The organism is Phocaeicola plebeius DSM 17135, assembly GCF_000187895.1.
Taxonomy (GTDB): Bacteria; Bacteroidota; Bacteroidia; order Bacteroidales; family Bacteroidaceae; genus Phocaeicola; species Phocaeicola plebeius.
In genome coordinates this window covers 634,386-749,728 of record NZ_DS990130.1, presented here as the reverse complement: position 1 = coordinate 749,728, position 115,343 = coordinate 634,386, and the positions used below count along the sequence as shown (strand labels likewise).

The 115,343-nt window shown below is 45.8% G+C and carries 93 protein-coding genes and 1 tRNA gene (2 of these 94 cut by a window edge); 44 read left to right on the top strand and 50 right to left on the bottom strand.

Annotated elements, in window-relative coordinates; genetic code table 11:
- The 3 genes from BACPLE_RS11225 to BACPLE_RS11215 all read left to right on the top strand — a co-directional run.
- Positions 1-298, top strand: partial view of a helix-turn-helix transcriptional regulator gene (locus tag BACPLE_RS11225; RefSeq protein ID WP_007561953.1) — the 3' end only. 626 nt of this gene lie to the left of the window's left edge; only the last 298 of its 924 coding nucleotides appear in the window; its start codon lies off the left edge, out of view; its stop codon occupies positions 296-298.
- A 170-nt stretch (positions 299-468) separates the two neighbouring features.
- Positions 469-945 carry a hypothetical protein gene (locus BACPLE_RS11220; RefSeq protein WP_007561950.1) on the top strand — a complete coding sequence of 159 codons (477 nt, stop codon included), beginning with the start codon at positions 469-471 and terminating at the stop codon, positions 943-945.
- Between the two features lie 93 nt (positions 946-1,038).
- Complete coding sequence (locus tag BACPLE_RS11215; protein WP_007561948.1) at positions 1,039-1,452, top strand: secondary thiamine-phosphate synthase enzyme YjbQ; 414 nt, start codon at positions 1,039-1,041, stop codon at positions 1,450-1,452.
- Between the two features lies 1 nt (position 1,453).
- On the opposite strand, the gene BACPLE_RS11210 is transcribed toward BACPLE_RS11215, so the two are convergent.
- Positions 1,454-3,379, bottom strand: coding sequence for a biosynthetic peptidoglycan transglycosylase (locus tag BACPLE_RS11210; RefSeq protein ID WP_007561946.1), 1,926 nt, complete (start codon positions 3,377-3,379; stop codon positions 1,454-1,456).
- Between the two features lie 379 nt (positions 3,380-3,758).
- Here BACPLE_RS11210 and BACPLE_RS11205 point away from each other — a divergent pair, with 379 nt between their 5' ends.
- Together BACPLE_RS11205 and BACPLE_RS11200 are read left to right on the top strand one after the other, a co-directional pair.
- Positions 3,759-4,031: a hypothetical protein gene (locus BACPLE_RS11205; protein ID WP_022053139.1), complete on the top strand. Its 273-nt coding sequence runs from the start codon at positions 3,759-3,761 to the stop codon at positions 4,029-4,031.
- Between the two features lie 6 nt (positions 4,032-4,037).
- Complete coding sequence (locus tag BACPLE_RS11200; protein WP_007561940.1) at positions 4,038-4,595, top strand: 1-acyl-sn-glycerol-3-phosphate acyltransferase; 558 nt, start codon at positions 4,038-4,040, stop codon at positions 4,593-4,595.
- A gap of 165 nt (positions 4,596-4,760) precedes the next feature.
- On the opposite strand, the gene BACPLE_RS11195 is transcribed toward BACPLE_RS11200, so the two are convergent.
- The gene (locus BACPLE_RS11195) at positions 4,761-5,843 is read right to left on the bottom strand and encodes a phosphotransferase enzyme family protein (protein ID WP_007561938.1); all 1,083 of its coding nucleotides are present in this window, start codon (positions 5,841-5,843) and stop codon (positions 4,761-4,763) included.
- 208 nt (positions 5,844-6,051) lie between these two features.
- On the opposite strand from BACPLE_RS11195, the gene BACPLE_RS11190 reads away from it, so the two are divergent.
- Both BACPLE_RS11190 and BACPLE_RS11185 read left to right on the top strand, forming a co-directional pair.
- Complete coding sequence (locus BACPLE_RS11190; protein WP_007561936.1) at positions 6,052-6,672, top strand: tetratricopeptide repeat protein; 621 nt, start codon at positions 6,052-6,054, stop codon at positions 6,670-6,672.
- Between the two features lie 134 nt (positions 6,673-6,806).
- A complete protein-coding gene (locus tag BACPLE_RS11185) occupies positions 6,807-8,351 on the top strand; it encodes a peptide MFS transporter (RefSeq protein ID WP_007561934.1) in 1,545 nt (514 codons plus the stop codon).
- Positions 8,352-8,444: 93 nt separating this feature from the next.
- Here BACPLE_RS11185 and BACPLE_RS11180 read toward each other — a convergent pair whose 3' ends face one another.
- The 6 genes from BACPLE_RS11180 to tilS form a co-directional block, all read right to left on the bottom strand.
- Positions 8,445-9,545, bottom strand: coding sequence for a TlpA disulfide reductase family protein (locus tag BACPLE_RS11180; RefSeq protein WP_007561932.1), 1,101 nt, complete (start codon positions 9,543-9,545; stop codon positions 8,445-8,447).
- A 75-nt stretch (positions 9,546-9,620) separates the two neighbouring features.
- Positions 9,621-10,304 (bottom strand): AbgT family transporter, encoded by a 684-nt coding sequence (locus BACPLE_RS11175; protein WP_007561930.1) that lies wholly within the window; start codon positions 10,302-10,304, stop codon positions 9,621-9,623.
- The gene (locus tag BACPLE_RS11170) at positions 10,294-11,016 is read right to left on the bottom strand and encodes a DUF5932 domain-containing protein (protein ID WP_007561928.1); all 723 of its coding nucleotides are present in this window, start codon (positions 11,014-11,016) and stop codon (positions 10,294-10,296) included. Before BACPLE_RS11170 ends, BACPLE_RS11175 begins: the two co-directional genes overlap by 11 nt.
- 31 nt (positions 11,017-11,047) lie before the next feature.
- Positions 11,048-15,475, bottom strand: a complete 4,428-nt coding sequence (locus tag BACPLE_RS11165; RefSeq protein WP_007561925.1) for a DUF5113 domain-containing protein — start codon at positions 15,473-15,475, stop codon at positions 11,048-11,050.
- 155 nt (positions 15,476-15,630) lie between these two features.
- Positions 15,631-15,807 (bottom strand): histone H1, encoded by a 177-nt coding sequence (locus BACPLE_RS11160; RefSeq protein ID WP_007561922.1) that lies wholly within the window; start codon positions 15,805-15,807, stop codon positions 15,631-15,633.
- 116 nt (positions 15,808-15,923) lie between these two features.
- Positions 15,924-17,204: a tRNA lysidine(34) synthetase TilS gene (gene tilS / locus BACPLE_RS11155; RefSeq protein ID WP_007561920.1), complete on the bottom strand. Its 1,281-nt coding sequence runs from the start codon at positions 17,202-17,204 to the stop codon at positions 15,924-15,926.
- Positions 17,205-17,331: 127 nt separating this feature from the next.
- Between tilS and feoB the strand changes: the two genes are divergently transcribed.
- The 3 genes from feoB to BACPLE_RS11145 are packed head-to-tail and all read left to right on the top strand — an operon-like array spanning position 17,332 to position 20,855.
- On the top strand, positions 17,332-19,809 hold the full coding sequence (feoB, locus tag BACPLE_RS11150) for a ferrous iron transport protein B (RefSeq protein WP_007561918.1): 2,478 nt from the start codon (positions 17,332-17,334) through the stop codon (positions 19,807-19,809).
- On the top strand, positions 19,716-19,982 hold the full coding sequence (locus BACPLE_RS19855) for a FeoB-associated Cys-rich membrane protein (RefSeq protein WP_316928363.1): 267 nt from the start codon (positions 19,716-19,718) through the stop codon (positions 19,980-19,982). The genes feoB and BACPLE_RS19855 overlap by 94 nt, the downstream gene beginning before the upstream one ends.
- Positions 19,983-20,012: 30 nt before the next feature.
- A complete protein-coding gene (locus BACPLE_RS11145) occupies positions 20,013-20,855 on the top strand; it encodes an OmpA family protein (protein WP_007561911.1) in 843 nt (280 codons plus the stop codon).
- 92 nt (positions 20,856-20,947) lie between these two features.
- Here BACPLE_RS11145 and BACPLE_RS11140 read toward each other — a convergent pair whose 3' ends face one another.
- The 9 genes from BACPLE_RS11140 to BACPLE_RS11100 all read right to left on the bottom strand — a co-directional run bounded on the left by BACPLE_RS11140 (position 20,948) and on the right by BACPLE_RS11100 (position 40,472).
- Entirely contained in the window at positions 20,948-22,549 is a 1,602-nt protein-coding gene (locus BACPLE_RS11140; protein WP_007561909.1) for a hypothetical protein, read from the bottom strand.
- Between the two features lie 213 nt (positions 22,550-22,762).
- The gene (locus BACPLE_RS11135; protein ID WP_007561908.1) at positions 22,763-25,888 is read right to left on the bottom strand and encodes a glycoside hydrolase family 2 TIM barrel-domain containing protein; all 3,126 of its coding nucleotides are present in this window, start codon (positions 25,886-25,888) and stop codon (positions 22,763-22,765) included.
- A 79-nt stretch (positions 25,889-25,967) separates the two neighbouring features.
- Positions 25,968-27,182 carry an alginate lyase family protein gene (locus BACPLE_RS11130; RefSeq protein ID WP_007561907.1) on the bottom strand — a complete coding sequence of 405 codons (1,215 nt, stop codon included), beginning with the start codon at positions 27,180-27,182 and terminating at the stop codon, positions 25,968-25,970.
- 129 nt (positions 27,183-27,311) lie between these two features.
- Complete coding sequence (locus tag BACPLE_RS11125) at positions 27,312-28,763, bottom strand: Ig-like domain-containing protein (protein WP_007561906.1); 1,452 nt, start codon at positions 28,761-28,763, stop codon at positions 27,312-27,314.
- Positions 28,764-28,805: 42 nt separating this feature from the next.
- Positions 28,806-30,524: a RagB/SusD family nutrient uptake outer membrane protein gene (locus BACPLE_RS11120; protein ID WP_040313014.1), complete on the bottom strand. Its 1,719-nt coding sequence runs from the start codon at positions 30,522-30,524 to the stop codon at positions 28,806-28,808.
- A 13-nt stretch (positions 30,525-30,537) separates the two neighbouring features.
- Complete coding sequence (locus BACPLE_RS11115) at positions 30,538-33,750, bottom strand: SusC/RagA family TonB-linked outer membrane protein (protein WP_040312880.1); 3,213 nt, start codon at positions 33,748-33,750, stop codon at positions 30,538-30,540.
- 43 nt (positions 33,751-33,793) lie between these two features.
- Positions 33,794-34,312, bottom strand: coding sequence for a sigma-70 family RNA polymerase sigma factor (locus tag BACPLE_RS11110; protein ID WP_007561903.1), 519 nt, complete (start codon positions 34,310-34,312; stop codon positions 33,794-33,796).
- 221 nt (positions 34,313-34,533) lie between these two features.
- Positions 34,534-37,437 (bottom strand): two-component regulator propeller domain-containing protein, encoded by a 2,904-nt coding sequence (locus BACPLE_RS11105; RefSeq protein ID WP_040313012.1) that lies wholly within the window; start codon positions 37,435-37,437, stop codon positions 34,534-34,536.
- A gap of 299 nt (positions 37,438-37,736) precedes the next feature.
- The gene (locus BACPLE_RS11100; RefSeq protein ID WP_007561895.1) at positions 37,737-40,472 is read right to left on the bottom strand and encodes a heparinase II/III family protein; all 2,736 of its coding nucleotides are present in this window, start codon (positions 40,470-40,472) and stop codon (positions 37,737-37,739) included.
- Positions 40,473-40,765: 293 nt separating this feature from the next.
- On the opposite strand from BACPLE_RS11100, the gene BACPLE_RS11095 reads away from it, so the two are divergent.
- The 9 genes from BACPLE_RS11095 (at position 40,766) to BACPLE_RS11055 (ending at position 52,395) form a co-directional block, all read left to right on the top strand.
- Complete coding sequence (locus tag BACPLE_RS11095) at positions 40,766-42,511, top strand: sodium:solute symporter (RefSeq protein ID WP_007561893.1); 1,746 nt, start codon at positions 40,766-40,768, stop codon at positions 42,509-42,511.
- A gap of 179 nt (positions 42,512-42,690) precedes the next feature.
- Positions 42,691-43,848 carry an aldose epimerase family protein gene (locus tag BACPLE_RS11090; RefSeq protein WP_007561890.1) on the top strand — a complete coding sequence of 386 codons (1,158 nt, stop codon included), beginning with the start codon at positions 42,691-42,693 and terminating at the stop codon, positions 43,846-43,848.
- Positions 43,849-43,897: 49 nt separating this feature from the next.
- On the top strand, positions 43,898-44,575 hold the full coding sequence (locus tag BACPLE_RS11085) for an NUDIX hydrolase (RefSeq protein ID WP_007561888.1): 678 nt from the start codon (positions 43,898-43,900) through the stop codon (positions 44,573-44,575).
- 4 nt (positions 44,576-44,579) lie between these two features.
- Entirely contained in the window at positions 44,580-45,269 is a 690-nt protein-coding gene (locus BACPLE_RS11080; RefSeq protein WP_007561886.1) for an L-ribulose-5-phosphate 4-epimerase, read from the top strand.
- Positions 45,270-45,309: 40 nt separating this feature from the next.
- Positions 45,310-46,836: an L-arabinose isomerase gene (gene araA, locus BACPLE_RS11075; RefSeq protein ID WP_007561883.1), complete on the top strand. Its 1,527-nt coding sequence runs from the start codon at positions 45,310-45,312 to the stop codon at positions 46,834-46,836.
- Positions 46,837-46,944: 108 nt separating this feature from the next.
- Positions 46,945-48,540: a xylulokinase gene (locus BACPLE_RS11070; protein ID WP_007561882.1), complete on the top strand. Its 1,596-nt coding sequence runs from the start codon at positions 46,945-46,947 to the stop codon at positions 48,538-48,540.
- 134 nt (positions 48,541-48,674) lie between these two features.
- Complete coding sequence (locus tag BACPLE_RS11065; protein ID WP_007561880.1) at positions 48,675-50,690, top strand: transketolase family protein; 2,016 nt, start codon at positions 48,675-48,677, stop codon at positions 50,688-50,690.
- Positions 50,690-51,124: a ribose 5-phosphate isomerase B gene (gene rpiB / locus BACPLE_RS11060; protein WP_007561878.1), complete on the top strand. Its 435-nt coding sequence runs from the start codon at positions 50,690-50,692 to the stop codon at positions 51,122-51,124. Before BACPLE_RS11065 ends, rpiB begins: the two co-directional genes overlap by 1 nt.
- A 227-nt stretch (positions 51,125-51,351) precedes the next feature.
- Positions 51,352-52,395 carry a DUF4468 domain-containing protein gene (locus BACPLE_RS11055; protein WP_007561875.1) on the top strand — a complete coding sequence of 348 codons (1,044 nt, stop codon included), beginning with the start codon at positions 51,352-51,354 and terminating at the stop codon, positions 52,393-52,395.
- Positions 52,396-52,559: 164 nt separating this feature from the next.
- On the opposite strand, the gene BACPLE_RS11050 is transcribed toward BACPLE_RS11055, so the two are convergent.
- Entirely contained in the window at positions 52,560-54,854 is a 2,295-nt protein-coding gene (locus BACPLE_RS11050; protein WP_007561873.1) for a bifunctional dihydroorotate dehydrogenase B NAD binding subunit/NADPH-dependent glutamate synthase, read from the bottom strand.
- A gap of 353 nt (positions 54,855-55,207) precedes the next feature.
- Here BACPLE_RS11050 and BACPLE_RS11045 point away from each other — a divergent pair, with 353 nt between their 5' ends.
- The 6 genes from BACPLE_RS11045 to BACPLE_RS11025 are packed head-to-tail and all read left to right on the top strand — an operon-like array spanning position 55,208 to position 58,368.
- On the top strand, positions 55,208-55,486 hold the full coding sequence (locus tag BACPLE_RS11045; protein ID WP_007561871.1) for a tetratricopeptide repeat protein: 279 nt from the start codon (positions 55,208-55,210) through the stop codon (positions 55,484-55,486).
- Between the two features lie 12 nt (positions 55,487-55,498).
- Complete coding sequence (locus BACPLE_RS11040; protein ID WP_007561869.1) at positions 55,499-55,729, top strand: 4Fe-4S binding protein; 231 nt, start codon at positions 55,499-55,501, stop codon at positions 55,727-55,729.
- A gap of 29 nt (positions 55,730-55,758) precedes the next feature.
- Positions 55,759-56,841 (top strand): 3-methyl-2-oxobutanoate dehydrogenase subunit VorB, encoded by a 1,083-nt coding sequence (locus BACPLE_RS11035; protein WP_040313010.1) that lies wholly within the window; start codon positions 55,759-55,761, stop codon positions 56,839-56,841.
- Between the two features lie 45 nt (positions 56,842-56,886).
- Positions 56,887-57,018, top strand: a complete 132-nt coding sequence (locus tag BACPLE_RS19820) for a hypothetical protein (RefSeq protein WP_258361454.1) — start codon at positions 56,887-56,889, stop codon at positions 57,016-57,018.
- 18 nt (positions 57,019-57,036) lie between these two features.
- Complete coding sequence (locus BACPLE_RS11030) at positions 57,037-57,810, top strand: thiamine pyrophosphate-dependent enzyme (protein ID WP_007561863.1); 774 nt, start codon at positions 57,037-57,039, stop codon at positions 57,808-57,810.
- Positions 57,811-57,825: 15 nt separating this feature from the next.
- Positions 57,826-58,368 carry a 2-oxoacid:acceptor oxidoreductase family protein gene (locus tag BACPLE_RS11025; RefSeq protein ID WP_007561861.1) on the top strand — a complete coding sequence of 181 codons (543 nt, stop codon included), beginning with the start codon at positions 57,826-57,828 and terminating at the stop codon, positions 58,366-58,368.
- A 26-nt stretch (positions 58,369-58,394) separates the two neighbouring features.
- Here the strand turns inward: BACPLE_RS11025 and BACPLE_RS19455 are convergent, their stop codons facing one another.
- Complete coding sequence (locus BACPLE_RS19455) at positions 58,395-58,538, bottom strand: hypothetical protein (protein ID WP_167535719.1); 144 nt, start codon at positions 58,536-58,538, stop codon at positions 58,395-58,397.
- Position 58,539: 1 nt separating this feature from the next.
- Here BACPLE_RS19455 and BACPLE_RS11020 point away from each other — a divergent pair, with 1 nt between their 5' ends.
- The 4 genes from BACPLE_RS11020 (at position 58,540) to BACPLE_RS11005 (ending at position 63,634) form a co-directional block, all read left to right on the top strand.
- Positions 58,540-60,627 carry a putative porin gene (locus BACPLE_RS11020; protein ID WP_040312876.1) on the top strand — a complete coding sequence of 696 codons (2,088 nt, stop codon included), beginning with the start codon at positions 58,540-58,542 and terminating at the stop codon, positions 60,625-60,627.
- 10 nt (positions 60,628-60,637) lie between these two features.
- On the top strand, positions 60,638-61,456 hold the full coding sequence (locus BACPLE_RS11015) for a transporter substrate-binding domain-containing protein (RefSeq protein WP_007561856.1): 819 nt from the start codon (positions 60,638-60,640) through the stop codon (positions 61,454-61,456).
- Positions 61,457-61,468: 12 nt separating this feature from the next.
- On the top strand, positions 61,469-62,458 hold the full coding sequence (locus BACPLE_RS11010; protein WP_007561855.1) for a Gfo/Idh/MocA family protein: 990 nt from the start codon (positions 61,469-61,471) through the stop codon (positions 62,456-62,458).
- Positions 62,459-62,533: 75 nt separating this feature from the next.
- Positions 62,534-63,634, top strand: a complete 1,101-nt coding sequence (locus BACPLE_RS11005) for a DUF4421 domain-containing protein (RefSeq protein WP_007561854.1) — start codon at positions 62,534-62,536, stop codon at positions 63,632-63,634.
- Positions 63,635-63,700: 66 nt separating this feature from the next.
- Here the strand turns inward: BACPLE_RS11005 and BACPLE_RS11000 are convergent, their stop codons facing one another.
- The 13 genes from BACPLE_RS11000 to BACPLE_RS10940 form a co-directional block, all read right to left on the bottom strand.
- The gene (locus BACPLE_RS11000) at positions 63,701-65,314 is read right to left on the bottom strand and encodes a hypothetical protein (RefSeq protein WP_007561853.1); all 1,614 of its coding nucleotides are present in this window, start codon (positions 65,312-65,314) and stop codon (positions 63,701-63,703) included.
- Positions 65,315-65,341: 27 nt separating this feature from the next.
- The gene (locus BACPLE_RS10995) at positions 65,342-66,577 is read right to left on the bottom strand and encodes a hypothetical protein (RefSeq protein ID WP_040313006.1); all 1,236 of its coding nucleotides are present in this window, start codon (positions 66,575-66,577) and stop codon (positions 65,342-65,344) included.
- A gap of 131 nt (positions 66,578-66,708) precedes the next feature.
- Positions 66,709-67,356, bottom strand: a complete 648-nt coding sequence (gene bioD / locus BACPLE_RS10990; RefSeq protein WP_007561850.1) for a dethiobiotin synthase — start codon at positions 67,354-67,356, stop codon at positions 66,709-66,711.
- Positions 67,357-67,369: 13 nt separating this feature from the next.
- On the bottom strand, positions 67,370-68,119 hold the full coding sequence (gene bioC / locus BACPLE_RS10985; protein ID WP_007561848.1) for a malonyl-ACP O-methyltransferase BioC: 750 nt from the start codon (positions 68,117-68,119) through the stop codon (positions 67,370-67,372).
- Positions 68,104-68,772, bottom strand: a complete 669-nt coding sequence (locus tag BACPLE_RS10980) for a DUF452 family protein (RefSeq protein ID WP_007561846.1) — start codon at positions 68,770-68,772, stop codon at positions 68,104-68,106. Before BACPLE_RS10980 ends, bioC begins: the two co-directional genes overlap by 16 nt.
- A 20-nt stretch (positions 68,773-68,792) precedes the next feature.
- Positions 68,793-69,968: an aminotransferase class I/II-fold pyridoxal phosphate-dependent enzyme gene (locus BACPLE_RS10975; RefSeq protein ID WP_007561844.1), complete on the bottom strand. Its 1,176-nt coding sequence runs from the start codon at positions 69,966-69,968 to the stop codon at positions 68,793-68,795.
- Positions 69,969-69,986: 18 nt separating this feature from the next.
- A complete protein-coding gene (gene bioA / locus BACPLE_RS10970; protein WP_007561842.1) occupies positions 69,987-71,276 on the bottom strand; it encodes an adenosylmethionine--8-amino-7-oxononanoate transaminase in 1,290 nt (429 codons plus the stop codon).
- On the bottom strand, positions 71,266-72,228 hold the full coding sequence (gene bioB, locus BACPLE_RS10965; RefSeq protein WP_007561840.1) for a biotin synthase BioB: 963 nt from the start codon (positions 72,226-72,228) through the stop codon (positions 71,266-71,268). The genes bioA and bioB overlap by 11 nt, the downstream gene beginning before the upstream one ends.
- A gap of 49 nt (positions 72,229-72,277) precedes the next feature.
- Complete coding sequence (locus tag BACPLE_RS18610) at positions 72,278-72,667, bottom strand: hypothetical protein (RefSeq protein ID WP_050792083.1); 390 nt, start codon at positions 72,665-72,667, stop codon at positions 72,278-72,280.
- An 89-nt stretch (positions 72,668-72,756) separates the two neighbouring features.
- Positions 72,757-73,965 (bottom strand): TlpA family protein disulfide reductase, encoded by a 1,209-nt coding sequence (locus tag BACPLE_RS10955; protein WP_007561836.1) that lies wholly within the window; start codon positions 73,963-73,965, stop codon positions 72,757-72,759.
- A gap of 117 nt (positions 73,966-74,082) precedes the next feature.
- A complete protein-coding gene (locus tag BACPLE_RS10950; protein ID WP_007561835.1) occupies positions 74,083-75,351 on the bottom strand; it encodes a M56 family metallopeptidase in 1,269 nt (422 codons plus the stop codon).
- Between the two features lie 12 nt (positions 75,352-75,363).
- A complete protein-coding gene (locus tag BACPLE_RS10945; protein WP_007561827.1) occupies positions 75,364-75,729 on the bottom strand; it encodes a BlaI/MecI/CopY family transcriptional regulator in 366 nt (121 codons plus the stop codon).
- A gap of 290 nt (positions 75,730-76,019) precedes the next feature.
- The gene (locus BACPLE_RS10940) at positions 76,020-77,282 is read right to left on the bottom strand and encodes a hypothetical protein (RefSeq protein ID WP_007561823.1); all 1,263 of its coding nucleotides are present in this window, start codon (positions 77,280-77,282) and stop codon (positions 76,020-76,022) included.
- A gap of 90 nt (positions 77,283-77,372) precedes the next feature.
- On the opposite strand from BACPLE_RS10940, the gene BACPLE_RS10935 reads away from it, so the two are divergent.
- On the top strand, positions 77,373-81,563 hold the full coding sequence (locus BACPLE_RS10935; RefSeq protein WP_157131892.1) for an NACHT domain-containing protein: 4,191 nt from the start codon (positions 77,373-77,375) through the stop codon (positions 81,561-81,563).
- A gap of 75 nt (positions 81,564-81,638) precedes the next feature.
- Positions 81,639-82,424, top strand: a complete 786-nt coding sequence (locus tag BACPLE_RS10930; protein ID WP_157131891.1) for a glycerophosphodiester phosphodiesterase — start codon at positions 81,639-81,641, stop codon at positions 82,422-82,424.
- Positions 82,425-82,668: 244 nt separating this feature from the next.
- Here the strand turns inward: BACPLE_RS10930 and BACPLE_RS10925 are convergent.
- A tRNA-Asp gene (locus BACPLE_RS10925) sits at positions 82,669-82,742 on the bottom strand.
- A gap of 257 nt (positions 82,743-82,999) precedes the next feature.
- Between BACPLE_RS10925 and hisH the strand changes: the two genes are divergently transcribed.
- The 7 genes from hisH to lysA all read left to right on the top strand — a co-directional run bounded on the left by hisH (position 83,000) and on the right by lysA (position 89,158).
- Positions 83,000-83,590: an imidazole glycerol phosphate synthase subunit HisH gene (hisH, locus tag BACPLE_RS10920; protein ID WP_007561811.1), complete on the top strand. Its 591-nt coding sequence runs from the start codon at positions 83,000-83,002 to the stop codon at positions 83,588-83,590.
- A gap of 21 nt (positions 83,591-83,611) precedes the next feature.
- On the top strand, positions 83,612-84,334 hold the full coding sequence (gene hisA / locus BACPLE_RS10915) for a 1-(5-phosphoribosyl)-5-[(5-phosphoribosylamino)methylideneamino]imidazole-4-carboxamide isomerase (RefSeq protein ID WP_007561809.1): 723 nt from the start codon (positions 83,612-83,614) through the stop codon (positions 84,332-84,334).
- Between the two features lie 22 nt (positions 84,335-84,356).
- The gene (gene hisF, locus BACPLE_RS10910) at positions 84,357-85,112 is read left to right on the top strand and encodes an imidazole glycerol phosphate synthase subunit HisF (RefSeq protein WP_007561807.1); all 756 of its coding nucleotides are present in this window, start codon (positions 84,357-84,359) and stop codon (positions 85,110-85,112) included.
- A gap of 35 nt (positions 85,113-85,147) precedes the next feature.
- Positions 85,148-85,759 carry a bifunctional phosphoribosyl-AMP cyclohydrolase/phosphoribosyl-ATP diphosphatase HisIE gene (hisIE, locus tag BACPLE_RS10905; protein ID WP_007561805.1) on the top strand — a complete coding sequence of 204 codons (612 nt, stop codon included), beginning with the start codon at positions 85,148-85,150 and terminating at the stop codon, positions 85,757-85,759.
- 9 nt (positions 85,760-85,768) lie between these two features.
- The gene (locus BACPLE_RS10900) at positions 85,769-86,449 is read left to right on the top strand and encodes a cell division ATP-binding protein FtsE (protein WP_007561803.1); all 681 of its coding nucleotides are present in this window, start codon (positions 85,769-85,771) and stop codon (positions 86,447-86,449) included.
- Between the two features lie 115 nt (positions 86,450-86,564).
- Positions 86,565-87,890: an aspartate kinase gene (locus BACPLE_RS10895; RefSeq protein ID WP_007561801.1), complete on the top strand. Its 1,326-nt coding sequence runs from the start codon at positions 86,565-86,567 to the stop codon at positions 87,888-87,890.
- 107 nt (positions 87,891-87,997) lie between these two features.
- Complete coding sequence (lysA, locus tag BACPLE_RS10890; protein WP_007561799.1) at positions 87,998-89,158, top strand: diaminopimelate decarboxylase; 1,161 nt, start codon at positions 87,998-88,000, stop codon at positions 89,156-89,158.
- Positions 89,159-89,167: 9 nt separating this feature from the next.
- Here the strand turns inward: lysA and BACPLE_RS10885 are convergent, their stop codons facing one another.
- Positions 89,168-91,363 (bottom strand): DUF5686 family protein, encoded by a 2,196-nt coding sequence (locus BACPLE_RS10885; protein WP_007561798.1) that lies wholly within the window; start codon positions 91,361-91,363, stop codon positions 89,168-89,170.
- 112 nt (positions 91,364-91,475) lie between these two features.
- Between BACPLE_RS10885 and BACPLE_RS10880 the strand changes: the two genes are divergently transcribed.
- Together BACPLE_RS10880 and BACPLE_RS10875 are read left to right on the top strand one after the other, a co-directional pair.
- A complete protein-coding gene (locus BACPLE_RS10880) occupies positions 91,476-92,177 on the top strand; it encodes a Crp/Fnr family transcriptional regulator (protein WP_040312998.1) in 702 nt (233 codons plus the stop codon).
- Between the two features lie 197 nt (positions 92,178-92,374).
- Entirely contained in the window at positions 92,375-93,712 is a 1,338-nt protein-coding gene (locus BACPLE_RS10875; RefSeq protein WP_007561796.1) for a DUF3667 domain-containing protein, read from the top strand.
- 90 nt (positions 93,713-93,802) lie between these two features.
- Here BACPLE_RS10875 and BACPLE_RS10870 read toward each other — a convergent pair whose 3' ends face one another.
- From BACPLE_RS10870 to dnaB, 5 genes are all read right to left on the bottom strand, one after another.
- Entirely contained in the window at positions 93,803-94,042 is a 240-nt protein-coding gene (locus BACPLE_RS10870; protein ID WP_040312996.1) for a TIGR03905 family TSCPD domain-containing protein, read from the bottom strand.
- 105 nt (positions 94,043-94,147) lie between these two features.
- On the bottom strand, positions 94,148-94,885 hold the full coding sequence (locus BACPLE_RS10865) for a YebC/PmpR family DNA-binding transcriptional regulator (protein ID WP_007561794.1): 738 nt from the start codon (positions 94,883-94,885) through the stop codon (positions 94,148-94,150).
- Between the two features lie 23 nt (positions 94,886-94,908).
- Positions 94,909-95,151 carry a hypothetical protein gene (locus BACPLE_RS10860; RefSeq protein ID WP_007561793.1) on the bottom strand — a complete coding sequence of 81 codons (243 nt, stop codon included), beginning with the start codon at positions 95,149-95,151 and terminating at the stop codon, positions 94,909-94,911.
- A 9-nt stretch (positions 95,152-95,160) separates the two neighbouring features.
- Positions 95,161-97,623, bottom strand: coding sequence for a phenylalanine--tRNA ligase subunit beta (pheT, locus tag BACPLE_RS10855; RefSeq protein WP_007561792.1), 2,463 nt, complete (start codon positions 97,621-97,623; stop codon positions 95,161-95,163).
- 101 nt (positions 97,624-97,724) lie between these two features.
- Positions 97,725-99,287, bottom strand: a complete 1,563-nt coding sequence (dnaB, locus tag BACPLE_RS10850) for a replicative DNA helicase (RefSeq protein ID WP_007561791.1) — start codon at positions 99,285-99,287, stop codon at positions 97,725-97,727.
- Positions 99,288-99,388: 101 nt separating this feature from the next.
- Here dnaB and ispE point away from each other — a divergent pair, with 101 nt between their 5' ends.
- A complete protein-coding gene (ispE, locus tag BACPLE_RS10845; protein ID WP_007561789.1) occupies positions 99,389-100,213 on the top strand; it encodes a 4-(cytidine 5'-diphospho)-2-C-methyl-D-erythritol kinase in 825 nt (274 codons plus the stop codon).
- A gap of 104 nt (positions 100,214-100,317) precedes the next feature.
- Here the strand turns inward: ispE and BACPLE_RS10840 are convergent, their stop codons facing one another.
- Together BACPLE_RS10840 and BACPLE_RS10835 are read right to left on the bottom strand one after the other, a co-directional pair.
- Complete coding sequence (locus tag BACPLE_RS10840) at positions 100,318-102,402, bottom strand: DUF5695 domain-containing protein (protein WP_007561787.1); 2,085 nt, start codon at positions 102,400-102,402, stop codon at positions 100,318-100,320.
- A gap of 192 nt (positions 102,403-102,594) precedes the next feature.
- A complete protein-coding gene (locus BACPLE_RS10835; RefSeq protein WP_007561785.1) occupies positions 102,595-103,755 on the bottom strand; it encodes a serine hydrolase domain-containing protein in 1,161 nt (386 codons plus the stop codon).
- A gap of 229 nt (positions 103,756-103,984) precedes the next feature.
- On the opposite strand from BACPLE_RS10835, the gene BACPLE_RS10830 reads away from it, so the two are divergent.
- Both BACPLE_RS10830 and BACPLE_RS10825 read left to right on the top strand, forming a co-directional pair.
- Entirely contained in the window at positions 103,985-105,604 is a 1,620-nt protein-coding gene (locus BACPLE_RS10830; protein WP_007561780.1) for an RluA family pseudouridine synthase, read from the top strand.
- A 210-nt stretch (positions 105,605-105,814) separates the two neighbouring features.
- Complete coding sequence (locus BACPLE_RS10825) at positions 105,815-106,378, top strand: hypothetical protein (RefSeq protein ID WP_148374590.1); 564 nt, start codon at positions 105,815-105,817, stop codon at positions 106,376-106,378.
- A gap of 109 nt (positions 106,379-106,487) precedes the next feature.
- On the opposite strand, the gene BACPLE_RS10820 is transcribed toward BACPLE_RS10825, so the two are convergent.
- From BACPLE_RS10820 to rlmN, 9 genes are all read right to left on the bottom strand, one after another.
- Positions 106,488-107,693, bottom strand: a complete 1,206-nt coding sequence (locus BACPLE_RS10820) for a sugar MFS transporter (protein WP_040312993.1) — start codon at positions 107,691-107,693, stop codon at positions 106,488-106,490.
- A 13-nt stretch (positions 107,694-107,706) separates the two neighbouring features.
- Complete coding sequence (locus BACPLE_RS10815; protein ID WP_007561777.1) at positions 107,707-108,429, bottom strand: HAD family hydrolase; 723 nt, start codon at positions 108,427-108,429, stop codon at positions 107,707-107,709.
- Positions 108,422-109,429, bottom strand: a complete 1,008-nt coding sequence (locus BACPLE_RS10810; protein ID WP_007561775.1) for a lysylphosphatidylglycerol synthase transmembrane domain-containing protein — start codon at positions 109,427-109,429, stop codon at positions 108,422-108,424. The genes BACPLE_RS10815 and BACPLE_RS10810 overlap by 8 nt, the downstream gene beginning before the upstream one ends.
- A complete protein-coding gene (locus BACPLE_RS10805; protein WP_007561773.1) occupies positions 109,429-110,376 on the bottom strand; it encodes a CDP-alcohol phosphatidyltransferase family protein in 948 nt (315 codons plus the stop codon). Before BACPLE_RS10805 ends, BACPLE_RS10810 begins: the two co-directional genes overlap by 1 nt.
- A complete protein-coding gene (locus BACPLE_RS10800) occupies positions 110,376-111,242 on the bottom strand; it encodes an ATP-grasp domain-containing protein (RefSeq protein ID WP_007561771.1) in 867 nt (288 codons plus the stop codon). The genes BACPLE_RS10805 and BACPLE_RS10800 overlap by 1 nt, the downstream gene beginning before the upstream one ends.
- 62 nt (positions 111,243-111,304) lie before the next feature.
- A complete protein-coding gene (locus BACPLE_RS10795; protein ID WP_007561769.1) occupies positions 111,305-112,012 on the bottom strand; it encodes a nucleotidyltransferase family protein in 708 nt (235 codons plus the stop codon).
- Between the two features lies 1 nt (position 112,013).
- Positions 112,014-113,108, bottom strand: a complete 1,095-nt coding sequence (pdxA, locus tag BACPLE_RS10790; protein ID WP_007561768.1) for a 4-hydroxythreonine-4-phosphate dehydrogenase PdxA — start codon at positions 113,106-113,108, stop codon at positions 112,014-112,016.
- Between the two features lie 2 nt (positions 113,109-113,110).
- Positions 113,111-114,175 carry a DUF4837 family protein gene (locus tag BACPLE_RS10785; protein ID WP_007561766.1) on the bottom strand — a complete coding sequence of 355 codons (1,065 nt, stop codon included), beginning with the start codon at positions 114,173-114,175 and terminating at the stop codon, positions 113,111-113,113.
- A 13-nt stretch (positions 114,176-114,188) separates the two neighbouring features.
- The gene (gene rlmN, locus BACPLE_RS10780; RefSeq protein ID WP_007561764.1) at positions 114,189-115,244 is read right to left on the bottom strand and encodes a 23S rRNA (adenine(2503)-C(2))-methyltransferase RlmN; all 1,056 of its coding nucleotides are present in this window, start codon (positions 115,242-115,244) and stop codon (positions 114,189-114,191) included.
- 89 nt (positions 115,245-115,333) lie between these two features.
- Here rlmN and BACPLE_RS10775 point away from each other — a divergent pair, with 89 nt between their 5' ends.
- A protein-coding gene (locus BACPLE_RS10775; RefSeq protein WP_007561762.1) for a DUF4922 domain-containing protein crosses the window boundary here: on the top strand, positions 115,334-115,343 show its 5' end (the start). 2,423 nt of this gene lie beyond the right edge of the window; only the first 10 of its 2,433 coding nucleotides appear in the window; its start codon is at positions 115,334-115,336; its stop codon lies beyond the right edge, outside the window.

Below are 115,343 nucleotides of genomic sequence, written 5' to 3'. Positions count from 1 at the left end.
CAAACCACGCTTTCTGCAACCCGAGGATTTTGTCCGGATTGCCACCTTGGTCAACAAAATCTATCCGCATTTCACCGAACGGCTTACGGAAGCTTTCCCCAACCTGACTGAGCTGGACCAGCAACTTTGCTGCCTAATCAAATTAGGCTTCAGTGTGTCGCAAATAGCTGTATTCATGGCGGTATCCCCCACCTCCGTATCGCAGCAAAAATCAAGGATGAAGAAACGCATCCTGCAACAAAAAACGGACAGCTTTACCGAAGGAGAAACGCTGGATTTATGGCTTCACAGATTCTAAAAAAGGCCCTCTGTATATATACATACAAAAAGAAAACAACATAAAACACACTTTTTCAGCAATTTACAAAACAAAGGCTGTATATATGGATTTATTTTAAAGTAAATAAGAATGCGCTAACTTTGCCAAAAGTATAATTATAGCGTGAAAAAATAAACTCCAGAGAAAAGATGAATCGTTTGAAAAAGACATACGAAAAACGAAATGCGATCCAGCCAAAAATGAATCACAAAAGCCATATCCAGCACATTCAGACGCTGACCAATGAAATGGAACAATTGAGGGAAAGAGAACACAGACTGGCCGAACGACTCATCTCTGAACAGCCGCTCATCAACGAATTGCGCCACAGCCCGCGCTTCATTAAAGAAGCAGACAAAAGTTGTCTGGCTGCTTTGGTAGACGACGTGTACAATAACTTCACTTCACGTCTCACCACCCGTTTCCCGAATCTGACGGAAATGGATATTCAATATTGTATCCTTATCAAACTTCATTTTACGGTATCGCAGATTGCCGTACTTTCGGCCATCTCTCCTACTTCAGTCTACCAGCAGAAATCACGGATGAAGAAACGCATCCAAACACTGGAGCCTGAGCTCTTCACGGATGGAAAAACACTGGACGAATGGCTGAATGAATGGTAAAAGGAGGTTTTTCACGCTATACCCCCTCCTTCTGAAAGATTTGTGTTATCTTTGAACGGATAAAATCTGTAATCTTTCATACCGTTTATTATTATGATACAACAAACTACTTTCACACTCCGGGCACGCGCGCGCGGCTTTCACCTCGTGACCGACGAAGTGCTCAGTCACCTGCCTGCCTTACCCAAGACCGGACTGCTCAATCTTTTTATCCAGCATACCAGCGCCGGACTGTCAGTCAACGAAAACTGTGACCCTGACGTACGCAGCGATATGGAAAAGATATTCAACAACCTGGTGCGCGAACGCGAATCCTGGTACGACCATACTTTGGAAGGCTGGGACGACATGCCCGCCCATGCCAAATCCTCACTGGTGGGCGCCAGCCTGTCTATCCCCATCACCGACGGACGACTGAACTTAGGCACATGGCAGGGAATCTACCTCTGTGAATTCCGCAACCACGGAGGAGGACGGCGCATCGTGGCTACCATCCTCGGAGAATAACTCAGGAAGCAGGCTGTGGCATGGAGAGGCTGAGACTATCAGCGAAACATTTTCCGGCTTCTCCGGTCAACACCACGCGCGACAAGTCGATTCCTTCTGCAGCCGTTTCCGAAATCACTCCCTTGGCCGCCATCCTGCGGGCTACCAGCCGGAAGTGTCCTTCCTGATTTTCTTTCAACCGTCCATTAGCTTCGAACGAACTGCGATAATGTTTCGGCTTTGGGATAATAGAAGCCAAGTAAATGCATTCTTCCAGCGTCAGTTGCGACGGACGCTTGCCAAAATAAAACTCTGATGCCTCTAACAGCCCATACACTCCCGGTCCCCATTCGGCGATATTGAGATACACCTCAAACATACGTTCCTTCGAGGTAAGCCGGTTCTGTTCTATCAGCCAGACAATCAATGCTTCTTCCAGTTTCCGTGCGATATTTTTCCGACGATTCAGAAACACGTTCTTGACCAGCTGCATGGAAATTGTACTTCCTCCGCGCGCAAAGCGACGTGTTTTCAAGTCGTAAACCATCGCTTCACGAATAGCATCGGGAAGAAATCCCTGATGGTAAAAGAACCCTCCATCCTCACTCTGCAATACGGCCATGCGCATCAGCTGCGGCACACTATCGAGAGGAAGGAAATGATTCCACGACGGCCCCACCGGAAAAGTGCGTACGGGCGTCTCATCCTCATAGGCCGTATACTCAAACTCTTCCGACATCTTGCTGAGATCGGTTGTTCCGTAACCCAGTATCCGGAAATGTTGCGGACGCAGGTCGGAATAAAACTTCAGGCTGTCAGGACAGGCCAAATCGGCATCCAGTTCGAAATCGTACGCCAGCTCTCCTTCCACCCGAATTCCTTCCAAGTTCTCAAAAAGTCCATGCGGAAGGGAGTTGAAAAGCTCCTTAGCCGGAAACAGGGGTTGATGTATGGAAGCCATGAGGTGGCTGGGCGATTCTACCCGCAGGTAAGGATGAAACTGTAAGTCATTGAAACGTATCGTACTGCAACTGTCCAGTTCCAGGGCATGCGACTCCACATTCAATTGAAAATCGAGTTTACCACGATCCAAATTAATACGTTCCGGCGACAAGCGACGATGGAATACTTTCAATCCGTCTACTTCTGTCTGACCAAGTAAGATTACTTTTTCGTCTTCTTTCTGCTGCGTGAAACTTAACCACAACCTGTCGAAGGCCACTTCTGCTCCCAAACGGCGACGAATGTAAGGCACAGTCAGTTCAGGTGCCTGAATGCTGACCGACACACGGCGCTCACTGGCATTGATTTCTCCTTCCGTTTCCCAATGCTGCGTGTGTCCTTCTTCTACAAAAGTAAGTTGGCTGCGAAACTGGTGATTCTCAATACAGAACTCCGGTACATACAAACTGACGGAATCGCTGTCCTTCCGTTCGCGTACATGCAGGCGAGTGAGACGTCCTTCAGAAGGCAATAAACGGAACATTCCACTCAACAAAGTCTGCACACGCTTGTCATACCCCACCTTTTCGGAGGCCCGTTCCGTTTCTTTTTCTCCCTCCGATCTGCTTCGGAACAAGAAATCATAATTGGCCTGATGGTTCTCTTTGACAAAATCCACGGTCAATCCGTCCAACGCCACGTCCATCACCTCCACATTTCCTTTCAGCAATTGCCAGAATCCCAAGTTAAACGTGGCAGACCGAAGCGTCAGTAATGTATCCCTTTTCTCGGGAACAACTGACAGCCCGTTCAAGAAAAGACGTCCGGTCCCTTCAAAGCGTAAATCATCATAATTCACTTCCAATCCGTAGCGCTGCTCCAGTTTGGCTATCCGCCTTTCTGCCATCCGGTTTAAAATATGATTACGAAAAATCCATAACCCACCAGCCAGTAACAGTAATAACAGCAGCAAGCCTGCACCTGTATAAATTAGTATTCGTCTCATAACGTTTTTACTCCACTATTACAAAGGTAGCAATTTTTCAACTAAAAATATCATATTTTTTCGCCCGCATAATCCCCATTTTAGTATGAATAGTTTTATCTAACAACTACTTAAGCACAGCAATCCACATTCGGATTTGGATAAAAATGGATAGACGTTTACTTTTGAAAAAATAAATACAGAATCACATTCATACAATCTCTCTTTTACTAATTTCATTTCGTACATTCCGGTAACTGTTTCTTCACTCAACACAGGTCGCCGGAATAGTACGGAATGTTTTTTATCCACAAGAATCGGGTACTGTTTCATGGATATTCCAAAAGAAATCGTATCTTTACACCATAATCATTTTTTATTAACTAAAAACTTTAGAATTATGGCTAGTAGAAGATCATTGAAAAAAACAGTCAATTATATTACAGAACTGGCAGCAGGACTCTGCCTGGTAGAATCGGCAAACGCAAATGCAGAAAAACGGGAAGCTTACAGCGAGGTATTCCTGCAGATTATTAACCTGCGTAATGATATCATCAGCCGCATCAGCCACACAGAACCGGGCAGCGTGAAATTGTTCTACAAGAAACTGAGAGCTGACTTCAATGCTGAAGTAGACAACGTATTCAAGAAACTGGAAGAACTGTCGAAATAACAGCACATGAAACAAGCTATCTGCCGGTTTATCTACCACAAACTGCTGGGCTGGAAAGCAGAAGTAAATGTACCCGATTTTAAGAAGTGCATCATCTGTGCAGCTCCGCATACCACCAACTGGGACTTGTTCATCGGAAAATTGTTTATCACGGCCATAGGGCGTGAATCGGGTTTTCTGATGAAAAAGGAATGGTTCTTCTTCCCATTGGGAATCATATTCCGGAAAATGGGAGGTATCCCCGTACATCGTGACAAGCGTACTTCTATGGTAGACCAACTGGTGCAACGCATTGAAAAAAGTGACACATTCCATCTGGCCATTACACCGGAAGGAACACGTTCGGCTAATCCCGACTGGAAAAAGGGATTCTATTACATTGCCTTGGGGGCTAAAATTCCGATTGTACTGATTGGAATAGATTATGAAAAGAAGTGCATTACAGCAGGAAAATACCTCTTGCCCACGGGTGACATTGAAAAAGACATGAAGGAAATCAAGTTATATTTCAAGGATTTCAAAGGGAAACACCCTGAGAAATTTACCATAGGAAATATTGACTGAAATGAATCAAAAAAAACGTCCTTGCGTTTCGTTACGAACGCAAGGACGTTTTCTTTTAAACGCAAGTACATTTTACTTCAAACGCAAAGGCGTTTGAAAAGAAACGCCTTGACATTCTGAGAAAGAGAATATCAAGGCGCTTTTATAGAATTTCAAATCACTGATTTACAGCAGCGAAGAAATATACTCCTTCATTTCAGGAACTGCACGACGTGCTTCCTGATACAGCTTATACTGTGCCAGCGTACGCACATAGTTGTGTTCAGCGTATTTTATCTGATAATATGTATCCCCGTTAATATAGTCGGCCAGGAAGCGCACGGCCTGCATGTATGGGAATAACATCACAGCGTATGGCAACATCTCTATTTCCAGCGGAGTAAGGAAGCTCTTAGCCGATTCAATGTATCCTTTGGCAAAGGCACGGAAAATATCCATGTTGAAATGAATCTTGTTCAAATCAGGTTCATCTTCAGGAGCCGTATTTCCGGCGGAACGAAGGAAATCACCAAAATCAGAGAATACGAAACTTGGCATGGTTGTATCCAAATCGATTACACACAGCACCTTTCCGTCTTTATCAAACAACATGTTAGATACCTTCGTATCACAATGGCAGATACGTTTCGGCAGTTTCCCTTCCCGATACAAACGTTCAGCCGCACACATTTCTTCCGCATCTTTTTCAATTTCATCTACAAGCGACTGCACTTTCTCCATGCGTCCTGCCGCATTCTGTGCCACAGCTTCACGCAACTGCTGCATGCGGAATTCCATGTTATGAAAATCAGGGATGGTTTCACCCAGTTTCTCGGGAAGGTCGGCCAGCATAGCTTCAAACTCACCAAACTTCACACCCACCAGATAAGAAGATTCAGGAGTTACTGCTTCCAGTGTCTGCGACTCAGGAATGAACACGCACACACGCCAGTAACGTTCTCCATCAAAATAATATGTCTTTCCTTCGGCAGTCGGTACAAAACGAAGTACCTTGCGATCTATATCCGTTTCATGAGCCTTTTCCAGTTTCTCACGAATATGACGGGTCACACACTCAATATTATGCTGAAGAAGTGCTACATCCTTAAATACCTGATGATTGACACACTGCAATATATAGTCGCAAGCCTGCGGATCTGCAGTCTGAACTTTATAAGTCTGATTAATCAAACCGGCTGTCAAAGGAATTATTTCTTTCACCTCTCCAACCTCCGGGAATTGTGCAATAATTTCATTAAGTGATTTCATGGTTACCAAATAAATTAGGTTTACTATATTATTTAATTAGAATCTATACTTATTCGAAATACCTTTTAAAATATTCTGATTTTTCTTCACTGCAAATATAGGGAAGTTTTTACGGATTACCTTCATCTAATTGTAATATTTTCTGCAAAATCTTTGCAGTATAATAAAAAGTTTATAGATTTGCGCCCGTTAATAAAAACTAGACTCTATGAAAGCCACCATGAAAACACTCTCAGCAATTCTGATTTGCTGTTTTATTTCTACCATACAAATGTATGGAGAAAATATTCAACGCCCTGAAAGTGAAAACTACGTAAAGGGAGTGGAAGCCCTCAATGAAGGAAATCCCGAAGCTGCCTATACCTATTTAAATGCAGAAATCAATGAACATCCTGACAACGGATATGCACATTGCTACATGGCACTAATCTGCAATTTCTGCAATAATACCAAGCTGGCATTGCAGGCATTGAACTCCAGTCTGGAACTTATTCCGGAAGCCGATACAGAATACCGTTCGTTTGCACACTATTCCAGAGGAGTGCTGCTTACTAACCTGAAAATGTGGAAACGTGCCGAAGCAGACTTGAATGAAGCGATTCGTCTGAATCCGGAGGATGTAGAAAACTATAAATCACGCGCACAACTCTACTTTGAAACAGAACGTTATGAAGAGTCTCTTAATGATCTGACACGCGCACTCAAGCTCGACAGCAAAGCTGATGTAAACGATTTGGTGCTGCAACTTATGGCGGTAGCTCCTACTTCAGAATTCATGGAACGTATCACTGCTACTTACCAGCAACTGGACCAAGTGACTATCCATTAACAAATTCATAAACTTACATTATACTTGAAAGCCATCTCACTCTTTGGGATGGCTTTTTCATTTGCAGGGATAAGAATGATTTTCTATTTTTGCAAAAACAATCAATTTACTAACATTTTATCAATAAAAACAGAATGAATCAAACAAAAGGGCATCCAAAAGGACTTTATTTACTCTTCGTAACTGAGATGTGGGAACGGTTCAGTTACTACGGCATGCGCGCACTGTTCATGCTTTACATGGTACAGGCGTTGCTTTTCGACAAGGAAATGGCTTCACAAGTGTATGGCAGTTACACGGGGCTGGTGTATCTTACTCCGCTCATCGGCGGATACATTGCTGACCGCTACTGGGGCAACCGACGGTCCATCGTGGTTGGCGCACTGACCATGGCACTCGGTCAGTTCCTGCTGTTCCTCAGTGCCTGCTATTTTCAGGAAGTGGCATTGGCCAAATACCTGATGTTTTGCGGACTGGGACTGCTGATTTTAGGAAACGGTTTTTTCAAACCCAATATCTCGACCATGGTAGGACGGCTCTATACACCCGATGACAACCGGAAAGACTCGGCCTTCACCATCTTCTATATGGGTGTAAACGTAGGCTCTACCCTCGCCCCGCTGGTATGTGGACTCGTAGGGAACACCGGACATCCGGAGGACTTCAAATGGGGATTCTTGGCTGCCTGCATCGGCATGATATTAGGAGCAACTGTTTTTCAGATTTTCAAGAACAAATACATCTGCGACCCTGACGGCAATCCGGTAGGTGTTGCCCCACAAAGAAGCGCATCAACCGCACAGCAATCAGAAACTTCTTCACAGAAATCCACTTCGCGCACCCTTCTGATGATCGGAAGCACCCTTCTGCTTACCTTGCTTTTCTCCATCAATTGGAATGCAGACAGCACGCACCTGTTTGCCGACGCCGACTGGATTGGTTCACTGATTTACGCCACTACCATCGTCATGCCGGTGATTATCATTACCGACCACTCACTGAGCCGACACGAGAAACTGCGTATCGGAGTGATTTACATCATTGCATTTTTCGTTATCTTCTTCTGGGCTGCCTACGAACAGGCCGGTGCTTCACTCACCTTCTTTGCCGACGAACAGACAGACCGCCACATCGGGGGATGGGAAATGCCTGCTGCCTACTTCCAATCGTTCAATCCTATTATGATTGTGACACTGGCCCCTATCTTTGCAGCAGTATGGTCATTCTTGGGTAAAAGAGGCATTGAACCAAGTTCTCCCCGCAAGCAAGCCATCGGACTGGGACTGTTAGCGTTAGGTTATCTGTTTATTGCCTTCGGAGTGAAAGACATTGAGCCGGGTGTGAAAGTCAGCATGGTATGGCTCACCGGTCTTTACCTGATTCACACCATGGGCGAACTCTGTCTGGCACCTATCGGACTTTCATTGGTGTACAAACTGTCGCCTGCTCGTTTTTCTTCATTGCTGATGGGCGTATGGTACCTGAGTACCTCGGCTGCCAACAAGTTTGCCGGTCTGCTGAGCGGTTACTATCCGGAACATGGGGTAAGCAAAAGTTTCATGGGCTATCCCATTGAGAATCTGTTCGACTTCTTCATGCTTTTCGTGTTCATGAGCGGAGCAGCTGCCGTTATCCTTTTCCTGCTCTCAGGAAAATTAAAGAAAATGATGGAAGTATAAAGAACTGACTTCACATACCCATAAAAAACGCGGGCCTCTCTGTCGAAAGGTCCGCGTTTCTTTTATAATAAGTCCTTACTTTGAAGAAACTGATTATTTCATCAGTTCTGCAAGTTTTGCTTCCAAGTCCTCACCACGCAAGTCGCGAGCTACGATTGTACCGTCTTTTGAAACCAACAAAGTAGCCGGGATGGCACGCACACCATACAAAGCTGCACCTTCACACTGCCAGCCTTTCAAATCAGACATTTGCGGCCAAGTGATATTCAAATCTTTGATTGCCTTTTTCCAGCTTTCCGCATCGTTATCCAAAGATACACCTACAATGCCGAAACCTTTTGCCTTATACTTCGCATAAGCAGCTACCACATTCGGCATTTCCATACGGCAAGGTCCGCACCAGCTGGCCCAGAAATCAATCAGTGTATAGTTGTTGGCAGCGATGAAGTCAGACAATTTCACCGGTTTGCCTTCCGGCGTATTCAATGTAAAATCGATAAATTTCTTTCCTACTGCTGTCTTAGCCACTGTCTCTACATGTTCCTTCAAAGCCTTTACATCTTCATTATTAGCAAAAGCAGCCGGAACTTTCTCCAGCAAAGGCTGTACTTTTTCTACTTCGAAAGAAGAACCGAACATGGTCAGCAAGTGTACCCCTGCGGCACTAGCAATATTCTCAGACACGAGCTGATAAATACGGTCCATACCTTCTGTTTCCTTCTTGTCAAGAACTTCCATCAGTGAATCACGCTGTACTTCAGTCAACAAAGTATCACCCTTAATCTTCTGGTACATGTCGTTCATCTCTTTACCAATCTTCTGGTATTCATCCATGAACTTCTGATAAGTATCATTGTTCGGTGTTCCTGAAATGCGGCTTTCCATCGGGCTCAGATTCACCTGAATATTTCCTTTTTCTACAAACACCATGGCAGCCATACGGGCATCTCCCTTCATGTAAGTTACAAAACGAGATACAGCCACAGAATCGGGAGTTCCCTTAAATTCAAAAGTTCCGTTTTTTACGACTACAGAATCAAGTGCTTCAAAACCTTCTTCTGTCTGTTTCTGCAAGAATACGGTATCGCCATCAGCCACACCTTCGGCTGTACCCTTAATGATATAGCCTGCTTTTTCCTGACAAGCAGCCAAAGACATCAGTCCGGCTGCTGCAAATAATACAATTTTTTTCATCTTATACGTTTATTCCGATTTTTGTTGAAAATAACGGGGCAAAGATAATCGTTTCAAGGGAAACAGCCCTATTTTTTATAAAAGAAAAAGTACACAGCAAAGCAGATAAGCTCCGCGACACACTTCATCCGACAGTCCGGCATAATCTGTCAGTCCACTAAACTCCAGCGAAGAAAAGAAAAGCGTGATGAAAAGAAGTACGACAAAGTACGTAGCCCGGTTCTTGTAAAGATAAGCCATTCCTTCTACTACATCCGAATCGTCCAGATAGGAATCGGAAGCAAAACCATACACGATAGAAGGCAGAGCTACCCCTAACGAACACACTCCCCAGAATCCATCGGCCAACGGAGAATCTGACAATGTACCGATGGCACTGCGCACCGTATTCCAAGGACCAAAAGCCAGCAAGACACACAATCCGACGTACACTAAAAAAGTGACAGCTGCCAATCCGATTCCCCGTTTCTCCTTTCGGGAGAATTTCCGGGTACCCGACACCATCCTGTGACAGGCATCACCCAATCCGGAATGGAGAAATAGGCCTCCCCCAAAGAAAAGACACACCACAGCTTGAAATACGGGAGAAAGAATATAGTCATCTAAAAGCGTACGCAAGAGCCACCGCAGTCCTTCGTCACTCAAAAGACTGCGTACACCTTCCCACTCATAAATACTGCCGGTCCATGACAACAAGGCAGCCAGCAAAAACAGCAGCAGGAAGCAGGTGGCCGGGTGCAGGCTGAATTTATTCTTCATCGGGTTCCAGATTGTCGATATCAAGTATGCGCAACTCAAACGCACGGGTTACCAGGCGACAAGCATTGACTCCAGTCCGTTCATCAGAGCGGAACAACCGGTTTACAAGTTCATTCTGCCTTTTCTCAATCGATTTTACACCGAAAGGCATACCTTTAAGGTTGGTTATCATTTCCTTGGTATAGCCCAGAGCCAGGTGACGAAGCAGACGTTCGTCGTACTCGTCAATGTCATAATCAATAATTGCCTCCTGACGACGCTGTTCCACTTCCACCGTCTGCATGAAACGGGCGACAATTTTTTCCAGTATCGGCTCGTTGAACACCATCTTCTTTCCATCCATGACGGCCTGCACATCAGTTGCGGTCAACAGTTCACCAGTTTTCAAAATGATGCCTACTGCTCCAGCCCGAAGCGCATCCACCCAGAGTTTCTCGTTTAGAATCTCTCCGGTGAAGATAAGCACCTTCAGCTCCGGACGTTCCCGGTGAAGACGGGCACAAATCTCCACTCCGATAGTGGTAGAACCTCCCAACCCTAAGTCAAGCAATACCATATCGGGCGTACATGTCTCCATCAGCTTCCAGAACTCTTCCTCGGTCATGGCCGTACCTATGACCTCCGCATTCGGTATTTCGTGACGGAAAATTTCTTCCGTTCCCTTTAATTCCAGTTTGACATCTTCTACTATGACAACCTTAAACTTCTCCATTTTGTCTTGATTTTATGTTCATTCTATTTCGTTATTTCTTCTGCCTGAGCGGCAAGGTAAACCACACACTGAATCCCTTTCCTCCTCCGTCTCCCTGCCAAGGACTGGCATTGATGCGGCAGCCTCTTCGTCCGCCATACTCGTCATGGTCACGGATAACCTGCTTGCACACCAAGTACTCTGTACCTGTCAACCGCTGTCCGTCACCTGAAGGACACATCCGCTCTCTGTCGGGATAAAACAAAGCGTTCAGTTCTTCCTGCGAATAAGTCCGTCGCATATCAATGAAATCCATGCGTACAAAGCCGTCTTCTGCTTTTGCTTCCAAGCGTAAGGTTCCGGAAGTCTCATAACGCACCGCCTCATCAATCAGATTTTCGAGGAGAAAGAGCAACAAAACCCGGTCACCCGTTACCCATAGCGAAGGTACATCCATCTGCCATTCCAGCGTAAAGTTACGCTTGCGCATCACCTTACGCAAATATTTCTCCGCGCCCTCTGCCAGCTCGGCTACCCCCACTTCCGTACGACGGAAAGTAACCTCCTCCAGCTGCCGTGAAGCACACGAGCTGAGAAGCGTAAATATATCCTTGTAATACCCCACCAGTTCCGACATATTCTCCAACAACTCCGTCCGCTGCGCGGCCGTAACCTCACCGTTTAATTTATCGGCCACTTGCTTGATTCGGCTCGGATAATAGATTGTTTCATGCTTGATGGTAGAAAGGCAATTGTCGAGCACCATATTCTGCACATGCAATTGATTCTCCTCAAAGAGTGAACGACGGGCCTCATCCTGTGCCAGTTCAATGTCATGAAACTTCCGGTTCACCTGTACAATGGCATTATACAAAATAACCGCCAGATAGTTACATACCATTTCAACCAGCAAACGGTCTTCTTCCCGGCTATAGGCACGTGCCAGCTTTAAAGCCAATACTCCCACGCAATGTTTGTCGCCTCCTGTTTCTACCCACAAAGGCAAGAAACTCCATTTCATGACACCGCTCCACTGCATCTGTCCCGAATCGTAACACCGCTGGAGACGTTCATGCAATTCTTCTTCATTCTCTTCCGCGGTAAAACATGCCGTTTTCAGATGAGTGGTTTCCTCGTCATACACAGCCAATGCCAGATTCTCCAGCAACAGCATCTCGTTCAACTCGTTGAACATACTCCGTACAATCCGGTCCAGCACCTCATCACCGAGTCCTTCCGTACAAGAAGCAGCTGAAAAGATGGTACGGTTTACCACAAACACCTGCTCCATGTTGTAACGATAATGCAAACGATGGCGAAGATAAAGCGCATAATAGGCTACCAGGCATCCGCAAACCAGCAACACGAACAAAGACAAGGCAATACGCTTGTTGCTGGCCGAGCGCTGCATCTGCAAGCAATACTCCTCCAAAGAATTATCCTTACTCAAACGTTTGTAAAGAGCCGCGTAAGCCGCATTGTTATAGCGGTATTTCCGAAAATCCTTTACAGCCAACGAAGCCACAGCCGCTTCATTACGCACATCCAGCAAAATAAAATAATCCGTATCGAACGACTGGGCCAGCCAAGTCAACTCAGCCCCCTCTCCTTCACTCTCCAGTCGAAGCAACGGACCGCTTTTTCCCGAATAACGAAGATAATGAGCGTTCATATAATACAATACACTGTCGGCTAACATCAATGCTGTGGAATATTCTCCGTTCACATTGCACTCATACACCCAATTGGCATAGTCATTGGCAATGGCCAGTAAACTGTCATACGGAGCCACCTTTTCATTGCTGACTGTATGCGAGACAGGCTCCGGTTGGGAAGAACAAGCTACCCCTAACAGCAGACACAAGCCTATCCATAAAAATCCGACCATTCGCCGTGCTCCTTTGGGCAAACGGAAAGAGAAACGACTGCCTTTTCCTGGCGTACTTTGTATGTCGAACCGGCAAACCGCAAACAAGTTGTTCGTTTTCCGATACTTCTCAATAATTCCTTTGCAGTTCATCAGCCCGAAACCATGACCTTTCTGACGTTGCAACTCTGCCGCATCCGTGGCAGTATCCATACCAATGGCCCCCGAATCGTACACTTTCTCTCCCAAGATACGCATACGGTCCTTTTCCGAAAGACCCGGTCCGTTATCTTCCACTGCAATCTCCACATAGTCGGGAGTTTCTTCTGCGGAAAGACTCACTTTTCCACCTTCCTGCGTATATTTACGGGCATTTTCCACCAATGTATTCATCATAAAGAGCGTCAATGCCTTATCGGCTTTTACACAAGCCGTCGTTTCTCCTACGGTCAGTGTCTGTTTTTTCAATTCAAAAGAACGACGTCCCTTGGCAATCATCGCAAACAACTCCTGCAACTCAAAGTTTTCAATGTTCAGACTTAGCGTACCCTGCCGCATCTTAATCCATAAAGCCAGGATGTCATTGTATTCATTTATTTTTGTCACCAGCTCATCGATATAGCCTAACTTTCCCTGCTGTATAGCTTCTGTATTTGCAACCGGAAGTGTACGGAGCTTTCGTACCTCGTTTACCATACGGTCAATATAGGGTACGATTCCCGTCACAATCGACAAACACGCCTTTTTCACTTCATTCTGACGTTTGTTCTCCATCAGGTGAAGTTCATGGACGTACTGTTCTTTTTCCAGCCTTTGCTGTTCCTCACCTAGTGAAACCAGGTTCATGCCATGCTCCAAAGTCCAGGCCAAGTAAGGTAATAACAATCGGATAAGTGTCTGCTCCTCCTTCCGCACAGGAACTGCAAACCACATCCACAGTTTTCCCACAATCACCTCCCTGTCGGGTAGTTGAAGGTCATACACTAACGGAGTACCCTCATGTAATTCCACATTTTCTTCCTCCCCCTCTTCCTCATCGCAGAATGTAATGCACACATCACGCACACCAAACAATTCTGCCAGTTCTGGTTTCATCACTTTTACTACCGCATCGGCCACCTCTTCCCTGCTGGTTGCCGAAACAGGTACCGCTCCCGTAATCTGCTGACAAAGCCCTAAAATGCGCTTGAGTTCCGTGAGATACATCGTATTCTTCACCCTCCAGGAACGGTTCAGCCAGATAAATAATACGACTAACACCAAGAAACCCGCCGCCACAAGCCACAGCAGCACATTCAACTGTCCCGTTTCCTTTTCCAATGCCAGAAAACGACTTTCCAATTCCTTATCCTGGCGGGTGTAGTCCAAAATATCCAGATACACATTGCGGTTATAATCCGATTCTGCCTTGCATCCCATGGCAGAATACGTACGACTCAGCTGTTCCCGTAACCGGGCTATCCATTCGGGCACCGTATTGATACCCTCGTCATTAATCCATTTCAATTCGATGGAAGTGCCGTCTCCTGGTAGATATGCCTGCAAACGGTCGAGTGAATCCTTGCAATGGTAATATTTCTCGTGATGCAGATTGACATAATTCAAGGCCTTCTTCAGATTAACCAATGCCTTTTCAGGCTGTCCCGTATAATTATAGAACGTCGCAATGGTACGATAAGTACCCGAAATCTGATACCAGTCACCATAGCGTTTAAATAAACTCAACGCATCCCTGGCAAAGACCAGCGGCAGACTGTCCACCGGCAAGTTGTCGGGATTGACCAGACGAAGCATTCCCGCCCTTTTCTCACTCAGCAACAAACGATTACTACGGAACACTAGCAGCTCGGCCATCGCTTGAAGCGCATTAGCCTCGAAATAGGTATATCCCCTGAACTGAGCTACTTGCAGACACTGCACCAGATACCCAAACTCTCCGATAGTCACTTCTTCACGTGTAGGCGCCTCGTACATACCACCCGATCCACGCATATAAGCATAATACAGCCATTGCGCCGTATCATTTTTCAAAGCCTCTTCCGGCACAGCATTGATAGCCTGCATAGACTCTTTGTCCTGCTGCAAATAATAATAATAAATTCCTGATACGATATAAAACTCCGAAAGTGCATAATTCAACCGCCCTTCCAGCCCACTCTTTTCAAGCGAAAACCGATCCTCATTGAGACGCCGGATACGTTGTAATGCACTGTTATGATAATCATAGAACTCCTTGTTCATGGAAGTGCGTTGACAGATTTTCATCATCCCGACATCGGCCACCAGACGCTCAATCTCGTTATTACTGGTTTCTGTAGCCTTTTGAAATAAACGTGCTGCATGCTCAAAGTCCATTCGCATGAATGCACAGAAACCCATATTGTTCAATGCCTCTGCCCTGCCCGATGCATATCCTTCGGACAATCTCCAAGCTTCTGTAGCAGCTTTAGAAGATAAAGAAAGATCCTTATAACGTGCCTCATACGCCACACGGTTCAATGAATCGACCTGTGCGTACACCCTCTGATGTACCGGACGTTTGCACGAAAGCCACAGCATGCCGCACACAGCACACACCATACATACTAGTCCAATCTTCCGAAATCCCTTCATAAACACGTTCGTACAAGTCCACACAAATGTACGAAGTTCCCCTTTAATAAGCACCTCGCCGTGTGATAAAAAAACAAAAGAGAGATTATAGCGTGCATCTTAACTGCACCGGCTATAACCTCTCTCCCTCAGACATGAGTCCGTCTTGAAACTATTTATTTTTTTGACTCTTCCAGAGATACTTTTCTAAATTCTTTCAAAACTTTTTCTAACTCCAAGGATGCCTTACGGGCACGAGTTCCTGCAGCTTTGTTACCTTTTTCTGCCTGCAATTCAGCATCTGCAACCAAAGCGGCATTCAATTCTTTGATTTTTGCAATTAATTCGTTCATAATTCTGACTACAATTTAAATTAAACGTATTCAAAGTAAATACAATTCCCTCAATGTGATAACTTTACCCTCTCTTTTTTTGCATCTTTTAATACAAAAAACTGCAGATAATGCAATTAGACAAGCTTTAGCTTCAGATTTATAACAAACCGTGTCTCTGACGTTACTCGGAAGCGATTATCCAACCGTTCATTCACAAGCCACACGATACGGTCGCCATCACACACCACCCACTGGCGTTCTTTTTCAAAACGAGAGAACTTTTTGTCACGCAAATAATTACGAACAGATTTAAAACCTTTCATCCCAAACGGAATAAACTTATCTCCTGACTGCCATTTGCGTAAAGTCAGCTCACCTTGTACTTTCTCTGCATCCACATAAGCTTCTTTATTATTATGAGGAACAGAAAAAGGAGGATTTACTTCCATCCGTTCCAGACATAACTCAGGCTGAGGTTCCACCTCTCCCGACGGACGACGTATCAACCGGTTACGGTCAATTAATAAAACCCATTCACGACTATAAAACATCCTTCCCGATTCTCCATGCAATGCACGGAACACATCATTCACTTGTGCTGCATTGAACCCCAACGGATATAGCAGTTCAAAAAGCAGATTCTGTGCGCCCGGCTCCCTGCACAAAGCAGGAATATCAATAGTTTCCCCATCAGGCATCACCCGTTGCTTAGCCGCCTGTATAGCCTCCTGATACACCTGTGCTACATCCGACAACCTGCGTGCAGTGTCCGCAATTGTATCACTCACTGACGGATTGATGGTTTCCAGCATCGGAATTACATTCAGACGAAGCTTGTTGCGCACAAACTCATCCTGCAGGTTGGTGCTGTCTGTCACATAATCCTGTCCCAACGAAGAAAGATAGTCCAAAATCTCCGCACGACTCACACACAGCAACGGGCGCACCACATCTCCATTCACCGGACGGATACCCTGCAAACCGTTGATACCTGTTCCCCGCACCAGGTTGAGCAGAAACGTTTCCACACTGTCATCACGGTGATGCGCCACCGCCACCACCTTTGCTCCGCATTCCTGGCGCAATTTTGTGAACCAGTCATAACGTAACTCACGGGCTGCCATCTCGACCGACACATTATGAGAAGCAGCATAAGCGTTTGTATCAAAATGAATCACGTGCAAAGGCACTCCTAACCTTTCAGCTAATGCCCGCACAAAACGCTCATCACGCACCGACTCTTCTCCCCGGAGATGAAAGTTACAATGAGCCGCCTCGCATGCATAGCCCAAACGCAAAAGCACCCGCAACAGAGCCACCGAGTCGGCCCCACCGCTCAATGCCACCAGCACTTTGTCGCTGAAGCCAAACAAGTGCTTTTCTTCTATAAACTGACTGACTTTCTTTATAAACATAGTACAAACTTAGAGATAAAAATGAAAAAGCTCCATACAGATGCTGTAATTTAAAAACATTCTAAATAGTTTGCAGAAAAAGATGCAATGCCCTATCTTTGCATCGAATTAAAACAGTGAATAAAACATGAAACTCTCTGAATTGAAAACTGGCGAAAAAGGCGTCATCATCAAAGTCCTCGGACACGGAGGATTCCGCCGTCGCATCATTGAAATGGGGTTCATTAAGGGAAAAACAGTGGAAGTGGTACTCAATGCACCGCTCAAAGACCCCATCAAATACAAAATAATGGGTTACGAAGTATCCCTCCGCCGACAGGAAGCTGATATGATTGAAATCGTCAGCGAAGAAGAAGCACGACGTACAGCCGCCACAGATACTTACCATGAACCTATTTCGCAGGGTATCCCCGTAAGCGATGAGGTTATGAAAAACATTGCACAAGGAAAACGACGCACCATCAATGTGGCACTGGTGGGAAATCCAAACTGCGGAAAAACCTCACTTTTCAACGTCGCTTCAGGTGGACACGAACACGTGGGCAACTACAGCGGTGTGACCGTAGATGCCAAAGAGGGTTTCTTTGATTTTCAAGGTTATCACTTCCGTCTGGTGGACTTGCCGGGTACTTACTCCCTTTCGGCCTACAGCCCGGAAGAACTCTATGTGCGTAAACACATCATCGAGGAAACACCCGACGTTATCATCAACGTGGTGGATGCAGGCAACTTGGAACGTAATCTCTACCTCACGACCCAGCTTATTGATATGAACGTGCGCATGGTAGTGGCACTGAACATGTACGATGCCCTGCAGCACAGCGGCAACAAACTGAACTACCACAAGTTGAGCGAACTGTTGGGAGTACCTATGGTACCAACAGTAAGTCGTACGGGCGAAGGCATTGACAACCTGTTCCACGTTATTATCGGTCTGTATGAGGGAGCCGACTTCATGGGGCAGAAGGAAGAAATCAAGAACGAAATTCTCCGCGACTTCCGCGAATGGCACGATGCCTATGTGCCCGGACATAAGTATGAAGGGGCAGGCGAAGAAGACAACTTCACCGCCAAAGGTTTTATCCGCCACATCCACATCAACCACGGACCGGAAATTGAACGAAGCATCGACAACGTAAAGAGGGAAATCAGTAAAAACGAAAATATCCGTCACAAATACTCTACCCGTTTTCTGGCCATCAAGTTGCTGGAGAATGACAAGGATATAGAGACACGCGTCATCGCTCCCCTCCCCAACGGAGCAGAAATCCTGGCTATCAGAGACAACGAAGCGGCACGTCTGCGTGAGCTGGGCAATGACGACAGCGAACAATGCATTGCCGACGCCAAATATGGCTTTATCTCAGGAGCCTTGAAGGAAACCTTTACCCAAAATAATCATGACACGGAAGCGTTTACACGAGTGGTAGACAGCATCGTGACCAACCGTTTCTGGGGATTCCCCATTTTCTTCATCTTCCTGTATATCATGTTCGAAGGTACCTTTGTGTTGGGAGAATACCCGCAACAAGCCATCGAATGGTTCGTGGGACTTATTGCACAGGGAGCAGAAACCTTCCTGAGTCCGGGCCCGCTGAAAGACCTGATTATTGACGGAATCATTGGTGGTGTAGGAGGCGTGATTGTCTTCCTGCCCAATATCCTGCTGCTCTACTTTTTTATTTCCTTTATGGAAGATTCCGGCTACATGGCACGTGCAGCCTTTATCATGGATAAAATCATGCATAAAATGGGACTTCACGGAAAATCGTTCATCCCGCTCATCATGGGATTCGGATGTAATGTACCTGCCATCATGTCATCGCGTATCATCGAGAGCCGCAAGGCACGACTGGTCACCATGTTAGTGAACCCGCTCATGTCGTGCAGTGCCCGCCTTCCCATCTACCTGGTCATGATCGGCGCATTCTTCCCCGGCAAAGCCAGTCTGATTCTGTTGTCCATCTATGCCATCGGCATCCTGCTGGCCGTACTCATGGCCCGCATCTTCACCAAGTTCCTGGTGAAAGGCGATGACAGCCCCTTCGTGATGGAACTTCCTCCCTACCGCATGCCAACCGCCAAAGTCGTGCTGCGCCACACATGGGAGAAAGGAAAGCAGTACCTTAAAAAGATGGGTGGAATCATCATGGTAGCTTCCATTATCATCTGGTTTCTGGGATACTATCCTAACCACGAAGCATACGAAACCACTGCCGAGCAACAGGAGAACTCCTATATCGGCCAGTTAGGAAAAGCCATTGAACCAGCCATCGAGCCGTTGGGATTCGACTGGAAAATGGGTATCGGCATTCTGTCGGGAATCGGAGCCAAAGAACTTGTGGTAAGCACTTTGGGAGTGCTCTACACTAACGAAGACGATGTGGACTCCGTCGATCTTTCAGAACGCATCCCTATCACACCACTCGTAGCCTACGGATACATGTTGTTCGTACTGATTTACTTCCCGTGCATTGCAACCTTAGCTGCCATCAAGCAGGAATCCGGTGGATGGAAATGGGCTATCTTTGCTGCAACCTACACCACCGTATTGGCATGGATTGTATCACTCGGAGTCTATCAGATAGGAAGTTTATTCATCTAATAATTTTTACCATTATGGATATTCAAGACATTCTCGTATATATCATTGTAGCCTGCTGCCTTCTCTGGGCTGGCAGGCACCTTTTCCGTACCCTTATCCACCGAAAAGGAAATTCAAACGGATGTGGATGCGGATGTAGCGGATGCAACGGGTGTCCTTCACACAAAAAATAGAACCACATTTTTTTGTAAAAATATAAGACTATGAAAAGATTAAATGTAATAGTGCTGACCGGAGTACTGATGATAAGCAGCACCTCGTGTGTCACCAAGAAAAAATTCCTTCTTGCAGAGAACGGAAGAATAGAAGCTCTTTCCAGAGGCGATAAACTGCAAGGACAATTAAATGAATGCCACAACGAAATGGACAAGATGCGTGGACAGATTGCCCAATTGCAGCAAGATACAAGCCGAAAAGGGACCTCAATCCGACATTACCAGCAACTGCTGTCGAGCAACATGAATGAACAGGAAAAACTGAATGCGTTGCTCGGTGAAAAGCTAAAAGAACTGGATGAACGCGAAAAAACCATTCAAGAACTGCAAAGCATGATAGACCAGCAAAATGCCCAGGTGCAAAATCTGCTCAACAGTGTAAAGGATGCCTTGCTTGGCTTCAGTAGTGACGAACTGACCGTACGCGAACAGAATGGCAAGGTCTATGTGGCCATGTCTGATAAACTGTTGTTTCAATCCGGAAGTGCCAAACTGGACAAGCGTGGCGAAGAAGCCTTGGGTAAACTGGCCGAGGTGCTGAACAAACAGACTGAAATTGACGTATGCATTGAAGGACACACCGACAACAAACCGATTCATACCGCACAATTCAAGGACAACTGGGACCTGAGCGTAATCCGAGCTACTTCTGTAGTACGTATCCTGATTGAAAAATACAAGGTCAATCCATTGCAGATACAACCTAGCGGACGTGGAGAATTCATGCCGGTGGCCGACAATGAAACAGCAGAAGGACGCGCCAAGAACCGCCGCACGGAGATTATCATGTCGCCAAAACTGGACAAACTGTTCCAGATGCTGAAAAAATAAGAAGAGCTGAAAATCTTTATACAATAGCCCTGACATGCTTCACCACACGGGAAGTCTGTCAGGGCTATCTATTATCAGTTCACAAGAAAGTATCATTTATAAATATAAAAGCTGCGCTCCACCGGTTCGGCAGTCTGTACCTTTCCCTTCAATCCATACTGCCAGGCCACGACCGTCACTTTAACCGGGAAACGGCTCCGTGGCGGAATCGGAGTAAACTCTAGCGTGTTGTTCTCCGTGATGCGAGCCGGACCTTCCTTCACGTAGTAATATACAGGCAAGCCACAGTCAGAAACCGCTTTCAAGGGCAACGATGCACTTCCAGTCTTCACGTCTTCCAATCCCGGGAAAAGAATGTGCTGACGTTTTCCTTCCGTCAGCCGGTAAGGGATGCGCAAATTTGCTTGCTGCACGGCTCCCTTATAGTTCTTATCGCCCGGATGACTGGCCAGCAACCAGATGTCCGACGTACGGCGCGGATTGTACATCCCCATCCGATAAAAACGGACCGTAAACGTAGTATCATCCACCTGCTCCACCGGACCACAAATACGTTCCAGACGAATCTTTCCCGCCGCATGTTCGCCCGTCATTTCCTGACGAAGCGAATCCGTAAAGCAGGCATTCAGATGAAACGTCACTCCATCTTCTTCGGGCAAGAACGTCAGCAACACCCCAGCATGCAGTTTCGGGTTATAATTCACCTGCTTGCCCTGCTGGCAAAAGCCTAAATACTGCATCTTTTTCAGTTTATGTTCCTTGTAACGCTGCTCGGTAAGCTCTGCCATTTCCCGGTCGAAATACCAGAAGGCATCGTGTGCATCCCCCTTGTAACATGCCACCGGTGCAGGGGTAGCACGCCTTACACGTTCATTGGACGACCAGCGCTGTACCAGCCAACCCTCAGCCGGATTCACTTTCTTCAGTGTCTTTCCGCCATCGGCTGGCAAGCGTTGCTCCAATGCTTTCCGGATAAAACGGGAAATGTAACGGGCTGTCTGTTCCGATACATCGAAATGTCCCCTACCTGTATCACAAAGAAACGAAATGCAACTCTCCGGATACATCATCCGAAAAGCCAATGCCGGATTTACCCGGGCTTCCCACCATTCATATTCCCCTTCAATCATCAGTCCGGGAATGCCGTTAATGTTCCGCGTCCGTCCCCACTCCAGGTTCTCACGCCCGTAACCGCACAAATTGGTGCGCGGCGCATCCCCATGGAAAGACACCACCGCCAGTGTCCGATCCGAATTCCACGCCGCAAAGTTCCACGGGAAGGTAGCCATAGCCGAATGCCCGAAAGGAATAAGAGGCAACTCACGCAGTTCCGTGTATCCGCTCACTTCCGCCAGATCGTTCATCATCTGGTCAAATACTTTCTGTATACCTTTGCGCACATCCCACTGCTGGTCTATTCCGGGAGCAATCCAAATCAGTCCCACTCCCATCTCGGCCAGTGAGTCACGGAAAGAAGGCATATCAAACAACATCTCTTCCGTCATGTTCTGCTGGCTCCACATCACGGCCGACAGGCGCTCGCAATGTGCCGGAACCCACAAGAAGGCCTCCGGTTCCTTTTTCGTTTCGTCCGATACAAAACCTTTCAATGTGACCGCCCACTGCCACTCTCCGGCACAAACTGTCTGCAGCCAGGCCATTACCATCCATAATATACACACTCCTCTTTTCATCTTTCTTTTATTTATTATTCGTTCCTACAATTTCGGATACCGTACGCGACACCAAATTCACGCTTTTGTAAATAGTTACGTATGGAGAAAATGATTTACCTAAAAAAGAATGCATTTTTAGGTAAGAAACAAAAAAGGCCGAAAAACAGCATCCTATTACAGATGCTATTTCCGGCCTTTTCCTTACTATATATTTCAGTATTTGTATTGTCTTTATTCTCCGTCTACCAACTGAAGTTTATAGCTATAGCTGTACTTCTTGTCCAGCAGGCGGTATTCATTGTGCGGATACATGCCCCAGCTGTTGTCGCCTCCCAATCCGCGTTGTTTCAGGTCAACATGTAGGCACACGTTCTTCTGCGGAATCACGTCCACCGTATGCTGTAATTTGCGACTCAGCCCCGGATCAAGGTCCTCCGGCGTAAAGTGCAGAGCGGTGAAAGCCAGTGGCTGCAACCCCGTCACTTTCAGTCCGAATCCCTGGGCATCAAGCAGTGAAACCCAACGTACATCGGTCTTGTTACCCGTTTCCTGCGGACGGATGTACGGATAGAACTGATTGCTGACCGTATCTTCATAACGTCCTACGAAAGTAGAGCTGCAACGGTCGGTATAATTTTCTTCCGGTCCACGACCGTAGTACACCAAACGTTCATAGTCCTTCTTCAGTTCCATGCGCATACCAAAACGAGGAAGTTCCAGAAGCTTCCGTCCCGTCAGGTCGATGCTTCCTGTTACTACCACCGAACCATCGGGACAGATCTGGTATTCCATCGTATAAGGCACCTGCACATCTTCCAGCATCCAGTCTACTGTTACCCGAATTCCATCGGCATCCTGCTCGCCCACTGACACCTTGCGCACCGAACGGTTTACATGAGCCGTACGCCACACACCGCAAAGCAACGGCATTTTGTTGCCGAAGTCATTGTCGGTCGGCACACGCCAGAACGCCGGCTCCGGATACTGCGACAGTGGAGACTTGCCATCCAGCGCATACTGAAAAAGCATTCCTTTCTTCAGGTCAATCTTGCCTGATACCCGGCCCGACTGGAACGACAGCACGTTACCCTTCACTTCGGCAGTCAGCTGTCCCTCTGCTTCCGGCTGTACGGCAAAGAAATCCCCCGTTCCAATCTTCAATTGCTCACGAGCCACTTCGAAGCCTGCCGGAACCAAGTCTGTAGCCTCACGCGTATAGGCATACAAGTTCAGATAATATTCATTTCCATCCGCAGGAATCTCCGGAAGCGACAGCTTCACTTCTTTGGAAGCATGCGGTTTCAGGCGCACTTCAAAACGTCCGGAGTCAGTCGGCAACCCATTCTTCACCAACTGCCAACGGAAATCATACGCAGAAAGGTCGGTAAAGTCATACAGGTTGCGCACTGAAATCTTTCCATCCGACAAATCGTCTGCCTTGAAATGGATGTACTGATACACCTTCTTCACCTCGTAAGCCTGCGGTTTAGGCACCCCGTTGGCTGAAATCAACCCGTCTGTACCCGTGTTCAATTCCGTTTTCTTATCCTCCAGCCAGCGATGACTGCCCATCTTTCCGTTGTAGGTCCAGTATGTGCGGCCATCTTCTGTCCGTGTCTTGAATCCCTGGTCCATGAAGTCCCAGATAAATCCCCCCTGCATATTCGGGCTGTCGTAAATCACCTCCCACAGGTCTTTGATGTTTCCGTTACTGTTGCCCTGCGCATGCGCATACTCACACATGATATAGGGACGCGTCTTACCCGAGTTGCGGTATTCCTTCATCCGGCCAAAGCTGGGATACATAGGGCATACCACGTCCGTATTCCAGTCTTCCCACGCTTGTTCAAACTGCACGAAACGGTCGGGATCGTACGCTTTCAGTCGCTTGTACTCATCGTGGAACACCATTCCGTTGCCACACTCATTACCCAATGACCAGCCGATGACGCACGCATGGTTCTTGTCTCTCTCTACCAGGCGCGTAATGCGATCCACATGTGCCGCATACCATTCCGGACGGTAAGCCGGATGCGGAATCGTATCCTTGAAGTAAGGCACGGAACCCATTCCGTGAGTCTCGATGTTTGCCTCATCCACCACATAAAATCCATACTTATCGCACAACTTGTAAAACAGCGGATGGTTAGGATAGTGGCACGTACGCACCGCATTCATGTTCAGCTGCTTCATCAGTTTCAAGTCGGTCATCATGATGTCCAGGCTCTGTACATGCCCCAGGCTGTCGTTGTGCTCGTGACGGTTCACGCCTTTGATATACACCGGTACCCCGTTCACTAACAGCTTTGAGTTCTTGATTTCAATTCGACGAAAACCCACCTTGCAGGCCGTGACCGACTGTGGCTTTCCCGACATATCGGCCAGTGTCAGCACGCAGTCATACAGATAAGGGTGCTCGGCATTCCATTGTTTTACCCGACTGACCGTTCCGGAGAATGAAAGCGTTTCCGCCTGTTTCTCCCGGTCAAAGCGTCTGCTCTGTGCCCACACCTTCTTGCCATTCTTGTCCAGCAGTTCCAGCTTCACCATACCCTGTTTCATCTGGTTTCCGCTGAACTCACGCAGGTCAACCGTTCCACGGAACACCCCGTGCTTATAATTATCATCCAGTCCCGCTCTAAGGAAAAAGTCCCAGATAGTCAGCTTCGGATACGCCTGAAGGTACACATCACGCTCAATACCCGACAAGCGCCAAAAGTCCTGGTCTTCCATGTAACTTCCGTCGTGCCAGCGGTACACTTGCACAGCCAGCAGGTTCTTTCCTTCTTTCAGAAAAGAAGTCACATTGAACTCCGCAGGTGACTTGGAAGCCTTGGTCATGCCCACCTGCTTTCCGTTGACAAACACACGGGCATAGCCGCTGATGGAACCAAAGTGCAGCATCACCTCACGTTCATCCCAACCCGCGGGCACCGTGAACCATGTGCGGTAGGTACCCACCGGATTCTCTACATCAATAAAAGGAGGATTCGGTGAGAATACATACTGGATATTGCGGATAATCGGTTCGCCAAAACCCTTCAGTTCCCAGTTGGACGGTACGGCAATCTCCTGCCAGCCTTCCTCCGAAAGGTCGGTACGATAAAAATCTTTCACACTCTCTTCTATCGAAGAAGCATAACGGAACTTCCAGGTACCGTTCAGTGAATGAATCCACGGCGAGCGGCTGTGATCCTCCGTACGCGCGTCCTCCGCATTCTCATACAACGCAAAGTCTACGTGCGGCTTCTCTTTGTTCCACTCGTATCGCGCAGGGTTCTCCCACTCGTTCTGCTGTGCCCATGTCAGACTTGCCAGACAGAGCAGGAGACCTAATATTGTTGTTTTCTTTTTCATGAACTATGGTTTGATTTCAAAAACAGCCGACACAAATGGCCGGCTGCTTTCACCAATTATAAATATAAATATTGAGACATTATTTCAAATCATTAAACAGCAACGGACCGTAGCTTGGATGTCCCCCGTCATACTTATCTTCCGTATACGTTTCCAGTAATGATTCTGTGTAGGGCATACTTAATTTCTTACGTTGTACATAATGATTGTATACCATATAAAATACAGGCTGCCAACAATTACCCCGCTCTGTATCCACTCCTCCATTTTTATCTTTGGTCTCTTTGGAAATAACGTCCCATTTACAATATTTGCCTGTGACATCCGTCCAAGTTTCAAAAGGCACATCATACCCTAAATTATATTTTACCGTATATTCATAACCAAATAAGGCACGGTTCTCATATGCAGAATAAAGGTCATTTCCTTGTTTCCAAGCTAATTCACAGATAGCAGATACGGCCCCAAGTCCTAGTACAGTATGCTGTTGATCACGTCCAGACTCTTGGCACTGTCCAGTATCCCCATCAATATAATGTGAAATAGTACCATTATCATTCCCATACAAATAAAAATTCACACATTTTTTATACATATCTACATCATCCCACAAGATAGCAGCAGCCATATAAGATTTTGTCACATGCAAGCCCCAGTTTCCATTCGTGTAAGGATCGGTATTATAAAACTCCTCCCACACCGGAAGAAAGACATTACGAAGCATATCGTTTACTTTCTGAATATCAGTCTCACTGATTTTATCATACGTATGGCTTAACATTTCTAATGCATAGACAATTTTGATTCCTTCAAGACCAGCCATTAATGCGGTATCATTTCCATCAATGTCTTTCAAAACCTCTGCATATGCCAACATCAGTTCCAATGATTTCTTCGCATAATTTTCATCCTGTGTAATCATCCACATTACTGAATTTAAATATACAGCATCAAAATCCTGTTCAGCATTTCGCTTGGTATATCCATAATTTCCATCACGTGCAATAACTTCATAAGGCCCTTTTATCGTATAAGAAGATTGTGCCAAAGGCTCTTTTTCCAATGCTTGAAAAACACTATAAGCAGGTTCCTGTTTTTCCTTTACCATCTGGCGAATATGATCAATGTCTTTCTGTGTATGAAGTATACCTGGATGTTCCAGAGACGGTTCATAATTTGCACCAGACAAAGGCCAGCTATCTATATCATTTACTCCATGCTCAAACTCAGCTGAACAGCTCATTGCCATTAAACCTACGGCAACTAATGGAAAGAATATTCTATTTAACTTCATATTTTTCTGTTTTATTGTTAGGTATTAGGTATAAGGAAAGAATGAAAGAGACGAACCTATAAAAACATTATTCGCCCAATATAGACTACAGATTTCGTCTCTTTCAATTTCCATTGTATTTATCGTCCCTTATTTCTTTTCTTCATTTATTAAACTCTTTAAAGCTTCTTCCGACTCGAATGTTTTAATCCAGTCCACATCTATTGTGCCCGTTTCATCAGCTTCATACCAAATTTTCCAAATTTCAAATACGACATTATCTACCTTCTGCAATTTTGTCGGCATCATTTCCGTATTCACTTTCTTTTTAGTAAAATCAGCATAGAAAACTTTGTAATCACCACAATCCAATACTTCCATGGCTCTGTTTCCCTTATTCGTATCGGCACCATATTTACCTCCAGATGATAAACCACCCCACATATCAAGATACCACTCCATCTTTGTAGATACTTCAAATACATCTTTGGGGAATCTCACTTTAAATGCCAAAATCGGATAATTAGCCACATTAAATTCAAACCCTCCAGTTCGTTTGATTCGGATAGCTTTATAATTTTTGTCAGCACCAGGGAAAAGACTTAAAATACCCTGATCTTCTAACCAGTTGAATTCCAGACATTGTCCGTTAAAGTTCTCCCATGAGTTCATAAACTCGAATGAATCATTCATTTTACCCTCAGCTACTATTACATTCATAGAAGCAGAAATAGGATTACCATCACCATAGTCTGCCGTAGCAGTAACCACAGCGGTTCCATATTTCTTAGCAATAAAGTGTCCGTTTTCATCAACCTCAACTACTTCCGGTTTACTGCTTTCCCATTTCAAAGCTGAAAGTGTCGCATTGCCCGGTTTTACATTGAGTTGAGGTACATAAACTTCACCTAATGCCAACTTATCTGATTCTTTAACAAAAGAAAGAGTTTCTATAAAGATGATGGGCTTCACAGTAATTGTAAACTCTTTAGTAAAATGCTTTCCATCTGTAGCTGTTGCCTTAACACGTGCAGTCCCAGCTTTCACGCCTTTCACAACCCCATCCTCGGTCACAGTTGCAATCTCGGGAGTCAAACTTTCCCATTTCAACGTAGGATAAGTAGGATCTGAAGGAATTGTTTGCCATCGCAACTGCAATGAAGCAGTTTCATAAACTTCCAGTTCATTTTCCGTCATATCAAGATTGATATCTTCTATAAAGATAATCTCATCTACCACCTTGATTTCAACAGTAGAAGTAACCGCAAAACCTACAGCAGGCATTACTGAGATAATTGCTGTTCCTGCATGTACAGCCTTTATCCGTCCCTCTTCATCTACACTAGCGATTTCAGGACTTCCTGATTTCCAAATTACTCCCTTATCTGAAGCATTTTCTGGCAATACGCTGTAATTCAATATAGTATCACTTCCTACCAACAACGGTAATACAGGTGTTACATCTAAATTAATATCAGAAATAAGTACCTTTTCATTCATTTCGGGTGACACCATTTCATCGTTGCACGAAACCATAGATGCCATTGTCCCTATTAAACAAACAGCCGCACAACCTTTATATAATATATTTTTGTATGTCATGATTGATATAATATTATTAGATTGCTAATACAAATAAAACTATTACTCCCAACCTGGATTTTGTTTCAAATTCGGATTTAATTTCAGCTGGTCTATAGGCAGAGGATACAAATAATGTTTCTCCTCCCAAACACGACCCTGTTCGTAAATAATACAACCTTCTGCGTCCATGGTTTTAGAAGAAGCGTCCGACCATTTTGTTTCATAATCAGTACCTCTCCATTTAACTCCTGTAAGATTCATCGGCATTTCCTCTTCTGCTGTTTTCCATCGTTTTAAATCATCAATACGGAAATTCTCATCATAAAATTCAACAGTACGTTCACGACGTATCTCAGTACGCATATCCAAATTATTGGCAGAAACAAAAGCATTGGTCAAATCAGGCATATTAGGATTAACACGCTTACGAGTCAAATTCAAACTGATAGCCAAATCTTCATCAGAAATTTTATCATCACGTTCAAATACTGCCTCAGCATAATTTAACAAAACCTCAGCATAACGGATAATTGGATAATCATATGCTTCCATTCCTGTAGGTACCCCATCACGTTCACAACACCATTTATGAGGGAAATACCCTGTACCAGTAGAAGGCATAAAGTTCTTATGAGAAGCATTCGCAATTTCTTCTGCACTTCCAGTCCAGTCTATACGTCCTCCTCCTGTTCCCCAATATGTATGTCCAGGAATCATAAGCGTATTGCTCATTCTGTTATCTCGGTCCTTGAACTCGGAATCCACTTTACTATAATCCCATGTCTGAGGGTTAATGGGTAAGCCATTACTTTGCAAATACATATTTGCCATTTTACGTGTCACGTATACAGCATTACCCAATCGTCCTTGTGTGATATTAAAACCAATAGAAGCCAATGTAGGATCATGACGTCTAGTAAAAATGTATTCCTTATTCCCACTTTTAGTAATACCAGCAGGATTCGATTTATCATTTTCAAGGATAAAAAGATATTTGTAAGCTTCAGTACCTAATTCCTCTGGAGCAAACAGTTCAAAGAAACCACTTTCTATTACATCATGAGCAGACGTTGCAGCTATATCCAATAATGCGCTTGAACGATCATTGTTCTGTCCACCATTACGAAACTTTTGCCAAGTACCTTCATAAAGAGCGACACGAGAAAGAAAAGCACTCGCAGCCTGACTAGACAAACGACCTTCATCTTTACTGCTAATCTCATTTGCTTCAGGAAGAAGTCTGATTGCTTCTTCCAAATCTTCCAGAATAAAATCAACCACCTCATCGCGAGAGTTACGGGCCATTTGCATTTCAGGTGAATCAATATCCAATGGAGTACGAGTAATAATGACATCTCCATATACCTGCAACAAATCAAAATAACAATAGGCTCTGAAGAAATGGGCCTCACCCACTGATGTTTCGATATCTGCCGGAGCAGCATAACCTTCAGCCTGCTGCAATAATGTGTTCACCTGACGGATACGATTGTAATTATTGGTGTAAGTTTTATCCGACGACGGAATACTATTCGTTCCATTACTGTAGACATCCAATGTGATTCCTGTCCGCAAATCAGAACGAACATCACTATGAGGACTATCATCCAATTGTTTAAAATCGACAGTCCAACCATAGAACTGAGTAGCAAACAATTTAAAATGGTCTGGAGTCTGCCAGTAATTTGTATCTGCCAACTGAGTTTTCGGCTCCATGTCAAGACATGACTGAAACGTTAGCATAGAAAATAATCCCAAAATATATGTTATCTTTTTCATCATTTCTTTATTTTTAGAAAGTAGCATTGATACCAAAAGTAATTGTACGGTTAAATGGATAGCGCTGTTTATTTTCCACTTTGCGTGTAGCCTCAGGGTCCCAGCCATCGTTTATATATGATTTTTCCCACAAATCTGCTCCCGCAACATATACACGTAGATTGCTCAAGAAACCAGTTTTACTTATCAAATTCTTAGGGAAGGTATATCCTAATACAATATCCTTCAAACGAAGATAAGCACCATTTTCTACAGACCATGTAGAAGCCATGTAATTGTAGTTGTTAATATCATTATTGTTTGAGTAGCTCGGATAATAGTTATTGGGAGTTTCAGGGCTCCAAACATTGCCTACACTTTGATTAGATGTATTCAACCAAATAGCTTTAAAAGGTACTTTCCATGCATCAATTTCGCGATAGATGGTACGATCTCCAACTCCTTGAAATACTGCATTAAAATCAAATCCCCTCCATTCGAAACCGAAGTTAAAAGAGAAAGACAGTTTGGGATCATCAGTACCTAAAAAGACTAAGTCATCCTGAGTCAGTTTACCATCCTTATTGACATCTTCATACATATGATCTCCTAAACGAAGGTTAGCAGGCATATTTACGGAATTGTTTCCTGTATATTTCTGTGTATACTTCATCAGCTGCTCATCTGTCTGAATTTTCCCCATATAACGATAACCAAATATAGAGTTTAACGGATAGCCATTCAATGCTGCATTGTATCCAGCCTCTACCACCACTTCTCCTCCATCAATCAATTCATTCGTCATATAAGTTAATGTTCCACCTAAATGGTAATTTACCTCACCTATCTTATCACGCCAGGTCAAACTTCCATCATATCCTTTGGCCATAAACTTTCCGGTATTGGTACTTGGTGCTGTACCACCTAACACACCAGGATATAAACGGGAAATCAACATGTTGTTATTTTTTTTCATAAATAATTCAAAGGTTCCGGTAAGTCGATTTCCTATGAAACCAAAGTCTAAACCTAAATTGTAATTATAAATACGTTCCCAAGTACGTACTTTACTTACCAACCCCGCTGATTCCACGTAAGTTCCTTTTGATGTTCCCAGTAAAGCACCACTATTTGACTTATAATTATACAACTGGATACCATCATAGCGTCCGATACCACTTTGATTACCTACCTCTCCGTATGAAGCGCGTAATTTCAATTCGCTCACGTAGTCATGAATACCTTCCATAAAGCTTTCCTCACTGATTCGCCATCCAGCAGATGCTCCCCAGAAGAAATTCCAACGGTTTTCTGGCAAGAATTTAGAGGAACCGTCATAACGGGCATTCAACTCTGCCATATACTTCGACTTATAATTATAGTTGAAACGTCCAAAATAAGACAATATAGCCTCTTCCCACTTATCAACTTTATCAATATAAACCTGTCCTTTACCATTTAATGATTCAATGGCAGACTCTACATCCATGACTTTAGTAGCGCTGTAATCATATGCTGCATAATCATACTGTACACCTCCCATCACAGCCAAATCATGAACCTCGTTCAACAACTTCTTATAAGTAAGGAAAGCAGAAGCCGTACAATTATCTGTGCGGGATGCGCTCTTCATGTAAGAAGATTTTTCCTGTGCAGGATAAGGAGAATTTTCATTTCTGATCAACGTGCCATCATACTGATACCAGTCAATAGACAGATATTGCTCATCACGCATTGCCGTATTTGTGCTATATCCTACAGTTCCCTGAAAATCAAGCCCTTCCAATATATTTATTTTTAAGACCTCATTTACGCTCATACTAGTAACCGTCAGTCTATTATCGCCACCAAGTTCTACCTGCCAGTTAGGAGTATGAATTCCACCCCATGCATAAGGTTTACCATCTATAGTCGATATCGGTAAACCTGGCTGAGGAATAGAAACACCTAAGACAGCACTAATCTGTGTGGGAGCTACCTGATGCTGACGGCTAGCGGCCATATTAGAATCCAAACTAACACGATTAGAAATTTTAAAACTATTAGATAAACGCACATTATAACGTTCATTTGAATTATTACCCCATTGCAAAGTACCTTGATCATTCAGATAACCCAATGAAAGACGGTAACTAGATTTATCAGTTCCTCCTGAAAGACTCAAATTGTGTTGTGTAGAATTTGCATTTCCCCATAACACATCTGTCCAGTTCATATCGTGAAATACAAAATCGGCTACACCAATAAAAGCATTAGGAATTGGATTAGGAACCGAACCATCTCCCCCATTCAAGTTTATCCAGCTTCCCTTTAAAGACTTTGCCAACTTAGCATAACGTATCCATTGATCATCCTCTCCATAACCATCATTAGTACGTGCCTGAATTACCCCATCGGCCCATTCATCAAGGCTCATCAAACGAGGTTGCAATCCCACGATTTTACGAGTAAACGAACCGCTATATTCTATTTTTGCTTTACCTGCATCCGGACGTTTCGTTGTTACCAGAATTACACCTCCAGCTGCCTTAGCTCCATAAATAGCTGCAGAAGCATCCTTTAAGAAGTTAATGGATTCAATGTCATCTGCACTTAACTGGGACATTTCACTTACACTGCTTGCAGGCACACCATCAATAATCAGCAACGGGTCTACAGAATTCTTAGATACTGCACCACGTATAGATATTCCCCATCCTTCCTCACCAGGAGCAGCAGAAGAACGAGTAATACGTAGTCCTGGTACCTGTCCCTGCATAGCTGAAAGAGGGTTACTCACCGTTCCTTTGTTTTGGAACATTTTCTCATCCACAACTGTTACAGATCCTGTCAAAGTCTGTTTCTTTTGAGCTCCATAGCCTACAACCACTACTTCATCCAAAACCTCTGTATCTTCCTTAAGAATGACTTTCGACAAATTAGGATTAGAAGCTGGCAATTCTACCGTTTTATAGCCAATATAAGAAATCACCACTACTGCATTCTTAGAAGACACATTCAACGAATAATTTCCGTCAATGTCTGTGATCACTCCATTTGTAGTTCCTTTTTCAAGAACACTTGCACCAATAACGGGGATACCCTCCGCATCCAGCACTTGTCCTTTCACACTTACCGATTGCAGAACCGATTGTACAGAAGTCACCTCCGCATGCATCGGAGCCACATTGCCGGCTACTAAAGCCGAAACCATCATGGCTGAAAAAAGGACTCTCTGCGATGAATTTTTCAGAAAACCATTCTTCATAAGATTAAACTTTAAATTAACGTTTTTACTTCTTATCATTATTTTATATACATTGTTTCATATAGTTGCGTACTTCCTTGCGGCTGATGAACAGATGGTTCTCTACCGTACGAACAGAAAGATTCAATTCGGCCGCAATATCTGCCGATGTTTTCCCCTCAAAACGATTCATAATATAGATTTTACGACGCTGACAAGGCAGACAATTCACTCTCATCAGTTCTTGCTTCTGCAAGTCACGTACAATGACACGGGCATCTGCATCTCCAGCACGCTGTGACTGATAATTTTCCTCCAGATAAGCGGCCACTTCCTGTTTTTTATAAAAATGGCGGAGATAGTCAGACACCAGATTACGTACAATCGTAAACAAGAAATATTTTACGGTATCGGGACGAAGCATAGCACGGTATTCCAAAAGGCGAAGATATGCGTCCTGAACCAAATCTTCCGCATCTTCTTTTTTCCCTATTTTCTTATAGATATAAAAGAAGACCGACTGATGGTAGTCCGCAAAAATCTGTGCTACTAGCTCATTGGATGTGTTCGTCAGGTCTTTCATAAATTAGCTTGTTTTGGTTTTTTGACACTGCAAATGTATCTACAATCCCAAAAAACTAAAACAAATGTAACATGGAATAAATCTCACCTTATCATGCAAGACTAGTTTCTACACAAACAATTGATTCACAACGAAATAAAACATCCCGCACGAGAGTCTCAAATTATTATTTGACACTTACGTACAGGATGTTTTTCACTATTTTGACACTAAAAAGTCCGTCAATCTACCGGACGATGCTCACCTGAGACTTGTTTGATGTATTCGTTCGGAGTTATTCCTGCCAGTTTCTTAAATGTGCGGAAGAACGAGGCGCGCGAACTGAAACCACAAAGTTCTGCCATGGCCGTCAGAGTATATTTTGCGTACTCATCTTTCAGGATAAGCGACTTGAATTCTTCTACACGATATTCGTTGATGTAATCATAATAATTCTTCTCCAAATACTGGTTAAAGAGATATGAAAGTGAGTGAGAAGTTGTGCCTATTGCTACGGCAAGGTCTGCCACTTTAAGGTTCGGATTGCGATAGGGTTTGTTGCGCTTCATTTCCTGCTCCAGCAAACGGAAAAGTCGCTTACACTCTTCCGGACTGACTTTATTCGTCCGGTATTTATCCTCAGTGGAAGATGTTGACTTTTTCTCAGGTTTCGGCATTGTTGGCCTCTCCAACACTTCTTCCTGCGCAATTTCGACTTCCTGAGAGGTTTCTTCAGGCTCTTTTTCCGTCTTTTCTGTCTCTATGACTACCGGCATTTCGGTATCATTAATGCCATTCAGTTTGCGCAATACAGACCATACGACGCGCAACAGACAACGACGGTATATATATACACCAGCCACCACCAAAGCTATTATAATAAATAGGTACAACCCGTGCAACCAGGAACGATTCGGAATGCAAATATCCAGCGTCATGGCAGAATCAGGATAACCAATCTGACGGATAATGAAGGAAGTGACCCCAGAAGGCAAATCATATAAAGAAACTTCCGATTTTCCCATCAAAGAAATCCATTCTCCTTCCTCTCCTAATTTATATTCATACATCAGACTGTTGGGATCACTATAAGTTAAAGCAGAGAACTGAATGGTCACACTTTTCTGAGAATTCTCCAATGTGAGTGAATAATGCCCCTTTTCTTCTGTAAGCTGCCGTTGCATGCTCTTACCGTTGACCAGTACATCTGACAAGGAGATTACATAACGACTGGGAAGCATGTCCATTTCTTTTCCGTTCAAACGCACCAGTCCCCTGGAATTACCAAACCAGAAGTTACCTTCTTCGTCTTTGATGGGAATACAGTTGATAAAAATCAGACTGGGAATACCATCGGCAAAATTAAAGGGAACTACCTGGTTTTTCTTGTCGAAACGATACATTCCTTTATTGGTGGCTACCCACAACCATCCCTCCGAGTCCTCTACTACAGCCATCAGGGACTTCCCGTCGAGCAAGGTACCTGGGGCGAGTCGGTTAAAATGATTCATGGTAAGGTCGGATACAAAAAGTTCTCCTTTATCGGGCAAGAAATAAAGTTGATGATCGGAGGTCTCATAAATCATGCGGATTTTTTCTTTGTGTACAAATCCTTCCGGGAACACGTCGTTCTTCAGACTTTCGGAAGAGGGATCCCAGATACAGATACCAGTCTCCGTACAAATCCATCCCTTATGCGATGAATCAAAATAAATTTCATACACGTTTCCTTCAGGAAGTTTGGAACTGTCGCTCGTGTAGTGACGCACAATTTTCCCGTCGCGAAAACAATAAAGTCCGGCAGAAGTACCTATCCACAAGTTTCCCCGGTTGTCCGGACGAATCACAAATATATGTCCGTGCAAAAAAGGTTCAGAAGCTACATCAAAATCATGTAATTCCAGTGTAGAAGCATCCAGCACATACATTCCTCCTCCATACGTGCCGATGTAGTATTTCCCGTTGAAATAGCAGCTTGACACGATGATAGAAGCACGCAGGCGGGGAGACTTAAAACTCCGGAAGCGTCCGTCGGCCTCATCTATACACACAAACCCGTCGCGCGAGCCTATCAGCTTCTGGCTTCCATGAAAAGCAATGGTCCTGACGGCCATATCCCGTGAATCAAACAGGTTTTCATATTTATAAGTCGAGAAGAGGTCACTTTGAAACAAAGTATAGTCTACTCCCAACTGATAGAAGCCAATCCACAACAGCCCGTCGCGGTCCACCAATACCGAGTACACTGAGTTGGAGCGAATCTGACTATCGGCATCACGGTCGTGACGAAATGAACGGACCACACTCTGGCGGCTCACGGAAATAAAATGCACCCCATTTCCGTCTGTCCCTACATAAAGCAAGTCTTTTCCATCACTAGACAAAGAAGAAATCACACCGCAACCCACATCCAGGTAATGCAAAAAGCTTTTAGACAAGGTATCGAAAGCCACAAGTCCGTCGGTCATTGTACCCATAAAGACTTTCGAGCCTATACGCGTAATGTTATAATAGGAAAGATTTTGTCCTTTCTTTCCCAGTTCGTCTGGAAAAGAAACCACTTTCTGGTCGGACAAACACAGAGATTTCAGTCCTCCCATTGTAGAAAGCCATAGCACACCACTGTCTCCTTCTGATATGCCTGTGACAAAATTAGCTTTTGAGAAAACATTCTTATCGACCAGTACATGGGCAAAAACGCCATTCTTATAGACGTACAAGCCCTTTTCTGTTCCCACATAAAGCACATCGCCCACCTTGCAGAAAGCATGCACTCCGCTCGTAATCATTTCAGGAGCTAGTCGTTCAAGTTTCTCAGCCCCCTCAGCCAAGCGGAAAAGTCCCATGCCGGTACCTACCCATAGCTCATTACCCGGCATTTCCATCAAGGCAAACACCCGCTTCAGGTTTTCATTGCTGCCTTCCACCATGTAATGCTCCAGGCGTATGCCGTCAAAACGTTCCACCGAGGTGTTGGTACCCATCCACACATAACCTTTTGAATCCTTGTAAATGACATTGATAACCAAATCAGGGAGTCCGTCGGATACGGACAAGTTACGAAATACCGAAGAAGCTGCCTCCACCTGAGGTACACACAGACAGGTTAACAAAAGCAACAATATATATGTCAGATATCTTTTCATTTCCAGTTCATGCTTCGTTTTATAAGCAAAAGTACACAGATTCTGTCTATATTCCATCAAGTCAGTATAAAAAAACAAGCTCCATGATACACCTGTTCATATCGGCAAGCGATAAAAATACCAGAACTCAACCACATAGAAAGAAATATCCGCTCGCATATTTTAGGTTTCTCCCGCGTAAGCCAAACGTTTCCCGAAGCAGAAACCTAGGTTCTCCGTAAAGGAACCCTACATTTCTGCCTCGGGAAACATAGTAAACGACAAGCGGTTTCCTGCTTATCTCCTAAGCGTTTATCAGATTACCTCAAGACTGTCAATACGTTAGCAACTGAAAGTGTGTATTTTTTCTTCCCTACAATTACCCGACAAGGGGCCGTAGCCGTGTACATCCATTTTCCATTCTGCTTCAGCAGCAATACATTGGCCGGTAAATCCGTACGAATGCTTACTCCCTTTGTTTCCAACTGCGTACCGTTGCCCAAGAAGGCTTGAAGAGTCTCTCCTTCTGCAGACTGACGGCACAAGGCATACCCTGCACAAGCTTGTAATTTTTCTAACGCACAATGGTGTGTTTTCTCATCCGACGATAGAATCCAGTCAATATTTCCATTGGTCAGTACGACACGGATACCAACATGACTACCCTTCTGTTCGCTTTCTACCTGAGGATAATCGACCGACGAAATGCAAGAAGGTTCATTTACGGTAGAAGGTTCATACACCGCTACGAAAGGACGGTTCCAGGCTTCCCCTTTCTGACGTGCCACGAAAGTAAGTGTTGGCTGGTCCTTAATGGAATACGGCATATCCTTGATGCGGCTCAACCCTTCCGTCATGGGACTCAGCGCCGAAAAGACTTCGCGTCCTTCCTCCCCTTTCATCCAAAGATTCATCGTAATATCGTCCTTGTCGGGCATCTGGATAGTGAATCCGGCCTTCACGTTCTTGCTTGTTACCGCCCGTTTCTTATTATAAATATAGGAATAGGCATACAGATGACCTCCGGCAAAGGCCAGTTCCTGAGTGGGTTGAAGTCCGAGTTCACTTCCGTCGGCTGCTGTCAATGTCATGTGCTGTCCTAAGTTGTGATAAAAATAGTCGTGCATCTTGTCGCCGCCTTCTACTTTCCGGCTACGGAATATATCGATATAATAACCTGCAGAATCGCCTACGTTGACAATTCCGTTAAGACGGGTCTGGTCGGCAAAAGTTTCCGGTTCGCGGAAATAGACCTCACTATAAGAAATCGGCTGATAAGGAATCTGTTCGCCAGCCGCAGGATACAAGGCACGCAACTTAAAGGAATGGTTGCTCTTCATGACGGGATAAGAAGAGATACCGTCCACACAAACCGTGTTATGCGAAGGGAACTGACTGTAGTATTCCAAGTAATCCAGCCCCTGATACAAGGTTTTTCCGATACCGGCATCCGGCCCGAGCACGTAGCCCTTGCCATACAGTTCCATACTGATGCCATTGGCGTGCATGTGATTACCTTCACTGCCGTTCAGTGACACCATCAGACTATGACGAGGGTTCATACCATTACGCTGTGCCAACCAGCTCACATTCGGAGCATAGAAAGTTGGAGTTACATAGTCATCAATCTTGCCTGCCTTCACTTTTTCATCCAATACGAGTGGTTTCCCAGCAAAGAAAGAAGTGATAGCTACCGGTGCTTTACCTCTTTCTGCCACCGGAAGAGAAGAAGACGGATCGAACAGTTTCAGCATGGCCGTAAACTTTCGTTCTTCTTCAGACTTTCCATGAGTACGGGCATTCTGAATCATATAACGGAAAATATCAGTCCGCAGTGTGGAAGGATGCGTATCGCCAAACCCACAGACCATACGGTTCGGGAAAAGGTATTGCGGCATAGCTTCTACAGCTTTCGGAAGTACCGGAATCTCCTTGGTAAGGTCCATGCCCAGATTCTCATCGAACAAGCTGACAAAACTGGCATAGTCGCCTACCACCACACTGCTGTAGCCAGGGCATTCTGCCCAGATTCCCGTGGCCGCATCAAACCCGTAATCGGCCAGTTTTTTCAATGACCACTGACGAATGGATGACTGGTTCACCAGATAATCGATATAATACTGGCGCCCTTTGCTGTCGGCATACTTTGCATCATCTTCCAGAATCAGGGCTATATTCATGATATAATGCGCCTGCAGCAGGTTCCAGTTGTTGTGAGGCACTCCGTTGGCAATGATGTTATCGGCACATTTCTTGAAAGCATCGGCATAGATGGTCATCTTTTCCGGCTTTTCTTTCTGCAGATATGCATAAAGGAAATCATAAAGCGGCACCAACGAGTTAATGACATCTTCATGAATCACCTCAAAGGAAGTCATTCCTACGAGCGTCTGCTGGTGACCGTAATTCAAATCGACGGGCACATTACGATAGTACAGACCTGTCATGTACACATCAAAGACGGAAGCAGCCGCCGTAGCATACTGCTGTTCGCCGGTCAGCCACCAGAGGAATGCCGCATCACGGGCTATACCTACGATTTCATTATTGATGCTCTCAATCATTCTTCCGGTTTTACTGATGCTCACCCACTCGTAAGGATTTCCTTTCAAGGTTTTGTTGGACAGATACAATCCTCTGGCATCTTCCTGATAAGGCTTCAGATTTTCCAGGCGTGGACGATTGTAATTGGTAGCATGGCTGCGTGCACCGGTAAACACCACTGTAGGAGCAGGTGCCTTTTCACCTCCGGCATGATCGTAGTATTCACCTTTTATATATACATCCGTAGCATGTGTGTTCCAGTACATCAGCAAACGGGAGGACAGCCAGTCCGTTCCCCGGTCTACATATTTGTCTGTCCGCTGCCGAAGCCGCTCATACACATCTTTTGCCCAAGGAGCCTTTCTAATCAACTCCTGAGTTTCTTTCTTCCCCTCCTGTGTGGTCAGATAGCGGGGATGTCCTTGCGGAAGCTTCAAGTCTAACCGCCCGGTTTGTGCATGTACCGCCCCTATAACTACAGACAGGCACAGCAAAAGAATCAGTCTTTTCATATCTTCTAGTTTTTTATTTTCACATATACTAATACGAACGGACACGTAAAAATACTCAAAAGTCTACAGAAGTTTTTTACTTTCGTCGTCCGCTGAAATGTTAAAAACGAAAGAGGACGAAAAAAAAGGAGGAAACATGCTCTAAAACATGGGTTTTTATTAGTGTAATTTTACACTTATCCGTAATATTGCATTCGAATTAGTGTTACTAATACACTTTGAAAAACAAATGAAATAGAACCAGTTTTTGATAACCGAGAAATCAATACACAAATAATTAAAATAATACTATTATGAATTGGAATTCAACTGAATTTATTTGGCTCGACTGGTTGGTTCTCGCCGTTGGAGTCATGGCTATTGTATGGGCTGTTTACCGTGCAATAAAGAAAGATCAGGAAAAAATGAAAGGTGCCGACAGTCAGGACTACCTTTTCGGAAAAGGGGAACCTTGGTACATTATCGGTGCTGCCATCTTCGCAGCAAACATCGGTTCTGAGCATCTTGTAGGATTGGCCGGTACAGGTGCAAAAGACGGTGTAGGTATGGCACACTGGGAAATGCAGGGATGGATGATCCTGATTCTTGGTTGGCTGTTCGTTCCGTTTTATCAGCTATTAAACAACAAAATGGGCAAGATTATCACCATGCCTGACTTCCTGAAATTCCGCTACACACAACGTACTGGTTCATGGTTATCTATCATTACACTGATTGCCTACGTATTGACAAAAGTATCTGTTACTGCATTTACCGGTGGTATCTTCTTTGAATATTTACTTGGACTTCCATTCTGGTGGGGAGCACTTGGCCTTATCTTCATTACGGCTATCTTCACTGTGTTCGGAGGTATGAAAGGGGTAATGACACTTTCTGCCATCCAGACCCCTATTCTTATCATCGGTTCATTCCTGGTTTTATTCCTGGGCTTGAATATGCTTGGCGATGGCAGTATCTCAGAAGGATGGTCACAAATGATGGCCGTTTGTAACGCCGCACACGACGGTTTCGGAACAACTCACATGTTCCACACTGACCCAGCAGACCCGATGTATCCGCAATTCCCGGGTTATGTGGTATTCCTCGGAGCATCTATCATCGGTTTCTGGTACTGGTGTACAGACCAGCACATCGTACAGCGTGTGCTCGGACAGACTAAAGGAGAAGACAACCGCAAAGTTATGGCACGCGCACGCCGCGGTACAATCGCAGCCGGTTACTTCAAACTGTTGCCTGTTTTCATGTTCCTGATTCCGGGTATGGTGGCATTCGCACTCTCACAGAAAACCGGCAGCAACATCGTAATGGACATCACCAACACACATGACACGGACGGTGCTTTTGCCATGATGGTAAAGAACATCTTGCCTGCAGGTGTGAAAGGTATCGTAACCATCGGTTTCATCTGCGCTCTCGTAGCTTCTTTGGCTGCATTCTTTAACAGCTGCGCGACATTGTTTACAGAAGACTTCTACAAACCTATGAAAAAAGGTATGAGCGAAAGCCACTACGTAATGGTAGGACGTGTAGCTACAGTCGTTGTCGTACTGTTGGGATTGGCATGGATGCCTATCATGATGAACATGGGTAACCTGTATTCTTATCTTCAAGATATTCAATCTTTGATTGCTCCTGCCATGGTAGCCGTATTTACACTGGGTATCTTCTCTAAGCGTATCACACCGAAAGCTGGTGAATGGGGACTTATCGGAGGATTCCTCATCGGTATGCTGCGCTTGCTGACTAACGTAATCACCGACTCTGGTAAAGCGGTAATGGACGGAGCGTTCTGGGAATGCACTTCTTGGTTCTGGCAGACTAACTGGCTTATCTTCGAGGTATGGTTACTGGTATTCATCGTTATCATGATGTACGTAGTATCCATGTTTACTGCCAAACCGACATCTGAACAAATTGCAGCTATCACTTTCACTGGCGACTACAAGAAAGCTATTCGCGAAAGCTGGAATATGTGGGATGTAATTGCCACATTGGGCGTTGTAGTTCTCTGCGCATTGTTCTATGCATACTTCTGGTAATCCATAAAAACTAACTTATAAATGAAGAGGATATGTAAAAAAGCTGCATATCCTCTTCATTGTTTTATAGAAACTACTGAAAAACACTCATTCTATGTTGAAAAACATCTGAAAAAAAGAACAAGCAATCGTTTTAAGTGTTACTTTTACACCATAGATAAAAACATCAACAATTTCATATGAAAAGCATGAACAAATCTTTTTTAGGGGCAAGTATCATCCTTGCAGTATTGAGCGGTTGTGCTTCCAAGCAAGCCCAGCAACCGGAACTGACATTATCAGGCTTGAACCCTGCTAATTTTGAGGTTTCAGCAGAAAATACCAAACCTATCAAACTTTACACCCTGAAGAACAATCAGGGAATGGAAGTTTGTGTAACCAATTTCGGAGGACGAATCGTATCAATCATGGTTCCCGACAAAAATGGAAAGATGACAGATGTGGTTCTTGGCTTTGACAGCATAGCTGACTATCAGAATATTCCAAGTGACTTCGGAGCTTCCATCGGCCGTTATGCCAACCGAATCAACAAAGGAAAAATTACTATTGACGGACAGGAAATCCAGCTTCCTACCAATAACTTCGGTCACTGTCTGCACGGTGGTCCTACCGGATGGCAGTATCAGGTATACGAAGCCAACCAAACCAACGACAGCACCATCGTACTGACCATGAAATCACCCGATGGAGACAATAACTTCCCAGGAAATGTAACTGCCAACGTGACTTACTCACTGACAGCTGACAATGCCATCGACATCAAATATGATGCTACTACAGATAAGACAACAGTCATCAACATGACTAACCACTCTTATTTCAACTTGAATGGTGACCCGTCTAAACCGGCTACAGATCATCTGCTTTACGTAGCTTCCGACAGTATTACTCCGGTAGACAGCACCTTCATGACAACAGGTGAAATGATGGCAGTAAAAGATACTCCGTTCGACTTCAACACGCCGAAGACCATCAGTGAAGGAGTAACAGAATTCTCTAACGAACAAGTGAAATTCGGTAACGGATTTGACCATAACTGGGTATTGAAAACCAAAGGTGACATCAATCAGGTGGCAGCCAAACTAACCAGCCCGACCACAGGTATCAGCCTGGAAGTGTACACAGACGAACCTGGTATTCAAGTGTATACCGGAAACTTTCTGGACGGAACAGTGAAGGGAAAGAAAGGCATCGCTTACCCGCAACGTGCATCTGTATGTCTGGAAACACAGCACTATCCTGACAGTCCCAACAAACCCCAATGGCCTTCTGTTATTCTGGCTCCGGGACAAACTTACCACAGCCACTGTATCTTCAAGTTTACAGTAGAAAAATAACAAAGACCAAAAGAAACCAAGTTGTAAAGAACCAAAAGTCACGAACTTCATGACCACATACTATAATCATAATCCCAAATTTTATGTCGGAATCGACTGTATTATCTTCGGATTCGACAAAGGCGAACTGAATCTATTGCTGCTCAAAAGAAACTTCGAACCTGCAATGGGACAATGGTCGCTGATGGGAGGCTTCATTCAGGAAAACGAAAGTGCTGATGATGCAGCCAAACGCGTATTAAGTGAACTGACCGGACTGGAAAATGTATACATGGACCAGATTGGCGCATTCGGAGCTGTAGACCGCGATCCGGGCGAGCGAGTTATTTCACTGGCTTATTATGCCTTAATCAATATCAATGAATATGACCGTGAGCTGGTGCAACAGCACAATGCTTTCTGGGTAAACATCAATGAATTGCCCGACCTGATTTTTGACCACAATGAAATGGTCGAGAAAGCTCGTGCCATCATGAAGCAAAAAGCCTCAAGGGCACCTATAGGCTTCAACCTCTTGCCAGAACTGTTCACCCTGACGCAGCTTCAAAGTTTGTACGAAGCGATTTACGGTGAACCGATGGACAAACGAAATTTCCGCAAACGTATTGCAGAGATGGGATTTATAGAAAAAACTGATAAAATTGATAAAACTGGATCAAGAAGAGGAGCCTCTCTCTACAAATTCAATGACAAGGCTTATCAGAAAGATCCGAAATTCAAACTTTAAGAATATGTTAGAAGCACTGAAAGAAGAAGTGTTTCATGCCAACCTGGATTTGGTGAAACACGGACTGGTTATTTTCACGTGGGGAAACGTATCAGCCATCGACCGTGAAAGCGGACTGGTGATTATCAAACCCAGTGGAGTGTCTTACGATGAAATGAAAGCAGAAGACATGGTAGTAGTCGACCTGGAAGGAAACGTGGTAGAAGGAAACTTACGTCCCTCAAGCGACACACCGACTCACCTTGTATTGTACAAAGCTTTTCCTGAAATCGGAGGTGTGGTACATACACATTCTACCTACGCTACCGCATGGGCACAAGCAGGCTGCGATATTCCGAACATCGGAACGACTCACGCCGACTATTTCCACGAAGCCATCCCCTGCACTGCCGACATGACAGAAGAAGAAGTGAAGGGAGCTTACGAAATGGAAACAGGTAACGTAATCGTGAAACGTTTTGAAGGCATGAATCCGGTACATACCCCGGGCGTACTCGTAAAGAACCATGGTCCTTTCTCATGGGGTAAGGATGCTCACGATGCCGTTCACAATGCCGTAGTTATGGAACAGGTAGCCAAAATGGCCAGCATTGCTTATGCTGTCAACCCACACCTGACCATGAATCAGCTGCTGGTAGAAAAACACTTCAGCCGCAAGCACGGTCCGAACGCTTATTACGGACAGAAAAAATAACATAAACAAATATCCAACCAAATAAAAACATAAAATCACTATGAACGCATTTGATCAATATGAAGTATGGTTCGTAACCGGAGCTCAGCTCCTTTACGGAGGCGATGCAGTTATCGCAGTAGACGCACACAGCAACGAAATGGTAGCAGGTTTGAATGCCAGCGGCAAATTGCCTGTAAAAGTAGTATATAAAGGAACTGCCAACTCTTCTAAAGAAGTAGAAGCAGTGTTCAAAGCAGCCAACAACGAAGAAAAATGTATCGGTGTAATCACTTGGATGCATACTTTCTCTCCTGCCAAAATGTGGATTCACGGCTTACAGCAGTTAAAGAAACCGTTGCTCCACCTGCACACTCAGTTCAACAAGGAAATTCCTTGGGATACCATGGACATGGACTTCATGAACCTGAACCAGTCTGCTCACGGTGACCGTGAATTTGGTCACATCTGCGCTCGTATGCGCGTACGCCGCAAAGTAGTAGTTGGCTATTGGAAAGATGAAAACACATTGTCTAAAATTGCTGTATGGATGCGCGTATGTGCTGCATGGGCAGATTCTCAGGATATGCTGATTCTGCGTTTCGGCGACCAGATGAACAACGTAGCTGTTACTGACGGTGACAAGGTAGAAGCTGAACAGCGCATGGGTTACCACGTAGACTACTGTCCGGTAAGCGAACTGATGAGCTATCACAAAGAAGTAAAAGACGAAGAGGTAGAAGCTCTTGTAAAAACTTACTTCAATGAATACGACCACGATGCAGCACTGGAAGACAAAGCTTCTGAAGCATACCAGAAAGTATGGAACGCAGCTAAAGCTGAATTGGCTCTGCGTGCTATCCTGAAAGCTAAAGGTGCCAAAGGTTTCACTACTAACTTCGACGACCTGGGTCAGACTGACGGAAGCTACTTCGACCAGATTCCGGGATTGGCTTCACAACGCCTGATGGCAGAAGGATATGGTTTCGGTGCAGAAGGTGACTGGAAATCAGCTGCTTTGTATCGTACAGTATGGGTTATGAACCAGGGATTGCCTAACGGATGTTCTTTCCTGGAAGACTACACACTGAACTTCGACGGTGAAAACAGCTCTATCCTTCAGGCTCACATGTTGGAAGTTTGTCCAATGATTGCAGCTAAGAAACCTCGTCTGGAAGTACACTTCCTCGGTATCGGTGTACGTAAGAGCCAGACTGCACGTCTTGTCTTCACTTCTAAGGTAGGTACAGGATGCACTGCTACTGTAGTAGACATGGGCAACCGCTTCCGTCTGATTGTAAACGACGTAGAATGTATCGAACCGAAACCACTGCCGAAATTGCCGGTTGCTTCTGCACTTTGGAAACCGATGCCTAACTTCGAAATCGGTGCGGGTGCATGGATTTTGGCTGGTGGTACTCACCACTCTTGCTTCTCATACGACCTGACTGCAGAATACTGGGAAGACTATGCAGAAATCGCTGGAATCGAAATGGTACATATCAACAAAGATACTACCATCGACAGCTTCAAGAAAGAACTTCGCATGAACGAAGTATACTACATGCTGAACAAAGCTCTTTGCTAATACTTAATCAAGTATATCTTAAAAGTGCTGGACAGAAGATTTCTTTCTGGCAGCACTTTTATTTTTTAATATTGCCTTATTTTTCACTTTAACTAATCGATTTTTAATATGAAAGATGCAAAGTCAACCATTGAGGCAGGTAAAGCCATTTTGGGTATTGAATTCGGTTCTACCCGAATCAAAGCTGTCCTGATTGACCAGGAAAATAAACCTATTGCTCAGGGAAGTCACACCTGGGAAAACCAGCTGGTAGATGGTCTTTGGACCTACAGCATTGAAGCTATCTGGGCTGGTGTGCAGGACTGCTATGCTGATCTTCGCGCAAACGTAAAAAGCCAGTACGGCATCGAAATAGAAAACTTGGCAGCCATCGGTATCAGTGCCATGATGCACGGTTACATGGCTTTCAACGATAAAGAAGAAATCCTCGTACCGTTCCGTACATGGAGAAATACCAACACTGGCAAAGCAGCTGCCGAACTGTCTGAACTCTTTGTCTACAACATTCCGTTGAGATGGAGTATCTCTCACCTCTATCAGGCTATCCTGAACAAGGAAGAACACGTGAAGGACATCACTTTCTTCACTACATTGGCAGGTTACGTACACTGGCAGATTACCGGCGAAAAAGTTCTGGGTATCGGTGATGCTTCTGGTATGCTTCCTATCGACCCTGAGACAAAGAACTACTCTGCCGAAATGATTGAAAAATTCGACAAGTTAGTAGCTCCTTACGGATACAGCTGGAAACTGACAGACATTCTGCCGAAAGTATTGCTGGCAGGAGAAAATGCTGGTTGCCTGACTGAAGAAGGTGCCAAGAAACTCGACGTATCAGGCCATCTGAAAGCAGGTGTACCTGTTTGTCCACCGGAAGGTGATGCAGGAACAGGTATGGTGGCTACCAATGCTGTAAAACAGCGCACGGGTAATGTATCGGCTGGAACTTCTTCTTTCTCTATGATCGTACTGGAAAAAGACCTGTCAAAACCATACGAAATGATTGACATGGTAACTACTCCTGACGGAAGCCTGGTAGCCATGGTACACTGCAACAACTGTACTTCCGACCTGAATGCATGGGTAAACCTGTTCAAGGAATACCAGGAACTGATGGGTATGCCGGTAGATATGGACGAAATTTTCGGCAAGCTGTACAACCACGCACTGGCAGGTGATGCAGACTGCGGCGGACTGATTTCGTACAACTATTTCTCAGGCGAACCTGTAACCGGCCTAACAGAAGGACGTCCGTTATTCGTACGTACAGCAAGCGATAAATTCAACCTGGCCAACTTTATGCGTGCACACTTGTATGCATCAGTAGGCGTACTTAAGATTGGAAATGACATTCTCTTCAACGAAGAAAAAATCAAAGTAGACCGCATCACAGGTCACGGAGGTCTGTTCCGTACCAAAGGTGTAGGTCAGAGAGTTCTTGCAGCAGCCATCAACTCACCGATTTCTGTGATGGAAACTGCAGGAGAAGGTGGTGCATGGGGTATTGCCCTGTTAGGTTCTTATCTGGTAAACAATGACAAGAAGCAGTCACTGGCTGACTTCCTCGACGAAAAAGTGTTTGCCGGAAATGCTGGCGTGGAGGTATCTCCTACCGCAGAAGACGTAGCCGGATTCAATGCTTATATTGAAAATTACAAGGCTTGTCTGCCGGTAGAAGAGGCTGCGGTAAAATACAAGAAGTAAAAAAATGTAAAATAAATAAGTTACTTCCACTTTGTAATTTACATATAAATGTCATACCTTTGCTCATAATTTCAAAAAGCGGGTGACTTGTGCCACCCGTATTTTATGTAGCATACAAATCAAAATTTAGTTATATGAACAGCAAACAAGTAATGAACCACGCTGCTGACAATATTCGTATTTTGGCTGCTTCAATGGTTGAAAAAGCAAAGTCTGGACACCCCGGAGGTGCAATGGGTGGAGCCGATTTCATCAATGTCTTGTATGCAGAGTATCTGCAGTATGACCCTCAGAACCCGAAATGGGAAGGTCGCGACCGCTTCTTCCTGGATCCGGGCCACATGTCACCGATGTTATATTCACAATTGGCTCTTATCGGTAAATTTACATTAGACGAATTAAAACAATTACGTCAGTGGGGCTCTCCTACTCCGGGACATCCTGAAGTGGACGTAATGCGCGGCATTGAGAACACTTCTGGCCCGCTGGGACAGGGACATGTATTTGCTGTAGGTGCTGCCATCGCTGCCAAATTCCTTGCAGCTCGTACGGGTAATCCTACTTTCAATAAAGAAACTATCTACGCTTATATCTCTGACGGTGGTATTCAGGAAGAAATTTCTCAGGGTGCAGGCCGTATTGCCGGTCACCTGGGTCTGGACAACCTGATCATGTTCTATGACTCAAATGACATCCAGCTTTCTACAGAAACAAAGGATGTTATCTCTGAAGATACAGCCATGAAATACCGTGCATGGGGATGGAATGTCATCGAAATCAACGGTAACGACTGCGAACAAATCCGTACTGCTCTGGATGCTGCAAAAGCAGAAAGCAAACGCCCGACGCTGATTATCGGTAAATGTATCATGGGTAAGGGTGCCCGCAAGGACGATAACTCTTCATACGAACACAATTGTAAGACTCACGGTGCTCCTCTGGGTGGCGACGCTTACAAGAACACCATGATCAACTTGGGTGCTGACCCTGAAAATCCGTTTGTTATCTTCGATGACGTAAAAGAAATTTACGCAAAACGTGAAGAAGAACTGAAAGCTATCGTAGCTGCACGTCATGAAGAAGAAGCTGCATGGGCTGCAGCTAATCCAGAAAAAGCCGCTCAACAGAAAGAATGGTTCAGCGGAGCAGCTCCGAAAGTAGACTGGGCTGGTATCCAGCAGAAAGCAAACGATGCTACTCGTAACGCATCTGCAGCTGTATTGGGCGCATTGGCACAGCAGGTTCCTAACATGATCTGTGCTTCTGCCGACTTGTCTAACTCTGACAAGACTGACGGTTTCTTGAAAAAGACTCATGCATTTGTAAACGGTGACTTCAGCGGTGCCTTCTTCCAGGCCGGAGTAGCCGAACTGACTATGGCTTGCTGCTGTATCGGTATGGCACTGCACGGTGGTGTAATCGCTGCCTGCGGTACATTCTTCGTATTCTCAGACTACATGAAGCCGGCTGTACGTATGGCTGCCCTCATGCAGTTGCCTGTGAAGTTCATCTGGACTCACGATGCATTCCGTGTAGGTGAAGACGGTCCTACTCACGAACCAGTAGAACAGGAAGCACAAATCCGCTTAATGGAAAAACTGAAAAACCACCACGGTAAGAACTCTATGCTGGTACTTCGTCCGGCCGATGCAGAAGAAACTACTGTCTGCTGGAAACTGGCTATGGAAAATACCGATACTCCGTCGGCTCTGATTCTGTCTCGCCAGAACATCAACATGTTGCCTGCAGGTACAGACTACTCACAGGCAGCCAAGGGAGCTTACATCGTAGCTGGTTCTGACGAAAATCCGGATGTCATCATGGTAGCTTCTGGTTCTGAAGTATCTACCTTGGTAGCTGGAGCCGAACTGCTTCACAAAGACGGTGTGAAGACTCGTATCGTATCAGTTCCGTCAGAAGGTTTGTTCCGCAGCCAGAGCAAGGAATATCAGGAAAGCATTCTTCCGGCTGGAGCCAAAGTATTTGGTCTGACAGCTGGTCTGCCAGTCAACTTGTTGGGTTTGGTAGGTGCAAACGGCAAGATCTGGGGATTGGAATCATTCGGTTTCTCTGCTCCATACAAAGTGCTGGATGAAAAACTGGGCTTCACTGCTGAAAATGTATATAACCAAGTAAAAGAAATGCTCTGATGAAAACAATAGGACTTGCATCCGACCATGCCGGATTTGAATTGAAACAATACGTGAAAAAATGGCTGGAAGCCAAAGGATGGGAATACAAAGATTTCGGAACTTACACAACCGACAGTTGTGACTATCCCGACTTTGCTCACCCGCTGGCTTTGGCAGTAGAAAACGGAGAATGCTATCCGGGAATTGCCATCTGCGGAAGTGGTGAAGGAATCGGTATCACCCTGAACAAACACCAAGGTATCCGTGCCGCACTTTGCTGGATTCCGGAAATCGCTCATCTGGCCCGTCAGCACAACAATGCCAACGTACTGGTGATGCCGGGACGTTTCATTGATGAAGCAATGGCCGACAAGATCATGACGGAATTCTTCACTACCGATTTTGAAGGCGGACGCCATCAGGCACGCATCGACAAAATTCCCGTTCGATAATCCCCCGCTCCTGCTTCGGAGAGGTTCTATTTGATAGAAATACGTACAAAGCCTGTTTTCCTGAAAAGGGAAACGGGCTTTGTTGTTTTTACTGAAATGTATAATTGTTTCACAAAAAAATAATAAGAAATCCTATTCCTACACCGCAGTTAAAAAAAATACCTATCTTTACACATGCTATCTTTAAGAAATAATGTTTCATACTATAAAAAACTTTGATACGAATCATGAAAAAACTATTGTTCATCTTATTGGCCTGCCTGCCGTTGTTCGGAATGGCCAAAGATAAAAAAGACAACTCCGACCCGAAATATCTGGCTGGAGCGATTACAATGGAGGATGGAAAGGTAACCTTCAATCATGAAATCAAGGCTCCTTCCCTTTCAAAAGAACAACTCTATCAGCAGATGCTAGACTGGGCCAACAACCGCTTCAAATCTGACGGAAAACTGCAGAGCCGAGTAGTCTACACCAACGAAGAAGAAGGTGACATTGCCGCCTCAGCCGAAGAATACATTGTGTTCTCTTCCTCGGCACTTTCACTGGACCGTACCCGCATCTACTACCAGTATCTGATCAATGTAGCTGATGGGGTATGCCACATGACCATGACCCGCATCCGTTACTGGTATGACGAGAACCGCGACGGAGGAGAAAAATATACTGCCGAAGAATGGATTACCGATGACATGGCACTGAACAAGAAGAAAACCAAACTGGCTCCTATCTGCGGAAAGTTCCGTCGTGAGACCATCGACCTGAAAGACCAGCTCTTCCAGTCGGCTACCGATGCACTGGGACAAAAGGTACTGGCTAACGAAACAGCTCCTGCTGTAGTTCCAGCAACTCCTCTGACCCCGGCCATGACCCTGACCGGCGAACTGAAGGAAGTGCCTGTAGCACAATTCTCAGACAACTGGAACAGTCAGTTGCAAAACGGACGCATTACCCTGACTGCCAACGATGAAGAAATAGAAATCAAGGCCGAAAACTGGGGAGGTTTTGGTAAATTGTTCAACAAAAACGTGGCTTACCTGCTGATTGCACAAGACCGCATCGCTCTTAGTGCCCTGATGGAACAGTGCAGCGAATATAAGATTTCATTCTATGCACAAGGTGCTTCCCAACCGACAGCAGTTATCGAATGTAAGAAGTCAATGAGCCAGAAAATGACGGCTGAAGATCTGAAATCACTTAACATTCAAGCAGATAACAGCAAGTCATACACCATGTATACAGGCGAAATCACACACACTCAGCTGCGTCAGTAATCACATAGAAAAACGTCCTTGCGCTTCAACCGAAACACAAGGACGTTTTGTTTTAAACGCTTTGACATTTTACCTAAAACGCAAGTGCGTTTTAAAAGAGACGCTTAGACGTTCTGTTACAAACGTCCAAGCGTCTCTTTTATGTCTGATTTTCAAGTTTGTTTTTATCCCTGACGAAGCTGGCGATCCATGGCAGCAGCCGCACGGCGTCCGTCACCCATCGCCAAGATTACAGTAGCTCCACCGCGCACGATGTCACCACCGGCATAGATGGTCGGGATAGACGACTGCATGTCATCGTTGACGGCAATAGTTCCCTTGCGTCCTAATTCCAGTCCAGGAATAGAATTCGGCACAATCGGGTTAGGCGATACACCTACACTGACAATGGCCATGTCGATGTCGAGAGTTACTGTAGCTCCCGGAATGGCAACCGGACTACGACGACCGGAAGCATCAGGCTCACCCAGTTCCATTTTCTGCAATACCACCTGTTTTACACGTCCCTTCTCATCGGCAATGTATTCTATCGGATTGTGCAATGTCAGGAATTCCACACCTTCTTCCTTGGCATGTTTCACCTCTTCCAGACGAGCCGGCATTTCTGCTTCCGAACGACGGTAGATAATCATCGCTTTCTCTGCTCCCAAACGGCGTGCTGTACGTACAGAGTCCATCGCCGTATTTCCACCACCAATTACAGCCACTCGCTTGCCGAATGTCACCGGAGTATCGGCATCTTCGCTGGCCGCATCCATCAGGTTTACACGTGTCAGGTACTCATTCGAAGACATGATGTTGATGGAGTTCTCGCCCGGAATATTCATGAAGTTAGGCAGTCCGGCACCCGAAGCAACGAAGATTCCCTTGAAGCCTTCACTTTCGAGGTCTTCCACACTGATGGTCTTACCTACGATGCAGTCCTTCACGAAAGTCACTCCCATCTTGGACAGGTTTTCGATTTCCACATCCACAATCTTGTTCGGCAGACGGAATTCCGGAATACCGTATTTCAATACCCCACCAATTTCATGCAGCGCCTCGAACACGGTTACGTCGTAACCCATCTTGGCCATATCGCCTGCAAACGACAATCCAGCAGGTCCTGAACCCACTACTGCAATCTTGATACCATTCTTGGCTGCAATTTCGGGCACTGAAATCTGTCCGCTTTCACGTTCATAATCAGCAGCGAAACGTTCCAGGTAACCGATAGCCACCGCTTCGTGTCCCATCTTCAGGTGAATACATTTCGATTCACACTGCTTTTCCTGCGGACAGACACGTCCACATACGGCCGGAAGCGCACTGGTCTTTTTCAGCGTACGCGCTGCTTCCAGGAATTCTCCGCGTTCGATGTTCTTGACAAAGCCCGGAATATCAATACCCACCGGACAGCCTTCCATACAAGAAGGATTAGCACAGTCCAGACAACGTTTGGCTTCTGTCAGCGCCTGCTCTTCGCTCAGTCCCAAGTTCACTTCTTCCTTACGGCTGTGTGAACGGTATTCCGGATCCAGTTCGTTCATCTTTACGCGCGGAATAGCCGTACGTTCTTTCGGCTTCATGCTTTTGCGCAGCACTTCACGCCATTCAGCGTTTCGTCCGGAAGCAGCCTGTTCAGCTTCACAAGTTGCAGGTTTAGTATCCAGTTTATGAATTTCTTCACGCTCAATATCCTTGAAAGCCCCCATACGTTTCAGCATCTCGTCGAAGTCCACCTGATGACCATCGAATTCCGGACCATCCACGCATACGAACTTCGTCTTTCCGCCCACGGTGATACGGCAAGCACCACACATACCCGTACCATCCACCATGATGGTGTTCAGTGAAACATCAGTCGGAATATCATATTTCTTAGTCAGAAGACAGACAAATTTCATCATGATGGCCGGACCAATGGCAAAACACTTGTCCACCTTTTCACGCTTGATGACTGCTTCTACTCCTTCCGTAACCAAACCTTTCTGTCCGTAAGAACCGTCGTCCGTCATGATAATCACTTCGTCCGAGCTCTCACGCATTTCCTTTTCAAGAATAATCAGTTCCTTGGTACGTCCGGCCAGCACAGTAATTACCCGGTTTCCCGCAGCCTTCAATGCCTGCACGATAGGCAACATCGGAGCCACACCTACACCACCTCCGGCACAAACCACTGTCCCGAAGTTCTCAATATGAGTAGCCTTTCCCAGCGGACCTACCACATCTGTAATGTAATCACCCACATTCAATTCGCACAAACGGGTAGACGAAAGTCCTACCTCCTGCACCACCAAAGTAATGGTTCCTTTCACCGGATCGGCTGCTGCAATAGTCAAAGGCATGCGTTCCCCCTTCTCGCCTACACGGACAATGACAAAATGTCCCGCCTTACGCGACTTTGCAATTAAAGGAGCCTCAATCACCAGTTTGAAGACCTTTTCGGAAAAATGTTCCTTCTGAAGAATCTTGTTCATAATTCTATCTGATAAGTTAATTATTTAGTTGTTTGTTTCATGAATAAATTGCCACAAAGTTAAAAGAAATAATGACATAATCAAATAGATTCTGCTCATTCAATAAACTTTTGGTAACCCCTTACAATATCTGACAAATCTGTTACACCCTTCATTATTTTAAGCAATTAGTTAAATATGCATCTTTTTCAATTGAAACAAAAACCACAGCATTAGAATATATTATAAATCAGCATTTTACACAATACCTAGAAAAAGAAAAATCGGCATTTTTTACTATTTATTACGTAAAAATGACTCTCGTACCAAATTAAAGACTATCTTTGTAAGGTTACAATATGACATAAAAGACCATGAATGAACAACTGAATCACATCAGACAACTGATAAATGAAGGACATGTAGACACCGCTATATCTCGCCTGAATGATTGGTTGCAAACGGCTTCCTCGCCTACAGCGGAAGCATATTATCTTTTGGGAAATGCCTATCGGAAAAAAGGTGACTGGCAGGGAGCGCTCAACAATTACCAGGAAGCGATTGCCCTGGACCCGGAAAGTCCGGCAACCGATGCCCGGAAGATGGTGATGGATATACTTAACTTTTATAATAAAGATATGTTTAATCAATAAGAGATATATACTATGGCTAAGATGAAAGGTGTGGTTATCGTAAATACCGAACGCTGCAAGGGATGCAACTTATGTGTGGTAGCATGCCCGCTGCATGTGTTGTCACTCACCCCGAAAGTAAATCAAAAAGGATATAATTACGTACAGCAGGTAGTGGAAGATACCTGTAACGGATGCTCTTCGTGCGCCATTGTGTGCCCGGACGGTTGTCTGACCGTATACAGAGCGAAAAGTGAAGAATAAAAATGCCCAACAAGCAAAATCGAAAAATTATGGCAGAAGAAGTTGTTCTTATGAAAGGTAACGAGGCCATAGCCCATGCCGCCATCCGTATCGGCGTGGACGGTTACTTCGGTTACCCTATCACCCCCCAATCTGAAGTATTGGAAACGCTTGCCGAACAGAAGCCATGGGAAACTACCGGAATGGTAGTTCTTCAGGCTGAAAGTGAAGTGGCAGCAATTAATATGGTATACGGAGGCGCCGGCAGTGGAAAAATGGTCATGACTTCGTCCTCCAGTCCGGGCGTCAGCTTGAAGCAGGAAGGTATCTCCTACATCGCAGGTGCGGAACTTCCTTGTCTGGTAGTCAACGTGATGCGAGGAGGTCCGGGTCTGGGTACTATTCAGCCCAGTCAGGCCGACTATTTCCAGACTACCAAGGGAGGCGGTCACGGCGACTACCACCTGATTGCACTGGCTCCGGCTTCCGTACAGGAAATGGCTGACTTTGTAGGGCTGGCTTTCGACCTGGCTTTCAAATACCGCAATCCAGCTATGATTCTGGCCGACGGTGTAATCGGTCAGATGATGGAAAAGGTAGTGCTTCCGGAATATCGCCCCAGACGTACGGAAGAAGAGATTCTGGCACAATGTCCGTGGGCAACGACCGGCTGCAAGGGACGCAAGCCCAATATCATCACCTCATTGGAACTGGATCCGGCCATCATGGAGCAGCGTAACTTGCACTTGCAGGCTAAATACGCAGAAATCGAAGAAAAAGAAACACGCTACGAGGAACTTGACACAGAAGATGCTGAATACCTGATTGTAGCTTTCGGCTCTTGTGCACGTATCGCACAGAAAGCCATGGAGCATGCACGCGAAGAAGGTATCAAGGTAGGTCTGTTCCGTCCGATTACATTATGGCCGTTCCCGAGCAAGGCCCTGAAAGAAAGAGCTAAACAGGTGAAAGGTATCCTGACCGTGGAACTGAACAGCGGACAGATGATTGAAGATGTCCGTCTGGCCGTAGAATGTAAGGTACCCGTAGAACATTTCGGACGTCTGGGAGGTATCGTACCCGATCCGGATGAAGTAATCGAAGCCATCAAGGAAAAACTGATTCAGAAATAAGCTATGGATACCGATAGAATAAGAGCCGTCTTAAACGTACTGTTTATGATTGGAGCATTGATTTCCGTCATTCTCTACTTCACACTGGGTGAAGACAAGACCGTATTCTTTTATGTATGCGGTGCCTCTCTTTTCCTGAAGATGATGGAATTCGTGTTTCGTTTCTTTCTACGATAAACTACAGGAGAACTAATTATGACAAAAGAAGATATAATCAAACCTGAGAATCTGGTTTATCAGAAGCCTCGCCTGCTGAACGATAACCCTATGCACTACTGTCCGGGATGCAGTCACGGAGTAGTTCACAAACTGATTGCCGAAGTCATCGACGAAATGGGCATGGCCGAGAAAGCTGTCGGAGTAAGTCCGGTAGGTTGTGCCGTGTTCATGTATAATTACCTGGATATAGACTGTCAGGAAGCTGCACACGGACGTGCACCTGCCCTGGCTACTGCCATCAAGCGCTTATGGCCCGACCGCCTGGTATTTACCTATCAGGGCGACGGTGACCTGGCCTGCATCGGTACGGCCGAAACCATTCACGCCCTGAACCGCGGAGAAAACATCACCATCATTTTCATCAACAATGCCATCTATGGTATGACCGGCGGCCAGATGGCTCCGACCACGCTGGTGGGTATGAAGACTTCTACCTGCCCGTACGGACGTGTTCCGGAAATCCACGGTTACCCGCTGAAGATGACCGAAATTGCCGCTACACTGGAAGGTACCGCCTACGTAACCCGCCAGTCAGTGCAGTCAGTGGCTGCCATCCGCAAGGCCAAGAAAGCCATCCGCAAGGCATTCGAATGTTCCATGCAGAAAAAAGGCTCCAGTCTGGTAGAAATCGTATCTACCTGCAACTCAGGATGGAAAATGACACCCGAAGCCGCCAACAAATGGATGGAAGAACACATGTTCTCCTTCTACCCGCTAGGCGACCTGAAAGATACTACCGAAAATAAATAATTATTTGCACATTATATGAAAGAGGAAATTATCATAGCAGGATTTGGAGGTCAGGGAGTTCTTTCCATGGGAAAAATTCTGGCATATTCCGGTCTGATGGAAAACAAGGAGGTGACTTGGATGCCAGCCTACGGTCCGGAACAGCGCGGAGGTACGGCCAACGTCACTGTCATTGTGAGCGACGAGCGTATCTCATCCCCGATTCTCAGCAAGTATGACACAGCCATCATCCTGAACCAGCCTTCGCTTGCCAAGTTTGAAAGCAAAGTTAAGCCAGGTGGAGTATTGATTTACGACGGATACGGCATCATCAACCCTCCTACACGCAAGGACATCCATGTGTATCGCATTGATGCCATGGACGAAGCCAACGAACGAAAAATGGCTAAGACCTTCAACATGATTGTATTGGGAGGATTGCTGAAAATCCGTCCCATCGTATCTATCGAAAGTGTGGTGAAAGCTCTGCGCAAGACTTTGCCTGAACGTCACCATCACCTGATTCCGATGAACGAAGAAGCCATACATATCGGTATGGACATCATCAAGGAAGTCTGATTTCTTACCGGAAGCGTACTTCTATATCACAGGCTGCCAGCGCATTTACAGAAAGAAATGCGGTTGGCAGCCTGCTTCTTTTTCCAGAGTTTCACTTCAAACATCTCCAATGCTACTTTTTGAAAGCCACAATCTCCCATTTTCGCATTTTTATTGTATCTTTGCCCCATTATGAAGAAGATATTTTTTACAACCCTATTCATACTGGTGTGCACCGCCCTCTCGGCACAGAACACCATTTCCCAATACGGACAAGGAATGTCGGCCACCGGAATGGACGGCAACAGATATGACCGAAACGGTAATCCGATTGATACAACCGCAGTGATTGATGCCAGCACCGTACCGGTGGGACTGAATGCCTGGAAAATCGACACACGCTTTGGAGAAATGACTCCCGTTCCGGTCGATACCCTGCAGCATGGATTCCAGAACTCCAATGATACAGGAGGACCTACGGGACATTATACCTACTTAGGTAACTTGGGAGCACCGCGTATCTCACACGTGTTCTTTGAACGGAAAGAAAGCAGCCAATTTTTCTTCACCGATCCGTACGATTTCACCGTACGAAAGCCCAGTGATGTGGTGTATACCAATACCAAATCACCTTTCACCAACCTGACCTACTTCAAGCAGGGAGACGGACGCTACGGAGAGGAACGTTTCAAAGCTTACTTTGCCGTAAATGTAAACAAGCGTATGGGCTTCGGGTTCGACATCGACTACACTTACGGCCGAGGAAAATACGACAGCCAGTCTACGGCACTATTCAACGGCAACCTCTTTGCCTACTATCACGGCGACCAGTACGACATGCACTTCAGCTTTATCAATGAGAACCTGAAGGTGGCCGAAAACGGAGGTATCACGGACGACCGCTACATCACCAACCCGCTGGAGATGGCCGAGGGAAACCGAACCTACGAAACGTATTCTATCCCGACCAATCTGTCGAATATCTGGAACAACAATACCGGGTATCATGCCTTCCTGACTCATCGGTATAACTTGGGATTCTATCGCGATGAAACGACTGAGAACGATACGATAACCAAAGAGGTATTCGTACCGGTGACCAGCTTCATTCATACCGTCAACGTAGACATCAACCGCAGAAAATACGTGTCTTATGACGTTGACCAGAATGAAGAATACTTTGAACATAACTATCTGGGCAAGGATTCACTGGACATCACCAAGAACTTCTCTATCAAGAACACCGTCGGCATTGCCCTGCGGGAAGGATTCAACAAATGGGCCAAAGCCGGACTGACCGTTTTTGCCAGCTTTGAGCATCGTAACTTTACGCTGACAGATACCATTACCGGCACTCCGGGACGACGCATCCCAACAACTCACAAAGAGAATGTCTTGTCCATCGGAGGCCAGCTTATCAAGTCACAGGGAAAGACACTGCACTACAATGTGTTGGGTGAGATAGCCATGATTGGAGAAGATGCCGGACAGTTCAGTGTAGAAGGACAAGGTGACCTGAACTTCCGCCTGTTTAACGATACCGTACGTCTGGAAGCCAATGCCTATATCAAAAACCTGAATCCTACGTTCTACTACCGCCATTTCCACTCTAAACATTACTGGTGGGACAATGACCTGAGCAAAATCATGCGTACACGCATTGAAGGAAAGCTGAGTATCGACCGCTGGCGGACACAGTTGAAGGCAGGAGTAGAAAATATCACCAACTATACGTATCTGGACAATGCGTCAGTGAAATATACCAACGCCAACGATGTGGTCAGCTACAAGAACGACATGGCCGTACGCCAGCATTCCGGAAACATCCAAGTGTTCAGTGCCAGCCTGCGTCAGGACTTCAAGTTGGGCATCCTTCATTTAGACAATGAAATCACCTACCAGAAGACCAGCAACGAGACCGTGCTTCCCTTGCCGGAACTTGTACTCTATCACGACCTGTACATCCGGTTCGGACTGGCCAAGAAGGTGTTGAGCATTGAAATGGGAGCCGATATGCGTTACTTTACACAATATTATGCCCCCGACTATGCCCCGGCTATCGGACAATTCTACCTGCAAAATCCGGATACACGTTATAAAGTCGGAGGCTACCCCCTCATCAACGGATACATCAACCTGCACCTGAAACGTACGCGTATCTTCGTACAGATGTATAACCTGCTGCAGCGTACGGGAGAAAAGAGCTACTTCCTGGCTCCGCACTATCCGCTCAACCCGCGTATCCTGAAAGTAGGACTCTCATGGAACTTCTTTGATTAATTCTCTGCCTATGAAGAGAAACCAAATTCTATACCTGGCAGGCGGATTGATTATTCTTGTCGCCATACTTCGGCTCTGTTCGTATCATGAAGAAGAACCGAAGTTCACACCACGCGACTATCCGGAAATCATCGAGTCAGGCATCCTCCGTGCAGTAACGGAATACAATACCATCAGCTATCATGCCGACAAGGACAGTCTGTCCGGCTTTGACTACGAACTGCTGAATGCCTTTGCACAAGCCAAGAACCTACGGCTGGAAGTCACTCCGGAAATGAGCTTTGAGGAACGGTTGAAAGGCCTCAACAAAGGAAAATACGACCTGATTGCTACGGAAACAACCGTAACTACCCGTTCCAAAGACTCCCTTCTTTTCAGCCACACTCTGCTGCTCAGCAAGCAGGTACTGGTACAGCGCAAACCGGAAAAAGGGAAAGACAGTCTGTACATACACAACCAACTGGAGTTAGGACACAAAACCCTGCATGTGGTCAAAGGCTCTCCTGCCCTGCTGCGCCTGCACAACCTCATCAGCGAGATAGCCGACACCATCTATATTCAGGAGATAGAACAATACGGTCCTGAACAACTCATGGCCATGGTTTCCGGAGGTGACATTGACTATGCCGTGTGCGACGAGAATATTGCCAAGGCAAACATGCACCTATATCCAAACCTGGATATTGATACAGACATCAGTTTCACCCAATTCTACGCATGGGGAGTAGCTAAACATTCTCCCATCCTGCTCGACAGCCTGAACCAATGGCTCGATGAATACATGAAAAGCGAAGACTATCAGAAATTATATAAGAAATATTTTCATTAAAACCACTCATCTATGATCAAACTAGATAAAGTAAACTGGGGATTCATCGGATGCGGTGAAGTCACCGAAAAGAAAAGCGGACCCGCTTTTAACATGATAGAAGGCTCACGGGTGGTTGCCGTCATGAGCCGCGACGAAGAAAAAGCCAAATCCTACGCCATACGCCATCAGATACCCCGATGGTACACCGACGCACAAGAGTTGATTGGAGACGAAGATGTGAATGCCATTTACATCGCTACTCCTCCTTCTTCGCATGCCACATTTGCCATCATGGCGATGAAGGCCGGCAAACCAGTATACATCGAGAAGCCGATGGCTGCCAGCTATGAAGACTGCGCACGTATCAACCGCATTTCGAAAGAGACCGGAGTGCCTTGCTTCGTAGCCTATTACCGCCGCTACCTGCCCTACTTTCAAAAAGTCCGTCAGTTAGTGGAAGAAGGCGAAATCGGCAACGTTATCAACGTGCAGATTCGTTTCGCACAGCCCCCGCGTGCACTCGATTACAACAGCAAGAACCTGCCGTGGCGTGTGCAACCCGATATTGCAGGTGGAGGTTATTTCTACGACCTGGCTCCCCACCAGCTCGATTTATTGCAGGACATGTTCGGATGCATCCTGGAAGCAGAAGGATACAAATGTAACCGTGGCGGACTGTATGAAGCAGAAGATACAATCAGTGCCTGCTTCAAGTTTGACTCCGGCCTGCCCGGCTCAGGTTCATGGTGCTTCGTAGCCCACGACTCCGCCAAGGAAGACCGTATTGAAATTATCGGAGACAAAGGTATGATCTGCTTTTCCGTCTTCACCTACGACCCGATAGCCCTGCATACGGAACGTGGACGTGAAGAAATCCTGCCTCCTAACCCTCCTCATGTACAGCTTCCGCTGATTAAAGCTGTAGTAGAGCATCTGCAAGGAAAGGCAGTCTGCACCTGCGACGGGGTCAGTGCCACTCCTACCAACTGGGTAATGGACCGCATTCTGAACAAACTTTAACTAATACACGATGGGGTGAAGCCACTCTCTTTGTTGACCATACTGTCTATACTCCTTTTCTATCCGACGCACACCATGGCTCAGGTAGAGAAGAAAGACAGCGTGTCAATCAACGAACCGGCTCCTGTGGCTTCTCCCCGACTGTCATTAAGCAGTCTGACCGACGGTATTGTCCGTTCCATCAAGTACACTGGAGAAGAAATCAAGAAGGCTGGGGCCAAACTGAACACCATAGACACCACTTACATCTCTCCCAACAAATATAATCTGGCCTTCATGCTGGAGCAAAGTTCCTGGTATGAACATTACCGGTTGGGCAGCAACGACGGACAGAGTCTGAATTTTGCCCCGAACATCAATACTAAGTTAGGAGTCTATTTCGGCTGGAGATGGATCTTTTTAGGACTTTCTTTCGACATCAAAGACCTTATCGGCAAAGGGAAGGAAAAAGCTCCCCGAAAAGAAATTGTATTCAATCTATACAGCGCTAAATTTGGTGTAGACTTGTATTACCGGAAAACAGGCAGCGACTTCAAGCTGTCTTCCTATGAAAAGTTTAACCTGAGCCAAAGCTATACGAACACACAGTTCAACGGTTTTCAAAGCAACATCAAAGGACTGAATGCCTATTGGATTTTCAACCACAAGCGATTTTCCTATCCTGCAGCCTATAGCCAGTCGACCAACCAGCGGAAAAGCTGCGGTTCTCTGTTGGCCGGATTTTCCTATTCCCAGCATAACATTTCTTTCGACCACACCCAATTGCCCGAGGAAATGCAACAGCAGCTCAGTTCCTCCCTGAAATTTCACAGCTTGCGCTATACCGACTACAACCTTAGTGTTGGCTACGGTTACAACTGGGTATTCGCTAAGAATTGTCTGCTGAATGTTTCTCTCCTTCCCGCCATAGCCTATAAAAAAGCACGTATCAACGACCAGCCTACTCAAAGCGGAACCGACTGGGCACAATGGATAAAAGACATCAACTTTGATCTGATTACACGTGCCGGCATCACCTGGAACAACAGCAAATACTATGTAGGAGCGTCTCTCGTACTCCACACGTATGACTACCGGAAACCCTCCTTCTCTATGACCAACTCTTTCGGAAGCTTACGTATCTACATGGGATTCAACTTCTGGAAAAAGAAAGAATACCGTGAGAAAAAAGAATAAAAAAGGGAGCTGCCCCAGTGAATAAAAGCAACTCCCGTATTTAAATAAAACAAACACAATGAACTTCTAGAAGTGAACGCCCAGTGTTAGCAGCAACTGATGACGTTCATTAGTCACTTTCGTAGCCTGCAAAGCCGCATCACTGAATGCATAGAAATCAGACTTATATACATCATATTTATAAGCTAAGTCAGTGTAGAACCACTTGCATCTGTAACCCAAGCCCACAGTTACCGTATTACGGGCTAAATCATTAGCATATTCTGTATCTGTACGCATATCATTTGCATTCAACGACTTGTATGCACCATCCTTAAAAGCCGATGTAGAATAATTGTAACCCGCTCTTACGCTAAACGCAGAAGATATACGAGTTTCCATTCCCAAACGCAGTGTATGTTGCCCTTTCAGCGTAGATTTGGTATACTCATTCTGATTCTCCATCGGAGTTCCATCATTATAATACAAGCGAGAAGAGCCGAAATTGGCGTACTCATATTCCGCACCTAAAGCCATGATACCTCCTAAAGTCGTTCCTGCACTGACATTGAATTTCCATGGAGTAACCAAACGATAGTCCTGCACAGATTCTCCGGCATAGTCTATAGTTCTTTCATTCGCCTTAAACTGCTTATTATCCTCCTCATTTTCATATTTATAATTCAGTTCTGAGTAAATTTCAGAAGAATAGATATCTGTCAATGAATACCAGGTAGGCGTATGAATGGCAAAACCGAAACGGAACGGAGATTCTTCTATGGGTCGGAAAATAGCTCCAAGTTTCAAATTAATCCCCGATCCTTCCGTACGATACAGATTCCGCAACTCATAGAAACCGGAATGACTACCATCATACAAGTCTTCTGTATAATAAGTACTGCGTGTATAATCCACATCGTTCACACCCAATGTAATTCCGAAATACATCCGGTCTTCCACATTAAATGCAACGTTAAAATCATACTGGTTAATGCCGCCTTCTTCCCGACTGCGGAATCCACCGGAATTTCCATTCCATCCAATCGGTAATTGATAGGTTCCTCCTTTTCCATCGTCAAAAGTACCTACTCCTACCAAACCAGTACGAATACCCATTACGCCTAAATATGGATAATTGACATTATTATATGGATTAGACAGGTTACTATGACCTTCCATTCCATAATTATAAATATTATCTATCTCATCCATAGAGAAAATGGTTCCTCCCACCATATTGGCCATCTGCTGCGTTTGTGAAAGACCGTTAAGCATTCCTCCAGCCGCAAACATTCTATTGAAATTACGACTCTTATGGTAATTGAATCCAAAGTTCAGGTAGCGAAGTGTAGTACGATTACCAATCTTTGTGGAATACACAAAACCAATCTGATCAAAGGAAGCCTTATTCCGCTTGTCATTCATCTTCTCCCCTCCAAAGTCACTCTCAGCCTTTGTGCTGTTCATACCAAAGGAAGTAGACAAGTCATGCCCCCTAAACAAACCGATACCAGCAGGATTGGTACCAATAGTAGAAATATCCGCTCCCAAAGCTCCCATGGCTCCTCCCATACCTACAAATCGGGCCGTACCGTTTAACTCATCACCAGCATAGCGAGCCGCATCATACGCATTCTGCGCCATAGCCTGCGCACTGCACATCAATGAGCAGGCCATCGCATACATATATTTCCTTTTCATACTTGATTTCTTTATTTAATGTTCAGACTATCTTCTGTGTGCACCTCCGCCACCACCAGAACTTACACTTCTTGAAGAGCCTCCACTGCGGGTTGTAGTAGAGCGATAGCTACCTCCTCCAAAATTGTTGTAGCTTCTGACAGATGAGTTTGAATTTGTCCGTGAATTGTTTATTCCGTTCATCCGGTTGCCGTTATTCTGGTTCATGCGGTCAAACGCTCCCGTATTACGATAAGAATTAGGACGTGTACTGCTTGGACGAGAATAAGTAGATTCACCAATACCTTGTGAAGGACGTGTATATCTCACACCTGTGCTACGTACTCTTGTAGCGTCATCCGGACGTACAGAACGTACCCCATTAGTTCCGCTCACTACACGACCTCCCGTTCTACCGTTTTGGTCCAAGCCACTCATCACACGACCTCCTGTTCGGCCATTATGGTCGAATACAGAGCCCACAGTACCTCTCCGTACCACATTCTCTGCACGGCGGTTATTGTAGGTATAAGAATGACCATGCCATCCTCCTCCCCATCCATACGACGGATAGTACGGATAATGATGATGCCACCCCGGTCCCCAGTAACCGGCCCAGTAGCCTCCCCAATAGCCACCCCAGTAACCGCCATACCAGTAAGGAGAATACCAGCTGCTATAATACCATGGAGAAGACCATCCCCAGCCAAAACTGAATCTCGGCCCGGCTATGCTCCAGTTCCATCTCCAATCCCACCACAACGGATTGCTGTAGGTAGGAAATACATAAGCATAAAGTCCGTCATCATACACATTCCAGTCCCATGACGGGAAAGCACCATACACTACATCCCAATACAACGGACTGCTTACCGGTATGGCATAACGCGGACTCCGGAAACGAACGATGCGCATGGCATATTCGTAATCATCCTGCGAACCTTCAAATCCGTTCACCCATTCCCCTCGTTCGCCATACGGTTTTTCCTGAATGTAAAGCGTATCATTCTGCATAGAGAATGTATTTTCACGTGATGTGTACCGACGGTTGTACTCATCTACATCACGCGTATTTCCTGCCACATCTTTCACTACAACCGGAGTGGAAGTAGTCGATGTGGAATACACCGTTGTCCCCTGACTATTCTGCTTCGGGGCCACTACGGTCTCCTTCTTCGTTTCCGTTTTTTTCTTCGGAACGAAGTAAAGGTCGTCGTTACTCTGCGCTGCCAAAATAAATGGCAAGCCAGCCAACATCAACGAAGCAAATACTTTCACCTTCATCATAATTATATCATTTAACGGTTTCACCTTTTTAATCTGATACAAAATTAGAAAGATATTTCTCCCCATCAAGCAGGAAATCCCTATTTCGAGGTAGGGATTTCCCTAAACTTGTCGAATGCTCAATCTTTTTACACTCCCAGGAACGGAACTACCACAAACTCGGCGTCTGGATATTCCCGTTTCAGCAAGTCGCGCATATATTCCTCCGTATCGCGACGGATAATCTCATCGTCTTCTTCCGGAAAGAGATTGTAGACCAACGTATGCAGACGGATGCCCCGACGCGTCATCGCTTCCAGGCTCAACAACGTGTGGTTGATGCTGCCCAAACGACCGGAAGTGACGAACACCAGCGGATATTGCTTCTGTGCCACATAATCAATGGTCAGCAACTCACGGGTCAGCGGCACCATCAATCCTCCGGCTCCTTCCAGCAACACCGCATCATAGCGGTCGCTCAGTGTCTGAGTGGCACGTTCAATCTTATCGAAATCAATCGGGCGCTTGTCTATCTCCGCTGCCAGATGCGGAGAGCAAGGATAAGAAAAAATCTCCGGCATGGTCAGCCGTTCCTTATCCTCCGGCAGCAAGCCGGTACCCATAATCCGGCGATGCAGCTCGATATCTTCCGACATGTCCGTATTCCCCGTCTGAATCAGTTTCTCCGTAATGGTACGGATGCCCCGTTCATTCCAGGTCTTGGCCAAGTAAGCCGTAGCATAACTCTTTCCGATATTGGTATCGATACCGCTGACAAAATTTACATTCTTTTTCATACTCGTAACCTTTTTATTTTCTACATATCACATAAATAGGATGAAAGGTCAGGTACACCTTTCCCCGTTCATCCGAGAACTGTCTCGTATAATTCCGACAGAATTCCTGTAATCTGCCGCGTGTCCATGGCTGTGCAGCCGTGCCTGTCACTCCAGTTTCCTTCAAATGCTTCAACACTTCCAAAGGAGAAGAGAATGACAAGCGCAACTGTTCCTCGTGGGCATATACCACTTCATAACGTGCCGTCAGCATCTCTTTCAGTTCCTCCAGTGACGGATACGACAATCCCGCCGCAGTCAGTGTCGCCACCTCCTCTGTGTTGTGAGGACCGAAGGTACTGAAAGCCAGATATCCTCCTTCGTGCAACAGCTTCCGGCATCCTGAAAAGAAACGTGGCAAATCTTCAAACCACTGCACCGCCGAGCACGATACAATCAGGTCCTGCCCCTCCGGAAAAGCTAATGTCTCCGCATCCTTCACCATGAAATGCACCTTTTCACCCAGCACATCTGCCAGGTAAGGTTCCACTTCCGGACAAAGGTCATTCAGCCACATTTCTTCCGGTACAGCCTGCTGCAAGTACATCCGTGTGAACATGCCCGTGCCGCAGCCAATTTCCAGTACCCGTTCCTGTATGTCCGAAGGAATGTAACGACCGGTCAGTTCTGCCATTCGGGATGCCACGTAACGCTGCACGTCGGCCTTGTCCAAGTAAGTCCCCACGGCCTTGGCAAAGCGCCGACTAATCAGGGCCTTGTCCATAAGCGACTTTCTCCGTTCAGCAACTCACGGAACAACTCCTCGTCATAGTGTTCCGCATCCACTTCTTCCACGGCCACTCCCCGCCAGGCTTCCCGTTGGTTCTGAGGCGGGAAAATCTTGTCGTTCGTCCCGACAATCGCCTTGTTCCAAGTCCACTCCACAGCCGGACGATTCTTTACTTCCGTCCACAAAACAGCTAGCTCCTGGTGCAAATCGTCTACCTCCCGATAAGGGTGATGCGACAGGAATGTCTTCACCTGGGCAGCCGACCCGCAAATTCGCCGACGGAAACGAATCAGTACCGGTTCCGAAAAATTCTCCAAGGTTCCCTGAAAGATGGCTTCAGGAATACCCTTTGTATCGTGAATAGGGAAAGGCGTACCGTTTACTGCCAGCCTCATCCCGTAAGGATACTCTTTTCCGGCCAACGTCTGGCAGGCTACCCATACCCCCATGGACCAGGCCATGACCCGTATCTCCCTGTAGCCCTCCAGCAGACTATAGTCAAAATCCAAATCCTTATAGTCGAAACACAACAGGCAGTCACATCCTTCCTGTACCGGTCCGGCAAACAAATTTTCGTCCGAGCCCCATCCAGCAAAGAAGAGCAGCAATGTGGAATTTCCTTCCTTCTTGATAAACCGTTGTTTCATATCTCAATTTCTTTCTGTTTTCATGATTTCATTTCATGACACAACCGTGCCATCTCATCCTCTTCAATCAGCGAAGTCAGCGAGAAACGCAACCGCGCTGTTCCCTCGGGTACGGTAGGCGGACGCACCGGCAACACATAAAAGCCGTGTTCCTGCATCTGCAAGGCCTTCCAGATGGCCTTCTCATTGGCTCCCACTACCAAGGGAATAATGTGACTTTCCGACGGACATTCCACCCCACTCTCACGGATAGCCGTCCGCAGGCTTGCTGAGATTTTGGCCAGATGCTCCCGCCGTGCCTGCATATCTTCCAGGTGCGACAAGACAAAGCGCGTCCATGCCACATTGATAGGCGGCAAGGCCGTGGTGAAAATCAACGTACGCATCCGGTTCACCAGGTAATCGTGCATCACCTTCCGGCTCACTACATACGCTCCCACGGAAGCCATCGCCTTGCCGAAGGTACCGCACAAGAAATCGATGTCCTTCAGACAACCTTGTTCCTCGGCTACCCCCAGTCCTCGCCGGCCCCGTACGGCAATGCCGTGCGCCTCGTCTACATACAGCATCACGTTGGTATAACGATGCTTCAGTTCCACCAGCCGGTCGAGCGAAGCCACGTCACCGTCCATGCTGAACACACTTTCGGTCACTACAATAATCCGGTGATACTCGCCGTGATGTTTGGCCAGCAGATTCTCCAACTGTGCATAGTCCTGATGACGGTAACGGATGCACTTGGCCACCGACAAGCGGATGCCGTCAATCAGACTTGCATGCACTAATTTGTCGGCTAAAATCAGCGTGTTTGCATCGGTCACCGCCGGAAGAATTCCCGTATTCATGTGATACCCGCTGCTGAACACCAGTGCACTCTCCGCTCCAAACAACGAAGCCAGCAGCGATTCCAGTTCCCGATAAGCAGGGAAGTTACCCGTCAGTAACCGCGAAGACGAGGAAGAAAAGCACAAATCCCTTTCCTTCACTGTCCGCAGAAATTCCTCACGCAACGCCTTATCCGAAGCCAGTCCCAGATAATCGTTCGACGATAGGTTCAGCATCCTTCGTCCGCCGGCCTCAATCCATTTCCCTTCGCTGCAGGTTTCCGGCAACACACGCAGGTTGCCACACGCCTCCAGTTTATCCAGTTCCAGCTGAAAATCTCCGTCCAGTCCGGGTTGTATTTCATTTTCCATAATTCACCTCCTTTGTTTTTATTCCGGCATTTCACCGACAATCTTACACAAACCACTCGTCAGTTTCGTCAGTTCTTCCGGACGAATGATGAAAGGCGGCATGATATAGGCCAGCCGTCCGAACGGACGTACCCAGATACCTTCTTCCACAAACCGGCGCTGCATCCAGCCCATGTCGACCGGCTTCTTGGTTTCAATCACTCCGATGGCACCCAGTACCCTGACATCGGCCACCTGCGGCAACAAAGCCGCCGGTGCCAGTTCCTCTTTCAGCTGTGCTTCGATACGGCGTACCTTCTCCTGCCAGCCTGACGACAACAACAGACGCACGGAAGCCAGTGCCACGGCACAAGCCAACGGGTTGCCCATAAACGTAGGACCGTGCATGAACGCACGCGGCTCCTTGGAAGAAATACAGTCGGCCACCTTTGCCGAAGCCAGCACCGCCGAGAAGGTCATATACCCTCCGGTCAGTGCCTTGCCGATGCACATGATGTCCGGTTCCACCTGCGCATGTTCCCATGCAAACAATTTCCCCGTACGTCCGAAGCCTGTGGCAATCTCGTCAAAAATCAGCAGCATGCCGTGTTCCCGACAGAGACGTGCTGCCTCCCGCAAATACTGTGGATGATAGAAACGCATGCCTCCGGCTCCCTGTACGATCGGCTCTAAAATCAGTCCCGCCAGTTCACCGTGATGCTGCTTGATGACTTCACGCAAGGGTTCGATGTCCTTCTCATCCCATTCGGCATCGAAACGGCACTGCGGAGAAGGTACAAAATATCGCACCGGAAGGGCCGAACCAAACAGGCTGTGCATGCCCGTCACCGGGTCGCATACCGACATGGCGTTCCACGTATCGCCGTGATAGCCCGAACGGATGGTCACGAAATTATTTTTCTCCGGATGACCTGCCGCAAACTGATATTGCACCGCCATCTTCAAGGCCACTTCCACAGCCACCGACCCACTGTCGGCATAAAAAATGTATTCCATGCTGGGAGGCACGATTTTCAGCAATTCCTTTCCCAATTCGATAGCCGGCTCGTGTGTCAGTCCCCCGAACATCACGTGTGACATCCGGTGAAGCTGTTCTTCTATTGCCTGGTTCAACACCGGATGATTGTATCCATGCACAGCACACCACCACGATGACATGCCATCAATCAGTTCCGTACCGTCGGCCAGCGTCAAGGTACAACCCTGTGCCCGTTCCACCTTATAAGTGGGCAGTGGGTTTGAAGTTGAAGTATACGGATGCCACAAATGGTTCCGGTCAAATTCGTCAAACAATTTCTCACAATTCATATCCTGCCTCCTTTATACGTTCTTTGTCTTTTGTTACTTTTGAGCCAAGGGTAGTCAGCAAATCCCCCACAATGGCCGAATTGATTCCCACATACAGCGCACGGTCCACCGTCTCCTCGCTCAACTGCGAGCGCCCTCCGGCAAAGCGAAGGAAAGCCGTCGGGTTCACCATGCGGAACATGGCCACCGTACGCAGCACCTCTTCCGCCGTCAGCGGCTTTGCGTGTTCCAGCGGCGTTCCCTTGATGGGCTGCAACAAGTTCAACGGGATGGACTGTACCTCCAGTTCCCGCAAGGTCAGTGCCAGTTCTACTCGCTGGGCCGGCGTTTCTCCCATGCCGATGATGCCTCCGCTGCATACGTCCATGCCCGCCCGTCGAGCTGCCTGGAGCGTTTCTATCTTCTGTGCCTGCGTATGCGTGGAACACAAGGTCGGGAAGAACGAAGGCGCCGTTTCCAGGTTGCAATGATAACGGCTCACCCCGGCACGATACAAGGCCGCAAGCTGTTCTTCCGTAGCCAGTCCTAACGACGCACACAATTCAATCTTACTGTGCGCCCGAAGGTATTCAAAGTGCTTGCAAAGTTTCTCTATCTCTCCCGCCGAAGGCCGACGACCACTGGTCACCAGTGAGAAACGAGCCACACCCTGGCTTTCGTTCATCTTTGCCTGACGCAAACATTCCTCTTCACTCACCAGTCCGTACTCCTCCACACCCGTGTGATGATGCACCGACTGGGCACACCATTTGCAGTTTTCAGGGCAACGACCCGACTTGGCGTTAATAATGGAACACATGTCAAACTTCCGTGAAGCGTATGCCACCGTAATGCGGTGAGCCACCTCACACAGTTCCTCAAAAGGCGCTTCCTCGAGCAGCCACAAAGCCTCTTCCGAAGTAAGCATGCCTCCTTCCTTTATCTTCTCTTCTAATTTCTGTAATCTTTCCATACGTATTTATCCTAAAAAAGAAGGGATGTATCCGCTTCGGTTAAGTCTGTCAGACTTGACCTGAAACGGGTACACCCCTTCCGGTTATTGTTATCTTATTTATTTCCTCTAAAAGCAGCGCAGGCACTTCTTCCCTTTGCGGCACCAGCAGACACCACAATCTTGTCCGGTCCGTTTCGAATAGACTTCCTCCAAGCCCTAGTCCTCCACTTCCAAAGAGTGCATCTTCCTCTGAAAGGTCAGTCCATGACGTGCCTTCTATTTTCTTTCCCTCGCACACTGCCGTTTTCTGCTTGCCCAATGAAGCATCTGCAATTCCTCGTCCCACCTGTCCGATGGTGACATGACGGTGCAGGCTCACAAACGCAGCATATTCCTTCCGGCTCCAGCGACGGAACCGAAGCATGACCTTTTGCGAACAGGGAGTGATACGATGCATCTGTTTTCTCTTTGTTTAAATGTATGGCTGCAAATGTATAGAAAAATCTACAGAAAATGCAAGGATTGAGGAGAATACGTTTTTTCGGTCTACAAATTCGCTTTTATCTTCTTTTCTATCTCTGCATCTGTTGTCTTTTCTGCATAGCCTTGGAGCTTTGCAATTATCGTGCGGTCTTTGCCTATCAAGTAAAACTGCGGAACTCCGCTACCAGCCTGATAATCATTTATAAGTTTAGCAATTGTATCCTTATCGGCTGTCAGAAAACTGTATTCTATTCCCTGATTTTTCACATAGGCTTCGCAAGATGACTTCGACCTTCCCCACGTTTCCACAGCCAGCACTTCAAGCTCATTCACCGCATATTCTTTTTTCAACCTGTTCAAGAAAGGAATCGAAATCTTGCATGGTCCGCAGCCTATCCCTGTGAACTGCAACAAGATGACCTTCGACTTTATACCGCTTAAAGAAACCTTCTGACCCTTCATATCAGTAAGCGTCCAGTCTGGAGCTTTTTTACCCGTCATATCCACAGTCGCCTTCTGAGACTTCTCTCCTTTTATACGCCGCACATAATCTGCCGGATAATAATCTTCCGCCACAATTTTTCCCTTTCCATAAGGATTATACACAAAATCGGAACAAATACCCTCACTGATGCTATGCTGCATCTCCCTGCGATAACGATAAGGCATGTCATTTTCTTTTGAAATCCAGATTTTGTAAATAGATGTCGGATCATATATATACGGATTCTGCGGCATGTAACAAGCTTTACCAAAGAACTCCACCTGATACGGTGTATGGATACTTAATTCCATCAGATAATCTTTCCCCTCATCCTTCAAGCTGAGGACTATGCTATCCTGAGTGTTCAATACATACTCAAGAATGGATTTCATGCAACCAAAAGCTTGCGGCATAATAACTCTGAATGGAAGGGGACTTTTCTGAGTGAAATCATCTATCCTTACTTCTTTTTCTTCTTTCTCTATGTAAGCAAACACAGTTCCGTCATATACCCAAAGTGGTTGTCTGAATTCCTTATCCGAGGCACACAAGAAAGAATACCCCACAGCAGTATCCTGCGGATTCACATGCTCATAAATTTCTGTTGGCACACTGTACACCGGCTCTTTGTCTCCCGGTTCCCATGCCTTTTTCACACAATGATAGGTTACCGATTCTACAGCGTTCATTTTCTCCAGTACATGCGACAGATAGTCCGTCTCTCTATTTTGTCCGTAAATCGGCAGAGCCAATAACATGGAGGAGAATAATATTACAATGATTTTCATGACATTATATTTCTATAAAAAATGAGTCCGCTCTAAAATACGGGATTACATTCCAACTTCTCTCAGAAACATTTAAAACGTAATTGCAACCCATTTTAAAGCGGACTCAAAAACAATTTATTGGAGTTTGAAGGAAACAGGTACGGTAAATTTTACCCTTACGACCTCCCCCCTCTGCATGCCCGGCTTCCACTTAGGCATGGTCTGCAGCACGCGCAAAGCCTCTGCATCCAAATCCGGATCTACAGAACGAGCCACCTTGAATTCGGTAGGAGTTCCGTCTTTTTCCACCACAAACTGCACGATTACCCGCCCCTGCACATTATTCTTCATGGCATTTTCCGGATATTTCATGTTTTCTTGAAGGAATTTCAACATTTCCTTCATTCCTCCCGGAAATTCAGGCATCTGTTCTGCGACCATAAACACTTCGTCTTTCGCCACACTGTCAGTAGGAGCCGCTACTGAATCTGGTGCGACGGTTTCTTCTTTAGCATCCTGTTTTTCGGATGCTCCCTGCGAGCAGGAGATGTTTCCGGCAACGAGTAGAGCAAAGGCCGGAAGCATGAACAGTGCATATTTGATATGCCCTGCACCGTTTGATTTTTTCTTGTTCATCATAATGATACGTTGTTTAAGGTGAGAGAAGTTGAAATTATTGGATAACCCGTACTTGTGGTTATATGCCAACCCAAGCAGATGATATTGATAGCTTTTAGTGGCAAACCCTGCCTCCATTACTTTCCTGTCGGCCAGGAACTCTAAGTTGAGTCTGACCTCGCGTTTCAGCAGCCAGGCAAAGGGATTCATCCAGCAGCAGATGCTGACCATCTCGGCAAGAAGTACATCGACAGAATGATGCTGCTTTACGTGCGCCATTTCGTGCGTCAGAATTTCACTGATTTCATCTTCCTTCACTGCGGCAGGATTCATGAAAATCCATCTGAAGAAAGAGAACGGTCCGGAAGGGTCATTCAAACATTTTACGCGGACACCGTTTATCTCTTTTTCCGGCATACGTACAATGAGGCGATACAGACTGAATGCCTGAATCGCAAGCCGGACGAGCAATACCAGTACTCCGGCAAGATACAAATAACCTATCCACTCAGACAGCACGAACACACGGTTCCCGGTTTCTGCCGCTTCACTCCCCACCACAATCTCCGGCAACACCGCCGAGTAATCAAAGTGAGTGAGCATAATCATGCGGTCACGGCTTTCCAGCCATTCACGCACGTCGATAAAAGGCAGGATGAATGGCAATACAAGCGACACTATCAGGATAAATCTTCTGGAACGGAAGAAGGTATCCCGCGTGCATACCAGTTTATAGAGCGCGTAAAACAGGATTAATCCGACATTGACTTGAAGAAGGTATAGCATAAAAATAAGTTTTTATTTGTCTTCACGTTTTTCAATCAGGTTGATAATCTCATTCAGGTCTTCCTTGGAAATCTTCTGTTCCTTGGCAAAGAACGAAACCATCTCCTTATAAGAATTGGCAAAATAATTGCGCACAATGTTGCCCACAGACTTGCTGGTATACTCTTCCTGAGCAACTAAAGGAGTATACCGGTAAGTATTACCAAACCTTTCTGCCTGCAGGTATCCCTTCCGCTTCAGGTTGTTGATGACGGAGGCCACCGTGGTATAAGGTGGTTTAGGTTCAGCATAGCATGCCACCACATCCTTCACAAAACACGGTCCCAAGTTCCAAATAAAGCGCATGGCTTCTTCTTCCTGATAAGTTAGCTTTTCCATATCAAACGAGTTTTCTACGAACTTTTCGCAAATCTACGAAATTATCGTAAACAATAAGCATTCAAATGGTTAATTATATTGAACAAGAAATACATTTTCAAAACTATTCTATCACATTGCAGAAACGCAAGCGTATATAAAGAAATACGAACAAAAGATTTCTATGTTTCCTTTCCGGAAACCATACGGCTCTACAGCCGGAAACCTACGTTTCCCGTAAGAGAAACGTAAGGTTCTGCCACGGGAAACGTAGAAAAGGAAAGATAATTTACCCAAAAACGGATAAGCAATTATTTTCTTTTATTGAAAATAACAATAATGGCCACAATTATGACCAACGACAATGCGGAAACTACAATTTTATAGCCTGCGATAGTCGACCCTACATACTCCGTATACGGATAGAGTTCATTAAACAAGCAGCTAGAATCCCATAAAGTAGAAAGCATGGTCAGCAACGTCAGAAAAATCAAGAAACGATTCACCTTCCTGTCATTCCTTTTTTCCCGCCTCTGGTTTTCCACATCAATTAAATGATACAGCTGACTCCGTTCCTCACTAATTTCAAGTCCTGAGTCGATTGATTTGTAAATTGCAAGAGGTAAAAAATTATATGATATCTTGTGAAAACAATATGCACTCTCAAACGATACTAATTCATCTTCCAGCTGAGATATATCGCTTAAATTCTTACGGAAACGAATGTTCAACCTGAAAAGATAAAATTTCAAGAACAAACTATGTATGTATATCAATCTGAAGTATGTATCAGTCCAGTTATTCAGCAACCAGCCAGGTGCCTTAAACGATAAAATGGTAAACGTATCCATTAGACTCAAGGCACTCCAATTATTATAAAACGAGATCTTGCTTTTATGCAATACTTCTTCCAAATAAGAAGGAGAAATACCGTTGTCCTCATGTTTTGCATAAGAACCCACCCTGGACAATGTACCTAACTCGAAGAGCAGCACATCTTTTTCCACTTCATCAAGTGACACAGCACTTACAGAATTGACCACTTGAAAGACTTTCAGCTTGTTGCCGTTTTCTATCAGCTGATTAAAGCTTACGTTTTCTGTTTTATGAAACCACCGGTACAAATCCATAATGGGGTTGATTGCAGCATCAATAAATGCCCCATGCTTCACTTTGTCATAGCATATTACCGACCGCAACACAGACATTACACTTGTTATCTGATTTAAGTCATCCGTTTCCTGTTCAATTTCTATGGAATACATCAGCATAGCATAAGGCATGATATAAACCGTTACATTCTTCAGGAAAAAACGATACGGACTCTCACCCTCTCCTAACGAAAGAGTTACCGGTTGCTGTATATCGTAGCGATAGCTATGAACACATCCGGAACAACTGCCTCTCATACAAAATTCTACCAACTCATGATAAAAGAATTTCTTATATTCCTCTATCATCCCGTCGTCATACACTATTTCTTTCCAACCTTCAGTCAAAAAAGGTGTTTGGCCGTATTGCTCCGGAAGATTAAAATATCCACACAAGAATGCCACATGTTTATAGTCTTTCATAGTTATTTTTTCTACAAAAATAAACCTTTATTTGTGATTACGAAATTTTTAATGTACTTTCGGTTATTCGTCCTACTAAATCTATTACTTATGGCAAAATACATCTTCCTACAAGATTATTCTCTGGAAATCTCCGAACAATATTCCCAACTTTTGTCACAGCATATTGAGAATCTTCCTTATACTCTTTCCTTCCCTATTTATCAGGCTACCCAGAAAATAAAAACAGAACAATACGGAGCAGCGATGAACCATGTATTAGATTTTTTCGAAATCTCAGTCCAATATGCTTCGATTCTTCTATTCTTCATTTTAAAGCAAAAAACGACAAACAACACCACACACAAAGTACTGTGTTCCGTTGTAAATAAAATAGACAATAAACGTCCGCTGTCATTCGGCGACTGGGTTAATGACCTCTTTATTCCACTACTAACAACAGCTTCCATAGAACTCCCGGAACATTCTTTTGTCAAGTCCATGCGAATGCATGTCTGCTCAAAACACGGAAACATTCTTCTAGGAGGAAAGAAAGAAGCAAGCATTGTGCAAATAAGGAATGAATACAAGGGACATAGCACCACACTTTCCGAAGAAATCTATAGAGGAGTACTATACACTTTAGAGGAACGAGTAATGAAAATGCTGAATGGCTTGTCGGCTCTCTCTGATTACCAATTTTATGCCATTGATGAAACCGGCACTGCATGGAACTTAAAAAGTATCGAAACAAAAGCACTTCCGTCTGTGCCCCAACACCTGCATTCTCCATCACCTTTACATTATTACGTATATCGGGAAGGTCCTAATGACCAGGCTGAAATTACCGACTTATTTCCGCTAATATTCCTGAACCCTCAAAGACATGTATATGTATTCCAGTCGTTGAAGGATGAAAATGCCTCCTACATCTCTTCGAATGAGAATGCCATTACTTACATCAGTGATGCGTTAAATGAGGAAATTGACACTTGCTTCCAAAATATAATTCCTTCATTTGATATTTCCAAAGAATTAAATTGGGAGGAGCTGAAAACCTGTATGACCAAAGAGTCCATGGGCTTCATGAAGCGAATCTACAAAGAAAAGAAGTACAATCAGGAGTTGTTCGTCGACCGTGAACGACTTACATCTACTCTCTATCAATTCTGGGAAAGCGACAAAACTCTTTTCCCATTGCTAGGCGAAGCCGGACAAGGAAAGACCAGTCAGCTATGCTATTGGACTGAAAAATTACTGGAACAGAAAAAAGCCGTCCTGATATTCAATGGAGCAGATTTCAGCAATTACACACTGGAGCAGAAAATCAAGGCGCTGTTCGGTTATAACTACAAGAAACCTATAGCACGTTTACTGACATCATTACACGAAAAGGCAGAACAAAATAAAGCCTATGTATATTTTTTCTTCGATGCCATAAATGAATGTCTACACTATTACGATAGCGATGGGCAGGAAGAAGGACCACTACATCTATACAGGTTTATCAGACAACTGCTTGTACAGGAAAAATTCCCCCGGTTTAAAGTCTTGTTCACATGCCGGTTTTATACCTGGAAAAATCTCATTCAAAGACATTGTACCACAGATGCGACCTATATTTATCATGCCGGTGATGAAGAGGATTTAGCTATCAGAAACTTTACAGATACGGAAATAAAACAAGCGTACCATATTTATCAGCGTCTCTATCAAATGACGACATCATATGAGCACATTGACAAAAAAATACTGATTCGCTTAAAAGACCCGCTGATCTTAAAATTTGCAAGTAGTAACTATCTGGGAAAATCTTTATCTGAAAGCGCAATAGACTATACTTCCCTTTCACTATTCAACAAAATGCTGTGCGACATAAGAAATTCGTATGCAGGAAACCTGCAATACGATATTATCTCATGTATAGGCGATTACCTGCTAAATAAATACATGAAAGGATTTCCTGTCAGTACAATCTCTACAGAAAGCCTTAAAGAAGCCTACCATGAAACAGACTCAGCGTTATACGACCTCTCTAGAAAAATCTATAAAAAAGATGGTATCAGCATTGCCTATGCCGAATTGCTAAATAAAGCCGAGCGTCCCATTCTACGAGAAACAGAACGAATCGTTGACAACAGTCCTGTGAATGAAATCACATTTGTTTACGAACGGTTCTTTGAGTTTATTATGGCACGTTCGTTTATCAAGTTCCAGCGTAAAAAGGGTATGGAAAAATCAAAACCCATTCCGGCAGAAGCGTATTTAAAGGCCCTTGACCAAGCAACGGTAAACGTCGTATTCATCGGTACAATAAGAAACGCCCTGGTCATCGACTGTCTGGAAACTCAAAATTACTCCACTTTATTAGAACTTACAGCCCTTCATGGCGACAATTACATCGTAATGCAGCTTCTGACCGAGGTTATGAATATGTTAATAAGGGAGAATTACGAAAATGAGCTTTTTTGCCTGATTGACAAAATGCTGTCTGAAAAGATAGCCAATGGCAACGAGCTCATTTCGCAATTAAATTCCATCAACAAAAAAATAGAATCGAATCAAGCCAATGAAGAAGTTATCGCAAACTATAAACTACTCTCCCAAAAACTGGCTCCAGTCATCAGACTGCGCAAACTGGCCTCTGTCAGCACAATAAATGGAATTCTACTGACCGATTATTTTAATGAGAATCTTTACAAGAATGATGCCCTGAAGTTTTTATGGAGATTAATGCTAGATCCGATACATGATGTACGGAACGATGCTTGTATGTACACTTACTACTTATCAAACAAAACACATACATTGGATTATACTCCCTTGAAAAGAAACCTGTGTGAAAGCATCATCCTTCAAATGTTCCGTCTCGTTAAATCGCGTCCACTACTATTCAACATGAGCAGGAAGCACACACGGAAACGCTCTTTCATATTCTTTGAAACGGCTACGCGACTAGGTACACTACTGATGATAGACGAACTTGTAAAAAGGCAAAAAGACGGGGTAATCGTAAAGAATATGCTGCAAGAAATAGAATGTATGGCAAGGTATTTCACTTTAAACTTCTATTTGCTTCGCATATTTATGCCCGTGTTACAAATATTAATGCGCAAACAAATTACGTTCCAAGCCGTTTATGTAAACAATGCGATAGAATACCAGGGATTCTGGAACAAACCAGAATTTCTCTCCCCTTGCCAACAAGGAAAATGGACACGCGAATGTATAAAAGAAGCGATGAGCTTTGTATGGCACCACAGCAAATATCATGAATGCAAGAACTCGCCTGCCTGTTTGAAAGAGGAAGAACGGTTCAAACTTTTTTATCCCTACATTCTGTCTGCCTATAAAACAGGAGACAGCTTTACCTACTTCACACTAGAAAGAATTCTTGTCATCATGGGAGTCTGCAAGTGGCAAAACATAAAGCCATGTGTCGAAAAATTCTTTACTGATGAATACCGGCAATCTGAATGGTTTGATTATTCGCAAATGTCAATGCTTTATGTACTTTTCCAGATAGCTTTGTACACCAAAGAGGACCTTCAGGAGCTAACCGAAATTTACACACGGGAAAGTAAACTATGGACTTTACGCTGCAAAGGATTATTCAAAGCCCCCAACAGCCACAAAGCCAATCCGAACGGATTATACAAACGTAATGTAATGACGTGGTACTGTGTGGTATATTGTGCCAATGGCGGAGATGGGACCATCCACGAAGGAGACAGCAAATGTGTTCCAATATTTTATGAACTTATAGACATAGCCATTCGTGAAAAAGACAAAGAACTGCTCATTCATCTCATCGAAAACATTTCTGAGCTTATCACAGATTTTGGCTACATCCATACTGCAATGGAGTTACTAAAATATATACTTATACAATATGATACACCTGAAAAAGTAAAGGAAATTGATGAGAAAACCACGCAGAGGAACGGGTTATACCAATATAATCTAACCAAAGTGGTAGGCAATGTATTGAGTACTGCTAAAAATTATTATCAAACAGAAACCGATACTTTCATCAAAAAAGAGCTTATAGGGTTAAGCTTTCCTGGAATCCCCACGTATAGAGAAGAGATTTTGAGCTATAATCCCAGTGGAGAAACCCTATCCGACCTATTTACCCACAAATTCGGCAAATTCCTTACATGGGGATTGCTTTTTGAAGAAGCTATTGATAATTTTGCATACGAAGCTATGTGTACCTCCATTAACGCACCGAATTGCTTTTCATGGTATGACCAAGTAGTACGCATCTTACTAAAGCATCTATTTAAACTAAAACTTTGAATTATGAAAAAATGTATCTACGTTATATCCATAATACTGTTTTTTCTAATAATTTACACAGCCATGCCCTATATCATGAATTTTTTTGCTGATAAAGAAAATCTCCCAACGGAAAATCATAAAATGCTAATCGTAGGACATCGAGGAGGAGCCGGAATGGCACCGGAAAACAGTCTGCAGTGTATCGAGAAAGGTATTCAAACCGGAGCTGACATGATAGAGATTGACATCCATCTGACTAAAGACGGGGAATTGGTTGTTTGTCATGACCAAACGATAGACCGTACTACTACCGGAACAGGGAAAATAGCTGAAATGACATTAAATGAAATTCGTAAGTTCCATATTGTAGATAAAAACGGAAAGGAAACAGATGAAAAGATTCCTACCTTAGATGAAGTTCTCAAACTGATAAACGGAAGGTGCCGTCTCCTAATAGAAATAAAAAGAACAAACAACCTTTATCAAGGTATCGAGCAAAAACTTTTGGAATCTATCAAGGCACACCATGCATCCCAATGGATTATAGTACAATCATTCAATGACAGTGTACTGGAAACACTGCACGCATTAGACCATACTGTGCGACTAGAGAAGCTGGTTATTTTTAAACTTCAATGGATTCCTGTCATTTTTGACGGTACATTTACCTATTTCAGCTTTAAAAAATACCATTATATCTCTTCTTTCAATTTTCATTATCGAGCAATAACTCCTGCATTACTAAAGAAAATCCATGCACAAGGTAAAGAAGTAAAAATATGGACACTGGAGGAACCCAACAACTGGAAAGCTTGTCCTGTGGACGGGATTATCACAGACCGCCCAGATTTATGGACCACATTTTTCCAGAAACAATAATCTCATATATATTTCTTTATAAGAATATTGCTTATAACATTGCAGGAAACAAACGATATACTCCAAAAAAGAATCTCTTTCTATCCCCATAAATTATGGGGATTTTTTATTTTCAAACAGAAGTAATCTGTTTTATAAATGTTTTCCCACCAAGCCAATTGAATGAGTTCAATATAATAGTCCTTTTCAAGGGGGATAGAAATAAAAAACGTCCTTAATTCTTATCGAATTAAGGACGTTTATGCGGTGCGTACGGGACTCGAACCCGTGACCCCATGCGTGACAGGCATGTATTCTAACCAACTGAACTAACGCACCATTAAGTTTTTTCGTTGCTATCTCTCTCGATTGCGTTGCAAAGGTAGTGCTTTTTTTTGAATCTGCAATAGCTTTCCGAAAAAATATTCAAAAAAGTTTTACACTCCATTTTTTAGAAAGCCACGTACAGAGCCTTCTTACAAAAACCTTGTCAGAAAACCACCATCACAGACAAACTTTTTGTCGCTTTTATTAGGAGATTGTTTATAATTCGTTACTTTTGCAAAAACTATTTTTCTACAAAAAAACAGCACTGAATGAAAATTGCAATCATAAAATACAATGCAGGCAACCTCTTTTCGGTGGATTGTGCACTGAAGCGACTGGGTGTGGAACCTGTCATCACCAACGACAAGGAGACACTGCTCAGTGCCGACAAGGTAATTTTTCCGGGAGTGGGCGAAGCACGTACCACCATGGATTACCTGAAAGCTTGCCACATGGATCTTCTCATCAAAGAACTTAAACAACCAGTATTAGGTATTTGCCTGGGGATGCAGTTGCTCTGCCGCCATTCGGAAGAAGGTGATGCGGACTGTCTGGGAATCTTCGATACGGAAGTCAAGCGATTCCAGTCGACCAATCCTGAAGAGAAAGTTCCTCACATGGGATGGAATACATTGTCACATCTCCGCAGCCCGCTCTTTCAAGGTATGAAAGAAGAAGAGTTCGTATATTTCGTGCATAGTTTCTATGTGCCGGTCAACGAATTTACAGCGGCTACAACCGACTACATCACCCCTTTCAGTGCAGCCTTGCACAAAGATAATTTCTATGCCACCCAGTTTCATCCGGAAAAAAGCGGAAAGGTAGGAGAATGTATCCTGCGCAACTTTTTGAATCTCTAATCACAAAACATTATATAAAATATGATAGAACTTATACCAGCCATCGATATCATCGACGGGAAGTGTGTGCGACTTTCTCAAGGTGATTATCAATTGAAAAAGGTTTACAACGAGAATCCGGTGGAAGTGGCCAAGATGTTTGAAGCGCATGGCATCCATCGCCTGCATGTGGTCGACCTGGACGGAGCGGCTTCCAAGCATGTGGTAAACTATAAGGTACTGGAAGCACTGGCCGGACAGACTTCGTTGGTCATTGACTTTGGCGGAGGCATCAAAAGCGATGAAGACTTGCACATTGCCTTCGAAAGCGGAGCGCAGATGGTAACGCTGGGCAGCATCGCCGTAAAGGATCCGGATACGTTCAACCGATGGATGGAGGTATATGGCAGTGAACGGATTATTTTAGGAGCGGATGCCAAAGACGGGAAAATAGCCGTCAACGGATGGCTGGAATGCAGCCGTCTGGAGCTGATGCCGTTCTTGGATGACTATATAAAGAAAGGTGTCGCAAAGGTACTCTGCACGGACATCTCTCGCGACGGAATGCTCAACGGGCCGTCTTTGGAGCTATACAAGCAAATCATGGAGGCTCACCCCGACCTGCATCTGATAGCCAGCGGAGGCATCAGCGGCATGAAGGACATTGAAGCACTGAACGAAGCAGGTATTCCGGCAGTGGTATTCGGCAAGGCTTTCTATGAAGGGCGTATCACCCTGCAGGACTTGAAAGCTTTTCTTCCTTAACTCTTAACTCAAGAAACTGATTATGTTAGCAAAAAGAATTATACCCTGTCTTGACATCAAAGACGGACAAACGGTGAAAGGTACCAACTTCGTCAATCTGCGACAAGCAGGCGACCCGGTGGAGCTCGGAAAGGCTTACAGCGAACAAGGAGCCGATGAGCTGGTGTACCTTGATATCACAGCTAGCCACGAAGGACGGAAAACGTTTACGGAGCTGGTGAAACGCATTTCTGCGGAAATCAACATTCCTTTCACCGTGGGAGGAGGTATTCATGAACTGAGCGATGTGGAACGTCTGCTAAATGCCGGAGCCGACAAGGTGTCTATCAACTCTTCGGCCATCCGGAACCCGCAGCTCATCGATGACATCGCCCGCCATTTCGGTTCGCAGGTATGTGTGGTGGCCATTGATGCCCGACAAACCCCGCAAGGCTGGAAATGTTACCTCAACGGAGGAAGGCTGGAGACCGACCGTTTCCTTATGGAATGGGCGGAAGAAGCCAACAGCCGCGGAGCCGGGGAAATCTTGTTTACCAGCATGGACCACGACGGGGTAAAGGAAGGATATGCCAACGAAGCACTGGCCGAACTGGCTGACCGGCTTACCATTCCGGTCATCGCTTCCGGAGGAGCTGGCAAGAAAGAGGATTTCCGTGACGCATTTACGTTAGGAAAAGCTAACGCCGCCCTGGCTGCCAGTGTTTTTCACTTCGGTGAAATTCCAATTCCCGAATTAAAAGATTACCTTTGCAAAGAAGGTATCGCCGTGCGCAGATAACTGTTTAAACTAACTATATTATATAAAGTAAGATTATGGAACTGGATTTTGAAAAAATGAATGGCTTGATTCCGGCCATTATCCAAGATAACTATACGCAAAAAGTATTGATGCTGGGATTCATGAACAAGGAAGCCTACGAGAAAACCATGGAAACGGGTAAGGTGACTTTCTTCAGCCGTACCAAAAACCGTCTGTGGACCAAAGGAGAAGAAAGCGGAAACTTTCTGCACGTGGTTTCGGTAAAGGCCGACTGTGACAACGACACACTGCTCATCATGGTACACCCGGAAGGTCCTGTCTGCCACAAGGGTACAGATACTTGCTGGGGAGACAAAAACGAGCAGGACATCATGTTCCTGAAAGAGTTGCAGGATTTCATCGACCGTCGCCGTCAGGAAATGCCGGAGAAATCGTACACCACCAGCCTGTTCAATTCGGGAGTCAACAAGATGGCACAAAAGGTAGGTGAAGAAGCTGTAGAAACCATCCTCGAAGCCTGCAACGGAACCGACGAACGCCTGATTTACGAAGGAGCCGACCTGCTTTACCACTTGATTGTACTGCTTACGTACAAAGGCTACCGCATTGAAGACTTAGCCCGTGAATTGAAAGAACGCCACAGTGCCACCTGGAAAAAACACTAATCACGAGATATGGAAGAACAACCACTCATTTCTTACCAGCACGTAAACGTGAGCCTGCAAGGGCAGGAGATTCTTTCGGATGTAAACCTGGAACTCCGAAAGGGCGAATTTGTCTATCTCATCGGGAAGGTGGGTAGCGGAAAGTCTACTCTCCTGAAAACCATCTACGGTGAGGTGGAGATTGATGACGGAGAAGCATGGGTGCTGGGAAATGCCATGCGCACCCTGAAACGGAAGGACTTCCCTACCCTGCGCCGGAAACTCGGCATCGTGTTTCAGGACTTTCAGCTATTGACAGACCGTACCGTGCACGAGAACCTGAAATTCGTGCTTAAAGCTACCGGATGGAAAAGCCGTACCGAAATAGAACGACGAATCGGAGAAGTCTTACAGCAGGTAGGTATGGAAAACAAGGGATATAAAATGCCCAACGAGCTTTCCGGTGGAGAACAGCAACGTATCGTTATCGCCCGGGCCATCCTGAACAAGCCGGAAATCATCCTGGCCGATGAACCGACCGGCAACCTGGACGTGGATACCGGACGCCGCATCGTGGAATTATTGCAGGACATCTGCCGCCAAGGCTCGGCCATTCTGATGACTACGCACAACCTGAACTTGCTTTCGGAATATCCCGGAAAAGTGTACAAATGCGAACATCACCGGCTTACGGAAACGACAAATTCATAAAAAAGACAAAGGAGTAAAAGGATTTTTGCCAAAATGACCTCAAAATAGGGTTTTTATTATTACATTTGCTCCCGAAATTAATTAATTATAGAACATTTAAAATTCGAAACGTAAAATGAAAGTTTTAAAGTTTGGAGGTACATCTGTGGGTTCTGCACAAAGAATGAAAGATGTGGCCAAATTAATCACTGACGGCGAACAGAAAATTGTAGTCCTGTCTGCCATGTCAGGTACGACTAACACATTGGTTGAAATTTCGGATTATCTGTACAAGAAAAATCCAGAAGGTGCAAATGAAATCATCAATAGACTGGAAGCGAAATATAAACAGCACATTGATGAGTTGTATTCTACCGAAGAATATAAACAGAAGACACTGGATTTCGTAAAATCTGTATTCGATTACATTCGTTCTTATACGAAAGACATATTTACTTTATTTGAAGAAAAAGTCATTCTGGCTCAGGGAGAAATCATTTCTACCAACATGGTGACCAATTACTTGTGCGAACAGGGAGTAAACGCTACATTGATTCCGGCATTGGAATACATGCGTACCGACAAGAACAGCGAACCGGACCTGACTTACATCCGCGAAAAGCTGTCGGCACAACTGGAAGCTAACCCGGGTTATGAAATCTATATTACTCAGGGATTTATCTGCCGCAACGCGTACGGCGAAATCGATAACCTGCAGCGTGGAGGAAGTGACTACACAGCTTCTCTGATTGGAGCTGCCATCAATGCGTCTGAAATCCAAATTTGGACTGACATCGACGGTATGCACGACAACGATCCACGCGTGGTAGACAAGACTTCTCCGGTACGTCAGCTTCACTTTGAAGAAGCAGCTGAACTGGCTTACTTCGGTGCGAAGATTCTGCATCCCACTTGTATTCAGCCGGCTAAATATGCCAACATTCCGGTACGTTTGCTGAACACCATGGAACCAACTGCTCCGGGTACGCTGATTTCTAACGATACGGAAAAAGGTAAAATCAAGGCAGTAGCTGCAAAGGATAACATCACGGCCATCAAGATTAAGTCAAGCCGTATGTTGCTGGCTCACGGTTTCCTCCGCAAGGTATTTGAAATCTTTGAAAGCTACCAGACTCCGATTGATATGGTATGTACTTCAGAAGTGGGTGTATCCATGTCGATTGACAACACGAAGCACTTGAATGAAATCGTAAACGACCTGAAAAAATACGGTACGGTAACGGTAGACCATGACATGTGTATCGTCTGTGTAGTAGGTGACTTGGAATGGGAGAACGTTGGTTTCGAAGCAAAAGCACTGGATGCAATGCGTGAAATTCCTGTACGTATGATTTCATTCGGTGGAAGCAACTACAACATTTCTTTCCTGATTCGTGAATCAGACAAGAAGCAGGCTCTGCAATCTTTGAGCAACGTACTGTTCAACAGTAACCAGAAATAAAAGCAACCTTTTATAAAAGCTAAAGGCGGAGGATACGGTCAGTAAAAACCGCATCACCGCCTTTTTTATTCTTCTAATATAACAACAATCACAACTAAACCCGTTTTATGAAAGCTAATTTTCCAATAGAACAATTCCGAAAACTGGAAACTCCATTTTATTATTATGATACGAATCTGCTTCGTGAGACTTTGAACAAAATCAAGGAAGAAGCAGGTAAATACAATAAATTCTGCGTACATTATGCAGTAAAGGCAAACGCCAATCCGAAAGTACTGGGGATTATCCGTGAGAGCGGACTAGGAGCCGATTGCGTGAGCGGAGGTGAAATCAAAGCAGCTATCAAAGCCGGTTTCCCTGCCAGCAAAATTGTATATGCTGGAGTAGGAAAAACAGACAAGGAAATCAATCTGGGACTGGATTATGACATCTTTTGTTTTAACGTTGAATCTATTCCAGAACTGGAGGTCATCAACGAACTGGCTGCAGCAAAGAACAAGATTGCCCGCGTAGCTTTCCGTATCAATCCGGATGTAGGTGCTCATACACATGCCAACATCACCACCGGGCTGGCAGAAAATAAATTCGGTATCAGCATACAGGACATGGACCGCGTAATTGACCTGGCACTGGAGATGAAAAACGTGAAGTTTGTAGGATTACATTTCCACATCGGCTCACAAATTCTAGATATGGGCGACTTTGTGGCGCTCTGCAATCGTGTAAATGAGTTACAGGAGAAGCTCTTTGCACGTCAGATTATTGTAGAGCATATCAATGTAGGAGGTGGCTTGGGTATTGATTATGCACACCCCAACCGCCAGCCAATTCCTGACTTTGCAGAATATTTTGCTACTTACCACAAGCACCTGCGTCTGCGTCCGCAACAAACACTTCATTTTGAATTGGGACGTGCCGTAGTTGGACAATGCGGAAGCCTAATCACCAAGGTAACTTACGTAAAACAAGGAACCAACAAGCAATTTGCCATCGTAGACGGAGGTATGACCGACCTGATTCGTCCGGCTCTGTATCAAGCCTATCATAAGATTGAGAACCTGACCTCGGAAGAACCTGTAGAAACATACGATGTGGTAGGTCCGATTTGTGAATCATCCGATGTATTCGGCAAGGCTATTGACCTGAACAAAGTACACCGTGGCGACCTGATTGCCCTGCGTTCTGCCGGAGCTTATGGCGAAATCATGGCTTCAGGATACAACTGCCGTCCGCTTCCACAAGGATACACTTCGGACGAGTTAGTATAAGCAACTATTTTATTTGTTGAATAATTCGAAGGTAAATTTACATCCCACGGAGGTAAATTTACCTTTTTCATTTCCGATAAAGACCCCCACATCAAACAGGTGGGTAGCAAACCCGTAACCGAATTCCAGGTAAGGATTCAGATGAGGCATAAAAAGGATACCCGTATAAATACGTTCCTTCTGTACGAACGACAACAGACGAGTGACCGGATATAAGAGTATGAAAGGCGCCTCAAAAGTCAGATTTCCTCGTATATAATGGCTAGAAGCATTATACCAGCGACCGTCCAGCATCTGAAACGTACCTCCAATATCGTCATTCCATCCCTGAGGAAGATTCAAGTTGGCAAAATGCGCATAATCCACAAAGTACATATCCGACTGGTTAGTAAACATTCCAGCCCCCACATGATAAGCCAGTGAACGCACATTTTTCAAACGAATGACCTGCTCTACAGAGCCTTCAATTCGTTCGTAGGTACCGGAGTTCTTTAAGACTTTGATACCCCGTTCATAATCCAGCATAAAGGTAGGAAAGAAAGAGCCGACATTTATCTTTCGGTTACCGTTCATATAGTAATACATACCCGGTGTCCATTCCAAACGAATACGAGGAGCAAAACTATTATAATTGGAACGTACACGCGCTTCTACCTCCGGTGAACTTTTTGTATATCGCCAATGCATGGCCAAACCTGTGCCCAGCTTTAAGCCGTTACACAGCTCTATATTATGCGATACATCCACATATACATCCTTAAAGTAATCCAGTTCCAGTCCATCGAACGTAAAGGCACTGTCCGGAATCTGCTCCAGCTGATCAAGCACAACACTACTGTAAATACGGTTACCATTTCCTCCATGTATCTCAATGGACCCCAGCTTTCGAGGGTTGTAAATATATTCCACATCTGCCTTGGCATAAAACTCTTTCTTTGTAAAATTATAACCAATCTGAGGAACAATACGCAACAGGCGCCCGTCATGGAAAAGCTTGTTGTACTTAAACACCTGCCGATAGGATATTCCGTTCCGGTGGCTATAACTCACTAATAAGGGATTGATAATCGGAGAGCAGTTAATGCTTCCCACTTTAGAGATGTCAATATCATAACTGCTAATCAAGGCATCCCCTAACTGGCCTAAGAATACCATGTTCTTCTTCAGTTTCGTAGGCTCTGCCTTTATCGTATCGGCTTCCCGTTTCAATCGCCGCTCATCTGCCGAACGGTAAAGCGAATCCTCATAAGCAGACAAAGGAATCGGACGGATGCGGTTGAACGAGTCACGCTCCACCACAAGCCGGCTAGTATCACACGACAAGGTATAAGAATTCGACAGATTATGGTCGTTCGTTTTCTTGACAATCCATTCCTCCCCCGGCTTACGATAAACGACCGATGAATACTTCATCCACCCCGTGTACTTCATCTCCAGATGATTCTTCAGAAACTTGAAGTTCAAGTCAAGATTCAGCAGTACCGGAAGATATTTCGTATCGTCCTCCTCTCCCATTTGCATGCTCAGTTGGAACCTTACCAGGTCATAACGTCCCTTGAGATTCATTCTTCGGATAGTCCAGTCGGCTGATGAAAGCCACAGAAAACCTTCCACCAACTGCGTGCTCCGATAACGAGGTACAACACGAATGCAATACAATTCTCCCCCCAGCCGGTGTTCTACCCTTTCAAGCAAATAATGATAATGCACCTGGGCCTTTCTGTTCAACGGTGAAAGTATCCTGTTGCCCATCAGCGAAGGAGCATAAATATTGAACTTCATGTAGTCCATAATGTCGAATATCTGCCCTCTGGTGCTGGGGAAAGTCGTAGATATTGCCCTGACCTTTCGGTCATAAATGGCAGGAGCCGTATATTGCAGTTCACTGATAGACTCATGAAAATAATCATTAATTCCCTTCTCCAGGCGAAACATGGAAGGTACATACTTGATAATCCGGTTTTGCTTGTGTACTTTCAAATGACCTTTCAGATACAAATCGCCCTTGTATCCCTTCACTTCATGCGAATAAATGGAAGCAGAATGAAACATATGCTCCATAATAGAATCGGCAACGACAGGCTTTTTCGGAAGAGCTGGAGCATTGTCGCGAGCTATTCCTTGTCGCGGAAAGCCGCTGAGCAGACACACCATCAGCAAGCCCCACAAAGCTACATATAAGCCTTTCAATTTTCGCATATTCATGGCAAATATATAACAAACCACTTATCTGAAGCCATTTTTATGAAGAAAAAAAAGAATATTTTCAATTTTTCTTCGTACCTTTGTGCTTAATAACATGGTTTTGGAACATTTTATGGTAAAAAAGGAATTAACAGAAGCTGAGATTGCCGAAAGTATACCAGATTTATGGCAACCATTAACACAGCAACAACGCGAACTGCTGGCACAAAACTTTACGATTCAGAAATACAAAAAGAACGAAACGATTTATTGCGAAGGTGAAACACCAGAGAATTTAATGTGTTTGCTGAACGGAAAAGTAAAAATCTACAAGGATGGCGTAGGAGGACGCAGCCAAATTATCCGAGTTGTAAAGGACAAAGAATATTTTGCCTATCGTGCCTATTTTGCGGAAGAGAACTTTGTGACCGCAGCAGCTGCCTTTGAACCATGTACCATGTGTCTGATTCCTATGCCTATCATCGTACAGTTGATTATGGAAAATACGGAGCTTGCTATGTTTTTCATCAAACAATTGTCGAAAGACTTGGGAATCTCAGATGAAAGAACTGTCAACCTGACCCAAAAACACATTCGGGGACGTCTAGCCGAATCATTGCTCTTCCTGAAAGATACTTACGGCATGGAAGAAGACCAGTGCACACTAAGCATCTATCTCTCCAGAGAGGATTTGGCCAATCTTTCTAACATGACCACTTCCAATGCCATCCGAACTTTATCAAATTTTGCCGCCGAAAAACTGATTATCATCGACGGACGAAAAATAAAGCTCTTTGACGAAGAGAAATTAAAGAAGATAAGCAAGATTGGATAAGCTTTTGTGGATAAACATCCCATGTTTGTTCATTCATCAAGTGATATTGTTTCTACAACAAAAGAAACAATATCACTTTTTTTATGTCTCTAAATCCCAATACCTGCGTATTCAATTCCTTATATAAAAACTTGCTAAATTCATTTTACGAACGTACTTTTGTGTCAAAATATCATTTATATTACATTTATACTGACATGGGAAATACCACACACAAAGAAGAAACCCACAAAACTCTTCTCGCCCGGATGCGACAAAGACTGAAAGAACGAAAACGCCGGGTGATGCGCCTCATCGAGTTGAAACGTCTTCGGAGAATACGTAAAAAGACTGTACCCGGGTACACCTATTGCAAGAATTGCGGTACCAAGCTAGAGGGAATGTATTGCCATTGTTGCGGACAATATGCCCTTGACATCTACCAGCCTTTCTGGAAATACCTCAGACAATACATTGAAAATGTCTACCAGTTTGACAGCAAAATCTGGCAAACTTTGTGGCTGATGTTCACCCGCCCCGGATTCCTGACCAACGAATTCAATGCCGGAAAAATCAATTCCTACGTACATCCTTTCCGGCTCTATATGTGCATCTCCGTCGTTTTCTTTACCCTTTTCTTCATGATAGCCTCCGACAAAGCCAATCAGGCATTGCAAGCTGTAAGCTCACTAAACATCAACGACGGAATTGTAGCACAGCTCAAATCATCCGCTACCCTGCCCGATACATGTGTGTATGTATACCAAGGCCCTGAGTTAGTGAAGGCCTTTCAAGAAAGAGGAGTAGAAAAGGCCGAGGAGCTGTTCAAAGTGCAACGCCTGGACGACCGGTTCTCTCTCTCCTACATGCGAATGCCCCGAATCGTGGCTGACTCCTGCCTGCATGAAACAACTCTCCGGCAAAAAGACCTGAATACCATTCTGAATCTGAAAAAAGTAAAAGGTGAATACTTGAATAATCTGATTGAGGAAGAAGAGATTACCTCTGAATCCCTGCAAGCCGCGCGCCATTTCCTGGTAGACTCCACCGGTACCGCTCTTACTCCCGTATACGAATGGAGAGAAGACCATAACGATGAAGCACAGCAACTTCGTCAGGAATCCTTTCTCAACCAGTTTTTTGGAGATTTGTCCAAATGGACTCCGCTCTACATGATGTTCCTTCTGCCTCTGTTTGCCTGGCTTCTGCAAGGAATGTTCCGGAAATCCAAATTTCCTTACATGTGGCATTTCGTACATGCCATCCACCTGAACACCGTGTTTCTGATACTGATTCCTATTCCACTGGTACCCGTGCTGACAAGTGACACTTTTATGGAATCATTTAAGGGAAACATGCCAATGTATACTCTCCTTATCTTCGTAGCAGGCATGTTTGTGTACACCTACATTTCCCTGCATACAGTATACCGCCGAGGATGGATACGTACATTTATCAAGACAACCGTTTTCCTGGCTGTCTTTACCTTCATTTCACTAGCCATTGCGGCTGCGCTATTGGTATTCCTGCTTTCCACTCTTTCTGAGCAGCTTTAATATCAAACATTCACATAAAAAAAGCACTCCCGAGACATAACATTCATCTCTCAGGAGTGCTCTTTGCTTCAATATCCCTCACTTAGTCACTTAGATTTCCCGCAAAGCCTTGCAGAGCTGGTCGGGACAAGAAGTCGGCTTCCCGCCACAACGGATACCTTCCAGACGAGCAATCACTTCATCTATTTTCATACCTTCCACCAGGACTGAAATCCCTTTCAAGTTTCCATTGCAACCACCGGTAAAATGCACACCCTTCAGTATGCCATCCTCTACCTCAAAATCAATCTGAGAACTGCATGTTCCCATCGTACGATAAGTATATTTCATTGTCATCAATATGCTAGTCGAGTTAACATAAAAAGAGAACGGAGCACCACTTGCCGGATTATTCCGGCCGGATACTCCGTTCCGTCATTATCTTTCAAGAAAAGCTTATTCAGCGTCTTCTTCCGGTTTCATGTTAGTATATACGGTCTGTACGTCGTCAAACTCTTCCAGACGTTCTACCATCTTATCGATAGTTTCACGCTGTTCCGGAGTCACATCTTTCAGGTCGTTCGGGATGTAAGTGAAATCACCACCGACATCTTCAAAACCACATTCTTCCAAATGCTTCTGAATAGCCGCATAGCTCTTCGGATCACCGTAGATAGTGATAGTTCCTTCTTCCGGATCTTCATCGAATTCGTCTTCTACGTTGTAGTCAATCAAGTCCAGAATCAGTTCTTCCATATCGATACCTTCTTTCTTCTTGAAAGTGAACACACACTTGTGATCGAACAAGAAGGCCAGTGAACCTGTAGTACCTAAGTTACCGCCAAACTTGTTGAATACAGAACGAACATCAGCTACGGTACGAGTGGTATTATCAGTCAGTGTATCTACGAATACAGCGATTCCGTGAGGACCGTATCCTTCGTAAGTCATACCTTTGTAATCGCTCTGGTCTTTACCCATTGCATTCTTGATAGCACGTTCGATGTTATCCTTCGGCATGTTTTCACGCTTACAAGTAGCGATTACCGAACGCAGAGTCGGGTTGTTTTCCGGTTCCGGGCCACCGGCCTTTACCGCAATTGCAATTTGTTTACCCAGACGTGTAAAGGTCTTTGCCATGTGACCCCATCTTTTCAGCTTCGTAGCTTTTCTATATTCAAATGCTCTTCCCATTGGATGATATTTTAAATTTATTTTTAATGAGTTTCTTTTTCACTATTCTGTACCAGCTTACAATATTTCCAGTACGCCAAACCAGCAAGGCACAAGCATATTGCCCCACCCGTGATAGCCAACACATTTCTCCACGTTTCATTCGAAGAAAAATGCCAGAGCACCATTCCAGCCTGCAGAGCCAGAAACAATTCGATGTAAAAAGCCGCCAGGTATCCCCTTTTGGCTTTTATGTGATAATCTGGTTTAATATTGTAACGCATCATTCTTTACAGTTATCGAAGCACTGCTCCCAGCTTGTTCTGCAAGTTACCAATCAACTTCTGCATGAACTTGTCAATCTGCTTGTCATTCAGTGTAGCGTTTTCATCCTGAAGCATAAAGCTTACAGCATAGCTCTTCTTGCCAGCTTCCAGGTTCTTTCCTTCGTACACGTCAAACAATTCTACAGACTTGAGCAATTTCTTATCGGTTTCGTAAGCAATCTTTTCGATTTCAGCAAATTGCACCTTCTTGTCAATCAACAATGCCAGGTCACGTTTTACAGCCGGGAACTTGGAGATTTCCTTGTAGCTTACCGTATTGCCCTTGATGGCCTTCATCAGTTCTTTCCAGTTCAGATCGGCATAATACACTTCATTGTCGATGTCGAACGCTTTCTGAATCTTCTTGCAAACTACACCGAAGGTAGCCAGCAATTTACCACCACGGGTGTGTACAGAGATCGCTACCGAGTAGATGTCATCTGAAAGGTTACCGAACACCAGTGAGCCAAAATTCACACCCAGACGACGGAATATGTTCAGCACATAAGCCTTCAGTTCGTAAACCGATGCGTTTTCATCAGCATGAGCCCATGAGTTGCTTACACGCTTTCCGGTAATCCACAAGCCCATGTGCAACTCTTCTGAATAGCCTGACAGCACTTTTTCCGGATTCTTCTTCTCCGCATGGAAGTGATAGCAGTTACCGAACTCAAAGAACTTCAGGTCGGCATTCTTGCGGTTGGCATTGTGCTGGATGCTTTCCAGACCACCAAAGAGCAAGGTAGCACGCATCACGTTCAGGTCGTTGCTCAACGGGTTCATCAGGCGCACCAGATTTTCCGGTTTGTAAGTTTCCAATCCATCGTAATAAGCGGCCGCGGTCAAAGAGTTGTTCAGGATTTCATTAAATCCGCAACCCACCAGCTGTTCGCCCACCAAGTTCTGGAGTTTCACCGATTTGTCCACTTCTCCCTTCACGCTCAGGCTTGATTTCAGGGTTGTGGGGATTTCCACGTTGTTATATCCGTAGATACGAAGGATATCTTCTACCACGTCGCACGGACGCTGCACGTCTACACGGTAAGGAGGAACCTGCAAAGAAAGACCTTCGGCCGTTTCTTCCACAATTTTCATCTCCAGGCTGGTTACGATACTCTTCACCGTTTCTGCTGGAATTTCCTTTCCAATCAGCGAGTTTACATAATTATATGAGAGTTCTACCGCAAAATCAGCAATAGGATTCGGATAGTTGTCCTTGATATCAGAAGCAATTTCACCTCCGGCCAGTTCTTTCACCAGCAAAGCGGCTTCCTTCAAGGCATAGATAGTAATGTTCGGGTCGATACCACGTTCGAAACGGAAAGAAGAGTCGGTGCTCAATCCGTGACGGCGGGCAGTTTTACGCACCCATGTAGGATGGAAGTAAGCGCTTTCCAGGAACACGTCAGTAGTGGTTTCGGTAGTACCAGAATCCAAACCTCCGAATACACCCGCAATACACATCGGTTCTTCCGCGTTGCAAATCATCAGGTCCTTGTCGGACAATTTGCGTTCCACTTCGTCCAGTGTAACAAACGGAGTTCCCTCGGCACAAGTCTTCACCACAATCTTGCCGCCCTTAATCTTGTCGGCATCAAAGCAGTGCATCGGCTGGCCATAAGCGTGCAGAATGTAGTTGGTAATATCGACGATGTTATTGATAGGACGCACACCGATAAGGCGAAGCTTGTTCTGCAACCATTCAGGACTTTCCTTCACCGTTACTCCCTTGATGGCCACTCCGGCATAACGCGGGCAGGCTTCGGTATTTTCCACCACAATATCGATGTTCATGTCATGATTGTCTACCTTGAAAGCATCTACCGAAGGACGCTTCAGCGTAGCTTTATGACCGTTTTGAATGAGCCATGCGTAAAGGTCGCGTGCCACACCGTAGTGCGAGCAGGCATCTGCACGGTTCGGAGTAATGTCCACTTCAAGCACGTATTCGCTCTTCACGTTATAGTAATCTTTGGCCAGTGTACCCGGAACTACGTCGGCAGGCAACACGATGATACCTTCGTGGCTTGTGCCCACGCCGATTTCATCTTCGGCACAAATCATACCGTTTGATTCTACGCCACGGAGCTTTGACTTCTTGATGGTGAAGCATTCATCGCCATCATACAATTTTGTGCCCAGCGTAGCTACGATGACCTTCTGTCCGGCAGCTACATTAGCTGCACCACAGACAATCTGCACAGGTTCTCCCTGTCCCAGGTTAACGGTCGTAATATGCATGTGGTCAGAATTGGGATGCGGCTCGCAGGTCAGCACTTCGCCTACTACCAGGCCTTCCAATCCTCCCTTGATAGTTTGAACTTCTTCCACTCCCCCAGTCTCCAGACCGATGGAAGTCAGTGCGGCTGCCACTTCGTCCGGAGTAAGGTCGAAGTCGACGTATTCTTTCAGCCAGTTATAAGAAATATTCATATCGTAATAGTATTTTATAATTTCCCAAACAATGATGTGCAAAGTTAATACATATTTGGGATATAAGAGGTAAGACAAAAAATATTTTTAGCCAAAAACCATCAGAACGGCACATCGGGCACAGGCGCACCAAACGGATTGTCGGGCATAGGGGGCATCTCTGCGGGTGGAGGTGGTACAAAGTCCTGTCCGCCGCCGTTGTTCATCTTCGAACGGAGCACCGGAGCCTTCTTTTCTTCACCCGGCATCGGCACAATCATGTCGTCGTCGGGATTCTGGAAACGAGCATATTCGCCACGGAAACGGAGCAGCACATCACCCACGGCACCGTTACGATGCTTGGCGATAATGATTTCGGCCATGCCGTGCAGGTCGTTTCCTTTCTCGTCGGTATAAATTTTGTAGTATTCCGGACGGTGGATAAAGCACACCATATCGGCATCCTGCTCGATGGCTCCCGATTCACGAAGGTCGCTCAATTGCGGACGTTTTCCGTCGATACCTTCACGGTTCTCCACTCCACGGTTCAACTGGCTCAGCGCGATAATCGGGATGTTCAGCTCCTTGGCCAGTCCCTTCAACGAACGCGAAATGGTGCTGACCTCTTCCTGACGGCTTCCGAAAGACATACCGCTGGCATTCATCAGCTGAAGGTAGTCGATGATGATGATTTTCACCCCATGCTCACGTACCAGACGGCGTGCCTTGGTTCGCAATTCGAACACGGACAAGGAAGGCGTATCGTCCACGTAAAGCGGTGCGTCGTAGAGTTCCTTTATCTTGTAGTCGAGCTGTCCCCACTCGTAAGGTGCCAGCTGACCGCTCTTGATTTTCTCGCCCGGAATTTCGCAGACGTTCACAATCAGACGGTTTACCAGCTGCACGTTGCTCATTTCAAGCGAAAACAAGGCTACGGGCACTTTGCTGTTCACCGCCATGTTCTTGGCCATGGAAAGCACGAAGGCCGTCTTACCCATGGCCGGACGGGCTGCGATGATAATCAAGTCGGAGTTCTGCCAGCCGGATGTCATCTTGTCCAGCTGATGAAAGCCGCTCGAAAGTCCGCTCAAACCATCGGTACGTGCCGCCGCTTTCTGAAGCATTTCATAAGCCTCCTGAATGACCGGATTAATCTGCGTGTAGTCCTTTTTCATATTCTGCTGGGAGATTTCGAAGAGCTTTCCTTCGGCCTCCTGCATCAGGTCGTCCACGTCCTGCGTCTCATCAAACGCCTTGGTTTGTATGCTGCTCGTAAAAGAAATCAACTCACGTGCCAGAAACTTCTGGGCAATGATACGGGCATGATATTCAATGTGAGCCGACGAAGCCACCTTACCACTCAGCTGAGTGATATAGAACGGTCCGCCCGCCTCTTCCAGGTTGCCGCGCGAACGCAACTGCTCGGCCACGGTCAAGATATCAATCGGTTTCTGTTGAATAGCCAAGTCAGTAATGGCCGCATAAATCAGCTGGTGCCGGTGCTCGTAGAACGACTCCGGGCGAAGAATCTCGCTCACCAGCGAATACGCATCCTTCTCAATCATCAGCGCACCCAGCACGGCTTCTTCCAGTTCGGGAGCCTGAGGCTGGAGATGGCCGTACTCATCCATCGGCTTGGTCTTAGCCGTCTTTGCCACACGTGTATTTCTTCTCGGTTCTGCCATTTTGTTTTTGTTTAAGTGGGGCAAAGATACGATTTTTTCCGTGAATCCCGATTTTCTCGAAACTTTCTGCTATATTTGAGCAACGAAAAACAAACGACACTATGATTACATTTCCCAATGCCAAAATAAACCTTGGCCTGAATATTATTGAAAAACGTCCCGACGGTTACCACAACCTGGAAACCATTTTCTACCCCATCCACCTGCAAGATGCACTGGAAGTGACACGAAGAGAAAAAAATGATGCTCCTTATACACTTCACGTAAAGGGTACGGCCATCGAAGGAAAGCCGGAAGACAACCTGGTGGTCAGAGCCTACGAATTGCTGAAAAAGGATCATGACATACCGCCCGTTGACATCCACCTGTTCAAGCACATCCCCACGGGTGCCGGACTGGGAGGCGGTTCGTCCGATTGCGCATTCATGATTAAGCTGCTGAACGAGAAATTCCGTCTGGCACTGAGTCTGGAGGAGATGGAAGACTACGCCGCCCGCCTGGGAGCCGATTGTGCTTTCTTCATCCGCAACCAGCCGGTATTTGCCACAGGTATCGGTAACATATTCGAGCCTGTCCGTCTTTCACTTTCGGGTTATTACCTGGTGCTGGTGAAGCCGGACATCTTCGTCTCCACGCGCGATGCTTTCGCACACATCACTCCCCGTCGGCCGGAAGTTTCGTTGAAGGATATTATCTGCCAGCCGGTAGAGACGTGGAAGGATAGCATGAAGAATGATTTTGAAGACAGCGTGTTCCAGAAATACCCGGAAATTGCAGCCATCAAAGACGAGTTGTATGACCTGGGCGCGGTGTATGCCAGCATGAGCGGTTCCGGCTCATCGGTTTACGGTATCTTCCGCCAGCCGGTAGAACACGTGGACGAGAAATTCGGCGGATGCTTCTGCCGTCAAAGAGAACTGGACTAAGTTATCCTCTACGGAATGCATCCCATCCAATCATAAAACATGCCAGCGGACTATCAGAGAAACCTGAAAGTCCGCTGGCATATATTTTCCTCCAAAGAACGGTCCTAAATACCATTATTTATCAACAGATAATATACCAACGCCCAGTCCTGATCATTGGCATAAGGATCGTAAAACTGGCCTTTAACTCCATCTATCTTGTACGGATACAAATAGGCGCATGATGCTTTGCCATCCTCAAAAAAGAGACACAGATTGTTACGCACGATATTTTCTGCACGTACCTGGTAAGACTTGTCGCCCGTGCAAAGTGCATAATAATAGTAAACCGCTCCCGTAATCGTACTCCAATAATGCGGGAATGTATCACCAAACATCTCTCGTTTTCCAAACCAATATCCATCCCAATGGCGTATCGCAATTTCGTTCAAATGAAAGCTTGGCTGAAAACCATTGAAGGCCTCCACCACAGGCATCTGACGTTTTACCTCATCCAGATATTTCTGTTCCTTTGTCACCAGATAAAGCTGTGCCAGAAAATGAACGGCAGGTGCCACAATACTCTGCTCATAGTTAACTTCCGACTTGGGATAGTTCAATCCGTTCCGGATAAACACTTCGCCCGTTTTCTCAAAATCTTTCAAAAGCTTTCTGTATTCCTTTTGCATACCCGCCTTCTCCAATGATTCCAGACCGATGATCACCGGAATACCAATAGCATAAAAGCCATAACCAAACTGACGGTACATGGCCTGCAAGGTTTCATACCCGTAAGTGGCAAACTGCTTCTCACCTGTTGCCTGATACATCTGAAAATAAAACTCAGCCACCCACATGTAATTATATCCCCGGTTACGGTTCTTCTGGTCCACACTAGAATACGTCACAAAATCTTTCGTCTGCAATTTTTCACGCAAAAACCGGGCATATTTCAATAACGATTCCTTCAGCACCTCATCCTTTGTCAGGCGATATTGCTTGGCCAGCAGTACTCCCATACCCACACGTTCTGCCCCTTCGTCACGATCCACCGGGTTACAATTGGGGGTATCATTCAGGTAAATACTATCGCCTTCATTATCGTACACCATGTAAGCACCGAACCGCGGGTCGGACGGATTGTTCATCTGCTGGTGCGTACGAATAAACTCCACCCGTTTTGCCAACAAGTCTCTCTCCCCATTGATTACCAGCAGGTCAGCATGTGTATGCTTTCCTCCATTATAGAAAAAATCCAGACGTACCTCACCAGCCTGAAGCAACGGCACTTCTACCAGATACGTCCCGTCTTTTTCCACCACAGGCACAGAAACTCCGTTCATCCTCGCTGCATAGTTTTCCAGCGGGGAACCACTCTGTACATACATTCGAGCCGTCTCTCCCCTTTGATACACATATTTGTCGCATGCCACCAGCAAACTACCCTTTTCAAGCAGCTTCCGCTTAAAGTCTTCATTTCCATTATGCGAAAAAATCGTCCACGCTACTGCATAACTTTTACCTGGTTTCAGATAACAATCGGGCAAATTCAAGGCCAAAATTCCCCGATAGTGTGAGTTACCCTTCCGGTCGCCACGCTCCCAAACCTCATAGCTCTTCACGGCACCTTCCGTAACCACCATTCCCAGATGAGGAGCCGTACCGCCCATACGAAGAGCATTGACATAAGCCGCATTTTCTCCATCCCACACCTGCACGTTGGTACGCCCATTGATACACTCCTGTGCTCCGGGATAATTGTCATTCAAAGGAGTATAAATACCCATGTCGTAAAGGGATACCGGTTCTTTTCCGTAATTGGTGAAAATATATCTTTCCATCAAATCACCATCCTTAAATGTACGAACCACCTGTACCTGAATATCGCCTTCACGATAAGTCACCTGCCTTCCATCCGAACTTATCTCTATGGGGTTCTGCCATTCCTTTTTTATGCTCTCATGGCCTTTGGTAAGCGTAAAATATCCCAATCCCCAAGCCAGATTTTCTTTTACCCACGGATACTGGGTGCCATCAGTCTTCACGAGCCATTCCATCTGCCGTTCATCCCCCGATAAAGTCAGTTGCTCCACAGCTCCCGTTGAAGGGTTGATTGTTACTTTCACAGGAAAATCAGCCGCCCCAATGAATCCGGCTATCCCACATGTACAAAGAAAAATTTTTATTCGTCGATAAAATTGTCTATTCATAGCATGAAATTATAATAGTGATGACAAAAGTAGTGCAATTCTTTCGTTTTCAAATATCAAAAAATGGTCAAAACAACTTCATAAGTTGATAAAATCACCTTTCATTTCTGTAATTACTCTTCCAAATTTTCCATAGCCAAGTCATGGAAAAGCTAAATATGCATTAAGCTACCATTGCTCTGACGCAGCCCATCATTTTTCATTCAGTATCTTCATAGCTATATCCATATACCGCGTAATATCGGTCGTAATCTCACGATTATATACATCGCAACGCTTACGGCCCAGGCGCACGACGATGGCATCCCAATCAGGAATGGCGATGATGTATTGCCCCAGCATACCGCGCATGTAAGGGCAACGCATACCGTGATAATCCATCACCCACGTCTGGAAGCCATAATAGCTGAGTGAATCCCTACCCCACTGGTCTTTCAGGTACGCAGCGGGACGCATCAATTCATCCATATAGGCTTCGGGAACCAGCTGGCGGCCCTGCCAATTACCACGATGCAACAGGAGACTTCCGAAACGGGCTACATCGCGGGCCGTGGTATGGAAGCAACAGAAGGCTTTTTCGTCACCGTCTTTTTTGTCCAGTAACCAATAGGCATCCCGTTCGGCCTGCATCGGACGCCAGAGCTTCTCTTCGGCATAGTCGCTTAGTGTTTGTCCGGTGGCTGCCTCGATGACAAAAGCCAACAGTTGCGTCTCACCACTACGGTAGGAATATTGCACGCCGGGACGGTCAACTACCTCCAGACCCGTCACCAGGTCATAAAGATCGTTGCCGTAATAACCGTGCGTTGTGACAGAAAAAAGCGACGCGTACGCCTCATCCCACGCCATGCCGCCACTCATGGTCAGCAAATGGCGCAGGGTGACGTCAGCCTGCATTCCTTTTGTATAGGCAGGTATGTAGCGCGATACGGGGTCGTCCAGACTATGAATCTTTCCTTCGTCGAGGGCAGCTCCCGCCAGTAGTCCCACAATGGTCTTTGTAGCAGAATAGATATTTGAGGTCAGTGTGTCATTCCACCCGTCACGGTAACTTTCGAAGACGATGCTGTCACGACGGATAACGAGGAAGGACACGGTGCGCAGGCTGTCCAGGTAGTGCGCATCCTTCTCCGCCAGCTGGTAACGGTTATAATCAGCAGAAAGGGGCCAGTGCCACACGTCATCGGGATTATGGCGTACCGTGTGCCGGTGAAAGGTTTCCAGGTCATCGATGACGGGCATCCAGTGAATGAGTGCCTGACGGGCATAGTAGGGCAACGAAGCATACACCACACCTATTACCACTACCAGAGCGATGAGCAGGCGAAGAATGGTTTTCTTTTTTGTTTTCATAGGATTTCAGGTCGTTTCATCACAGGAAATATGGAATTTGTGACTCAGATTAATAACTCTGTGAAAGTTCATGTACACTACAGCATTTACAAAAATACATTTTTCTTCTATCCATTGTACAAAAACAGTCATAAGATACATCATATAGGATATATATACCTTCATTTCTATAGAAGCCATTTTATTCGTACCTTTGCCCCCACAATAAAAATGAACTCAATATTTCACCATGATACATTCCTTCCATACCCCAATCGAAGGCATCGCCTTACCGAAAGCTTTCACCTTTCCTTTCCACTACACCCCTCACCCGCTCACCCGACTGGCGGCTGATGAGGTACGTCAGTACCTGCTCACACGGGACGACTGGCAGGAGGAACTTCGTCAGGGAAAGATGTTCGGGGTACTGGTAATAAAGGATACCGAAGGAAAGCTGGGGTACCTGGCCGCTTTTTCGGGCAACCTGGCTGGAAGCAACCACCATGCGTTTTTCGTTCCGCCAGTGTACGACCTCCTGCAACCCGACGGCTTTTTCCGCATTGAGGAAGCGGAGATTTCCGGCATCAACCACCGGATTGCCGCCATGGAGGCCAGCGAGGCATACTGCTCGGCTCGGGAGGAATGGAAGAAGGCGGAAGAAGAGGCACAAGCCACACTGGCTTCTGAAAAACAGAAGCTGAAAGAAGCGAAAAACCTCCGTGAACAACGTCGAAAGGAAGGCGTTTCACCCGAAGAAGCGGAAGCGATGTCGCGCGAAAGCCAGTTTCAGAAAGCAGAGTTCAAACGGTTGGAACGGAGATTGAAAGAGAAGGTACAAGCGGCCGGAGAGGCTTTCCAGACCCTCGACCAGGAGATTCAGGCGTTGCGCCACGAACGGAAAACACGCTCGGCGGCTCTCCAGATGCGTCTGTTCGCCCAGTTCCGCATGCTCAACGCACGGGGGGAAGTGAAAGATTTATGCGAGATTTTCCGCTCTACTCCGCAAAAGACACCGCCGGCCGGTGCAGGCGAATGCGCACTTCCTAAATTACTTCAGTATGCTTACCTGCATCAGCTCCAGCCATTGGCTATGGGCGAGTTCTGGTGGGGCATGTCGCCCAAGGACGAGATACGCCGCGAAGGACATTTCTATCCGTCGTGCAAAGGGAAGTGTGAACCGATTCTGAAACACATGCTCGTGGGACTGGACGTGGAACCGAACCCGCTGGAGGAGGATGTACACCGCCAGACGGCACTGGAGATTCTCTACGAGGACGAATGGCTTCTGGTGGTACACAAGCCGGCAGGCATGCTCTCCGTACCGGGCAAGAACGACCTCGACTCTATTCTACAGCGCTTGCACAACCTTTATCCCAAGGCCACCGGTCCGCTCATCGTACACCGCCTGGACATGGCTACTTCCGGCCTGCTGCTCGCGGCCAAAACCAAAGAGGTACATAAGGAACTTCAGGCTCTTTTCGAAACACGTCTTATCCAAAAGCGTTACACGGCCCTGTTGGAGGGAGAACTGGAAACTGACGAGGGCATCATCGACCTGCCTATCTGTCCGAACCCGATGGATCGTCCGCGCCAGATGGTAAGCCGGGAGTATGGCAAACGGGCGGTCACTTCCTACCGGGTGCTGGAACGCAAGGGCGGAAGCACACGGGTTACATTCTATCCGCATACGGGACGTACCCATCAGCTCCGTGTACATGCCGCCCATCCGGAGGGATTGAACCATCCGATTGTAGGCGACGACCTCTACGGCCAACCGTCCGACCGTCTGTATCTGCATGCCGCCTCACTGGAATTCGTACATCCGGTAACTGGAGAAAAATTGCACATCGTAAAAGAAGCTGACTTTTAGCAGTCTGGTAGAAAACGTCGTTTGCTAAGTTCTATTTTACTAAGTAAATTCACACTTTCTCTAAATTTACACCCTAAAATTTTACATTTCGGAGGTTTATACCGCAAAAATGTTAAAAAAGTATTTTCTCAATAAACCACGAGAAGGATTCATTGTCTTAAAGCCGTAAGTGCACTGAAAATGATTATTCACTTTTAAATTTTGACAACAATGAAAACAACTCGTTTATTATCTACATTGATTCTTACCGTATGTTTAGGTTTTGGAAACGTAATGGCACAAAACACAACGTCTCAGGTTTGTCCTGAAAAAGCCGAAAAGCCCTGCAAGGTGAAACTCACTCCGGAACAACGCATGGACGCACAGGCTCAGCGCATGGGAAAACAACTGATGCTGGACGATAGCAAGCTGGCTCAGTTTACTTCTCTCTACAAGGAATACCTGACTGCCTTGAAAGAATGCCGTCCGGCTCCAGAAGAAAACCAAAAGGTAAAGCCATCTGAACGTACCGATGCACAGATCCAGCAGGACATTGAAAAGCGTTTTGAAACTCAGCAGAAGATACTCGATACCCAGAAGAAGTACTATGCTTCATTCAAGAAGATTCTGAATGCCCGCCAGCTGGAAAAAGTGTTCAGCATGCCTCGCCCGGGCAAAATGCACAAAGGTAACTTCCCTATGAAGCAGGGTAAAATGGGTAAACCGGGAAAGATGCCCGCTCCGGGATGTCCGAACGTATGCCCGGCATGTCCACAGGCTCCTCAAAACAAATAACTTACTATAATTATCATTAATCGCAGAAGCGCGGAACTCTCAAGGTGTCGGGAGACACTGAAGAGTTCCGCGCTTCTTTTATGTATGCTTTCCGCAAAGGAAAATAATATTAGTTTTTCTGCTGCATCATGTGGCGGGCATAGAACCACACCACTACGTAGCCGACGAAAGGCACAACGAACGCCCAGTGCATATCGGCGTAGTCGCCTACCAGTCCCATAAGTACCGGACCTACGGCACCGCCCACCGGCGACATCATCAGGAAGGAAGAGGCACGTTTCGTATGGCTGCCCAGCCCTTTCAGGGAGAGAGCAAAAATGGTGGGGAACATAATGGCTTCGAAGGCATAACCGCAAAGCAGGGCTACGAACGATACGGAACCTAAATCCAAAATCACCAGCAGCGTAGTGATGACCGTTCCCGTAGCACACCAGAAGAGCATCTTCTCGGCACGGACGCGACGCATAATCCAGCTTCCCACGAAACGTCCTACCATGAACAGTCCCAGTCCACCGAACGAAAGTACCAGTGAGGCATCGCGGGCATTCATCCAGCCGACCTCTGTCACGTAGTTGATAAAGAAACTGTTGATGGAAATCTCGGATACCTCGTAGGCAAACAGTGCAACCAGTCCGAACACAAAAAGCTTATGCGCCCACAGACCTACGCGATGGCCTTCACTGTCCACTTCCTCCTCATGGGGAATTTCCGGCAGACGTACGCGCATAAAAGCCAGCGCAGCCAGCAGGACAATCACTCCCATTACGGCATACGGAAGGGCCACATTACCGCTTGCTCCCTTGTCTTCGTCAGAGAAAAGCAAGAGACCGGTCAGAATCGGCGCAAAGATACATCCCAGCCCGTTGAATGACTGGGCGAAATTCAATCGGCTGGCAGCCGTTTCCCGTGCTCCCAATTCTGTGACATACGGATTGGCGGCCGTTTCCAGGAAGGTTAGTCCGCACCCGATAACGAATAACGAGAACAGGAACATATTGAACGAAGCTATATATTGTCCGGGAATGAACAACAACGAGCCTATTCCGTAGAGCAACAAACCAAGCACTACTCCCTTACGGTATCCGTGACGGTTGATAAATAATCCGGCCGGAATGGCCATGATGAAATATCCCATGTACATCGTAGCCTGAATCATGGCCGAATGGGTACGGGTAATGGTAAGCAACTCCTGGAAATGCTTGTTCAGCACGTCCAGAATGGCATGAGCAAATCCCCACAGGAAAAAGAGGGACGTAATCAGTACAAAGGGGAACAGGTATTGGCGTTCCACCAGGGCAATTCCTTTTTTCTTCATCGGTGCCCCTCCTTTATACATACGACAAGAGTTCCGGCAAATCGGTGATGATTACATCCGGAAGTGTTTCATCTATTTCTTCGTTGCCCCAGCCTTCACCTTTCAGCCAGGCCACCTTGCAACCCACGGTTTTTGCGGGTACCACGTCCTTGGAAAAGGAATCTCCTACCACCAGCACATTCTCGGCAGGCAGCCCCATGGCTTCCACGCCCAGGCGATAGATGGCTGGATCGGGCTTGCGCACCCCCACTACCGACGATTCGATGATGTCGGCAAAGAAATCAAACAAACCGAAGTCTTTCAGAATGGTCTGAATATTTCCATAGAAATTGGATACCAGCACCAGCTTGTAGCGTTCAGAAAGTGCCTTCACCACGGGACGGGTACGTTCCAGCACGTCCAGCACATAACGGTAGCAGCTGTCGGCCACTTTTTCCGCATAGTTTTCCCGGCAGGCTTCTTCTCCGTCCAGCTTGCCTTGTTCCACCAGGAACTTCACCTGAATGTCGGTCTTGATGCGCAACACATCGTGGAAGTTATGCTCCGGCTTGACCAATGGTACACGGGCCAGCGTACGTTCTCCATGCACGTATGCCTCGCGGAAACTTGCCTTGTCCACCGGCACCTGAAACTCTTCATACTTGCTCCACAATACTTCCGCCCAATGACGGCTGTTTGTATCGATTGTTCCTCCGTAATCAAAGATTACGCCTTTTACATCTGTCAGTTTACTCATCTTTAGTCTTATTTGGGGTGCCGTTGCCGACCTTCATCAGCAACACGCCAATTACAATCCATATCAATTCACGCACACGGGTAATCAGTCCCGTATAGATGCCAAACGCACTCGGAATGGCCAGTCCGCCTACCGCCAGCGCAAATCCTCCCTCGCGTGCTCCAAGCTGCATGGGCGAGAAGAAGAACAGGTTGGCAAACAAGGAAGTGAAGGCCATAATCAGGATACAGGACAGGAAGCTCACATGGTCGGTCAGAATGTTCAGGATAAAGAACACTTCGGCACAACCTACGATACGTGCCATGAACTCCAGTCCCAGCGCCACATAAAACGTACTTTTCCGTTGCTTGTGCAGTTCGGCAATCTGTGCGTCTACCCGCTCCAGTGTTTCCTTCTTTTCGGTCAGGAAACGACTGGCCCAGCGCTTCACATAAGGCACATGACACAACAGCTTGAACGTGCGCACCGCCATCCCATTACGGTATCCTTTCATAAAGAAATAAATGGCCAGCAGGCAGACAAACGCCACTACTGCCAGCATGACGCCCAGTCCCCAGTTCATCGGCTCAAAAATCACGAAGAGCACCGCCGATACCAGCCAGAACCAGAAATGGGAAAAGATATGCATCATCACATAGAGAATAACCGATGAGGTGGCCTTGCTGGCGCCTACGTAGGGAGTAAGCTCCATGATACGGTACGGCTCACCGCCCATCAGTCCCACCGGAGTGGCATAGTTCAGGGCAAAACCGGACACAGTCAACTTATAGACTTTCCAGAAGGGCACCTTGGCATGTTTCCCGTCGCGGATAATGACATACCATGACCAGGCATTCAGGTAATAGATGAACACCCACAAAAGAATCACGGCCGGGAACCATACCCCTGCCTTGCGCAAGTTCTGCCACAACTCCTGATAGTCCATATCGAACGTGCAGAGCATGACCACAATGGCAAAGATACCGAAAAACCAGAATATATTCCGAAACTTTTCCTTCATCACTTGGCGTATTTATGGTAAAGGTATGCGCACAGGGCTTCATGACGACGACGCATGTACACAAACAGGCTGGTCATCACCACCATCTCGAAAATGAAATACAACCACGGTTCTCCTATCAGCAGGCTGATGTAAAGGGCTATCGCGCGGGTATTGAATGTCAGGATGTTGGTGTACTTCATCAACGGCAAGCTCAGGGCACGGAACTCATCACGCAATTCCTGAGGAATGTTGTCACCGTAACGTTCCTGCACAAAGGCATAGAAACGCTGGAAGTTAGGAGTCATCTGTTCCTGCTTGCGGGTATAGTTGCCATAGAAATACAGGAAAGCCTTCCACCAGAAGTTGCCTTTCCACGGCAGACTATGGAAAATCTCACGTTGCTGCTTGAAATTATCCAACTCACTACCCGCCTTTCCCTTCAGAAAGAACAAGTGGATGTTGCGGTAATAATCGGCCAGCGTACATTGCTTGCTATGGCACACCGTACCAGAGAACCAGGCTATCAGCCAGATATAAATGCTCCAGGTCTGTCCGGAAGCTTCTCCCAGATGGAAAGGAAGCGGCTGGTTCATCAGGCGCAGACAGATAGCGGCATAGATGGTGATAAACCAAAGATCGCCGGCAAATCCGTCGAGCATACGTCCCCAGCGGGTTTTCTTGCCGGTCATACGTGCCAGCTGCCCGTCGCAACTATCATAATGGTTGGCCCACATCAAGAGGAAAATACCAATCAGCGTATGCGTCATGTCAGGATAGTAAAACATCACTCCTGCCGCTACTCCTAAAATGATGGACAGGATGGTCACTACATTGGGATGTACCCCGAAACGCTGGAAAAACAACGCCCACACATAACCTATCGGGCGATTAAAATGGATGTCCAGAAACTCTTCTGTATCCATGGACTTGAAAGAAGCCTCTACTCCTTTTTTTTCCGTACTCATTATTTTTCTAATTTGTGGATAATACGATTATAGATACACTTGGCTATTTCCGGTCCGGCTTCTTCACGGCAACGGGCAAAGCTGGGCCAGTCGTTGAAGTCGATGATGCGGATTTCACCGGTAGCCGATACCACACAGTCGCCTCCGTATACAGGCACATTCAGCACCTCGGCTGCCTTGTTGGCGTATGCCTGAAGCTGCTTGACATCGAACGGGAAACCTCTCGTGGCTCCGTTGATGGCTTCCAGTCCGAACTTGCTGTGTGACTGTTCCGTTGGATAGAAGGTATAAAAGAAATCTGTTCCCTGTACCCCGTAGAACTTCACCAAATCTCCCACCAGGTGCTCGTTGACTACTGCCACCGGAATGTTCCGTTTCCGGAAATCGGCCATCACCACTTCCGCTTCTTCCCGGCATTCCACGTACACCACGTCTTCTTTCACCATGGCATGCGAATTGCCTCGCTTAATCCAGCAAGGGAACACGGAAGGAGTAAACTTTTCATCAGTAGAAATAATAAAGCTCCGGGGATGCGGTACTTCATTTGCCACCAGCAACTCCGTCATCTGCTGACGGACACAGTTGTCAATGCCATACGCAGAGTTCACCACCAGTGCACCCCCGTCTTCCAGTTCTTTCAACCGCTCAATGGTGGCGCGGTCGCGGGCCATGTCGAAAATAAACTCACCCTCTATGTTCTGAGCAACAAATTCCTTTTCCGGATAAATTGTCACCTCACACCCCATTCTCTCCAATGCTTCTGCCGCAAGCCGAAGGATTGCCGCATCATTGTCTACGTGATTCGGGGAATATTCATTACCACGGCTCACACCAACCACCCGAATCTTCTCTCCTCTTTTACACATTCTATCTTGTTATTCTTATTTCTAGATTTTACGCAAAAAATCAATATTGGTTTATTCTGTTTTTAATCTTGTCCGTTCAAAAAAGCCTCTGCTTTTACAATGTCCCCCGCATGGTCCACATCCAAAATTTTTGAGAAAGGATAAGCCTTGAGCCGAAGTCCGTCGGCTACCAGCTGACGCTGAAAATTACGCATGCGCGACATGCCCTGCGCCATACATTTCTCCAATGTCACGATTGAGTTGGGCGACAGGCAATAGATTCCCCCTGAGATGTAACGCGTATCAGGCTGCAAAGTATCATAGAAACCGGTAATATTGCGGTCTTCGTCCGTACCAATATACAACGGTTTTTCGTCGTCGATGTAATCTGTGACGGCCATCATGCCATCCCCTTCAAAAGCCTTGAAAGCGTCAATAAAGCGTGAAAACTCCTCTTCCCGGAAAATCGTGTCGACCGTAGTCAGACAGAAACGGTCGTCCTTCAGGTAACGGCTCAGTTCGTAAAAACTGTGCATGGAGCTGGGTGTTGTCTTGACAATAACCCGCAAAGGCACTTCCGATGTTTTTTCCAGCTTGCTCAGGTGTTCCTTTGTCAAAGCCACCTCATTATTGATAATGACCACCACTTCTTCTGCCCCGTTCTTCGCAAAGATGTGAATCAGACGGTCAATCATGGCCATACCGTTCAGTTGCACCAGCGGTTTGGGCAACTGAACTCCTTCTTGTGCCAGCCGGGAACCTTCCCCGGCTGATATGATTGCAAACTTCATGTTATTCCTCTTCTATACTGTCTAATTTCAGTTTATCACTGTCATCTCGTTTCTCATAATACTGCTTGCGCAACGGACGGGCACTGATTTCTCTTTCCCAGGCACGGTTGCGGAACACATCCATGGCCACGTACACCGCCTGACGGAAAGAATCTTCCGAAGCAATGCCTTTTCCGGCAATATCGTATGCCGTACCGTGAGCAGGCGAAGTACGTACGATAGGCAAGCCGGCAGTAAAGTTCACACCCTCGTCCATAGCCAGTGCCTTGAACGGAGCCAGTCCCTGGTCATGATACATGGCCAAGATACCGTCGAAATGCGTATAATTGCCTGAGCCCATGAAGCCATCGGCAGGATACGGTCCGAAGCACTGCACACCGCGAGCGATCATCTCTTTCATGGCCGGAATAATCACTTCCTGCTCTTCTGTTCCCAGCAGTCCGTTGTCTCCCGCATGAGGATTCAGTGAGAACACGGCAATACGCGGATTGTCGATGCCGAAATCTTTCTTCAGTGAACGATGGAAAATCTCCATCTTTTCCATAATCAGTTCTTTGGTCAGTTCACCGGCAATGTCGCGCACGGGTACATGGCCTGTCACCAGTGCCACACGGAAATCACCTTTCAGCAGAATCATCAAGGCCTTCTGTCCTTCACCCACACGTTCTTCAATGTATTCCGTATGTCCCGGGAAATGGAACGCATCCGACTGGATGGTATGCTTGTTGATAGGAGCCGTCACCAGCACATCGAACAGGCCTTCCCGGTAATCGGCCAACGCTCTTTCCAGTGCAGCCAGTGCCGCTTTACCAGCTTCGGGAGTCGGCTTGGTCAGTTCCACCTTCAACTCCTCTTCTATGCAGTTCACCACGTTCACTCTTCCGTCCTGCACCTCTTCAGCAGAATTTACAATGCTGAAACTGGTCTGTATCTCCATGGCCTTGCGGTGATACGCAGCAACCTTGGGAGAGCCGTACACCACCGGCGTACAAAGTTCCAGCATGGTGGGGTCAGAGAAAGTCTTCAATATCACTTCATAGCCTACCCCGTTTATATCTCCATGGGTGATTCCCACTCTAATTTTACGATTTTCCATATTTATTGCTTATTCTGTTCAGCTTCTTGTTTGATTTGTTCTTCCGAGATGGAATTGTCTACCGGAATTTCCGACACTTCTTTTTCTGAAGGAAGCTTCAGTGTATACAACGCCGCGTTCAGCTTGCGAATCTGGTCGCGTTTCAGCTTACCCGGGTTATAGACAAAACCTTCCACCACGATAACCCGTGCATTGTCACGGTCTACCCGCACATGCGATACGAACGGGCCACCCATGGCATCGTTCTTCATTTCCCACAATCCGCGGGCCTCGAATGCATAGTCTCCCTTCACGGCAATGTTGCGCGTCTCAACAAACATGGAATCGGCTGTTTCCATGTACATGCCTTCACGCGCACCCGGCAGGTTGACTTTCATCACGGAGTCACGTTTATGAATGAAATACTCTTTGGTAAACGTATCGTGGTCGCGGAACGGATAAGCATACATCACGAAGTTCAAGTCATTCAGGTTGCTCGAAGCCCACAGGAAATTCTCACCCTGCTTGTACGATTCCATTTCCACCGGCATCCAGATGTCGCAATCAAACATGCTCTGTACCTTGGTCGAAAGTGTTTCATTGTGTTTTTTCTCCAGCAACTTCACCTGACGGTTCATTTCGGCACGGGTAAAGAAGTCGATAATCACCTGACCGTTTTTCGAAACATAGTCTGCAAACTCCTTCTGGTTAGGTGCCTGAATGGTCATAATCATCTGCGGAGACGAATAGGCATCACGCGTATACTTGAATTTGGGCTGCGTATAGATGTCCTGAATATCTACAATAATGATGTTACGGAACAAACGTACCGAACGGTCAAAAAAGTCAGGCCGCACACGCGAAATACGGAAAGAGCGTTCAGCCTGAGGCAATCCCGGCACATCCGTATCCAGCACATGAAACAGTGCACTGTCCGGACTCATCCAGCATTTGTCATCGGCCACCACCATCACTTCATACGGGCGTCCGCTTGACACCGGAGTAATGATACTCTTCCCTCCGTTGCGGCAGGAAGCAAGCGACAGCACCGCCAGGGCCATTCCAAGATAAAATGTCATTCGTTTCATGATGTTTCTTGTATTAAAAGGTTTCACTTTCTTTCTCTTTTTTCTCTGCCTGCTGCTGGGCGGTAGAAAGCATTCCGCAAGCCGCAAAGATATCTTCTCCGCGTGAAGCGCGAATAGTAGCAAACAAGCCGTGCTGTGTCAGGTAATCACGGAAAGCTATCATCGACTCCATATCCGTTCCCTCCAAGTCCACGTTCGGGATGGCATGGAAGCGAATCAGGTTCATACGACAGTCCAGTCCACGGAGCAGTTTCACCAGTTCCTTGGCATAAATCAGGCTGTCGTTCACTCCCTTGAACACAATGTACTCAAAAGACAAGCGGCGCTGCTTGCTGAAATCATACCGGCGGAGTATCTCCACCATCTCGGTAATGGAGAAAGCCTTCTCTGCCGGCATCAGTTCCCTGCGCTGGGAAGGGAAAGGAGAATGCAGACTGATGGCCAGGTGGCAGTCACTTTCTTCCAGGAAACGTTCCAGTCCTTTCCGCAGTCCTACGGTAGAAACCGTGATACGCTTCGGGCTCCATTTGTAGCCATAGTCGGCAGTCAGTATTTCCAAGGCACGCAGCACTTCGTCCAGGTTGTCGAACGGTTCGCCCATGCCCATAAACACCACGTTGGTCAGCGTATCCCGTTCCGGCACCGAATAAATCTGATTCAGAATCTGTGCAGCTGTCAGGCTGGTTGTGTATCCCTGCTTTCCGGTCATACAGAATTTGCAGTTCATCTTGCATCCCACCTGTGAAGACACACACAAGGTTGCCCGGTCGTCATCGGGTATATATACGGATTCTATGTAATCACCTTCGGGCGTACAGAACAAGTATTTCACCGTTCCGTCTACCGAACGCACCTCATGCACCGGCGCACTGGCTCCCACCTCGTAGTTCTCCATCAGCCGCTCACGGTTTTTGAGCGAAAGGTTTGTCATCTCTTCAATGGAGCCTACTTTCTTGTCGTACAGCCACGATGCAATCTGCCCGGCTGTAAATTTAGGCATTCCCAAATCCTGCACAATGGTTTTCAGTTCGTTCAGCGTTTTCCCCAATAAAGGAGTTTTTGTCGTCATAATACTCTTATATTCTACACATTTAGCGTACAAAGTTAGGGAAAAAATAAGATATATTGCCTATCTTTGTACGTATAAATGTATTAAATATGAATAACC

Coding starts and splice junctions, on each gene's coding strand:
- BACPLE_RS11220 (WP_007561950.1), top strand. CDS start 469: ATGAATCGTTTGAAAAAGACATACGAAAAACGAAATGCGATCCAGCCA.
- BACPLE_RS11215 (WP_007561948.1), top strand. CDS start 1,039: ATGATACAACAAACTACTTTCACACTCCGGGCACGCGCGCGCGGCTTT.
- BACPLE_RS11210 (WP_007561946.1), bottom strand. CDS start 3,379: ATGAGACGAATACTAATTTATACAGGTGCAGGCTTGCTGCTGTTATTA.
- BACPLE_RS11205 (WP_022053139.1), top strand. CDS start 3,759: ATGGCTAGTAGAAGATCATTGAAAAAAACAGTCAATTATATTACAGAA.
- BACPLE_RS11200 (WP_007561940.1), top strand. CDS start 4,038: ATGAAACAAGCTATCTGCCGGTTTATCTACCACAAACTGCTGGGCTGG.
- BACPLE_RS11195 (WP_007561938.1), bottom strand. CDS start 5,843: ATGAAATCACTTAATGAAATTATTGCACAATTCCCGGAGGTTGGAGAG.
- BACPLE_RS11190 (WP_007561936.1), top strand. CDS start 6,052: ATGAAAGCCACCATGAAAACACTCTCAGCAATTCTGATTTGCTGTTTT.
- BACPLE_RS11185 (WP_007561934.1), top strand. CDS start 6,807: ATGAATCAAACAAAAGGGCATCCAAAAGGACTTTATTTACTCTTCGTA.
- BACPLE_RS11180 (WP_007561932.1), bottom strand. CDS start 9,545: ATGAAAAAAATTGTATTATTTGCAGCAGCCGGACTGATGTCTTTGGCT.
- BACPLE_RS11175 (WP_007561930.1), bottom strand. CDS start 10,304: ATGAAGAATAAATTCAGCCTGCACCCGGCCACCTGCTTCCTGCTGCTG.
- BACPLE_RS11170 (WP_007561928.1), bottom strand. CDS start 11,016: ATGGAGAAGTTTAAGGTTGTCATAGTAGAAGATGTCAAACTGGAATTA.
- BACPLE_RS11165 (WP_007561925.1), bottom strand. CDS start 15,475: ATGAAGGGATTTCGGAAGATTGGACTAGTATGTATGGTGTGTGCTGTG.
- BACPLE_RS11160 (WP_007561922.1), bottom strand. CDS start 15,807: ATGAACGAATTAATTGCAAAAATCAAAGAATTGAATGCCGCTTTGGTT.
- tilS (WP_007561920.1), bottom strand. CDS start 17,204: ATGTTTATAAAGAAAGTCAGTCAGTTTATAGAAGAAAAGCACTTGTTT.
- feoB (WP_007561918.1), top strand. CDS start 17,332: ATGAAACTCTCTGAATTGAAAACTGGCGAAAAAGGCGTCATCATCAAA.
- BACPLE_RS19855 (WP_316928363.1), top strand. CDS start 19,716: ATGGAAATGGGCTATCTTTGCTGCAACCTACACCACCGTATTGGCATG.
- BACPLE_RS11145 (WP_007561911.1), top strand. CDS start 20,013: ATGAAAAGATTAAATGTAATAGTGCTGACCGGAGTACTGATGATAAGC.
- BACPLE_RS11140 (WP_007561909.1), bottom strand. CDS start 22,549: ATGAAAAGAGGAGTGTGTATATTATGGATGGTAATGGCCTGGCTGCAG.
- BACPLE_RS11135 (WP_007561908.1), bottom strand. CDS start 25,888: ATGAAAAAGAAAACAACAATATTAGGTCTCCTGCTCTGTCTGGCAAGT.
- BACPLE_RS11130 (WP_007561907.1), bottom strand. CDS start 27,182: ATGAAGTTAAATAGAATATTCTTTCCATTAGTTGCCGTAGGTTTAATG.
- BACPLE_RS11125 (WP_007561906.1), bottom strand. CDS start 28,763: ATGACATACAAAAATATATTATATAAAGGTTGTGCGGCTGTTTGTTTA.
- BACPLE_RS11120 (WP_040313014.1), bottom strand. CDS start 30,524: ATGAAAAAGATAACATATATTTTGGGATTATTTTCTATGCTAACGTTT.
- BACPLE_RS11115 (WP_040312880.1), bottom strand. CDS start 33,750: ATGAAGAATGGTTTTCTGAAAAATTCATCGCAGAGAGTCCTTTTTTCA.
- BACPLE_RS11110 (WP_007561903.1), bottom strand. CDS start 34,312: ATGAAAGACCTGACGAACACATCCAATGAGCTAGTAGCACAGATTTTT.
- BACPLE_RS11105 (WP_040313012.1), bottom strand. CDS start 37,437: ATGAAAAGATATCTGACATATATATTGTTGCTTTTGTTAACCTGTCTG.
- BACPLE_RS11100 (WP_007561895.1), bottom strand. CDS start 40,472: ATGAAAAGACTGATTCTTTTGCTGTGCCTGTCTGTAGTTATAGGGGCG.
- BACPLE_RS11095 (WP_007561893.1), top strand. CDS start 40,766: ATGAATTGGAATTCAACTGAATTTATTTGGCTCGACTGGTTGGTTCTC.
- BACPLE_RS11090 (WP_007561890.1), top strand. CDS start 42,691: ATGAAAAGCATGAACAAATCTTTTTTAGGGGCAAGTATCATCCTTGCA.
- BACPLE_RS11085 (WP_007561888.1), top strand. CDS start 43,898: ATGACCACATACTATAATCATAATCCCAAATTTTATGTCGGAATCGAC.
- BACPLE_RS11080 (WP_007561886.1), top strand. CDS start 44,580: ATGTTAGAAGCACTGAAAGAAGAAGTGTTTCATGCCAACCTGGATTTG.
- araA (WP_007561883.1), top strand. CDS start 45,310: ATGAACGCATTTGATCAATATGAAGTATGGTTCGTAACCGGAGCTCAG.
- BACPLE_RS11070 (WP_007561882.1), top strand. CDS start 46,945: ATGAAAGATGCAAAGTCAACCATTGAGGCAGGTAAAGCCATTTTGGGT.
- BACPLE_RS11065 (WP_007561880.1), top strand. CDS start 48,675: ATGAACAGCAAACAAGTAATGAACCACGCTGCTGACAATATTCGTATT.
- rpiB (WP_007561878.1), top strand. CDS start 50,690: ATGAAAACAATAGGACTTGCATCCGACCATGCCGGATTTGAATTGAAA.
- BACPLE_RS11055 (WP_007561875.1), top strand. CDS start 51,352: ATGAAAAAACTATTGTTCATCTTATTGGCCTGCCTGCCGTTGTTCGGA.
- BACPLE_RS11050 (WP_007561873.1), bottom strand. CDS start 54,854: ATGAACAAGATTCTTCAGAAGGAACATTTTTCCGAAAAGGTCTTCAAA.
- BACPLE_RS11045 (WP_007561871.1), top strand. CDS start 55,208: ATGAATGAACAACTGAATCACATCAGACAACTGATAAATGAAGGACAT.
- BACPLE_RS11040 (WP_007561869.1), top strand. CDS start 55,499: ATGGCTAAGATGAAAGGTGTGGTTATCGTAAATACCGAACGCTGCAAG.
- BACPLE_RS11035 (WP_040313010.1), top strand. CDS start 55,759: ATGGCAGAAGAAGTTGTTCTTATGAAAGGTAACGAGGCCATAGCCCAT.
- BACPLE_RS19820 (WP_258361454.1), top strand. CDS start 56,887: ATGATTGGAGCATTGATTTCCGTCATTCTCTACTTCACACTGGGTGAA.
- BACPLE_RS11030 (WP_007561863.1), top strand. CDS start 57,037: ATGACAAAAGAAGATATAATCAAACCTGAGAATCTGGTTTATCAGAAG.
- BACPLE_RS11025 (WP_007561861.1), top strand. CDS start 57,826: ATGAAAGAGGAAATTATCATAGCAGGATTTGGAGGTCAGGGAGTTCTT.
- BACPLE_RS19455 (WP_167535719.1), bottom strand. CDS start 58,538: ATGGGGCAAAGATACAATAAAAATGCGAAAATGGGAGATTGTGGCTTT.
- BACPLE_RS11020 (WP_040312876.1), top strand. CDS start 58,540: ATGAAGAAGATATTTTTTACAACCCTATTCATACTGGTGTGCACCGCC.
- BACPLE_RS11015 (WP_007561856.1), top strand. CDS start 60,638: ATGAAGAGAAACCAAATTCTATACCTGGCAGGCGGATTGATTATTCTT.
- BACPLE_RS11010 (WP_007561855.1), top strand. CDS start 61,469: ATGATCAAACTAGATAAAGTAAACTGGGGATTCATCGGATGCGGTGAA.
- BACPLE_RS11005 (WP_007561854.1), top strand. CDS start 62,534: ATGGCTCAGGTAGAGAAGAAAGACAGCGTGTCAATCAACGAACCGGCT.
- BACPLE_RS11000 (WP_007561853.1), bottom strand. CDS start 65,314: ATGAAAAGGAAATATATGTATGCGATGGCCTGCTCATTGATGTGCAGT.
- BACPLE_RS10995 (WP_040313006.1), bottom strand. CDS start 66,577: ATGAAGGTGAAAGTATTTGCTTCGTTGATGTTGGCTGGCTTGCCATTT.
- bioD (WP_007561850.1), bottom strand. CDS start 67,356: ATGAAAAAGAATGTAAATTTTGTCAGCGGTATCGATACCAATATCGGA.
- bioC (WP_007561848.1), bottom strand. CDS start 68,119: ATGGACAAGGCCCTGATTAGTCGGCGCTTTGCCAAGGCCGTGGGGACT.
- BACPLE_RS10980 (WP_007561846.1), bottom strand. CDS start 68,772: ATGAAACAACGGTTTATCAAGAAGGAAGGAAATTCCACATTGCTGCTC.
- BACPLE_RS10975 (WP_007561844.1), bottom strand. CDS start 69,968: ATGGAAAATGAAATACAACCCGGACTGGACGGAGATTTTCAGCTGGAA.
- bioA (WP_007561842.1), bottom strand. CDS start 71,276: ATGAATTGTGAGAAATTGTTTGACGAATTTGACCGGAACCATTTGTGG.
- bioB (WP_007561840.1), bottom strand. CDS start 72,228: ATGGAAAGATTACAGAAATTAGAAGAGAAGATAAAGGAAGGAGGCATG.
- BACPLE_RS18610 (WP_050792083.1), bottom strand. CDS start 72,667: ATGCATCGTATCACTCCCTGTTCGCAAAAGGTCATGCTTCGGTTCCGT.
- BACPLE_RS10955 (WP_007561836.1), bottom strand. CDS start 73,965: ATGAAAATCATTGTAATATTATTCTCCTCCATGTTATTGGCTCTGCCG.
- BACPLE_RS10950 (WP_007561835.1), bottom strand. CDS start 75,351: ATGCTATACCTTCTTCAAGTCAATGTCGGATTAATCCTGTTTTACGCG.
- BACPLE_RS10945 (WP_007561827.1), bottom strand. CDS start 75,729: ATGGAAAAGCTAACTTATCAGGAAGAAGAAGCCATGCGCTTTATTTGG.
- BACPLE_RS10940 (WP_007561823.1), bottom strand. CDS start 77,282: ATGAAAGACTATAAACATGTGGCATTCTTGTGTGGATATTTTAATCTT.
- BACPLE_RS10935 (WP_157131892.1), top strand. CDS start 77,373: ATGGCAAAATACATCTTCCTACAAGATTATTCTCTGGAAATCTCCGAA.
- BACPLE_RS10930 (WP_157131891.1), top strand. CDS start 81,639: ATGAATTTTTTTGCTGATAAAGAAAATCTCCCAACGGAAAATCATAAA.
- hisH (WP_007561811.1), top strand. CDS start 83,000: ATGAAAATTGCAATCATAAAATACAATGCAGGCAACCTCTTTTCGGTG.
- hisA (WP_007561809.1), top strand. CDS start 83,612: ATGATAGAACTTATACCAGCCATCGATATCATCGACGGGAAGTGTGTG.
- hisF (WP_007561807.1), top strand. CDS start 84,357: ATGTTAGCAAAAAGAATTATACCCTGTCTTGACATCAAAGACGGACAA.
- hisIE (WP_007561805.1), top strand. CDS start 85,148: ATGGAACTGGATTTTGAAAAAATGAATGGCTTGATTCCGGCCATTATC.
- BACPLE_RS10900 (WP_007561803.1), top strand. CDS start 85,769: ATGGAAGAACAACCACTCATTTCTTACCAGCACGTAAACGTGAGCCTG.
- BACPLE_RS10895 (WP_007561801.1), top strand. CDS start 86,565: ATGAAAGTTTTAAAGTTTGGAGGTACATCTGTGGGTTCTGCACAAAGA.
- lysA (WP_007561799.1), top strand. CDS start 87,998: ATGAAAGCTAATTTTCCAATAGAACAATTCCGAAAACTGGAAACTCCA.
- BACPLE_RS10885 (WP_007561798.1), bottom strand. CDS start 91,363: ATGAATATGCGAAAATTGAAAGGCTTATATGTAGCTTTGTGGGGCTTG.
- BACPLE_RS10880 (WP_040312998.1), top strand. CDS start 91,476: ATGGTAAAAAAGGAATTAACAGAAGCTGAGATTGCCGAAAGTATACCA.
- BACPLE_RS10875 (WP_007561796.1), top strand. CDS start 92,375: ATGGGAAATACCACACACAAAGAAGAAACCCACAAAACTCTTCTCGCC.
- BACPLE_RS10870 (WP_040312996.1), bottom strand. CDS start 94,042: ATGAAATATACTTATCGTACGATGGGAACATGCAGTTCTCAGATTGAT.
- BACPLE_RS10865 (WP_007561794.1), bottom strand. CDS start 94,885: ATGGGAAGAGCATTTGAATATAGAAAAGCTACGAAGCTGAAAAGATGG.
- BACPLE_RS10860 (WP_007561793.1), bottom strand. CDS start 95,151: ATGATGCGTTACAATATTAAACCAGATTATCACATAAAAGCCAAAAGG.
- pheT (WP_007561792.1), bottom strand. CDS start 97,623: ATGAATATTTCTTATAACTGGCTGAAAGAATACGTCGACTTCGACCTT.
- dnaB (WP_007561791.1), bottom strand. CDS start 99,287: ATGGCAGAACCGAGAAGAAATACACGTGTGGCAAAGACGGCTAAGACC.
- ispE (WP_007561789.1), top strand. CDS start 99,389: ATGATTACATTTCCCAATGCCAAAATAAACCTTGGCCTGAATATTATT.
- BACPLE_RS10840 (WP_007561787.1), bottom strand. CDS start 102,402: ATGAATAGACAATTTTATCGACGAATAAAAATTTTTCTTTGTACATGT.
- BACPLE_RS10835 (WP_007561785.1), bottom strand. CDS start 103,755: ATGAAAACAAAAAAGAAAACCATTCTTCGCCTGCTCATCGCTCTGGTA.
- BACPLE_RS10830 (WP_007561780.1), top strand. CDS start 103,985: ATGATACATTCCTTCCATACCCCAATCGAAGGCATCGCCTTACCGAAA.
- BACPLE_RS10825 (WP_148374590.1), top strand. CDS start 105,815: ATGAAAACAACTCGTTTATTATCTACATTGATTCTTACCGTATGTTTA.
- BACPLE_RS10820 (WP_040312993.1), bottom strand. CDS start 107,693: ATGAAGAAAAAAGGAATTGCCCTGGTGGAACGCCAATACCTGTTCCCC.
- BACPLE_RS10815 (WP_007561777.1), bottom strand. CDS start 108,429: ATGAGTAAACTGACAGATGTAAAAGGCGTAATCTTTGATTACGGAGGA.
- BACPLE_RS10810 (WP_007561775.1), bottom strand. CDS start 109,429: ATGAAGGAAAAGTTTCGGAATATATTCTGGTTTTTCGGTATCTTTGCC.
- BACPLE_RS10805 (WP_007561773.1), bottom strand. CDS start 110,376: ATGAGTACGGAAAAAAAAGGAGTAGAGGCTTCTTTCAAGTCCATGGAT.
- BACPLE_RS10800 (WP_007561771.1), bottom strand. CDS start 111,242: ATGTGTAAAAGAGGAGAGAAGATTCGGGTGGTTGGTGTGAGCCGTGGT.
- BACPLE_RS10795 (WP_007561769.1), bottom strand. CDS start 112,012: ATGAAGTTTGCAATCATATCAGCCGGGGAAGGTTCCCGGCTGGCACAA.
- pdxA (WP_007561768.1), bottom strand. CDS start 113,108: ATGGAAAATCGTAAAATTAGAGTGGGAATCACCCATGGAGATATAAAC.
- BACPLE_RS10785 (WP_007561766.1), bottom strand. CDS start 114,175: ATGAAACGAATGACATTTTATCTTGGAATGGCCCTGGCGGTGCTGTCG.
- rlmN (WP_007561764.1), bottom strand. CDS start 115,244: ATGACGACAAAAACTCCTTTATTGGGGAAAACGCTGAACGAACTGAAA.